This window comes from Streptococcus sp. FSL R7-0212, from assembly GCF_038007985.1.
GTDB classification, from domain to species: Bacteria; Bacillota; Bacilli; order Lactobacillales; family Streptococcaceae; genus Streptococcus; species Streptococcus parauberis.
Genome location: NZ_JBBOYF010000001.1, coordinates 782,057 through 897,399 on the forward strand (window position 1 = coordinate 782,057; position 115,343 = coordinate 897,399).

Annotated in this window: 101 protein-coding genes, 9 pseudogenes and 2 other annotated features (2 of these 112 running past the window's edge); of the genes and pseudogenes, 98 read left to right on the plus strand and 12 right to left on the minus strand. The window is 34.6% G+C overall.

Annotated elements, in window-relative coordinates; genetic code table 11:
* From MKY69_RS04100 to MKY69_RS10565, 4 genes and pseudogenes are all read left to right on the plus strand, one after another.
* Positions 1 to 1,467, plus strand: partial view of a relaxase/mobilization nuclease domain-containing protein gene (locus tag MKY69_RS04100; RefSeq protein WP_340791023.1) — the 3' portion only. Its footprint begins 150 nt before the window's first position; 1,467 of the gene's 1,617 nt are visible here — the last part of the coding sequence; its start codon lies beyond the left edge, outside the window; it ends in the stop codon at positions 1,465 to 1,467.
* The gene (locus tag MKY69_RS04105) at positions 1,464 to 1,625 is read left to right on the plus strand and encodes a hypothetical protein (protein WP_340791024.1); all 162 of its coding nucleotides are present in this window, start codon (positions 1,464 to 1,466) and stop codon (positions 1,623 to 1,625) included. The genes MKY69_RS04100 and MKY69_RS04105 overlap by 4 nt, the downstream gene beginning before the upstream one ends.
* Before the next feature lie 94 nt (positions 1,626 to 1,719).
* Positions 1,720 to 2,070, plus strand: a pseudogene (locus tag MKY69_RS04110) (ClbS/DfsB family four-helix bundle protein); the annotation flags it as partial.
* Positions 2,071 to 2,100: 30 nt separating this feature from the next.
* Positions 2,101 to 2,667 (plus strand): annotated as a pseudogene (locus tag MKY69_RS10565) (hypothetical protein); the annotation flags it as partial.
* 60 nt (positions 2,668 to 2,727) lie between these two features.
* Here MKY69_RS10565 and MKY69_RS04115 read toward each other — a convergent pair.
* Both MKY69_RS04115 and MKY69_RS04120 read right to left on the minus strand, forming a co-directional pair.
* Positions 2,728 to 4,680, minus strand: coding sequence for an ATP-dependent helicase (locus MKY69_RS04115; RefSeq protein WP_340791025.1), 1,953 nt, complete (start codon positions 4,678 to 4,680; stop codon positions 2,728 to 2,730).
* Positions 4,665 to 6,749 (minus strand): AAA family ATPase, encoded by a 2,085-nt coding sequence (locus MKY69_RS04120; protein WP_340791026.1) that lies wholly within the window; start codon positions 6,747 to 6,749, stop codon positions 4,665 to 4,667. The genes MKY69_RS04115 and MKY69_RS04120 overlap by 16 nt, the downstream gene beginning before the upstream one ends.
* 211 nt (positions 6,750 to 6,960) lie before the next feature.
* On the opposite strand from MKY69_RS04120, the gene MKY69_RS04125 reads away from it, so the two are divergent.
* The 17 genes from MKY69_RS04125 to carB all read left to right on the plus strand — a co-directional run bounded on the left by MKY69_RS04125 (position 6,961) and on the right by carB (position 28,424).
* The gene (locus MKY69_RS04125; RefSeq protein WP_340791028.1) at positions 6,961 to 8,934 is read left to right on the plus strand and encodes a site-specific DNA-methyltransferase; all 1,974 of its coding nucleotides are present in this window, start codon (positions 6,961 to 6,963) and stop codon (positions 8,932 to 8,934) included.
* A 13-nt stretch (positions 8,935 to 8,947) separates the two neighbouring features.
* Positions 8,948 to 11,851 carry a type III restriction-modification system endonuclease gene (locus tag MKY69_RS04130; protein WP_340791029.1) on the plus strand — a complete coding sequence of 968 codons (2,904 nt, stop codon included), beginning with the start codon at positions 8,948 to 8,950 and terminating at the stop codon, positions 11,849 to 11,851.
* A complete protein-coding gene (locus MKY69_RS04135; RefSeq protein WP_340791030.1) occupies positions 11,841 to 13,112 on the plus strand; it encodes a hypothetical protein in 1,272 nt (423 codons plus the stop codon). Before MKY69_RS04130 ends, MKY69_RS04135 begins: the two co-directional genes overlap by 11 nt.
* Complete coding sequence (locus MKY69_RS04140; protein ID WP_340791031.1) at positions 13,102 to 14,964, plus strand: DEAD/DEAH box helicase; 1,863 nt, start codon at positions 13,102 to 13,104, stop codon at positions 14,962 to 14,964. Before MKY69_RS04135 ends, MKY69_RS04140 begins: the two co-directional genes overlap by 11 nt.
* 307 nt (positions 14,965 to 15,271) lie before the next feature.
* Positions 15,272 to 15,466, plus strand: a complete 195-nt coding sequence (locus MKY69_RS04145; RefSeq protein ID WP_340791032.1) for a plasmid mobilization protein — start codon at positions 15,272 to 15,274, stop codon at positions 15,464 to 15,466.
* A gap of 271 nt (positions 15,467 to 15,737) precedes the next feature.
* Positions 15,738 to 17,066, plus strand: coding sequence for an ISLre2 family transposase (locus tag MKY69_RS04150; RefSeq protein WP_340791033.1), 1,329 nt, complete (start codon positions 15,738 to 15,740; stop codon positions 17,064 to 17,066).
* A gap of 390 nt (positions 17,067 to 17,456) precedes the next feature.
* Positions 17,457 to 17,533, plus strand: a sequence feature (ribosomal protein L21 leader region).
* A gap of 32 nt (positions 17,534 to 17,565) precedes the next feature.
* On the plus strand, positions 17,566 to 17,880 hold the full coding sequence (gene rplU / locus MKY69_RS04155) for a 50S ribosomal protein L21 (protein ID WP_003105811.1): 315 nt from the start codon (positions 17,566 to 17,568) through the stop codon (positions 17,878 to 17,880).
* 9 nt (positions 17,881 to 17,889) lie between these two features.
* Positions 17,890 to 18,213, plus strand: coding sequence for a ribosomal-processing cysteine protease Prp (locus MKY69_RS04160; protein WP_003103972.1), 324 nt, complete (start codon positions 17,890 to 17,892; stop codon positions 18,211 to 18,213).
* A gap of 27 nt (positions 18,214 to 18,240) precedes the next feature.
* Entirely contained in the window at positions 18,241 to 18,534 is a 294-nt protein-coding gene (rpmA, locus tag MKY69_RS04165) for a 50S ribosomal protein L27 (protein ID WP_003104751.1), read from the plus strand.
* A gap of 213 nt (positions 18,535 to 18,747) precedes the next feature.
* Complete coding sequence (locus MKY69_RS04170) at positions 18,748 to 19,656, plus strand: LysR family transcriptional regulator (protein ID WP_003106566.1); 909 nt, start codon at positions 18,748 to 18,750, stop codon at positions 19,654 to 19,656.
* 3 nt (positions 19,657 to 19,659) lie between these two features.
* Positions 19,660 to 20,106: a signal peptidase II gene (gene lspA, locus MKY69_RS04175; protein ID WP_003106567.1), complete on the plus strand. Its 447-nt coding sequence runs from the start codon at positions 19,660 to 19,662 to the stop codon at positions 20,104 to 20,106.
* A complete protein-coding gene (locus MKY69_RS04180) occupies positions 20,106 to 20,993 on the plus strand; it encodes an RluA family pseudouridine synthase (RefSeq protein ID WP_003106568.1) in 888 nt (295 codons plus the stop codon). The genes lspA and MKY69_RS04180 overlap by 1 nt, the downstream gene beginning before the upstream one ends.
* A gap of 206 nt (positions 20,994 to 21,199) precedes the next feature.
* Positions 21,200 to 21,721, plus strand: a complete 522-nt coding sequence (gene pyrR, locus MKY69_RS04185; protein WP_003105283.1) for a bifunctional pyr operon transcriptional regulator/uracil phosphoribosyltransferase PyrR — start codon at positions 21,200 to 21,202, stop codon at positions 21,719 to 21,721.
* 16 nt (positions 21,722 to 21,737) lie between these two features.
* Positions 21,738 to 22,994, plus strand: a complete 1,257-nt coding sequence (locus tag MKY69_RS04190; protein ID WP_003105983.1) for a uracil-xanthine permease family protein — start codon at positions 21,738 to 21,740, stop codon at positions 22,992 to 22,994.
* Positions 22,995 to 23,037: 43 nt separating this feature from the next.
* Entirely contained in the window at positions 23,038 to 23,970 is a 933-nt protein-coding gene (locus MKY69_RS04195) for an aspartate carbamoyltransferase catalytic subunit (RefSeq protein WP_003106571.1), read from the plus strand.
* Between the two features lie 19 nt (positions 23,971 to 23,989).
* Positions 23,990 to 25,078, plus strand: coding sequence for a carbamoyl phosphate synthase small subunit (locus MKY69_RS04200; protein WP_003106573.1), 1,089 nt, complete (start codon positions 23,990 to 23,992; stop codon positions 25,076 to 25,078).
* Between the two features lie 169 nt (positions 25,079 to 25,247).
* On the plus strand, positions 25,248 to 28,424 hold the full coding sequence (gene carB, locus MKY69_RS04205) for a carbamoyl-phosphate synthase large subunit (protein ID WP_311982187.1): 3,177 nt from the start codon (positions 25,248 to 25,250) through the stop codon (positions 28,422 to 28,424).
* Positions 28,425 to 28,476: 52 nt separating this feature from the next.
* On the opposite strand, the pseudogene MKY69_RS04210 reads toward carB, so the two are convergent.
* Positions 28,477 to 28,690 (minus strand): annotated as a pseudogene (locus MKY69_RS04210) (IS3 family transposase); the annotation flags it as partial.
* 532 nt (positions 28,691 to 29,222) lie between these two features.
* Here MKY69_RS04210 and MKY69_RS04215 point away from each other — a divergent pair.
* The 36 genes and pseudogenes from MKY69_RS04215 to fni all read left to right on the plus strand — a co-directional run bounded on the left by MKY69_RS04215 (position 29,223) and on the right by fni (position 64,200).
* Positions 29,223 to 30,467, plus strand: a complete 1,245-nt coding sequence (locus MKY69_RS04215; RefSeq protein WP_003106576.1) for an efflux RND transporter periplasmic adaptor subunit — start codon at positions 29,223 to 29,225, stop codon at positions 30,465 to 30,467.
* Complete coding sequence (locus tag MKY69_RS04220) at positions 30,467 to 31,177, plus strand: ABC transporter ATP-binding protein (RefSeq protein ID WP_003106579.1); 711 nt, start codon at positions 30,467 to 30,469, stop codon at positions 31,175 to 31,177. The genes MKY69_RS04215 and MKY69_RS04220 overlap by 1 nt, the downstream gene beginning before the upstream one ends.
* Before the next feature lie 9 nt (positions 31,178 to 31,186).
* The gene (locus MKY69_RS04225; protein WP_311982186.1) at positions 31,187 to 32,410 is read left to right on the plus strand and encodes an ABC transporter permease; all 1,224 of its coding nucleotides are present in this window, start codon (positions 31,187 to 31,189) and stop codon (positions 32,408 to 32,410) included.
* Positions 32,403 to 33,014 (plus strand): TVP38/TMEM64 family protein, encoded by a 612-nt coding sequence (locus tag MKY69_RS04230; RefSeq protein WP_004234275.1) that lies wholly within the window; start codon positions 32,403 to 32,405, stop codon positions 33,012 to 33,014. The genes MKY69_RS04225 and MKY69_RS04230 overlap by 8 nt, the downstream gene beginning before the upstream one ends.
* Before the next feature lie 140 nt (positions 33,015 to 33,154).
* Entirely contained in the window at positions 33,155 to 33,427 is a 273-nt protein-coding gene (rpsP, locus tag MKY69_RS04235) for a 30S ribosomal protein S16 (RefSeq protein ID WP_003105644.1), read from the plus strand.
* Positions 33,428 to 33,436: 9 nt separating this feature from the next.
* Positions 33,437 to 33,676 (plus strand): KH domain-containing protein, encoded by a 240-nt coding sequence (locus MKY69_RS04240; protein ID WP_003104111.1) that lies wholly within the window; start codon positions 33,437 to 33,439, stop codon positions 33,674 to 33,676.
* Between the two features lie 800 nt (positions 33,677 to 34,476).
* A complete protein-coding gene (locus tag MKY69_RS04245; RefSeq protein WP_340791034.1) occupies positions 34,477 to 34,917 on the plus strand; it encodes a hypothetical protein in 441 nt (146 codons plus the stop codon).
* Positions 34,918 to 34,962: 45 nt separating this feature from the next.
* Positions 34,963 to 35,754, plus strand: a complete 792-nt coding sequence (locus tag MKY69_RS04250) for a hypothetical protein (RefSeq protein WP_062806717.1) — start codon at positions 34,963 to 34,965, stop codon at positions 35,752 to 35,754.
* On the plus strand, positions 35,741 to 36,061 hold the full coding sequence (locus tag MKY69_RS04255) for a hypothetical protein (RefSeq protein WP_003106584.1): 321 nt from the start codon (positions 35,741 to 35,743) through the stop codon (positions 36,059 to 36,061). Before MKY69_RS04250 ends, MKY69_RS04255 begins: the two co-directional genes overlap by 14 nt.
* A gap of 9 nt (positions 36,062 to 36,070) precedes the next feature.
* A complete protein-coding gene (locus MKY69_RS04260) occupies positions 36,071 to 37,273 on the plus strand; it encodes a glycosyltransferase (RefSeq protein WP_340791035.1) in 1,203 nt (400 codons plus the stop codon).
* A gap of 111 nt (positions 37,274 to 37,384) precedes the next feature.
* Entirely contained in the window at positions 37,385 to 37,903 is a 519-nt protein-coding gene (gene rimM / locus MKY69_RS04265; RefSeq protein WP_003106586.1) for a ribosome maturation factor RimM, read from the plus strand.
* A complete protein-coding gene (gene trmD, locus MKY69_RS04270) occupies positions 37,893 to 38,621 on the plus strand; it encodes a tRNA (guanosine(37)-N1)-methyltransferase TrmD (RefSeq protein WP_003106587.1) in 729 nt (242 codons plus the stop codon). The genes rimM and trmD overlap by 11 nt, the downstream gene beginning before the upstream one ends.
* A 3-nt stretch (positions 38,622 to 38,624) precedes the next feature.
* Positions 38,625 to 39,617: an NAD(P)/FAD-dependent oxidoreductase gene (locus tag MKY69_RS04275; protein WP_003106588.1), complete on the plus strand. Its 993-nt coding sequence runs from the start codon at positions 38,625 to 38,627 to the stop codon at positions 39,615 to 39,617.
* A 140-nt stretch (positions 39,618 to 39,757) separates the two neighbouring features.
* Entirely contained in the window at positions 39,758 to 40,777 is a 1,020-nt protein-coding gene (locus MKY69_RS04280; protein WP_340791036.1) for a PTS transporter subunit IIC, read from the plus strand.
* Between the two features lie 12 nt (positions 40,778 to 40,789).
* A complete protein-coding gene (locus MKY69_RS04285; RefSeq protein WP_062806678.1) occupies positions 40,790 to 41,713 on the plus strand; it encodes a 2-dehydropantoate 2-reductase in 924 nt (307 codons plus the stop codon).
* Positions 41,714 to 42,118: 405 nt separating this feature from the next.
* Positions 42,119 to 42,838 (plus strand): DeoR/GlpR family DNA-binding transcription regulator, encoded by a 720-nt coding sequence (locus tag MKY69_RS04290; protein ID WP_257616447.1) that lies wholly within the window; start codon positions 42,119 to 42,121, stop codon positions 42,836 to 42,838.
* Positions 42,835 to 43,746, plus strand: a complete 912-nt coding sequence (gene pfkB / locus MKY69_RS04295) for a 1-phosphofructokinase (protein WP_013793841.1) — start codon at positions 42,835 to 42,837, stop codon at positions 43,744 to 43,746. The genes MKY69_RS04290 and pfkB overlap by 4 nt, the downstream gene beginning before the upstream one ends.
* The gene (locus tag MKY69_RS04300; RefSeq protein WP_062806676.1) at positions 43,743 to 45,692 is read left to right on the plus strand and encodes a PTS fructose transporter subunit IIABC; all 1,950 of its coding nucleotides are present in this window, start codon (positions 43,743 to 43,745) and stop codon (positions 45,690 to 45,692) included. The genes pfkB and MKY69_RS04300 overlap by 4 nt, the downstream gene beginning before the upstream one ends.
* Before the next feature lie 77 nt (positions 45,693 to 45,769).
* Positions 45,770 to 46,390 (plus strand): glucosaminidase domain-containing protein, encoded by a 621-nt coding sequence (locus tag MKY69_RS04305; protein WP_062806675.1) that lies wholly within the window; start codon positions 45,770 to 45,772, stop codon positions 46,388 to 46,390.
* Between the two features lie 140 nt (positions 46,391 to 46,530).
* Positions 46,531 to 47,334 carry a glycoside hydrolase family 73 protein gene (locus MKY69_RS04310; RefSeq protein ID WP_340791042.1) on the plus strand — a complete coding sequence of 268 codons (804 nt, stop codon included), beginning with the start codon at positions 46,531 to 46,533 and terminating at the stop codon, positions 47,332 to 47,334.
* Positions 47,335 to 47,394: 60 nt separating this feature from the next.
* A complete protein-coding gene (locus tag MKY69_RS04315; RefSeq protein ID WP_062806673.1) occupies positions 47,395 to 47,916 on the plus strand; it encodes a hypothetical protein in 522 nt (173 codons plus the stop codon).
* Between the two features lie 73 nt (positions 47,917 to 47,989).
* Positions 47,990 to 48,370: a DUF1149 family protein gene (locus MKY69_RS04320; RefSeq protein ID WP_003103937.1), complete on the plus strand. Its 381-nt coding sequence runs from the start codon at positions 47,990 to 47,992 to the stop codon at positions 48,368 to 48,370.
* On the plus strand, positions 48,370 to 49,218 hold the full coding sequence (locus MKY69_RS04325; protein ID WP_003104962.1) for a DegV family protein: 849 nt from the start codon (positions 48,370 to 48,372) through the stop codon (positions 49,216 to 49,218). The genes MKY69_RS04320 and MKY69_RS04325 overlap by 1 nt, the downstream gene beginning before the upstream one ends.
* A 17-nt stretch (positions 49,219 to 49,235) precedes the next feature.
* Positions 49,236 to 50,003 (plus strand): 4-hydroxy-tetrahydrodipicolinate reductase, encoded by a 768-nt coding sequence (gene dapB, locus MKY69_RS04330; RefSeq protein ID WP_100083892.1) that lies wholly within the window; start codon positions 49,236 to 49,238, stop codon positions 50,001 to 50,003.
* Positions 50,000 to 51,211, plus strand: a complete 1,212-nt coding sequence (locus tag MKY69_RS04335) for a CCA tRNA nucleotidyltransferase (protein ID WP_340791043.1) — start codon at positions 50,000 to 50,002, stop codon at positions 51,209 to 51,211. The genes dapB and MKY69_RS04335 overlap by 4 nt, the downstream gene beginning before the upstream one ends.
* A complete protein-coding gene (locus tag MKY69_RS04340; RefSeq protein ID WP_340791044.1) occupies positions 51,204 to 53,081 on the plus strand; it encodes an ABC-F family ATP-binding cassette domain-containing protein in 1,878 nt (625 codons plus the stop codon). Before MKY69_RS04335 ends, MKY69_RS04340 begins: the two co-directional genes overlap by 8 nt.
* A gap of 3 nt (positions 53,082 to 53,084) precedes the next feature.
* Positions 53,085 to 53,558: a GNAT family N-acetyltransferase gene (locus MKY69_RS04345; RefSeq protein ID WP_003105038.1), complete on the plus strand. Its 474-nt coding sequence runs from the start codon at positions 53,085 to 53,087 to the stop codon at positions 53,556 to 53,558.
* Between the two features lie 102 nt (positions 53,559 to 53,660).
* Positions 53,661 to 55,397: an ABC transporter ATP-binding protein gene (locus MKY69_RS04350; protein WP_003102488.1), complete on the plus strand. Its 1,737-nt coding sequence runs from the start codon at positions 53,661 to 53,663 to the stop codon at positions 55,395 to 55,397.
* Positions 55,397 to 57,166 carry an ABC transporter ATP-binding protein gene (locus MKY69_RS04355; protein ID WP_003106602.1) on the plus strand — a complete coding sequence of 590 codons (1,770 nt, stop codon included), beginning with the start codon at positions 55,397 to 55,399 and terminating at the stop codon, positions 57,164 to 57,166. The genes MKY69_RS04350 and MKY69_RS04355 overlap by 1 nt, the downstream gene beginning before the upstream one ends.
* A gap of 130 nt (positions 57,167 to 57,296) precedes the next feature.
* Positions 57,297 to 58,643 (plus strand): NADP-specific glutamate dehydrogenase, encoded by a 1,347-nt coding sequence (gene gdhA, locus MKY69_RS04360; protein ID WP_340791047.1) that lies wholly within the window; start codon positions 57,297 to 57,299, stop codon positions 58,641 to 58,643.
* A gap of 65 nt (positions 58,644 to 58,708) precedes the next feature.
* A complete protein-coding gene (locus MKY69_RS04365; protein ID WP_003104023.1) occupies positions 58,709 to 59,119 on the plus strand; it encodes a peptide deformylase in 411 nt (136 codons plus the stop codon).
* Between the two features lie 97 nt (positions 59,120 to 59,216).
* Positions 59,217 to 60,245, plus strand: a pseudogene (locus MKY69_RS04370) (ABC transporter ATP-binding protein); the annotation flags it as partial.
* A gap of 162 nt (positions 60,246 to 60,407) precedes the next feature.
* Complete coding sequence (gene mvk / locus MKY69_RS04375; RefSeq protein ID WP_003105664.1) at positions 60,408 to 61,286, plus strand: mevalonate kinase; 879 nt, start codon at positions 60,408 to 60,410, stop codon at positions 61,284 to 61,286.
* Positions 61,268 to 62,203 (plus strand): diphosphomevalonate decarboxylase, encoded by a 936-nt coding sequence (gene mvaD, locus MKY69_RS04380; RefSeq protein WP_003104536.1) that lies wholly within the window; start codon positions 61,268 to 61,270, stop codon positions 62,201 to 62,203. The genes mvk and mvaD overlap by 19 nt, the downstream gene beginning before the upstream one ends.
* Positions 62,204 to 63,205, plus strand: coding sequence for a phosphomevalonate kinase (locus MKY69_RS04385; protein ID WP_003104029.1), 1,002 nt, complete (start codon positions 62,204 to 62,206; stop codon positions 63,203 to 63,205).
* Positions 63,205 to 64,200 carry a type 2 isopentenyl-diphosphate Delta-isomerase gene (gene fni, locus MKY69_RS04390; protein WP_340791049.1) on the plus strand — a complete coding sequence of 332 codons (996 nt, stop codon included), beginning with the start codon at positions 63,205 to 63,207 and terminating at the stop codon, positions 64,198 to 64,200. The genes MKY69_RS04385 and fni overlap by 1 nt, the downstream gene beginning before the upstream one ends.
* A gap of 62 nt (positions 64,201 to 64,262) precedes the next feature.
* Here the strand turns inward: fni and MKY69_RS04395 are convergent, their stop codons facing one another.
* Both MKY69_RS04395 and MKY69_RS04400 read right to left on the minus strand, forming a co-directional pair.
* Positions 64,263 to 65,546, minus strand: coding sequence for a hydroxymethylglutaryl-CoA reductase, degradative (locus MKY69_RS04395; protein ID WP_340791050.1), 1,284 nt, complete (start codon positions 65,544 to 65,546; stop codon positions 64,263 to 64,265).
* A complete protein-coding gene (locus tag MKY69_RS04400) occupies positions 65,543 to 66,709 on the minus strand; it encodes a hydroxymethylglutaryl-CoA synthase (protein ID WP_340791051.1) in 1,167 nt (388 codons plus the stop codon). The genes MKY69_RS04395 and MKY69_RS04400 overlap by 4 nt, the downstream gene beginning before the upstream one ends.
* Before the next feature lie 191 nt (positions 66,710 to 66,900).
* Here MKY69_RS04400 and MKY69_RS04405 point away from each other — a divergent pair, with 191 nt between their 5' ends.
* From MKY69_RS04405 to yihA, 4 genes are all read left to right on the plus strand, one after another.
* The gene (locus MKY69_RS04405; RefSeq protein WP_003105934.1) at positions 66,901 to 67,740 is read left to right on the plus strand and encodes a thymidylate synthase; all 840 of its coding nucleotides are present in this window, start codon (positions 66,901 to 66,903) and stop codon (positions 67,738 to 67,740) included.
* Positions 67,741 to 67,816: 76 nt separating this feature from the next.
* Positions 67,817 to 68,332, plus strand: a complete 516-nt coding sequence (locus MKY69_RS04410; RefSeq protein WP_003104878.1) for a dihydrofolate reductase — start codon at positions 67,817 to 67,819, stop codon at positions 68,330 to 68,332.
* Between the two features lie 204 nt (positions 68,333 to 68,536).
* The gene (gene clpX / locus MKY69_RS04415; protein ID WP_003103169.1) at positions 68,537 to 69,766 is read left to right on the plus strand and encodes an ATP-dependent Clp protease ATP-binding subunit ClpX; all 1,230 of its coding nucleotides are present in this window, start codon (positions 68,537 to 68,539) and stop codon (positions 69,764 to 69,766) included.
* 8 nt (positions 69,767 to 69,774) lie between these two features.
* Positions 69,775 to 70,374 carry a ribosome biogenesis GTP-binding protein YihA/YsxC gene (gene yihA, locus MKY69_RS04420; protein WP_003106619.1) on the plus strand — a complete coding sequence of 200 codons (600 nt, stop codon included), beginning with the start codon at positions 69,775 to 69,777 and terminating at the stop codon, positions 70,372 to 70,374.
* Between the two features lie 42 nt (positions 70,375 to 70,416).
* On the opposite strand, the gene MKY69_RS04425 is transcribed toward yihA, so the two are convergent.
* Complete coding sequence (locus MKY69_RS04425; RefSeq protein WP_017768237.1) at positions 70,417 to 71,673, minus strand: ISL3 family transposase; 1,257 nt, start codon at positions 71,671 to 71,673, stop codon at positions 70,417 to 70,419.
* 217 nt (positions 71,674 to 71,890) lie between these two features.
* Here MKY69_RS04425 and MKY69_RS04430 point away from each other — a divergent pair, with 217 nt between their 5' ends.
* Positions 71,891 to 72,628 (plus strand): hypothetical protein, encoded by a 738-nt coding sequence (locus MKY69_RS04430; protein WP_340791052.1) that lies wholly within the window; start codon positions 71,891 to 71,893, stop codon positions 72,626 to 72,628.
* Positions 72,629 to 72,650: 22 nt separating this feature from the next.
* On the opposite strand, the gene MKY69_RS04435 is transcribed toward MKY69_RS04430, so the two are convergent.
* A complete protein-coding gene (locus tag MKY69_RS04435; RefSeq protein WP_003105519.1) occupies positions 72,651 to 74,759 on the minus strand; it encodes an AAA family ATPase in 2,109 nt (702 codons plus the stop codon).
* Positions 74,760 to 75,043: 284 nt separating this feature from the next.
* Positions 75,044 to 75,177, plus strand: a sequence feature (ribosomal protein L10 leader region).
* A 31-nt stretch (positions 75,178 to 75,208) separates the two neighbouring features.
* On the opposite strand from MKY69_RS04435, the gene rplJ reads away from it, so the two are divergent.
* The 27 genes from rplJ to MKY69_RS04575 all read left to right on the plus strand — a co-directional run bounded on the left by rplJ (position 75,209) and on the right by MKY69_RS04575 (position 102,809).
* Positions 75,209 to 75,709, plus strand: coding sequence for a 50S ribosomal protein L10 (rplJ, locus tag MKY69_RS04440; protein ID WP_003104757.1), 501 nt, complete (start codon positions 75,209 to 75,211; stop codon positions 75,707 to 75,709).
* 65 nt (positions 75,710 to 75,774) lie between these two features.
* On the plus strand, positions 75,775 to 76,140 hold the full coding sequence (rplL, locus tag MKY69_RS04445; protein ID WP_003103838.1) for a 50S ribosomal protein L7/L12: 366 nt from the start codon (positions 75,775 to 75,777) through the stop codon (positions 76,138 to 76,140).
* A gap of 724 nt (positions 76,141 to 76,864) precedes the next feature.
* Positions 76,865 to 77,719: a replication initiator protein A gene (locus tag MKY69_RS04455; RefSeq protein ID WP_340791053.1), complete on the plus strand. Its 855-nt coding sequence runs from the start codon at positions 76,865 to 76,867 to the stop codon at positions 77,717 to 77,719.
* Entirely contained in the window at positions 77,716 to 77,877 is a 162-nt protein-coding gene (locus MKY69_RS04460; RefSeq protein WP_340791054.1) for a hypothetical protein, read from the plus strand. Before MKY69_RS04455 ends, MKY69_RS04460 begins: the two co-directional genes overlap by 4 nt.
* A gap of 397 nt (positions 77,878 to 78,274) precedes the next feature.
* Entirely contained in the window at positions 78,275 to 80,125 is a 1,851-nt protein-coding gene (locus MKY69_RS04465; protein WP_340791055.1) for a YSIRK-type signal peptide-containing protein, read from the plus strand.
* Positions 80,126 to 80,211: 86 nt separating this feature from the next.
* Positions 80,212 to 80,601, plus strand: coding sequence for a hypothetical protein (locus tag MKY69_RS04470; RefSeq protein ID WP_103347012.1), 390 nt, complete (start codon positions 80,212 to 80,214; stop codon positions 80,599 to 80,601).
* On the plus strand, positions 80,537 to 81,124 hold the full coding sequence (locus tag MKY69_RS04475; RefSeq protein WP_340791056.1) for a YdbC family protein: 588 nt from the start codon (positions 80,537 to 80,539) through the stop codon (positions 81,122 to 81,124). Before MKY69_RS04470 ends, MKY69_RS04475 begins: the two co-directional genes overlap by 65 nt.
* Before the next feature lie 3 nt (positions 81,125 to 81,127).
* A complete protein-coding gene (locus tag MKY69_RS04480; protein ID WP_003104561.1) occupies positions 81,128 to 81,352 on the plus strand; it encodes a hypothetical protein in 225 nt (74 codons plus the stop codon).
* A 20-nt stretch (positions 81,353 to 81,372) separates the two neighbouring features.
* Positions 81,373 to 82,104, plus strand: coding sequence for a type IV secretion system protein (locus tag MKY69_RS04485; protein ID WP_103347011.1), 732 nt, complete (start codon positions 81,373 to 81,375; stop codon positions 82,102 to 82,104).
* 47 nt (positions 82,105 to 82,151) lie between these two features.
* Complete coding sequence (locus MKY69_RS04490; protein WP_103347010.1) at positions 82,152 to 82,457, plus strand: hypothetical protein; 306 nt, start codon at positions 82,152 to 82,154, stop codon at positions 82,455 to 82,457.
* A 73-nt stretch (positions 82,458 to 82,530) separates the two neighbouring features.
* Complete coding sequence (locus MKY69_RS04495) at positions 82,531 to 82,881, plus strand: PrgI family protein (RefSeq protein WP_230625293.1); 351 nt, start codon at positions 82,531 to 82,533, stop codon at positions 82,879 to 82,881.
* Positions 82,841 to 85,207, plus strand: a complete 2,367-nt coding sequence (locus MKY69_RS04500; RefSeq protein ID WP_340791057.1) for a VirB4-like conjugal transfer ATPase, CD1110 family — start codon at positions 82,841 to 82,843, stop codon at positions 85,205 to 85,207. Before MKY69_RS04495 ends, MKY69_RS04500 begins: the two co-directional genes overlap by 41 nt.
* A 14-nt stretch (positions 85,208 to 85,221) precedes the next feature.
* Entirely contained in the window at positions 85,222 to 87,813 is a 2,592-nt protein-coding gene (locus tag MKY69_RS04505) for a phage tail tip lysozyme (protein ID WP_340791058.1), read from the plus strand.
* Positions 87,814 to 87,829: 16 nt separating this feature from the next.
* A complete protein-coding gene (locus MKY69_RS04510; protein ID WP_099567800.1) occupies positions 87,830 to 88,465 on the plus strand; it encodes a hypothetical protein in 636 nt (211 codons plus the stop codon).
* A gap of 25 nt (positions 88,466 to 88,490) precedes the next feature.
* Positions 88,491 to 88,766 (plus strand): hypothetical protein, encoded by a 276-nt coding sequence (locus tag MKY69_RS04515; RefSeq protein WP_076751667.1) that lies wholly within the window; start codon positions 88,491 to 88,493, stop codon positions 88,764 to 88,766.
* Positions 88,767 to 88,812: 46 nt separating this feature from the next.
* The gene (locus tag MKY69_RS04520) at positions 88,813 to 89,625 is read left to right on the plus strand and encodes a hypothetical protein (protein WP_257616443.1); all 813 of its coding nucleotides are present in this window, start codon (positions 88,813 to 88,815) and stop codon (positions 89,623 to 89,625) included.
* 33 nt (positions 89,626 to 89,658) lie between these two features.
* Positions 89,659 to 90,351, plus strand: a complete 693-nt coding sequence (locus tag MKY69_RS04525) for an LPXTG cell wall anchor domain-containing protein (RefSeq protein WP_340791059.1) — start codon at positions 89,659 to 89,661, stop codon at positions 90,349 to 90,351.
* A gap of 71 nt (positions 90,352 to 90,422) precedes the next feature.
* The gene (locus MKY69_RS04530; RefSeq protein ID WP_099567799.1) at positions 90,423 to 90,959 is read left to right on the plus strand and encodes a hypothetical protein; all 537 of its coding nucleotides are present in this window, start codon (positions 90,423 to 90,425) and stop codon (positions 90,957 to 90,959) included.
* On the plus strand, positions 90,960 to 92,792 hold the full coding sequence (locus MKY69_RS04535) for a VirD4-like conjugal transfer protein, CD1115 family (protein WP_340791060.1): 1,833 nt from the start codon (positions 90,960 to 90,962) through the stop codon (positions 92,790 to 92,792).
* A 72-nt stretch (positions 92,793 to 92,864) separates the two neighbouring features.
* Positions 92,865 to 93,086, plus strand: coding sequence for a hypothetical protein (locus tag MKY69_RS04540; RefSeq protein ID WP_340791062.1), 222 nt, complete (start codon positions 92,865 to 92,867; stop codon positions 93,084 to 93,086).
* A 93-nt stretch (positions 93,087 to 93,179) separates the two neighbouring features.
* Positions 93,180 to 94,139 carry an IS30-like element IS1062 family transposase gene (locus tag MKY69_RS04545; RefSeq protein ID WP_002360751.1) on the plus strand — a complete coding sequence of 320 codons (960 nt, stop codon included), beginning with the start codon at positions 93,180 to 93,182 and terminating at the stop codon, positions 94,137 to 94,139.
* A 160-nt stretch (positions 94,140 to 94,299) separates the two neighbouring features.
* The gene (locus tag MKY69_RS04550; RefSeq protein WP_340791063.1) at positions 94,300 to 96,024 is read left to right on the plus strand and encodes a DNA topoisomerase; all 1,725 of its coding nucleotides are present in this window, start codon (positions 94,300 to 94,302) and stop codon (positions 96,022 to 96,024) included.
* A gap of 263 nt (positions 96,025 to 96,287) precedes the next feature.
* Positions 96,288 to 99,446 carry a PBECR4 domain-containing protein gene (locus tag MKY69_RS04555; protein WP_099567796.1) on the plus strand — a complete coding sequence of 1,053 codons (3,159 nt, stop codon included), beginning with the start codon at positions 96,288 to 96,290 and terminating at the stop codon, positions 99,444 to 99,446.
* Between the two features lie 64 nt (positions 99,447 to 99,510).
* Entirely contained in the window at positions 99,511 to 99,771 is a 261-nt protein-coding gene (locus MKY69_RS04560; protein WP_267257355.1) for a transcriptional regulator, read from the plus strand.
* Between the two features lie 202 nt (positions 99,772 to 99,973).
* Positions 99,974 to 100,345: a plasmid mobilization protein gene (locus MKY69_RS04565; RefSeq protein ID WP_340791065.1), complete on the plus strand. Its 372-nt coding sequence runs from the start codon at positions 99,974 to 99,976 to the stop codon at positions 100,343 to 100,345.
* Between the two features lie 3 nt (positions 100,346 to 100,348).
* Positions 100,349 to 101,992: a helical hairpin domain-containing protein gene (locus MKY69_RS04570; protein WP_340791066.1), complete on the plus strand. Its 1,644-nt coding sequence runs from the start codon at positions 100,349 to 100,351 to the stop codon at positions 101,990 to 101,992.
* Positions 101,993 to 102,053: 61 nt separating this feature from the next.
* The gene (locus MKY69_RS04575) at positions 102,054 to 102,809 is read left to right on the plus strand and encodes a hypothetical protein (RefSeq protein ID WP_340791067.1); all 756 of its coding nucleotides are present in this window, start codon (positions 102,054 to 102,056) and stop codon (positions 102,807 to 102,809) included.
* A gap of 92 nt (positions 102,810 to 102,901) precedes the next feature.
* Here the strand turns inward: MKY69_RS04575 and MKY69_RS04580 are convergent, their stop codons facing one another.
* The gene (locus MKY69_RS04580) at positions 102,902 to 103,192 is read right to left on the minus strand and encodes a hypothetical protein (RefSeq protein ID WP_340791068.1); all 291 of its coding nucleotides are present in this window, start codon (positions 103,190 to 103,192) and stop codon (positions 102,902 to 102,904) included.
* 309 nt (positions 103,193 to 103,501) lie between these two features.
* Here MKY69_RS04580 and MKY69_RS04585 point away from each other — a divergent pair.
* The 4 genes and pseudogenes from MKY69_RS04585 to tcrB all read left to right on the plus strand — a co-directional run.
* A pseudogene (locus MKY69_RS04585) lies at positions 103,502 to 103,885 on the plus strand (type I restriction endonuclease); the annotation flags it as partial.
* Between the two features lie 162 nt (positions 103,886 to 104,047).
* Positions 104,048 to 104,503, plus strand: a complete 456-nt coding sequence (locus tag MKY69_RS04590) for a CopY/TcrY family copper transport repressor (RefSeq protein ID WP_004234223.1) — start codon at positions 104,048 to 104,050, stop codon at positions 104,501 to 104,503.
* A 42-nt stretch (positions 104,504 to 104,545) separates the two neighbouring features.
* The gene (locus MKY69_RS04595) at positions 104,546 to 104,680 is read left to right on the plus strand and encodes a heavy-metal-associated domain-containing protein (protein ID WP_142377571.1); all 135 of its coding nucleotides are present in this window, start codon (positions 104,546 to 104,548) and stop codon (positions 104,678 to 104,680) included.
* A gap of 137 nt (positions 104,681 to 104,817) precedes the next feature.
* A complete protein-coding gene (tcrB, locus tag MKY69_RS04600) occupies positions 104,818 to 106,920 on the plus strand; it encodes a copper-translocating P-type ATPase TcrB (RefSeq protein ID WP_340791070.1) in 2,103 nt (700 codons plus the stop codon).
* A gap of 149 nt (positions 106,921 to 107,069) precedes the next feature.
* Here tcrB and MKY69_RS04605 read toward each other — a convergent pair.
* Positions 107,070 to 107,771: pseudogene (locus tag MKY69_RS04605) on the minus strand (IS3 family transposase); the annotation flags it as partial.
* Positions 107,772 to 107,898: 127 nt separating this feature from the next.
* Here MKY69_RS04605 and MKY69_RS04610 point away from each other — a divergent pair.
* The 5 genes and pseudogenes from MKY69_RS04610 to MKY69_RS04630 all read left to right on the plus strand — a co-directional run.
* Complete coding sequence (locus tag MKY69_RS04610) at positions 107,899 to 108,273, plus strand: hypothetical protein (RefSeq protein WP_004234218.1); 375 nt, start codon at positions 107,899 to 107,901, stop codon at positions 108,271 to 108,273.
* Between the two features lie 10 nt (positions 108,274 to 108,283).
* Positions 108,284 to 111,361: a type I restriction endonuclease subunit R gene (locus MKY69_RS04615; RefSeq protein ID WP_340791071.1), complete on the plus strand. Its 3,078-nt coding sequence runs from the start codon at positions 108,284 to 108,286 to the stop codon at positions 111,359 to 111,361.
* Positions 111,361 to 112,956 carry a type I restriction-modification system subunit M gene (locus MKY69_RS04620; protein WP_340791072.1) on the plus strand — a complete coding sequence of 532 codons (1,596 nt, stop codon included), beginning with the start codon at positions 111,361 to 111,363 and terminating at the stop codon, positions 112,954 to 112,956. Before MKY69_RS04615 ends, MKY69_RS04620 begins: the two co-directional genes overlap by 1 nt.
* Positions 112,946 to 114,193, plus strand: coding sequence for a restriction endonuclease subunit S (locus tag MKY69_RS04625; protein ID WP_340791073.1), 1,248 nt, complete (start codon positions 112,946 to 112,948; stop codon positions 114,191 to 114,193). The genes MKY69_RS04620 and MKY69_RS04625 overlap by 11 nt, the downstream gene beginning before the upstream one ends.
* Positions 114,194 to 114,299: 106 nt before the next feature.
* Positions 114,300 to 114,395: pseudogene (locus MKY69_RS04630) on the plus strand (IS6 family transposase); the annotation flags it as partial.
* Positions 114,396 to 114,451: 56 nt separating this feature from the next.
* Here the strand turns inward: MKY69_RS04630 and MKY69_RS04635 are convergent.
* From MKY69_RS04635 to MKY69_RS04645, 3 genes and pseudogenes are all read right to left on the minus strand, one after another.
* A pseudogene (locus MKY69_RS04635) lies at positions 114,452 to 114,667 on the minus strand (cell division protein FtsK); the annotation flags it as partial.
* Positions 114,667 to 114,987: pseudogene (locus MKY69_RS04640) on the minus strand (hypothetical protein). The pseudogenes MKY69_RS04640 and MKY69_RS04635, both read right to left, overlap by 1 nt.
* Before the next feature lie 149 nt (positions 114,988 to 115,136).
* Positions 115,137 to 115,343 carry the 3' portion of a hypothetical protein gene (locus MKY69_RS04645; RefSeq protein ID WP_340791075.1) on the minus strand. The gene runs 225 nt beyond the window's last position, so the window shows 207 of its 432 coding nt (coding positions 226–432); its start codon lies off the right edge, out of view; it ends in the stop codon at positions 115,137 to 115,139.

Consider the following 115,343-nt stretch of genomic DNA (forward strand, 5'->3'; position numbering starts at 1 on the left):
CAGCTCATTTCAGGTCACTTAGTTTCAAACTTAGGTCAAGCAGATATTGAAATGTGTTTGACAAAAAAGTTAGCTGACCAGCACCTTGGAAGAAGAGAAAACTCTGATTTAAAGTCTGGTAAAGGTGTCTTAGCGCATCATATTATTCAATCTTTTTCACCAGAAGATAATCTTTCATTGGAAGAAATACATGAAATAGGCCGACAAACAGTTTTGGAGCTGACAGGTGGTCATCATGAATTTGTAATGGCTACTCATGTTGATAAAGGCCATGTCCATAATCATATTATTTTTTCATCAACGGATACTGTCACGCTCAAAAAGTTTAGATGGCAAAAATTTACTAAGCGAAAATTGGAACTCATTTCAGACAGACTTTCTGATTTAAAAGGTGCAAAGATAATTGATAAAAAGTCTGAATTATTTAATCATACAAAGTATGAAGCATACCAAAAGGTAACATCTTTCAAACGTGAAATAAAATCACGTTGTGACTTTTTACTGAAGCATGCAACATCCCTTGAAGACTTCAAAGAAAAAGCCAAAGCTCTTAATTTATCTGTCGACTTTTCAGGCAAGCATGTGACTTACCGTCTGCTAGATAGTGAGCAAGAAAGAAATACTAAAGACAGTGGTTTGTCAAAAAGAGGTGGTTATAGTTTGGCTGCTATTGAAAAACGTACTTCAAAAAATAAAGTAGGTTATCCTTTAGAAACTATCAAATCAGAATATGATAAATTACTCAAAGCAAAAGAAAATGATTTTGAAATGCGTTTAACGATTGAGCCCTGGCAAGTAAAATCTGAAACATTGACTGGTATTTATTTAGAAGTTGATTATGGTTTATCTAACAAAGGGCTTATTAAGATTCCAAGAAGACAATTTGATGAATTAGAAGATGGTAAGTTTGATATCTTTATCAAGAAGTCCGATTATTTTTATTTCATGAATACGGATAAGTCGGAAAATAATAAGTATATGAAAGGTGATATCTTAATGAAACAACTTGCTTATAACAATGGTCAAGTGGTTTTAAACAAACATAAAAATATTTCAAAACTTGATCAGTTGATAAAAGAGTTTGAATTCTTATCTTTGCATGATATTTCTGATGGGGAACAATTTGAAGCTTTGAGTAATACTTTTAAAGAACAGTATGAATCAACACTAACTACACTTGATACTCTAGATAATAAGATTAGTGATTTGAATAAACTATCCTCAGCACTTTTAGCTTTTGAAGAAGGTGATGACTCATCATTAATACTTTTAGAAGATTATCACATAGAACCTACAATTGGCATGCAGGGACAAATTGAAAAGCAAATTTTAGAAGCTTCTGTAGAAAGGCAAGTCCTCCAGGATAAAATAGATAGTATTGCTTCAGACTACAAAATGTATGAAAAAGTACGTGACCATTCTTATCACAGAAAAGAAGAAGACAAACAGGAGGAAAAAACAAGATGAAAAAACTTAAAAAATTTAGTCAAAGAGAAATTCGATATATTTTAATTTTATTATTAACGGGTATAATCGTTAGTATTTTAGCTGAGAAATTCGGACTTATTAAATCTCGTTATATTTATCATCTGGTTAATCCTATTTTGCGCTCATTGATAAAATAATGACTATACAGTAATAAAAAAATGTAATATTACTTATGTTAACGTTTCCATTTGCTGTTTTTTAGTGATATAATTTAATCTGAAGGAAGGTGTTATTTTACGAGCGTACAAAAATAAGGAAGAACTAAAAGCTGAAATAGGAAAAAAATTTGAGAAGTATATTTCGGAATTTGATAATATTCCAGAATCTTTAAAAGACAAGAGAGTTGATGAAGTTGATAGAATTCCAGCTGAAAACATTGCTTATCAGGTTGGATGGACAACTTTAATACTTAAGTGGGAAGAAGATGAGAAAAAAGGACTTGAGGTCAGGACGCCGTCAGAAAACTTTAAATGGAATAAACTCGGTGAATTATATCATTGGTTTACGGATACTTATGCTCATTTATCATTGCAAGAGTTGAAAGGTAAATTAAATGAAAATATCAATTCTATTTATGGCCTGAACTTTGATGATGAGCCAGTTTGGAAAAGAATAATTAGCGAAGAAACCTTCTTAAGTGAGGAATTCTCGCCTAGGTTTAAACAGACAGTAAACCTGTTAACAGATAAAGATGTTGATATCTTTTTGAGGTTACTAGAACTAGTTGTGCTAGATTCAGATGAGGAATACTATCTTTATGCACCTGTTACAGATGAAGAGGTTGAACTTTACAAGAAGTATGGGATAGGTGATCGGGAATTTTTCAGTATGAAAGAAGCGGGCTTAATAAATCTTGGTGAAAGAGTTGATAACAAACTAACAACTTATGATTCTGATTTCTGTGGTTTCCAAAATGACAATCTAGTTGTAGCTATTCAAGCAGAGAAAATTGAGTCTTATCAACTTAATTACAAAAGCTATGCTTTTACGCAAGTTGGGTTAGATCTATTGGGACTTGCAGAAATAGAAACAAGCGACCTGTTTTTTACAGAACTTGCGAAGCTAGTAAAACAAAACTATGCGAATGCTCCTGTTAAAGTTCACTTATTTAGTGTTGAAGACATAGAAGATGCTGAAGATATAGAAATGATTGATTTTAGTAAAGACATATTGCAATAGAAAACAGAGCTCTTATCTTGTTTATTAATATAGCAAGATAGGAGCTTTGCTATTAATCTTTTAAATCAAAGATTCGTTATGAACTTTAAATCCAAGTTGTTCAAATTTTTGTATTTGTAAATCCATATTGCCCTTTATTTTGTTGCTATCTAATAAGACAGTTATGTCTTTACGAGCTCTCGAGCACCCCACATAAAAGAGTTTATAAGCACTCAAAATTCCATATACTTGAGATTCTTTAAAGCATTTTTTTGCGTTAGTCACATTTGGATTGGATATGAATGTTTGATATTCTAAAAAACAGAGTTTATTAAATAAATCGTTCTCCTGAAACATTGTCATTATACTAGAGGCAGCGCCTTTTAAGTAATCTTCATGAGCGGTGAAACTATCCTTCTTTAAATTGTTAATTTTCATCCCTACTTTTTCAGTAATTTTAGTTAATTCGAAAGAATATTGATAATAAAATTCTTCTAATGATGTGAGTGAGAGTTCGGTATCTGACCAAATATCAAAAAAATTATACATACTCACATGTGGATTATAACTATCATCGGCAACAAAAATAACTTCATCGTGACTTTCTCCTTTTACGCCATGTTGTGTGGATACTTTTGGGTACTCCAAATAGTTATAAAGTTTTATTACTTCTTCGATAGGCACATCCAATGCATCAGAATAACTTTCATCTTCCATAATCTCGCTTAATGTTACTGCTGATTGTGGAATTTTTTCTTTTAGAAAAATCAAGACATCTTTGATAGATTTTTTTGAAGAAGATACTATCAATGCCAATTCTTCTAAAATTGTATTTAAAGTAACTTTATCTTGATGGCTAGACAGCTTCCAGTCTTTTAATCCAATCGTTGACTGTTCATCCTTAATTTTTTTAACGATTACACCGTAGTTATTAGATGCATAGTTATTATTAATAAAAGCTACTGAAAAAATAAGTCTTATCAAAGAATCAGGATTATCTTTAGTATTGTCTGTTAATACATCTACTACACCATACTTTTTACTAAAAGAATAGCGATCCATCTTACTAAACGTACTATATAAGGAAGGGCAACCTATTTTCTGAAATCTAGATTGATTAGATAAGAACAAAGTTAATGAATTCGGATACTCATCCAAAATTTGAGTTAATTTTTCATCAACATCGTTGCAGATAATTACTCTAGGATCAAAATTAGGAGCAATCTTGTTCATATCCTCAAAAACATTTTGAACAAAACTGGAATCATTGTATATATTATTTAGCAGAGTTATTATTTTGGGAATTGAACGATAGTTAGTAGTTAAAGCTTTACTAGAATCAAATTTTAAAAACTTTGGTTCAAAGCTACCATCATAATTTTTGTAAATTTGCTGCATCTTATCACCGAATAGATATAAGATTGTTCTTTTTTCGTTTAAGCTTTCATAAAAAATATTTAGAACATCTGCGGTTGTATCCTGATATTCATCAATGAAAACGTACTGGAATTTGTATGATAATCTATTCTGTATCACTTTATATTTTAGAATAATTTTACTTGAAAATGAAATAAGGTCATCGTGGCCTAAGCCGCCATAATATAGGGAATTAAAGCTATTTTCATTGTAATATATATTTGTAATATTTCTTCGAAGAACATCGATACTCAGGTCTCCGTATTTTTCAATATATTTTTTATTGCTTTCAGTCTGATTTTCTTTAGCCTCTCTATTATCAATTCTTTGTTGTATACTATCTTGGTAAGTATCAAAATATAAGTCAATAATTTCTTGGCTACCAAAATATTGTTTCATAAAATTGTTTAAAAATGAGTGAATTGTTGAAATAGAAATATTAGGAGAAGAAAAACTCTTAGAAAGTTCATCTGCAGCTCTATTGGTATACGTTATACATAATACATTGTCTTTGGAATTAATCGAAATAATGTTATTAATCATTTCTCGAATAGTGGTTGTTTTACCACTGCCTGCGGGAGCATTAACGATGAAAAAATTTTCTATTTTTCTAACCACTTCAACCCCTCCTCAATATAGTAAGGTAATGTATCCATTAATTTATTATTTAATACAGCAGAATACATAAAATCTGTTTTATTTTTTGAAGTACTATTAACGATGTGCCTTACTCCAATAAGGTCATCAGTGTTAGGGATCGAATATTTTAATTTATCCCTATTTCTTTTATCTTTCCACTGTTCCTTTGTCGATGTATCAAATACCTTTACATCATACAGTTTGCATAGCATTGCTTCTTCTAACGTTCTTGTATAGCCGTCCTTTTCACCTTGGAAAGTTAAGCATATGTTATCGCCTATTAAAACATATGGTTCATTATCCTCTCTACAGGAGTAAATTTCTTTAATAGTTTTTGTGTTTTCGGTTTTTACTTTCATATTTAATAATTTATTTATGGAATCGTTTGTAGATCTGGAAACTTCTATTTCATTTTTAGTATTACATTCTTTTCCATAATCTATATCTGTTATTATTAGAGATTTTATATCCAAATATTTTAGAATAGGTTCATAGTTAACTGCGTACGCCCCTCCAACTTGAACAAATGAAAGATACTGACTTTTTAGTTTAGGAAATGGTGTTTGATCAGCTTTCAAAAGACTATTAATAAGCATCCGTTCCGTATCGCCTTCATACAAAATAACTTTATCCGCAAAAATAATATCTGGAAAACTAATTGCATAAAAATAATTGTAAAAATCCAACAATTCAGGCATACCTTCTAAATTATTATGAAAACTTCTTAAATCATATAATGAACACTTGAAGCTATTAACTTTTCTAAGTACCCTTAATTGAGATAACTTTGAACCTCTAACAACTTCATGCGAGTGTGTAGTAATAAAACCTTGCAATTCTGGTTTGGAGGCAAAGTAAGTAAGTAAATATTGTGAAAAAACATATTGCATTTGGGGATGCATATGAGATTCTGGTTCCTCGATTACAAAAAGATTAACCAACAATGGATCAATTGTTTTATTAAATTTTTCTAGTTGCAAATGCATATAGATAAGATTGCTATACCCTAATCCTTGTGATGATTCATTTAAATAGTGGTCATCCAGCATATATTGGGCACTTGTGATGTTTTTAAGTAGTGATTTAAGAGAATCTTCAGTGATGTCCATATTAATAATGATTTCGTTTGTCTGACCACCGTTCGTCATTAAAATTGAAGACATTGTTTCTTTAAGAGAGTCAATGGAAGTGCTTTTTATAATTTGTTCGATATTTTCATTTTCGATAGCCTCCAATATTGTATCAGGTAAGCTTTCAATCGTTCTTGCCCAATTTTCATCTTTACTAGCAATATCAACAATATTTTTACTTAAGATTTTACTTCTGTCCGTACTAGTATCATCTAAGGTTCTTCCAGCCATAATTTTTTGAAAATTGAAAAGCTTTATGAAATCTTTACGATCAATCTCTCCGCCATTTTCGAAGTTACTATCTGTAAATCTAATGGTTTCTGATAGGGATTCAAAATATACTTTCAAAATTATTTTTTTAATATTTTCATCGTTATTATTTTCAGGATTTGAAAGTATTTTTCTGATGCGATGTTCTAATTTATCGTAATGATTTATTAGATTCTTTCTAAAAAGAGAGTTATCTACATTATATTCATAAACAAAATAGAAACTGGAAGAAGATGGATCAAGATCCATTATGTAGTCAGCGAAATTTCTTATATCATCATTTGTAACATCATAATCAATTTGAAATTTTAGTTTAATGGGCTCAATAATTACTTCATTCTTTTCATCTGTATTAGGAAAAATCAAATTATGAATATTGGAGATAATATTTTCTTTTTGAGTATCTTCTTGAAAATAATTTAATATTTGTGGATAAACATCATTTACCCACTGTTGAGTATTAACTACAGAAAAATCTTCACCGGATAATTTTTCGGTACCAAAATTAAAAACACAGTTCAGAAGTTCGACTAGTGAAGTCTTACCACTATTATTAGCTCCAGCAAGAAATGTAAGTCTATCTTCCAAATTAAACGTGGCATTTGAAATTTGCCTAAAACCTGAAATTTCGATAGTTTTAATCTTCATACTATTCTCCAATTGTTCATCAATATTTGTTTTATTATATTTTAACACGTTATGTACGTAAATACTAAAGAATACCTGAGTATGATCTATCCGTAAAACCCATGAAAATAGCGGTTTTATGGTATAATAGCACCAATAGTCGTTTTACTATTTAATAGCATTCTGTAATTTAAAGTAAAAGACAAAATATTTATCAAGAGGAAGTGTCAAGATGTTACGAGATAATCAACAATTTAATGAGTCAATCAAATCAAATTCTGCTTTTTTGGACGAATTACGTCAAAAAATGCCAGAGTTTTTTACTGCTACCAAATATGATGAAGAAGGTAATGTAATTGAATCATCAGCCTTTGATAATGATAAATTCCAACAAGCCTTAAAAGAACATAATATTGATGAATTATCCAGTGGGTACCGACTGGATTTTATCGGCAAGAACTATGCCAAGAAGCAAGCCGGAGAACGCCCAACGACCGTGATTGTACCTGATAATGACCATAACCAAAAAGAAGAAAACATAAATAGCAAGAATTTGTTTTTTACTGGCGACAATTTAGAAGTCTTGCGCCACTTACAACAGAATTATGCAAATAGTGTGGACTTTATCTATATCGATCCCCCATATAATACCGGTTCAGACGGCTTTGTTTACCCTGATAAGTTTGAATACTCAGATGACCAACTCAAAGATATGTTTGCCCTAAATGAAGATGAACTCAAACGATTAAAATCGATTCAAGGTAAAGCTACTCATAGCGCTTGGCTAACGTTTATGTACCCTAGGCTTTATTTAGCAAAGAAAGTGCTGAAAGATACTGGTGTAATTTTTATATCTATTGACGATAATGAGCAGTCTAATTTGAAATTATTGATGGATGAAGTTTTTGGGGAGGGGAGTTTTATTGCTGAAGTTATTTGGGAAAGAGCCTACGCCCCCGTTAATTTGAAAAAGCATTTTTCTGAAAGTCATGATTATATGCTAGTCTATGCCAAGAATGAGTCCAAACTGATATCTAATGGTTTATCACGTTCAGAAGAAGCTAATAGTAGATATTCAAATCCTGATAATGACTCAAGAGGTCCATGGAAATCGTCAGATTTTTCTGTAGGACCGGCTGTAATGTCAAATGTTTATGAGATTACTTTGCCGTCTGGAAGAATTGTAACACCGCCTAGTGGACGCAGTTGGGTGCTTTCAAAAGAACGTTTTTTAGAATTTAGAAATGATAATCGTATTTGGTTCGGTGTTAATGGAGATGCGATACCCTCAACCAAAAGATTTTTATCCGAGGTTCGAAATTCTTCAGTACCAATGACAATTTGGAAGTATCAAGATGTTGGACATTCTCAATCAGCGAGTCAAGACTTAAAGAAATTGTTTGATGGCCAGGCGTATTTCACCTACCCTAAGCCTATTAGTTTAATTAAAAGAATTCTACAGCTATATTCCCAAAAAGATAGTCTTGTTCTTGACTTTTTCGCTGGTTCTTCAACTACCGCAGACGCCGTTATGCAACTCAACGCCGAAGATGGTGGAAAACGTCAATACATCATGTGTACTCTGCCTGAACCAACTTTTACAGTGAATTCTGATGGTAAAGAAGTTCCAACTAAAGGCGGGGAAGCTGCATACAAAGCTGGTTATAAATCAATTGATGAAATATCGCGTGAACGGATCATTCGTGCAGCCAATAAAATTAAAGAAGAAAATCCTTTACTTACTGAATCGCAAGACTTAGGCTTTAAACATTACCGCGTGGTGCCTCCTACCCAAGAAACCCTTGAGAAAATTGATTATGATGACCAATTACAACTAGACCTATTCGATGACATGATTGACGCATTCTCAAGTGAAAAATTAGGTGTCGCAGGGAATGCAGATGGGTTTGATACCATTTTACACACTTACCTTGCGAAAGATAACTACAAGTTTGATGTACCATTACAGATGAAAGACTTTGCTGGAATTCAGTTACCTTATGTGAACAATCAACGTATTTACTTAATTGCGAACAATTGGCGAGCAGAGAATACGAGAGCTTTGGTCAATGCGATAGGTAAAAATGAATTAGTGGTTCAAACCATTGTTGTCTATGGCTATACCCTGGAAATGGAAAGCTTACGAGAATTAGAGATTGCACTCAATCAACTAGAGAACAAAGTCAATCTGCAAGTGAGATATTAGGAGGCAGTAAAGCATGAAAATTCTATTAGAAGAATTACCCCATCAGCTGGAAGCTCTCCACGCTTTAGATGAAGCGTTTTATGGTTTGGATGACCGCACGGCAGATCCAGATAAAGATTATGTGTATGCCAATCCGATTATTAAAGGGCGAGGAAATGAAAATACGAACATTGATATCAAGATGGAAACGGGAACAGGTAAAACCTATGTCGGTGTCCGAGCCATGTATGAGTTACATCAAAAATATGGCTTATTCAAGTTTATTGTTGTGGTTCCAAGTCCAGCGATTAAAGAAGGCTGGAAAAACTTTATTGAAGCGGATTATGCCAAGCAACATTTCTCACAATTTTACGAAAATACTCAAATCAATCTCAATGTAATCAATGCTGGCGACTTCAATAGTAAGAAAGGTCTCTTGCCAGCTCATTTGGTTGAATTTATCGAAGGTGACCGCTTGAATTCATCAACCATTCAAGTGCTATTGATTAATGCTGGCATGCTCAATTCTTCCTCGATGAAAAAGGACTATTCTCAAACATTATTGTCTGGCTGGACATCGCCCTTAGAAGGACTCAAAGCCACTCGACCAATCGTGATGATTGATGAGCCACACCGTTTTCCAAGAGATAAGGCGAACTATAAGTCGATTACAGCAGTCGAACCGCAAATGATCATCCGCTTTGGGGCGACTTTTCCTGATATAAAGGTTGGGAAAGGCCGTCAAGCAACCATCGTGAAAGACTATTACCGCAAACAACCTCAGTTCAACCTCAATGCGGTCTCTTCTTTCAATAATGGCCTGGTTAAAGGAATTGATGTCTATTACCCCAATGTGACTGAAACGGAATCTAAGGAACGGTATGTGGTCGAATCAGTTACTAGCCAACAGCTCGTTCTTAAGCACAATTCAACTCTCTATACTTATGGTAAAGGTGATGACATTGGCTTTGATGGGGACATTTATTATGAGGGAGCTAAGAGACTATCAAATGGACTTGAATTGGAGAAGGGTATGGCTTTCTTACCTGCTACAATGACGAGCTCCTACCAAGAACTCATTATTCGGGATGCCATTGAGAAGCATTTTGAAGCAGAGATACCAAACTTCCTACGAGAAAATGAGTTTCAACCGAAAGTCAAAACCTTGTCACTCTTCTTCATTGATTCGATTAAATCGTATCGCGATGAAAAGGGATGGTTAAAAGAACTATTTGAGAAGCGCCTTCGACGCAAAGTTGAAGCGTTGATTCGTGAGTTTCGCTTGAAAAAGTTACCTCGGGAACAAGAATACTTATCTTTCTTACAAGCGACCTTGGCTGATTTAACGGAAAATGTTCATGCGGGTTACTTTGGCGAAGACCGTGGTTCGGGAGATGAAGCTATTCAAGCTGAGGTGGATGACATCTTAAAAAACAAAGAAAAACTACTGTCGTTCAAGGATGATAAAGGGAATTGGCAGACTCGTCGTTTCTTATTTTCTAAATGGACTCTCCGCGAAGGTTGGGATAATCCCAACGTCTTTGTGATTGCTAAATTACGAACCTCAGGTAGTGAGAATTCTAAGATTCAAGAAGTTGGTCGTGGCTTGCGCTTACCAGTGGATGAGAATGGTCATCGGCTTTTGCAGGATGAACTTCCAAGTAGATTACGTTTCTTGATTGGCTATGACGAGAAAGACTTTGCTAATAAACTAGTTGCAGAAGTCAATGACGATGCTGCAATTAAGTTAGATGAAAGTAAACTAACCTCCACTATGATTCAACTAATTGTTGAAAAAACAGATAATTTAGATGAAGAAACTTTATTAGAACAACTCGATGCTGCCAATATTATTAAACGTAATAACGACTTTAAAGAGAATGGCTTTGAAAAGTTGATTGAACTGTATCCTACTTTAACTGAAGCTACACAAGTTAGAAAGGGAAAAATCACCACAGGTGGTCAAAAAAATCAACAGCGCATCAAACTTAATAAAGAAAATTGGAATAAAATGCGTCATCTATGGGAACATTTTTCAAACCGCTATATGTTAGAATTTGATCGAGTCAATGATGAAGCCTTGCAGTTGCTCATTGATGAAATGATCCAAAATAAAAATAATTTTACATTTCAGTATCCAGAATTCACTCGAAACGAATTGTATTATAATGACGATAATGGTGAAATGCGGGTACGTGAACAAACAGCCAGTTACGATGGTCGTAAGCCAATTGCTGGTATGAAATATGGTGAATTTTTATTAAAATTGACCCAACGCACTAAATTGAAACCAGCGCAATTGCACAAGAGTTTATTTAGTGCTTTAAAAGAAACCTATGGTGGCAATAAAGATTATATAAATGAGTTAACGCTTAGTAATTTAGTACGTGACTTCAAAGATCGATTTGAAAAACGCTATGCTCAAAGCTTTCATTATCACGATTTAGAATTTCAAGCAAGCACTTCTGTTTTTAATGCGGCAACTAATGATTTTAAAGAGGATATTTTAGCAACTGTTATCGGTGTAAATGAAGACAATGACGTAATAGACGATGGCCGACAACTCTATGAAATTCCACCACTTCGATATGATTCAGCAAATCCTGAAAGAGAACTCTTAAAGCGTGGCTACGATTCCAATATTATTTCTTTCGGTAAATTGCCTAAAAAAGCGATCCAAGTACCAAAATATATGGGAGGAACAACTACTCCTGACTTTGTTTATATTGTTGAGAGAGAAGATGAGTCACACGTTTATTTATTAGTCGAAACCAAGGCGGAAGGCTCAGGTAAACGTCTTAGCGATGAGCAGATTGTGGCAATACAAGAGCGCTTCTTTGGGGCATTGAAACAATATGATGTCGAATACCAGGAAGCAACGGCAGCACAAGATGTATACGATAAATTAAGAAAGGTGGCGAAGTTAAATGACAAATAATTTGATGGATTTAGGGAGAACTGGCGAAATTGCTAAAACGGGTGCCAAACCTAAATTGCCTACAACGATTCCGAATTTAACAGATACGATGCTCGATGTGTATCGTATACCACTAAAATATTTGTATTATAACGATGAAAATGGGCGTATTTCCACACAGATTAAAAGAGAATTTGGTACTTTAATGGCTCAAACCGATGAAACGAATCCTGACTACAACAACAAGATAGCAACGTTTATTGAAGAAGATAATGCTACTGCTTTAAAAAAGACTAAAAAATCGATCAAAGAAAAAGGCCAACAAGTTTATGGTTATGTACTGCAAGATGGGCGTATTATTGACGGTAATCGTCGTTTTACTGCATTGAGACAACTACAAACAGAAATTGGTACGAGTCAATATTTCGAAGCTGTCATTCTACCCTTTACTTATGATGCAAAAGCTAATCGAGCTCAAATTAAACGACTAGAGCTGGCAATCCAAATGGGCACGGAAGAAAAATTGCAATATGACCCTGTTGATTTAGCAGTAGATATCTACCAAACAATTATACGTGATAGTTTGATGACGAAAAAAGATTATTCAAATGAAGCTAATATGACCGTGAAAGAAATTGAAAATCGAATTGCAACTGTTGAATTGGTTCATGATTTTCTTCATTTCATTAATACGTCTCCAGAGGCATATTTTATTATTAAAGACGCTAAACTCTACAACCCTCTTTTTGAACTTGCAAAGAAATTTGCGACAAGTTTTCCTAATCAAGGACCAAAGTATGAACAGACTAAGGAGAGTGCTTTTAGTCTACTTGGAAAAATGGTTCATACCGGTGGGGATACAGTAAGAGAAGTTCGCGACTATTTAAAGAATATTGTTAGTTCAGCTGACAATGATGATTATAATGACTCTATTGAGGAATTTGTTGAAGTATTTCGTGATAAACTAGAAAGTGGACCAATTCATTCAGCATCAGATTACCGTAAACGTTTAGAAGAAGCAACACCTGAGCTACGTCATATCACTGAAGTATATAATAAGACTGTCAACCGCCAAAATCGTGGCAAGAACGTAGATAGTTTTATTGCGAATGTAAAAGAAACACTAAACACTCTAAATGATATGAAGCGTGGAAATGGCTTAACAGGTAATTTACAGTTTACTAATTTTTCTAAAGATCAAGTTGTCGAGATCCGCGACACGCTCATTAATATCAATCTGATTAGTGGCGACCTAATAGAGGTGTATGAAGATGAGCTTTAATGTCAAGTTGGTCGGTGACGAAGGTATCTTCAAGTTCATTGACAACGAAGATGGCGTTTTAAAGACTCGAAAAATGAGTCGATTTTTGGAGAGGTATCATTCTTTTTTTCAAAACCTTGATCAATTAGAACTTTCAAGTGAGTTGAATTATGTTCAACTCACTGAATTGATTGCAAAACTTAATGATAGGCTAGATGACAATTTAGAAATAGATGAAGAAGTACGTGCGTTTATTGAACAAAATAGATATGCAATAGACGAGCAGAGAATTGCCGGGATAACTATTAAAGAATACGATAATCGTTGGAACTTAGAATTACAGCAATTTGAAGAGATTGTTGATCGAGAAATCAGTCGTCCCTTGAAACCACAACAAATTCAAGCGAGTTTTTATTTAGCAACTATGAAGCGTGCTGCAAATTTTAGTGTGCCTGGGGCTGGCAAGACCGCGATGACCTACGGGGCTTTTGCTTATCTCTCCTCGTCAGCTGTGAATGAAGTCAATAAAGTGTTAGTAATTTCACCTCTTAATGCCTTTGAAGCTTGGCGAACAGAGTTTATGGAGGTGTTTGGCGACAAGCGTTCACTCCATTTTATGAATTTGAAAGACTTTGATAATCCAGGGGATATTCGAACAAATTGGGGAATTGCTAATGTGACTGTGATTAATTATGAATCACTCTTTGGCTGGAAACTATCGGTCTTGAATGCCTTAATTGATGAAAATACGATGATAGTGTTCGATGAGGTTCATCGTATAAAAAATCCAGCTGGGAAACGAGCCCAAAGTGCCTTAGAGCTAGGAAAGCAAGCACGTTATCATTACGTACTCACAGGAACTCCCATCCCAAATTCTTACAAAGATATCTACAATTTTCTGCATTTGCTATATGATAATGAGTATGAGTCTTTCTTTAGCTGGGATATCCACGATTTAGAAGCATCGAATGCTAACGAAATTAACGAGAAGCTACAGCCTTTTTTTTGGCGTACCACTAAAAAAGATTTGAATGTCCCTGAAGCTGAACCAGACCAACTCATCGTTGTTCAACCCAGTGGGCGACAAATTGACTTAGCTAAAACGATTCATGAAGTTGAAACGAATGTTTTGGGCCGATATATTCGTTTATTGCAAGCGTCAACTAATCCGGCACTCTTGACTGAAAAAATTAATTTGAATGATTTAGGTTTTTTATTTGATGAAATAGACTATTCGATTGAATCTGCACTAGATCAAGTTGAGCAAAATAAAGCTAAACAACGTATGTATTTTGATGCTGGCGTAGACTCAATGGTGACACCTAAGTTTACCACAGGAATGCAACTGATTGAACAACTGGTTGCTGAAGGCAAGAAGGTTATTGTTTGGGGGATGTTTGTTGGAACCATGCACAAAATATATAATGAGCTAAAAGAAAAAGGAATACTGTCGCATTTGATTTACGGACAAACGCCTAAAGAAGACCGCGTTGAGTTAATCAATCAATTTCGCAGTGGGCCCGTTCAAGTTCTTATTTCAAACCCTGCGACCTTAGGAGAGTCCATCTCATTGCATCAATCAGTTCATGATGCTGTTTATTTTGAATATAACTTTAATTTAACCTTTATGTTGCAATCGCGAGATCGTATTCACCGATTAGGTTTAGCTGATGATCAATACACACGATATTATTATTTGATGACAGAGGGAAACAAGGCGCATGACGGCTTCATCGATAGACTAGTTTACAATCGGTTGAAAGAGAAAGAAGCCGTGATGATGAATGCTATAGAAGGTAATTTGTTACTTCCAGAGGTAGGAGATGATTATTTGGAGGATGTGAAGAAAATAATCACGAAGATTACGGTATAGAATATTAACTACAAAATGGTTGAACAGTGGACCAAATAAATTATATGCTAATCACTGCCTTTTTGAGCTTGTAGATTTTTTAAGTGTTGATTACTTTATCTTTAATATGCGACTAACCATTTACTATAGCTTGTCATTTCAATACTTAATGGTCTATATCAGAAATAAAAAAGGTAGCGAATTTAATAGTCGTTACCTTTTTTATTTACTGGGTTATAGGTTTTTAATCGGACTGCTGACAGACTATACACCTTACCACAGTGTTCTTTTTATTAACTACATAATATATGATACCTAGGGAGACATCATGGATAAAGAAAAAAATGTTCAGGTAACATTTAGAACGACCTTAGCAGAAAAGGAAATAATTACTAGAAATGCTGATAAGAAAGGCTTGTCAGTAAATGAATTCATTAAATCTAAAGTGCTATCAGATGATACCACTAAGATATCAAAAAATGATATCATGAGCGATAGCACAAGTAAAAAAGAATTAGAGTAACTAAGAAAAGATTTATTGGATAAATATATTGATAAAATAGCTTTTGAATCCTTACAAAAGCAACTTGAACAAAAAGATATTCAAATAGATCAACTACATAAAATCATTTACAATAAAGATACAAAATTACTAGAATATGACACCAAGAAAAGTTGGTGGCATTTCTTACTTTCTTGTGTTAAAGCCTGCTTATGAGATTCAAGAAAGCTAAATTAAGTATATCATATAAAATTCTATGGTAAATTGATTTTAAAAAAAGTAAAATAGAAGTATGGTAATATTATTTGATGAAAAAGCTTTTGTAGTTGAACTAAATAGACAGAATGAGAGCGAATTTTTAAAACGAATTGAACAATACGATAGGCAAATGAGTTTAATTTTACGAGCTAATGGGTATAAAAGAGTAGATGCTAGTGAACGAACGGTTTTATTTACTTTTGGAGAAATAACCTTTTGTAGAAATAGGTGGCGTAAAGGTAATAAAACACGTTATCCAGTTGATGAATGGTTAGGGCTTAAGAAATATACCAAATATTCTCCAGAACTGATGCTTCATATGGCTAAGCATGCATCAAAGCTACCTTATCGTGAAGTGTGTCGAGTGATGAAGGATGCATACAATTTACATATTACAAAAGATGCTGTATTAAAAGCAGTCAAAGTCGTAGAAAGGCTATTTTCTGAGAAGGAGAAATTTAGGTTTTTGCTAGATGAATGCCCTAAAGAGAAAATCCAAACAAATAAAATTTATATCGAAGGAGATGGTGTTATGGTGAAAACAACATCAAAAAGTAATTACCGCTATAATACTGATCTCGCACATTTTCTTGTTCATACAGGTCCTAAAAAGAGTATGGGAAAACGTATCACTTTAGCAAATAAATATGAAATTATACATACAAGTCATGAAAAAGCTATGGAAGAACTGCTAGATTATCTCTATAATCATTTTGAAATTACAGAAAACACAATTCTTATAACAAATTCTGACAACGGAAAAGGCTATACTAGAAGGACTTTTCAAGAAATAAAAAAAGCTCTGGGCATCAAACACCATGAGCACTTTTGGGATGAAAATCATTTGAATGAGAAAATAAATGACTTTTTCAAACCCTATCCTGAAGTCTTAAGAGATTTAGCCTATAAAGCTATACTAAATCATCAAAAGCCACTGTTCATGACTGTTTTAGATTCAGTAGAATCTTTAATACAAACCGATGAAGAATTTGAACTATTTTATAAATTTAAGCAAAAAATGATAAGAAATTTTAAAGATACTAAAGCTGCAAAATTGAGAGGTTTATCCCAGCAATGTATAGGTGTCATGGAAAGTCAACACTGTAAGGTGACTTATCGAATGAAGCATCGTGGGATGTACTGGTCACTAAAGGGAGCTTATGCAATGGCTAAAATGATTTTGGTTGAACGTATTGATCAATTAGAAGAATTATTTTTTGGAGATTGGAGGAAACAATATCAGTATTACCAAGGAATTTCTTTAAGTGCTGGGTACTCAAATCGACGTATTAACCCGTCGTCTCAGATGCGAACATATAAATCCGGTCATAAAAATGGTAGGTGGCGAACACACGCAAAATAAATTGATAAAATGAAGAATAAAGTTCTCTAAAAATGTTTATTTTTAGGGTTTTTAAGCATGATTTGGCTTGCATTAATAATCAAAAAGTAGTATAATATTTATTAAAGATATACAAAAAAAGGTGCAGAAGCCGACACTTCTACACCACCGATTAAGACAAAAGACACTTGCTTAATCAGTCGAACCTTATTGTAGCATAACACAAACAATACCGTCAAGACTGAAGCAAGAAAAAAATTCTTGTTTCGGTTTTTTTGTGAGAAAAATCATTGTTTTCTTAGGTATTTAAGATATATTTCTATTCTCCCAAAATTTCAGACACACACAAAACTTGCAAAAGACTTGCCAAATTAAATTAGAGTGCTATAATAGTAATGTTGACTAAGTGCACATCCTGTGCAACCGCACCAAAATCGTCCATAAGTAGATTTTATATCTCACGGTTACAGGCGAGTCTTCACAGAGGGAAACCTCACAACAAATTTATAGGAGGTGCATAATGAGCACATACGCAATCATCAAAACTGGTGGAAAACAAGTTAAAGTTGAAGTAGGTCAAGCAATCTACGTTGAAAAAATCAACGCTGAAGCTGGAGCAGAAGTAACTTTTAACGAAGTTGTTCTTGTAGGTGGCGAAAACACTGTAGTTGGTACTCCAGTTGTTGAAGGAGCTACTGTAGTTGGAACTGTTGAAAAACAAGGAAAACAAAAGAAAGTTGTTACTTTCAAATACAAACCTAAAAAAGGTAGTCACCGTAAACAAGGTCATCGTCAACCTTACACTAAAGTTGTCATCAATGCAATCAACGCTTAATTTTATATCATGATTAAAGCAATTTTTACACGTCAAAATGATGGTTCATTGAGCAGTGTAACACTGACTGGCCATGCTGGTAGTGGAAAATATGGCTTTGATATAGTTTGTGCTTCCGTTAGTACTCTAGCAATTAACTTTGTTAATTCCTTAGAAGTTCTTACAGATACACAGGCTGATATAGATATGAATGACGTTGAAGGTGGATATATGAAAATTTCTATTCCACGTGACAATCAGGAGAAAGTTCAATTACTTTTCGAATCTTTTCTTCTGGGAATGACTAATTTGTCTAATGATTCTTCAAAGTTTGTTACGACAAAAGTCATCTAAATTTATTTTAAGAGAGGAAACAACATTATGTTAAAAATGAATCTTGCTAACTTGCAACTTTTCGCCCATAAAAAAGGTGGAGGTTCTACATCTAACGGACGTGATTCACAATCTAAACGTCTTGGAGCTAAAGCAGCTGACGGTCAAACTGTCTCTGGTGGTTCTATTCTTTACCGTCAACGTGGTACTCACATCTATCCAGGTGTAAACGTTGGTCGTGGAGGAGATGATACACTTTTTGCTAAAGTTGAAGGTGTAGTACGTTTCGAACGCAAAGGTCGTGACAAACGTCAAGTATCAATCTACCCAGTAGCTAAATAATCAAAACTAATAAAAGTCTCTGGTTATCAGAGGCTTTTTTCTTTCAAAATTTAGCTTTAAAGAAATGTTGACTGAATTAATTGTTTAATGAATCAGTTTTAATAACCTAGTTTCTAAATGTCATCATTTTAAAAATAGATTGCTGTTTAGTCTAGTAGGACTAATCACTGTTTTCTGATATAATAGACTAACTAGTAAAGGAAAAAAGTATAGATGAACATTCAACAATTACGATATGTAGTAGCTATCGCAAATAACGGAACATTTCGTGAAGCTGCTAATAAATTATATGTTAGTCAACCTAGTTTATCAGTATCCGTCAAAGATTTAGAAGAAGAATTGGGCTTTCAAATTTTTACACGGACAAGTACTGGAACTGTTTTGACCAGTCAGGGCTTAATTTTCTATGAAAAAGCATTAGAAGTTGTCAAATCATTTGATAGTTTTGAAAAACAATTTTCACAATCTGATTTAGATCAGAATGAATTTTCAGTTGCTAGTCAACATTATGATTTTTTAGCTCCTTTAGTGACTAGGTTTGCTGAAGAAACAAATGATCATAAGTTATTACGTATCTTTGAAACAACGACCATCAAAATTTTAGATGAAGTGGCTCAAGGTAATAGTGAAATTGGCATTATTTATCTTAATTCGCAAAATCGGAAAGGTTTATTTCAAAGGATGGAAAAATTGAGCTTAGAATATGTTAATGTTACCCCCTTTCAAACGCATATTTATCTGCGAAAAGGCCATCCACTATCCAGTCATACAGAATTAAGTATGGCTGATTTGTCAGGATTTCCTGTTGTAAAATTTACTCAGGAAAAAGATGACTATTTATATTACTCAGAAAATTTTGTAAACACTGATCAAACCAATTTAATTTATAATGTAACGGATCGAGCAACACTGAATGGGATTCTTGAAAGAACGAATGCTTTTGCGACCGGATCAGGTCTATTGGACCAAAGTAGTGTAAATGGGATAAAAGTGATTCCTTTGATTGATCATATTGAAAATGAAATGATTTATATTAAACGGAAGGATAAAAATCTTTCATCATCAGCTTTGCGATTTGTAGGGCTATTAGATAATTATTTTAAATCTGAAAAAGAAAGTTAAAATATGAAGTACATTAAATTAGTAATAGGTAGTCTATTACTCATCGTCTTGGATCAACTCAGCAAATGGTGGATTGTTAATAACATACCCTTAGGAGAAATGAGACCATTTATTCCTGGAATCGTTAGCTTAACGTATTTACAAAATAGAGGGGCTGCCTTCTCAATCCTTCAAGAGCAACATTGGTTTTTTGCAATAATGACCCTATTTGTTGTAGGCGGCATTCTCGTTTATTACTTTAAGCACCCAGAGATGTCAAAAATCAAACAATTTGCTTTAATACTAATACTAGCTGGTGGGCTTGGAAACTTTATTGATCGAATGCGTTTAGGTTATGTTGTTGATATGGTCCATACTGATTTTATGAATTTTGCTATATTCAACATTGCCGATTCCTATCTTTCAATAGGAGTTGTTTTACTGATGCTCATTCTATGGAAGGAAGATTAATGGAATTAATAATTAAAGAAGCAGGCAGTCGCTTAGATAAAGCGATTGCTGATTTAACAGAGCTATCACGAGGCCAAGCTAATGACGCCATTAAGGCTGGTATTGTTTTGGTCAATGGCCAAGCTGCAAAAGCAAAGTATTCTGTCAAAGCAGGTGATATTATTACCTATGAGATTCAGGAAGAAGAAGTTCTGGATTATCAAGCTGAGGACATTCCTCTGGATGTCGTTTATGAGGATGAAGACCTGGCAATAATTAATAAGCCTCAAGGAATGGTCGTCCATCCTTCAGCTGGTCACAGTTCAGGTACAATGGTTAATGCCTTGTTATATCAAATTAAAGATTTATCAGGCATTAATGGTGTTGTCCGACCAGGAATCGTCCACCGTATTGACAAGGACACTTCGGGCTTATTGATGGTAGCCAAAAATGACGCCGCGCATCAGGCCTTGGCAGATGAATTGAAAGCAAAAAAATCACTCAGAAAATATTTGGCTATAGTGCACGGCAATTTACCAAATGACCGTGGAATAATTGAGGCACCAATTGGACGTAGTGAAAAGGACCGCAAAAAGCAAGCAGTTATTGCCAGAGGAAAAGAGGCAGTAACCAGATTTCAAGTTATTGAACGGTTTGGTGACTATACCTTGGTTGAGCTAACTTTGGAAACAGGAAGAACGCATCAGATACGTGTTCATATGGCTTACATTGGTCATCCAGTTGCTGGTGATCCACTATATGGACCGAGAAAAACTCTTCCAGGCAATGGACAGTTTCTACATGCCCAAACTTTAGGTTTAACCCATCCACGTACTGGTGAAGTCATGACTTTTACAGCAGAGCCACCATTAATTTTTCAACAAACGATTGAAAAGTTACGAAAATAGAAATTAACTTTTTAAAAAAATTTTAAAAATACTATTGTTTTTCGAAAAATATTTTGCTATACTAGTAAAAATTTAATAATCCTTTAAAACGGTCCCGTGAGGCTGGCAAGGAGAAAAGCTCAAGAAAAGTGTGCCTTTTTTTAGGTATGCCATAATTTGTAAATCTCCTTGTAATCAAGGAGATTTTTTTGTGATAGGAGGAAATAATGAAACAAAAAGAAATTGTCGATCAAATGACAATGAAACGGGCAATAACAAGAATAACTTATGAAATTATTGAACGCAATAAAAGTTTGGATAATATTGTTTTGGCGGGTATCAAGACAAGAGGCGTTCACCTTGCCAAGCGTATTCAAGAACGTTTATTAGAGTTAGAAGGTAAAGAACTTCCACTTGGGGAACTTGATATTAAACCTTTTAGAGATGATATAAAAGTCGAAGAAGATACGACAGAAATGCCAGTTGATATTACAGGGAAAGATATTATATTAGTTGACGATGTTCTATATACAGGAAGAACAATCAGAGCTGCTATTGATAACCTTGTAAGTTTAGGGCGTCCTGGTCGTGTCAGTTTGGCAGTCCTTATTGATCGTGGCCACAGAGAGTTGCCAATTAGAGCTGACTATGTGGGAAAAAATATTCCGACAAGTAGTATAGAAGAAATCGTTGTAGAAGTTGTAGAAGTTGATGGTAACGATCGTGTTATCATTGTCGATCCTTCATAAGGACAAAGGAGTAATAATGAAAGATGTAATTTACGATGTCGAAGAAATGCCCAAAGCAGGAATTCTGTTTGGCCTATCCTTCCAACATTTATTCGCTATGTTTGGAGCAACTGTTTTAGTTCCAATCTTAGTCGGAATAGATCCATCAGTTGCTTTGTTATCAAGTGGACTAGGAACCTTAGCCCATTTATCTGTAACAAAATTTAAAATTCCAGCATATATGGGTTCAAGTTTCGCTTATATTGCAGCGATGCAGATGTTGATGAAAACTGACGGCATTGGCGCAGTTGCTCAAGGTGCAATAACAGGTGGTTTAGTTTACCTGATAGTAGCCCTGATCGTAAAAGCAATAGGAAATGATTGGATAGATAAAATATTGCCACCGGTTGTAGTTGGACCAATCGTAATGGTCATCGGTTTAAGCTTAGCATCGACAGCAGTCGGAAGTGTTATGTTGAAGGATGGTACCTATAATCTACTCTATCTACTAATCGGTATGGTAACCTTACTATCCGTTATTTTCTTCAACATTTATGGTAAAGGCTTAGTAGCAATTATTCCAATTTTACTAGGATTACTAGTAGGTTATGTCTTTTCTTTGGTAGTAGGTTTCGTAACTGGACAAGAAATCATTAATTTCACAGCAGTTGCACAAGCAAAATGGTTTAGTGCTCCTTCTGTCTCAATCCCATTCTTAAGTTACGGCTTAAAATTTTATCCAAGTGCAATCTTAACAATGGCACCAATTGCATTTGTAACGATGACAGAACATTTTGGTCACGTTATGGTATTGAATAGTTTAACGAATCGAGATTACTTTAAAGATCCTGGACTTGAAAAAACTCTAACAGGTGATGGTCTAGCACAAGTAATTGCCGGTTTCCTAGGTGCACCGCCAGTAACATCATATGGTGAAAACATTGGTGTTATGGCTCTAAATAAAATTTTCTCAGTTTATGTCATAGCTGGAGCAGCAGCAATAGCAGCGCTCCTAAGTTTTATAGGTAAAATTTCTGCTCTGATACAATCAATTCCTTCACCAGTTATCGGTGGGATTTCAATTGCACTCTTCGGAGTCATTGCTTCAAGTGGTTTAAAAATTCTTATTGAATCGAAAGTCGATATGGATAATAAGAAAAATCTCTTGATTACAAGTGTTATCTTAGTATCAGGAATTGGTGGATTAATGCTTCAAATTAACGGATTACAAATTTCCGGTGTTGCCTTCTCAACATTGTTAGGAATAATCCTTAATAAAGTATTACCAGAATAAGAATTTTACAAAGACAGCAATCAATTAGCATAAAGGGGAAATTATGTCAGTTATTAATAATCAAGTCTCACTTAAAAATTTAGTATCGATGGAACTATTATCTAATGAAGAAGTCATGGGGTTAATCACTCGAGGACATCAGTTTAAACAAGGTAAGGTTAAATTAGAAGATAATAGTAAAATTTTTGCGACAAATTTATTTTTTGAAAACTCAACTAGAACACATAAATCTTTTGAGGTTGCTGAGCGAAAATTGGGATTGCCAGTAATCGATTTTAATACTGATACTAGTTCTGTTAATAAGGGTGAGACGCTCTATGATACGGTCTTGACAATGAGCGCTTTAGGTGTTGACATTTGTGTCATCAGACACCCTGAGGTTGATTATTATAAACAGTTGATTGAAAGTCCAACAATAACAGCTTCAATTGTTAATGGTGGAGATGGATCAGGTCAACACCCTAGTCAATGTTTATTAGACTTGATGACAATTTATGAAGAATTTGGTCATTTCGATGGACTTGAAATAGCTATTGCAGGTGATTTGACCCATTCTCGAGTAGCAAAATCAAATATGCAAATTCTTAAAAGACTAGGTGCACAAGTTTATTTCTGTGGTCCCGAAAGATGGTACTCAAGTGAATTTGAATCATATGGTACTTATAAGGATATCGATGAGATTATTGATCAATTGGATGTCCTAATGTTGCTTCGTGTTCAACACGAACGTCATGATGGAACTGCCGGATTTTCGAAAAAAGAATACCATGAAAAATTTGGCTTAACTGAAGGCCGCTATGAAAAGTTAAAAGATCAAGCAATTATCATGCATCCTGCTCCTGTAAATAGAGAAGTTGAAATTGCTGATAGTTTAGTAGAAGCTCCAAAAGCAAGAATTGTTGCTCAAATGGAAAATGGCGTTTATGTTAGAATGGCAATAATTGAGGCTATTTTAAATGGTAGAAACCAGGCCTAAATGTTACTAGGAGGTTGAAATGACAAAAAGATTATTGCTATTAGAAGATGGTACCATTTTTGAAGGAAAAGCCATAGGGGCTGATATCGATGTCACAGGAGAAATTGTTTTCAATACTGGTATGACTGGTTATCAAGAATCAATCACAGATCAATCCTATAATGGTCAAATACTGACCTTTACCTACCCACTTATTGGAAACTATGGTGTTAATCGAGATGATTACGAAACAATTAAGCCAACCTGTAAAGGTATAGTAGTTTCTGAAATTAGTCGGATTGCCAGTAACTGGCGTCAACAGATGACCTTAGATCAATTTTTAAAAGCGAAAGGAATTCCTGGGATTGCAGGAATTGATACTCGTGCCTTAACAAAAATCATTAGACAGCATGGGACAATGAAAGCAACTATAGCAGATGCTGGTGATTCAATAGATCATTTAAAAGTTCTTTTACAAGCTACGGTGCTACCAACTAATAATATAGAACAAGTATCTACAAAATCAGCATATCCAGCGCCAGGTCTTGGGAAAAATATTGTTGTTGTGGACTTTGGACTAAAACATTCGATTTTAAGAGAATTTGCCAAGCGTCAATGTAATGTCACTGTTGTCCCATTTGATGTGACTGCGAAAGAAATACTGGCTATGAATCCTGATGGTGTAATGTTGACAAATGGCCCAGGTAATCCGGAAGATTTACCAGAAGCCCTAAAGATGATAAGAGATGTACAAGGAAAGATTCCAATCTTTGGTATCTGTATGGGGCATCAATTATTTAGCCTAGCAAATGGTGCAAAAACTTATAAGATGACTTTTGGGCATCGAGGATTTAACCATGCTGTTAGAGAAATTGCTACTGGTCGAGTTGACTTCACAAGTCAAAATCATGGCTATTCTGTTGAACGAGAAAGTTTACCAGAAGAATTAATTGTGACACATGAGGAAATTAATGATGGCTCAGTAGAGGGATTAAGACACCGTTTTTATCCTGCTTTCTCAGTACAATTTCATCCAGATGCAGCTCCAGGTCCACATGATGCTTCATATTTATTTGATACATTTTTGGAAATGATTGATTCATTTCAATTACAAACTACTAATAACTAATATTTAAAACTATCCAGTGAGGTAGCAAATAGAAAGGAAAAGTAGAGGTTTGACTTGTTTCTTCTAAAAAATAGATAGGTCAAGGACAGTTATTCATAAATAAAAAATAGAAGCCTCAGTTTAACCTAGGCTTTTTAAAGAAAAATGAATCCTCCTTTACAGTTTTAAAATGGCAAAACGTACTGATATTAATAAAATAATGGTCATTGGATCGGGGCCTATTATCATTGGTCAAGCAGCAGAATTTGATTATGCGGGAACGCAAGCATGCTTGGCCTTGAAAGAAGAAGGCTATCAAGTAGTTCTAGTTAATTCTAATCCTGCTACGATTATGACAGACAAGGATATTGCAGATAAAGTTTATATTGAACCACTTACTTTAGAGTTCGTCAGTCGAATTATTCGTAAAGAAAGACCAGATGCCTTGCTACCAACTTTAGGAGGGCAAACAGGTTTAAATATGGCCATGCAGCTTTCTAAGTCAGGAATTTTGAAAGAATTGGATGTTGAACTATTAGGAACAAAATTATCTTCAATTGATCAGGCCGAAGATAGGGACCTTTTTAAACAATTAATGGAAGAATTGGGACAACCAATTCCAGAATCAAAAATCGTTAATACTGTTGACCAAGCAGTTGATTTTGCAGCTAAAATTGGCTTTCCAATCATCGTACGACCCGCTTTTACATTAGGTGGAACTGGCGGAGGAATGTGTGCCAACGAAGAACAGCTGCGTGAAATTGCTGAAAATGGTCTTAAATTATCTCCAGTAACTCAATGTTTAATTGAACGTTCAATAGCCGGCTATAAGGAGATTGAATATGAAGTGATTCGGGATGGTGCAGATAATGCCTTAGTTGTCTGCAATATGGAAAATTTTGATCCAGTCGGTATTCATACAGGTGATTCAATTGTTTTTGCTCCAACCCAAACCTTGTCAGATATTGAAAATCAAATGCTTCGAGATGCCAGCTTGAAAATAATCAGAGCTTTGAAGATTGAAGGTGGTTGCAATGTTCAACTAGCCTTAGACCCCAAGTCCTTCAATTACTATGTCATTGAAGTCAATCCACGTGTTTCACGTTCTTCTGCATTAGCCTCAAAAGCTACTGGTTATCCAATAGCTAAAATTGCAGCGAAAATTGCAGTTGGCTTAACTCTTGATGAAATGATTAATCCTGTTACTGGTACAACTTATGCCATGTTTGAACCAGCCTTAGATTATGTTGTTGCAAAAATCCCCCGTTTTCCATTTGATAAATTTGAGGATGGGGATCGTCGGCTGGGGACTCAAATGAAAGCAACAGGTGAAGTCATGGCCATTGGTCGTAACATTGAAGAAGCATTACTCAAAGCCTGTCGGTCATTGGAAATTGGGGTCTATCACAATTTATTACCAGAACTCAAAATCCTATCTGATGATGCACTTTATGAAAAAATGGTAAAAGCTCAGGATGATCGCCTTTTCTATCTCTCAGAAGCTATCCGTCGAGACTTTTCTATCGAAGAAATAGCTGAGCTAACAAAAATTGATTTATTCTTTTTAGATAAATTATTACATATCTTTGAAATTGAAACAGACTTAGCGACTAACAAAGGTGACCTTGATACATTATATATAGCTAAAAAATATGGTTTTTCTGATAGAATTATTGCTGAACTGTGGAACCATTCACCAGAAAAAGTGAGGGAAATAAGACTGGCTCATGACATCAAACCTGTTTACAAAATGGTAGATACTTGTGCAGCTGAGTTTGCTTCTGAAACGCCTTATTTCTACTCCGCTTATGAGTGGGAAAATGAATCCATTAAATCTGACAAAGAATCTGTCATCGTAATTGGATCAGGTCCAATCCGGATTGGCCAAGGAGTTGAGTTTGACTATGCTACTGTACACTCGGTTAAAGCGATTCAAGAAGCAGGCTATGAAGCTATAATTATGAATTCAAATCCTGAGACTGTTTCAACAGATTTTTCGATTTCTGATAAACTATATTTTGAACCACTTGCTTTTGAAGATGTGATGAATGTCATTGATTTAGAAAAGCCAAAGGGAGTATTGGTTCAATTTGGCGGACAAACTTCAATAAACTTAGCTGAAAAATTAGCTAACGCTGGTGTGACTATTCTTGGCACCCAGGTGGAAGATTTAGACAGGGCTGAAAATCGTGATTTATTTGAGAAAGTCTTAAAAGAATTAAATATTCCACAACCCCCAGGTCAGACTGCGACCAATGAAGATGAAGCGATTCAAGTAGCAAGAAAAATTGGTTTTCCTGTTCTAGTTCGTCCCTCATATGTCTTAGGTGGTCGGGCTATGGAAATTGTTGAAAATAAACAAGATTTACAATCATATATGAGGACTGCTGTTAAGGCTAGTCCAGAACATCCTGTTCTTGTTGATTCTTATATTATAGGTCAAGAATGTGAAGTTGATGCCATCTCAGATGGTAAGCATGTTCTTATCCCTGGAATTATGGAGCATATTGAAAGAGCAGGTGTTCACTCTGGGGATTCGATGGCTGTCTATCCACCTCAGAAATTATCACCTATAGTAATTGATAAAATTGTTGATTATACAGAAAAACTAGCAATTGGCCTAAAATGTATTGGAATGATGAATATCCAATTTGTTATTAAAGGTGAGACAGTTTATGTCATTGAAGTCAATCCACGAGCAAGTCGAACAGTACCATTCTTGTCTAAAGTCACAGGTATCCCAATTGCAAATCTTGCAACTAAGTTAATGTTAGGAAAGCATTTAAGTCAACTAGGTTACCAATCTGGGTTACATCCAGCACCTAAGATGATTCATATCAAAGCACCAGTCTTTTCTTTTAATAAGTTGGCTAAAGTCGATAGTCTTTTGGGACCCGAGATGAAGTCTACAGGGGAAGTGATGGGATCTGATACTAGCTTAGAAAAGGCACTTTATAAGGCATTTGAAGCAAGCTACTCACATCTAGAGGATTTTGGGAATGTTGTTTTCACGATTAGTGATGATGATAAAGAGGAGGCTTTAGAGCTTGCTCGTCGATTTAATGCCATCGGCTACCATATTTTAGCGACAAGTGGCACAGCTGATTATTTTGAAACAAAAGGATTGTTCGCGACACGAGTTGAGAAAATTGGGCAAGGACAGATGGATATCCCAAGTTTAATTCGACAAGGAAAAGTCCAAACAATCATTAATACTGTCGGTAAGCAACGAACAGCCGATAAGGACGGTCAAATCATAAGAAGTTCAGCCATAGAACAAGGCATTCCATTGTTTACTGCATTGGATACAGCTAATGCGATGTTAAAAGTATTAGAAAGCCGTGGATTTACCACAGTATCAATATAATAAAAAAATATTTTCATTTTATATGGACTCCCAAAAGTTGGACATTATATTTTTAAGAAAAGGATTTAGTTCTGTATTGCATAGGACTAAATCCTTTTAGTTTTATTTTGATACGTTTACTGTTGTAATAATCAATGTATTTTATCATTGCTTGCTCCAGGTCGTCTAATGATTTATAGTCTATAGGCGTAGAACATATTTGATTTTTAGATGCCCAAAAAGGATTCCATTATGCCATTGTCTGGACTGTTTCCTTTTAGTGATACGACGAAAGCTATAATTGTCTTTATTGTCCTTATAAATTGTTTGCATTTAGTCTTTAATGACATTATCTTTTTCACCTTGTTCAAGTTGTTTAAGATGATAGTAATAGGTCGAACCAGCTAATTTAGCTGAAATCTAGCCTGAATCCTCAAATGACCATCTATCTAATTCTTGTTGAAGTTGCACTATTTGAGTCCAAACGATTAATAAGTCAAATAAGATATCTTATTTGACTTATTGACCTCGAATTATATTATTAGATGACTCGCGCTAAAACCTTCATGCTTTATCTGAAACTTATCATTTAAACTTAATTTCATATTAAAACCCCTCAATCCTTAAATTTCTTGTCTAACTTTAGGGATGTAGTTCTCCTAAAACGTTGGTTATTATTACATTTTTGTAAGGTTTGATAACTTAATTTTTATTATAATAAAATTAAGAAAAATTTAATAATTTTACACAAAAAACTTGACAGTAATACAATTAGATTATATACTTGTCTTATATAAACAATACAATTAGGAGAATATTATGGCTAGGTTGAAACAGAAAACAATGACCAAAAGAACAAAAATTATGATTAGTAGTGGTGTAGTAGTTCTACTTACAATTATTGGAACTACTTTGTATTTTCAGAGTAATAAATCAGTTAGTGAATCTCATGATACAGGATATTCTTCGGTAAATGTTAAAGAGGGAACTATCAGTTCCACAACGTTACTTTCCGGAATGGTGAAGGCAGAATCGGAGGAATATATATATTTTGATGCATCAAAAGGTACTGACGCTACAGTATCTGTAAATGTAGGGGATAAAGTAACTAAGGGGCAACAACTTGTTCAATATAATACCAGTACAGCACAAGCTGCGTACGATTCTGCTATCAGAAATTTAAACAAAATTGGTAGACAGATTAATTACTTAAAAACCCATGGTGTACCAATTGCAGAATCCCAAGAACCACAAGTGAGTTCATCATCTGAGGAACCCACTATTGGATCAACGGTGTCTCCATCCGCAACAGACTCAGCAAGCTATAATCAACAATTGCAAGATTTAAATGATGCTTATGCAGATGCTCAATCCGAGGTAAATAAAGCTCAAGAATTATTAAATCAAACAGTAATAGTAAGTGGTGGTGATGGAACAGTTGTCGAAGTTAATAAAGATTTAGACCCCTCTTCTAAAGAAAGTCAAACTTTGGTACATGTTGCATCTGAAGGACAATTACAAGTTAAAGGAAGTTTGACGGAATATGATTTAGCGAATATTAAAAAAGATCAATTAGTGAAAATTAAATCAAAAGTTTATCCAGAAAAGGAATGGCAAGGTAAAATTTCCTACATTTCGAATTATCCTAGTCAAGAAAATACTTCACAAGGGGCACCAGCAAGTGAAAAATCCTCTACATCAAGTACCACAAATTATGAATATAAAGCAAATATAACAAGTCCCTTAGATGAGTTGAAACAAGGTTTTACAGTTTCTGTTGAAGTTGTTAATGAAGCTAAACATCTCTTGGTACCTGTATCATCAGTCTTTAAAGAAGGTAAAAAATCTTATGTTTGGGTTTACGATGATTCAAGCTCAAAAGTTAAGAAAAGAGAAGTCACAATTGGAAATGCTGATGCAAAAAATCAAGAAATTTTAACTGGACTTGAGAATGGACAAATTGTAATTGCTAATCCGAACGATTCAATTAAAGAAAATAAAAAGCTTAAAGGTGTTGAATCTGAAGATGTTAAAGCCAAAACTGAATCTGAGGTGACTAAATAGTGACTGATGAAAAAACGATACTTATACAATTGAAAGATATTGTCAAAAGTTATAAAAATGGAGACCAGAAACTCCAAGTCTTAAAAGGTATAGATTTGACAGTACATGAAGGAGAATTTCTAGCAATAATGGGACCTTCTGGATCTGGAAAATCAACTTTGATGAATATTATTGGTTTGCTAGATAGACCTACGAGTGGTGACTATCTACTTAATGGAAATGAAGTAGATAAATTAAATGATCGAAAGTTAGCTCAAGTACGTAATGAGGAAATCGGGTTTGTATTTCAACAGTTTTTCTTGCTTTCTAAGTTAACAGCTTTACAAAATGTAGAACTTCCACTTATTTACGCTGGAGTTGGACTGTCAAAAAGAAAAGAATTGTCTAAATTATATTTAGAAAAAGTGGAATTGTCGACTCGGATGAAACATTTACCATCTGAATTATCTGGTGGGCAAAAACAGCGTGTAGCTATAGCTAGAGCTCTGGTTAACACCCCATCAATAATTTTAGCAGATGAGCCAACTGGTGCCTTAGATACTAAAACAGGTGAGCAAATAATGGATTTATTAACCGAACTTAACAAAGAAGGTAAGACAATTATTATGGTAACCCATGAACCTGATATAGCTGACTTTGCAACACGAAAAATTGTTATTCGTGATGGTGAAATTACCGCAGACACTACTGATAGTGTTCGAATTGAATAGGAGGAATTAATGGAAAATTGGAAATTCGCTCTTAGTTCAATTTGGGGGCATAAATTAAGATCATTATTAACTATGCTTGGAATTATTATTGGTGTTTCAGCTGTTGTCATAATTATGGGATTAGGTAATGCTATGAAAAAGAGTGTGACTGACTCATTTTCCAATAATGAAAGAGAAGTTCAAATATATTACCAATCTAAGACAAAAGAAGAAGATCCATATGCAAGCTTAAATGTTCAAGAAAATACACAAGAAGTAAAATCAGAGTGGATGGAACGAATTGTTAGAGAAGTTGATGGTGTTGACGCTTATTATTTCACGAATAATACAAGTTCAACTATTTCATATGGTAAGAAAAAAATGAAAGATACCAATATTACAGGTGCTAGTAAAGATTACTTTAAGGTTAAAAAATATGATATCGTTGCTGGTCGGACACTCTCAGATACTGATTATAAAAATTTTTCAAGAATCATTTTAATTGATACATCATTATCAGATGAGTTATTTGGTAAAGGGAACTATAAAGATGCTCTGAACAAAGTAGTTAGTCTTCAGGACAAAGATTATTTAGTAGTTGGCGTTTATAAGACTAAGACACAGTCCGTATCCGTTAATGGTATGGTAACGGGTGGAGCAGTTATGGCCAATACTCAGGTTGCCTCAGAATTCAATATTAATGAGGTAGGAACAATATATATTCACGTAACTAATATTCAAAAAAGTATCGATATTGGACATGATGCAGCAAAATTGTTAACAAATTTATCACATGTTAAAGATGGCAAATACACTATTCCAGATAACAGTCAAATTATCAAGGAAATTGACCAACAATTTGGTATAATGACTACAGTAATTGGTTCCATTGCAGGAATATCATTATTAGTTGGAGGAATAGGTGTAATGAATATCATGCTTGTTTCAGTGACTGAGAGAACAAGAGAAATTGGACTCCGTAAAGCACTTGGAGCTACTCGAATGAAAATTTTAAATCAGTTTTTAATTGAATCAATTGTATTAACAATTTTAGGAGGATTAATTGGTTTATTATTAGCATATGTTTCAGTTGGTGGATTAGGAAATACTATGCATTTAAAAGGTGCAAGTGTCTCATTTAATGTTGCATTGATTGCAATTGTATTTTCTGCAACAATAGGTATAATTTTTGGTTTATTACCTGCTAATAAGGCGAGTAAACTGGATCCTATTGAGGCTCTAAGATATGAATAAATTTGGAATTAGCCATAACAAATTAAAAAAAATATTTCGAGTTATAGGTGTGATTTCTATCGTATTATCTATTGTTTTTATCTTCTTACTAATAGGCAAACTTGATATTTTTAATAATCCCGATGCCTTATCTGAATTAATTAAGCATCATATTCTTTTAGGATCAATTATATTTTTTTTCTTACAGATTATTCAGGTTGTTATTCCTATTATTCCAGGTGGTGTGACTACTGTAGTTGGTTTTCTTACATTTGGCCCGTTACTAGGATTTGTTCTTAATTTTCTAGGAATAATAATTGGCTCAAGCCTATTATTTGTACTAGTAAGAAAATATGGAAGGCCATTTATTTTGCTCTTTCTTAATGAAGACAAAATAGTAAAATATGAAGAAAAAATTTCGAGTAAAACTTATGAAACTATATTTATATTAAATATGGTTTCACCAATGGCACCAGCCGATATAATGATAATGATAACTGGGCTCAGTAAAATTTCATTCAAGAAATTCCTGATAATTATCATGATTTGCAGACCAATTTCAATGATAACCTATAGTTATTTTTGGATTTATGGAGGAGAAGTTGTGAAAAATTTCTTGAATTAGATATCCCTTGAAAAAGCTTTATTTTTATTTCTGTCAAGAAAAAAACTTGACAGGTTATCTTTGGTAAGATATAATAAGTTAAGTAAGAAGTATTAGATTATATTTCTTTAAAAGATAAAAAGAAAAGAGACATAAAAATCATGGCAGTAAAAATTCGTTTAACTCGTATGGGTTCTAAGAAAAAACCTTTCTACCGTATCAACGTTGCAGATTCACGTGCACCACGTGATGGTCGTTTCATCGAAACAGTTGGAACATATAACCCATTAGTAGCTGAAAATCAAGTTACACTTAAAGAAGACCGTATTCTTGACTGGATGTCAAAAGGAGCTCAACCTTCTGATACAGTACGTAACCTTCTTTCAAAAGCTGGAGTTATGACTAAATTCCACGATCAAAAATTCTCAAAATAATAAAAGCCTATGGATACCATTGAAAATCTTATTATCGCCATTGTGAAACCTTTGATTTCACATCCAGACAATCTTACTATCAAAATTGAAGATACTCCAGAATTTCTAGAATATCATCTTGACTTGGATGCTCAAGACATCGGTCGTGTAATCGGGAAAAAAGGTCGTACCATTACTGCGATAAGATCGATTGTTTATTCGGTTCCAACACAAGGTAAGAAAGTTAGACTTGTTATTGACGAAAAGTAATAAGTCTAAACTATTTTGAATATTAAATTCTATTGACTATTGTTAATAGAATTTTTTTATAAAATTACTTGAATGGTTAAGGAATTTCAGATGTACTACACTAGTAAATTTATTTTTTTATCAGTAATGTAATAGTTTAACTAAAATTGAAGTAAAAATGAAAAATCGATAAATTATCATTAAATCACTGGTAACATTATCAGCTATCTCAACTTTATATGTAGCAAATAACGATTCTATCTCCATTCATGTAAATGAAGTAGGTAGATCTGCTCAGCTATTTTCAACTCAATGGACTTTTTAACTTCAAGTAACTATTGTCGATAATTAAGGACAGATCGTACTATGAAAAGAAGTTGTTTTGAAGGATATTTCGGATAATCAAGGTAGAGCACTACAGTTATTAACTAGTGACCAAGATAGTAAGACGAATTTTATAGTCTTACTTACATTATTGTAACTATAAGAGCTTAGGTAGGTGAAAATATCCCAAATCAAAATGTTCAATTAAAAAAAGCAGATGGTCAATTGTATTTGAGGGAAATCCTTATGCGAATGGTCAAGTAATTGCTAATGATAAATTAATGGATGGAAATTACTATCAAGTTTTCGTGAATAATATTGATTTTTAGAGTTTATGACTAATAATGACGTTAGCATTTACCATACTAAAGAGCAAATAAAATACCAAACCTTTTACAATTTTTGTAGAGGTTTTTTTATTTTCCATTAAATAAAAGTAATCTCAACTTATTCTATAGTATAATATATAGGAATGAGAGAAAATAAAGAGGGAAAGTATGATATTAATTGATAGTGATGGACAAAACATTAAAATCGCAAAGAAAGAATTTCCAGAAATTATTCAAACAAGTAGACAGAATTTTATATTAAAAGATAAAGGTACTCTTTTTAATAATGAAACCTCTTTGATGTTAACTTTGGCAGGGTATACAGGTGATGATTGTCAAAAAACAATTTATTATAATCATCTCTCACTACCCGATTTTTGGGAAGTCACACTTGAGCAAAATAACCGTGGAAAAGTTACTTATTGGGGTCAAAAAAGAGCTATAATAAATTTTCGAAATCCCGTTGAAGATAGAATGGTTCATTCAATAGATTGGCTAGATGACAAAGGCCAACTAGCATATGTAGAAACTTATAATGACTATGGGAAACTTTATACTAGAGAATATTATAAAAATAATAACTCACTAATAACCATATATTATAACTAATCTGGTCAGGAATATGCTCAAACTGTACCTAAAAGCAGTGGCATTATGATAATTAATCACCCTCAAGTGAGTGGATATTACGCCAATCGGCTCACTTTATTGACAGATTATTTAAAGCAAAATGGGATCAGTGATAAATTAGTTCTTCTTGATTCAAACTTGATTGAAGATGCAAATCAGGCTATTGATTGCATTAATTTGAATGATTGTAGAACCTTAAGAGACCTAGTTGGAACTAATAATCAATTAGAGATGATATATGATTTTAGTGACTCAAGCCAAAGGCTAGTAGATTCATATATTAAAGTAGTTAAACCTAGAACTGAAAGTAGTTTAGTCAAAACAATATTTATATTATCAGCAAGTGACGAATTGGAAATGATAGAAGAATTAATAGAAGGATTACAAGAATATCATTTTATGATTGGGGCAAGAACGATGGTTTCCCAAAAATTTCTTAATCTCGGAAGAAACAAAAACGTTACTATATCAGCACAAATGTCTAAATTGGATGTAGAAAGAGCCTTGCAAAAATGTGAATTTTATTTGGATATCAATCATTTCTTCGAAGTTGACTATATCTTGTCACGAGCTATTTTATATGACATTCCAGTATTGTCCTTCAGGGATATAGCACATCAAAAAGCTTACTTTTATCCAGAAACAATTTTTGATAAAAATCAGATTGTAAACTTTATAGATTATATTAAACGGCTTTCGACAAGTCCTGATTTAAAAAATGAGATTACCCTATATCAAAAAAATCAATTAGATTTCTGCTATTTAAGTTTACAAGACGTCATTAATCAGTTGGGAGGCAATTGTGGCCATTTATAATTTTAATCTTCTTGTTGGTTATTTGCCAACGGGAGTTGACTATGCTCAGGGATATCGAGCAAAGTTATTGCGTGAATTAAAGCAAGTATCATGTTTTATTTTTACAGAAATACCTGAATGGTCGCTAATCAAATTCTATCTGGACCAAGTCGGACTTCAAGAAGAAGAATTGCTTTCTGTTCATTTCAGCTATTTAGAGGATGCAAGTTTAATTCCACAATTATCTTTTGATGAAATTAAGCCAGGTTATCCAGATATAGTTAATATGGAAGAAACTTCGTTTTATGGTGGAGTTAAAACTTTTTAGTCTAAACTGATGGACCACTTTGGAATTAGTTTTACCTATACAGATGAAGAGTCTGATATTGTTGACTTTGTTTCTGTATATGCGCAAGGGAAATTAATTAGAAGAGATTATTTTACAAATCGAAAAATGTACAGTAAATTCTATTACCCACAAATCAATGAATCAGAATTGATAGCCGTGCCTTTTAAGACTAACTTTTATGATAATAAGGGTAAGGTGATTTATGAAGAAATAGTAACATCTGATGAGCCAAGATACGTCTTTGCCAATCATCAGAAAGATATTTATAAGAGTGAATTTGTTGAGACGTTTATTAAAAACTTAAATTGGGGGAAAAATGACACTGTAATTTTTGATCGTAATGCTGACCAATATTTTGCTCAAGTTGCCTTAAAAAACAAAGGGCAAGCAAAATTAGTAGCAGTCATTCACTCGGAACATTATTTTCCAAAGGACTATGATCCAAGTTATCTCTATTTAAATTATGAATATTATTACATCATTAGAAATGTTAATTCGATAGATACTTTTATTGTTTCTACTGACTTGCAAAAGCAAAAATTTACTGAAACGGTCTATAAAGAAAGTGGTGTCCGACCAAATGTTCAAGTTATACCTGTAGGGAGTGTTGATTTAAAAGAACCATCGCATCATCAGCGAAAGCATTTTTCGATGATGACCGCTTCTCGACTACAAGCAAGAAAACGAGTTGACTGGTTAATCCGCGCAGCCATTCTTGCAAAAAAAGACATTCCTCAGTTAGAGTTTAGTATCTATGGTCGAGGGAGTGAGCAAGAGAAGTTAGAAAATATCATAAATGAGCATAATGCCCAAAATTATATTTTCTTAAAAGGTCATGCAGATTTAGATGATGTGTATCCACAGTATGAACTTTATGTTTCGGCTTCTTCCTGGGAAACTTTTGGATTGAGTTTACTAGAGGCTGTTTCTCATGGGCTTGCGATGATTGGCTTAAATGTCCCTTATGGTAACCCAACCTTTATTGAAAGTGATTCTAATGGCTTCTTAGTTGATTATGAATACCTTAGTGATGAGCAAATCACCATTCAAGCTTTGGCTGATAAAATAATTACTTATTTTAAATTACCAGAAACAGTTCGTCAGTCTTTTAATGATAAATCATTTGAGATTGCAGAGCAATTTACGAAAGATAAGGTTAAGCAAGTTTGGCTTGAATTATTAGAGAACTAAGGTCTTTGATAAGACCGGGTGCAAATTCCTCCATATCATGTTAAAATAGTATGAAACTTAGTTGAAAAGACAGAAATGATAATCAACTAAAACTTAATTATAGGAGTTACCATGGAATACTTTAATGTCGGTAAAATTGTTAATACACAAGGCTTACAAGGAGAATTAAGAGTTTTATCAGTCAGTGATTTTACTGAAGAACGATTTCAAAAAGGAAACCTTTTAGCTTTGTTCGATGAAAAGGATCAATTTGTTAAAGATGTTGAAATTGTGAATCATCGGATACAGAAAAATTTTGATATTGTTAAATTTAAAGACATGAATCATATTAATGTGGTTGAAAAATTTAAAGGCTATACCCTTAAAATTTCTGAAGACAAATTGACTGACTTAGATGAAGATGAATTTTATTATCATGAAATTATAGGCTTAGATGTCTATGAAGATGATGTCCTTATTGGCACGGTGAAAGAAATCCTTCAACCTGGCGCAAATGACGTTTGGGTTGTCCAACGAAAAGGTAAAAAAGACTTGTTACTTCCATATATTCCACCAGTTATCCTAAATGTTGACTTAGAGGAAAATCGAGTTGATGTAGATATCATGGAGGGATTGGACGATGAAAATTGATATATTAACCCTTTTTCCAGAGATGTTTGCTCCACTTGAAGCTTCAATTGTTGGCAAAGCCAGCGAAAAAGGACTATTGGATATCAATTATCATAATTTTCGCCAGAATGCAGAAAAGGCTCGTCATGTAGATGATGAGCCTTATGGCGGTGGTCAAGGGATGTTGTTAAGAGCACAGCCCATTTATGATACCATTGATAAGATAAATGCAAATAAGCCGCGCGTAATTTTGTTAGATCCTGCAGGTAGAACGTTTGACCAAGCCTATGCCGAAGACCTAGCCAATGAGGAAGAATTGATTTTCATTTGTGGGCACTATGAAGGCTATGATGAGCGAATCAAAAAATTGGTGACTGATGAGATTTCGATAGGTGATTTTGTATTAACGGGTGGTGAACTTGCGTGCATGGCTATGATTGATGCGACTGTCAGGTTAATTCCAAATGTAATTGGTAAAGAGGCCAGTCATCAAGATGATTCTTTCTCATCAGGTTTGCTTGAGTATCCTCAGTATACTCGGCCTTATGATTTTCGTGGGATGACTGTGCCTGATGTTTTAATGAGTGGGCATCATGAGAATATTCGCCTTTGGCGATTGGAAGAAAGTATCCGAAAAACCTATTTAAGAAGGCCTGACTTGTTGGAGGCTTATCAATTTTCGGATGAAGAAGCAAAGATTTTTGAAAAGATTAAAAGAGAATTGTCAGAAAAGGTGTAGTGAATGACAGAAAAGATTTATGATATTACAATCATTGGTGGTGGTCCAGTTGGCTTGTTTACAGCATTTTATGCTGGATTGAGAGGTATGACGGTTGAAATTATCGAGAGTCTCTCCGAGTTGGGTGGACAACCTGCTATTTTATATCCTGAAAAGGTGATTTATGATATTCCAGCATTCCCAGCTATAACTGGTGCAGAGTTGACTGAGAATCTGATTAAGCAAGTTAGTCGTTTTGATGATCGTTTAACGGTTTCATTGAAAGAAGAGGTTCTATCTTTTGAAAAAGTTGAGTCTGTTTTCGAAATTACGACAAATAAAAGAAAACATTTTAGTAAATCGATTATTATTGCCTGTGGTAATGGGGCCTTTGCTCCGAAAACACTTGGTTTAATCAACGAAGATTCATTTTCTGATCAAAATATTTTTTATAATGTGCATAAATTAGATCAATTTGCAGGTAAGAAAGTTGTTATCTGCGGTGGTGGTGATTCAGCAGTTGACTGGGCCTTAGCCTTGTATGGATTAGCAGAAAGTGTAACAATCGTTCACCGTCGTGAGGCATTTCGGGCACATGAACATAGTGTAGAATTATTAAAAGCTTCTGGAGTTGAAATTGTTACCCCTTATATCCCAATTGCTGTTGAAGGGGAAAACGGATCAGCAAATAAATTAGTTATTAAAAAAGTTAAAGGTGAAGAAACAAAATCACTAGACTTAGATGCTTTGATTGTTTCATATGGATTCTCTACGTCCAATAAAAATTTAAAAAATTGGAATTTAGATTATAAACGAACTAGCATTAATGTCTCACCTTTATTTGAAACTAATCAAGAAGGTGTATATGCTATAGGTGATGCCGCTGACTATCCTGGCAAGGTTGATTTGATTGCTACTGGGTTTGGCGAGGCACCTACTGCAGTCAATCAGGCAATTAATTATATTTATCCTGATCGTGATAATCGAATTGTTCATTCAACATCATTAATTGATTAGTATAAACAAAACTTATGAAACTATAAAATTTAACATTGGTAATTATTGAAAACCTATATGACACATGCTTGTACTTGTGATACAATTAACATTGTGAATGTGATAGATTTCACACTATAAAAAGAAGCGAGGTCATTTTGATGACAGATACAAACAAAGATACATTTAGCTCTTTTATCAATAAAGTTTTAGCCGGAACTGCAACTGCGATAGTAGTAGCACTCATTCCAAATGCTATCTTGGCAACTTTCTTAAAACCCCTTTTACCTAATGCAACTGCAGCGGATTTTCTTCATGTTGTAGCAGTATTCCAATTTTTCACACCAATCATGGCTGGTTTCTTAATTGGACAACAATTCAAATTTAATCCTATGCAACAACTTGCAGTAGGTGGAGCAGCTTACATTGGTTCTGGTGCTTGGGCATTTAATCCAGCTATTGTTACTGCAGTTGGTAAAGGTGGCTTCCAATTAGTTGGTATTGGTGACCTTATCAATATGATGATTACTGCCAGTCTTGCTGTTTTAGCAGTTAAATGGTTTGGTAATAAATTTGGATCACTTACAATTATCTTATTACCAATTATTATTGGTACTGGTGTTGGTTACCTTGGTTGGAAATTACTTCCATATGTATCATACGTAACAACATTAATTGGTAAAGGTATTAACTCATTTACTACTTTACAACCTGTCCTTATGTCAATCTTAATTGCGATGGCATTTGCTGTCTTAATCGTTAGTCCAATTTCAACAGTTGCTATTGGTTTAGCAATTGGTTTAAATGGTTTAGCAGCTGGTGCAGCTTCAATGGGTATTGCAGCAACAGCAGCAGTTCTTGTGTGGGCTACACTTAAAGTTAACAAATCAGGTGTGCCTATTGCGATTGCTTTAGGTGCAATGAAAATGATGATGCCAAACTTCCTCAAGCATCCAGTAATGGCTATTCCAATGTTTAACCTTGTTGGTACACCAGCTTCATCTGGTTTTGGTTTAGTAGGTGCGGTAGGACCTATTGCTTCACTTGCTGGTGGAAGCAATATTCTTATCATCATCCTTGCTTGGTTAATTATTCCATTTGGTGTTGCGTTTGCATCACATAAAATTTGTAAAGACGTACTAAAACTTTACAAAGATGATATCTTTGTATTTGAAGGGTAATAGGAGAAAATTATGTTAGTATATATTGCTGGATCAGGTGCTATGGGTTGCCGTTTTGGTTACCAAATCTCTAAAACAAATAACGAAGTAATTTTATTAGATAACTGGGAAGATCATATTAATGCTATCAAAAATAATGGATTAAAGATTTCAGGTGATGTGGAAGAAACTGTTTTCCTTCCAATTATGAAACCAACTGAAGCTACAAGAGAAGCAGATTTAATTATCTTATTTACAAAAGCTATGCAATTACCACAAATGTTGAAAGACATTAAAGGTATCATTGGCAAAGAAACTAAAGTCCTTTGCTTACTAAATGGTCTAGGTCACGAAGAAGTTATTCGTCAATATATTCCAGAACATAATATTCTTATGGGTGTAACAGTTTGGACAGCTGGACTTGAAGGACCAGGACATGCTCATTTACAAGGTGTAGGTGCCTTAAATCTACAAAGCATGGATCAATCTAATCAAGATGCTGGTCATCAAGTAGCTGAAATGCTTACAGAAGCAAAATTATTTGCTACATATGATGAAAATGTTCTTCCAAATATCTGGAGAAAAGCTTGTGTTAACGGAACAATGAATTCAACTTGTGCTATACTTGATTGTACAATTGGTGAATTGTTTGCAAGTGAAGATGGTGTTAAAATGGTTGAAGAAATCATCCATGAATTTGTAATGGTTGGTGAAGCAGAAGGCGTTAGTTTAGATGAAGCTGAAATTACTAAATATGTAATGGATACTTCTGTAAAAGCAGCACATCATTATCCATCTATGCATCAAGATTTAGTTCAAAACCACCGTAAAACTGAAATTGATTTCTTAAACGGCGCTGTGAATTCTAAAGGACAAAAACTTGGAATCGATACACCATATTGTCGTTTAATCACTCAATTAGTTCACACTAAAGAAGATGTATTAAAAATAAAATAATTAAAATGACTAGTCATTGTCTAGTCATTCCAGAGTGAAGACAAAGTCATTTGTCTTCTTTTTTTATACTACTATAGGTGTTCCGAACACAAGCGATTTCCTCCATTATTAGCTGAAATACAGGTTTTAAGTCATTTTTGTCATACAGAAATGTATTCCTGAATTTTAAATATTAATAATATTATTTTAAATAATAGTAGATTTTTTTGAGAATAGGAAAGAATATTATTATTTCGAAGTTTGCATATAATCCCAAAAGACTAAACATTCTTTAGTCTTTTATTAAAAATCTTTATGACTGTTTTTGAAAGTAAATGCTTGACATTGAAAGATATTATAGTATAATTTATCTGTAACCGATTTCAGAAAGGTGGTATTGCTATCTTAAAATCTAAACGAAAACAGATTATCATGGAAAGAATTACCAAAGATAATTATGTTGCATTGGATGATTTGATACTTCTTTTAAATACGTCAGAATCAACTGTACGTAGGGATTTAGATGAACTTGAACTTGAAAGAAAGCTTCACCGCGTTCATGGTGGTGCTGAATTAGCTCATTCATTAAAAGAAGAATTATCAAATCAAGAAAAATCTGTCAAAAACAGTCAAGTTAAATTAACAATTGCTCAAAAGGCATCAACCTTAATCAATGACAATGATGTTGTTTTTGTAGATGCGGGTACAACTACTGATTTACTGATTCCATTAATTAAACAAAATAATGTTACAGTGGTGACGAATTCAATTCACCATGCTGCTAAACTTGTTGATATGGAAGTTAAAACGATTATTATTGGTGGTTTTGTTAAGCAGACAACTGATGCTAGTATTGGTCAACTTGCTTTGCAACAAATCCATACAATGAATTTTGATAAAGCTTTCCTTGGTATGAATGGCGTTGATGAGAATTATCTTACCACACCAGACATGGAAGAAGCAGTTATCAAGAGAGCTATTATTGCAAATGCTAAAACTTCATACATATTAGTCGATGCTTCTAAAATTGGACATATCTCATTCATCAATGTCGCTCCAATTGATGATATTGGAATCATCACAGAAGTATCTTCAAATAAGCTTATGAGTAAAATAAAAGAAAAGGCCAAGGTGATTGAAGTATGATATATACTGTGACACTTAACCCCTCAATTGATTTTATTGTCAGAATTGACCATTTAGAGACAGGCTCTGTGAATCGAATGGATAGTGATGATAAATTTGCTGGTGGAAAAGGTATTAATGTTAGTCGCGTCTTAAAACGGTTGGGAACAGAAAATACTGCGACGGGATTTCTAGGTGGTTTTACAGGTCGTTTTATTCAAGAATCTTTAGTCAACGAGGGAATTATTTCAAATTTCGTTAATGTGGCTGAAGATACGCGTATAAACGTTAAAATAAAATCCGAAAAAGAAACAGAAATAAATGGTCAAGGGCCAAAGATAACAGAGGAGAATCTAATTGCACTAGAAGCAATTTTATCCAAGCTATCAGATGAAGATACAGTAGTTTTTGCTGGTTCGGCACCAAGTAGTTTAGGTAATGAAATCTATAAAGAATTGATCCCTTTAGTTAGAAATACGGGAGCTCAGGTTGTTTGTGATTTCGAAGGACAAACACTGTTGGATTCATTAGCTTATAATCCATTATTAGTTAAACCGAATAATCATGAATTAGAAGAAATTTTCAAAGTTACTTTGTCGGGACTTGATGATGTTGAACATTATGCTAGAAAAATTCTAGATATGGGTGCTCAGAATGTTATTATTTCAATGGCAGGTGATGGTGCTTTGTTAGTTACTAAGGAGGCAGCTTATTTCGCGAAACCGATTAAAGGGCAGGTGAAAAACTCTGTTGGAGCTGGTGATTCAATGGTTGCTGGATTTACAGGAGAATTTGTGAAATCGAAAAATCCAATTGAAGCATTAAAATGGGGTGTAGCTTGTGGCACATCTACAGCCTTCTCAGATGATTTGGCTACTATTGAGTTTATTCAAGAAACATATAAAAAAGTTGAGGTAGAAATACGATGAAAATTCAAGATTTACTAAAAAAAGATTTAATGATTTTAGATTTACAAGCTACAACAAAAGAAGCTGCTATTGAAGAAATGGTTTCTCGTTTTGTTGCTAAGGGTATCGTATCTGATATGGATACATTCAAAGATGGTATTATGGCCCGTGAAGCACAAACATCTACTGGGCTAGGTGATGGTATTGCAATGCCCCATTGTAAAAATGAAGTGGTACGCCATGCTCGCGTATTGTTTGCGAAATCAAACAAGGGAGTTGATTATGAATCTCTTGATGGTCAGCCAACAGATCTATTCTTTATGATAGCAGCGCCTGAGGGAGCAAATGATACTCACTTAGCTGCACTTGCTCAACTATCACAATACTTACTTAAAGATGGCTTTGCCGATCAATTAAGAAAAGCATCAACTGAAGACGATGTTATTGCTTTATTTGATGCCTCTGAATCAGAAAAAGCGACAGGAGTAGAGCCAACTAGTGTAGATGGAAAAGATTTCATTGTTGCTGTTACAGCTTGTACCACTGGTATCGCACATACATACATGGCTGAAGAAGCTTTGAAAAAACAAGCTGCTCAAATGGGTGTTAGTATCAAAGTTGAAACAAATGGCGCATCGGGTGTTGGAAACAAATTGACATCAGAAGATATTGCTAAGGCGAGTGGTGTTATAATTGCTGCGGACAAAGCTATTGAAATGGATCGTTTTGATGGTAAACAATTGATTTCTCGTCCAGTTGCTGATGGTATCAAGAAAAGTGAGGAATTAATCTCAACTATTTTAGAAGGTAAAGCCTCAACTTATCATGCTAAAAATAGTGTTAATACTGTCGAAACGACTGAGAAAAGTGGTCTAGGCAGTGCCTTCTATAAACACTTAATGGGTGGTGTATCTCAAATGTTACCATTCGTTATTGGTGGAGGTATCATGATTGCTCTTGCTTTCCTTTTAGATAACATTTTAGGTGTTCCAAAAGATCAACTAAGTAACTTAGGTTCTTACCATGAGATTGCTGCAATCTTTAAAAATATTGGTGGTGCAGCCTTTTCATTTATGTTACCGGTATTAGCAGGTTATATTGCATATTCTATTGCTGAAAAACCAGGTTTGGTAGCAGGTTTTGTTGCAGGTGCTATTGCTTCGAACGGACTTGCCTTTGGTAAAGTACCTTTTGCAGCCGGTGGAGAAAAAACGCTTATGCTTGCTGGTGTCCCATCAGGTTTCCTAGGAGCATTAGTTGGTGGTTTCTTAGCTGGTGGCGTTATTCTTGCTCTTCGTAAATTACTAGCTGGTTTACCTCGCTCATTAGAAGGTGTTAAGTCAATCCTACTTTATCCATTACTTGGGGTATTAATCACTGGATTCTTAATGTTATTTGTTAACATTCCAATGGCCGCAATTAATACAGCTTTAAATAACTTCTTACAAGGACTTTCAGGAAGTTCAGCTGTTCTTATGGGCTTACTAGTAGGTGGTATGATGGCTGTAGATATGGGTGGTCCAGTTAACAAGGCAGCTTATGTTTTTGGTACAGGTACCTTAGCAGCAACTGTTGCAAATGGTGGTTCAGTAGTTATGGCAGCAGTTATGGCCGGGGGGATGGTTCCTCCTTTAGCAGTATTTGTAGCGACACTAATCTTTAAAGATAAATTTACTAAAGAAGAACGTGAATCTGGATTAACAAACATCATTATGGGACTTTCATTCATTACAGAAGGCGCAATTCCATTTGGTGCAGCTGACCCAGCACGTGCTATTCCAAGTTTCATCGCCGGTTCAGCATTGACAGGTGCTTTAGTTGGCTTATCAGGAATCAAATTAATGGCTCCTCACGGAGGAATCTTCGTTATTGCCCTTACAAGTAACCCAATTTTATACCTAGTCTTCATTGCAATTGGAGCAGTCGTATCTGGCTTACTCTTCGGAGCACTTCGTAAAAAAGCATAAAACTTCAACTAGAATCTTAAATGATTCTAGTTTTTTTGTTATACTAAAGAATAGAAGTTCACTGTAGAAAGGGTTGTATGGCAAAAAGAAAGTACTCCACAAGAAAAAGGAGAAGCAATAAGAAAAATCAAGATCGGTTTTTTAAAACAGCTGTTTTAACGTTGATGCTTTTTATTGCAGTCTATTCAGTCTTTAGTTTAAAAGGAGCTAAAAATCAGTTAGCAGTATATCAAGAATCAACGACAGTTCAGTTCGTTGGAAAAGCTTCTCATGCGGCGCATCAGATTGCTCAGCAAAATCAATTGTATACCTCAATTATGCTTGCACAGGCCATCCTTGAATCAACAAACGGTCAATCTAAGCTGAGCCAAGAACCTTATTTTAACTTTTTTGGAATAAAAGGATCATATAATGGCAAATCAGTTGTATTACAAACAACAGAAGATGATGGAAACGGTAATCTCTATAAAATAGATGCAAAATTTAGAGCTTATGGGACAATGAAAAATGGTTTTAGTGACTATGCTAATGTCTTAAGTGACCCTTTGTATAAAGATGTTCATAAATACCAATCAAGAACATATGAGGAGGCTACTTCGGTTCTGACAGGTCGGTATGCAACAGATACTACTTACGATAGTAAATTGAATCAATTGATTGCCTCTTATCATTTATATTATTTTGATTACCCTTTTTAATATCTCCATTTTACGAAAAGATAACAAAATGACTACAAGAATTTATCAAAAATAATAAAAATTAGAATCTTGTAGTTAAATACTAAATACTTGTGTTATAATATTATTCCAAACTAAAATTGAAATAAAGGAATAAATATATGACGCTTCAGAAAGGTAAGAAACTATTTTTCTTTTTAGGACTATTTACTTTAATCCTATTTGCTGTTTTTTCTTCAAGTCACAAACAAAAGGAAATGAAGGTTTCAGCTGAGACAATGTCAACAGGACAAACTCAATTATTTATTAATCAAATTGCAGGTACTGCTAGTCAAATAGCACAAGCTAATGATTTATACGCATCAGTTATGATCGCTCAAGCCGTCCTAGAATCGAATAGTGGCCAATCTGGATTAAGTGCTGCACCTAACAATAATTTCTTTGGTATCAAAGGTGCTTATAATGGTGCTTCTGTTACAATGAAAACATGGGAAGATGATGGGAATGGAAATGCCTACGAAATCGATCAGGCATTTCGTTCTTATCCAAGTATTGCTGACTCTTTATCAGATTATGCTGCACTATTAAGTACACCGACTTATGCAGGTGTTAGACAATCAAATACCTTGTCGTACCAGGATGCGACGGCAGCCTTAACTGGTTTATATGCAACTGATACATCTTATAATGTAAAGTTAAACAGTATTATTCAGGCTTATGGACTTACTGCTTATGATGTTGTTACTCCAGAAGCTCCAGCAAATGGCGTGACAGATCCAAACGTTGCATATAGCCAAACAACATCAGCTGCCCCTACTCAAACTGACCCTACTCATACAACAGTTAGTAGCACGACCCCTTCAACAACAGTTGAACAAGTATGGAATTCATTCCGTAGTCAATACACAAGTGCTGACACTCTTGCCCAAGACCAAGCTTGGAGTGATTATAATAATAATCAATAAAATCCATTTCTACAAGTAAATCACTCTTTAGAGTGATTTTTTTTTTGGTATAATATTCATATGAAAACATTAAAAGAAGTATATGAAAATCATGATGAATTGCCCTTTGTACATCCCAAGTATGAGAAAGAGCTTTGTCAAAAGCCTATTCCAAAAAGAAATATGATAAGGACTGAGGAGGGATTGTTACCAGGCCATGTCATTATGCTTTGGAGAATTCAATTTGGGACATATACAACCGAAAATCCTCATCATAAGTATTTTTACACTACTTATGGGATTGATGCTGAAAAAGAGTTAAACTGGCTTATCGAAAACAATTATGTTGCTGTCGATTCTGCTTTTCAATCTCTCCCTCATTTATCTGCTCTGCAATTAAAAGAATTCTTAAAAGAAAAAGGAGTAAGCGGCCTTTCAAAGATGAAACGGCTAGATTTAGAGAATCAAATTGCTATAAGTTATAATGAGGAATCTTTGGGAAAATGCTTTGATTTAAGATCCTACAGTTTGCTTCCAAAAGGACAAGCTGTTTTAGATAAATATCCTGAAATTATAGAAAAACATCCACAGAAAAAATACTAAATGACCCTTGCTTTATCTAAAGAAAAACTTATGCTATAATGGATATTATCGCGCTCAAGGAGAATAGAATACCATGCAATTAATTAGAGAAAAAGAATTTGTCAATCAGTATCATTATGATGCAAGAAATTTAGAATGGGAAGCCGAAAATGGAATTCCTGAAACAAATTTCGAAGTTACTTTTCAATTAATTGACAAAGACGAAGAAAAGAATGAAACTGTTATTGTTTCAGTTTTACAATTTGTTATAGTTAAAGATGAATTTGTAATTAGTGGGGTTATTTCTCAAATGGTGAAAATTGTGGATCGTTTGATTGAGAAACCAAGTGAATTTTCACAAGAAGAAGTAGAATCACTTGCAGCACCCTTGTTAGACATGGTACAAAGGTTGACATTTGAAGTAACAGAAATTGCTTTAGATAGACCGGGATTCAATTTGGAGTTTAAAAATTAATGAAATTAGCAGTAATAACGGACAATACCAGTTATTTACCAAATAGCTTGACTAGTAAAGATAATCTATTTGTACTAGATATTCCAATCATGATAGATGGTGAAACATACTATGAAGGAAAAAACATTTCTCTAGATGAGTTTTACACAAAAATGGCAGCTAGTCCTGAATTGCCAAAAACTAGTCAGCCTGCTTTATCGGAATTAGATGAGTTATTAACAGAACTTGAAAATGATGGTTATAGTCATGTTATTGGCTTATTCTTAGCAGGGGGAATCTCTGGATTTTGGGCAAATTGTCAATTTTTAGTCGAAGAACATCCACGATTGACCATTGCTTTCCCAGATAGTAAATTAGCATCAGTTCCCGTTTATAATATGTTAACTAACATTTTTAAGTGGTATGATCAAAATCTTGATTTTCAAACAATAGTTTCTAATTTACAAATTCAAATTGATCATTCATCAGCTTATATTTTAGTAGATGACTTAAATCACCTTGTTAAAGGTGGTCGTTTGTCTAATGGGTCAGCTTTATTAGGTAATCTTTTAAGTATCAAGCCAATCTTAAATTTCGATCAAGATGGTAAAATTGTCGTTTTTGAGAAAATTAGAACTGAGAAAAAAGCATTAAGACGTCTTATTGAGATAGTTACCGAATTGAATGATACCGGTGATTTTGATTTTTCGATAATCAGTGCAAATGCAAATGATAAAGCAACTCTTTTAAAAAAAATGCTTACTGACAATGGCCTTGACATTAATCTTATCGAAGCTGATTTTAGTGCAGTTGTCGGAACACATTTAGGTTCAGGTGCAGTAGCTATTGGGTTTTCTCCTAAAATGTAGAAAATAGTAGGACAGACATGAGTATAAAAGTAATTATTGCTGGTTTTAATGGAAAAATGGGATCAACGACGCTGAATATGGTTAAATCAGAAGCTGATTTAGAAGTTGTTGCTTTACTTGATCCGAAAGCAGTTGAAAAAGAAATTGAGGGCATACCTGTTTTCAATTCTATAGAAGATTTAGTTGGTTTTGATGCAGATGTTTGGGTTGATTTTACAAATCCTGCAGTAGCATATGAACATACTTTTTTTGCGCTTACAAATGGCTTTTGTCCAGTTGTTGGGACGACTGGTTATACCAACAGTCAATTAGAAGAGCTTTATCAACTTTCTAAAGTTAAACAAGTAGGTGGATTAATTGCTCCAAATTTTGCCATAGGTGCCTTACTTTTAATGGAATTTGCAGCTAAAGCAGCTAAATATTTCCCAGATTTAGAAATTATTGAGTTGCATCACAATCAGAAAAAAGATGCTCCTAGTGGTACAGCAATGAAAACTGCAGAAATGATTACTCGGTCTAAGGCAGATTGTACAGAATACAGAGTTGAAGATGAAGAATTACTTGCTGGAGCTCGAGGAGCTAACTACAATGGAATCCATATCCACAGTGTCCGCTTACCAGGACTAGTCGCTCATCAAGAAGTAATTTTTGGTGGTCCGGGAGAAGGCTTGACAATTCGCCATGACTCCTATAATCGAGACTCTTTTATGCAAGGTGTTAAGATTGCAATAAAAGAAGTTATCAAAAAAGATCAATTAGTATACGGATTAGAGAATTTACTATGAAATTAATGACAATGCCTTCTGAATTTCAGAAGGCTTTACCAATATTAAAGAAAATAAAAGATGCTGGATTTCAGGCCTACTTTGTTGGTGGTGGAGTCAGAGATATTCTTTTAGATAGGCCAATTCATGACGTAGATATTGCAACATCATCCTATCCTCAAGAAACGAAAAATATTTTTGAAAGAACTGTTGATATTGGGATTGAACATGGAACAGTTTTAGTCCTTGAAAATGGTGGTGGGTATGAAATCACTACCTTTCGAACTGAGGATGTTTATGTTGATTATCGAAGACCTAGCCAGGTCTCTTTTGTGCGTTCTCTGGAAGAAGATTTAAAAAGAAGAGATTTTACAGTTAATGCATTAGCGTTGGACGAAACTGGACAAATAATTGATGCTTTTACCGGCTTAGAAGACATAAAAAACAAAGAATTACGGGCAGTTGGAAAAGCCGAAGAACGTTTTGAAGAAGATGCTTTACGGATTATGCGAGGGTTTCGCTTTTCTGCAACATTAGACTTTTCTATTGAAAAAGAAACTTTCGTAGCAATGTGTTCACATGCCCCATTATTAGAAAAAATATCAGTTGAACGCTCTTTCATTGAATTTGACAAATTACTTATTGCAGATAAATGGAAGAGAGGCTTACGCCTTTTAATTAATGCTAAAGCACATCTCTACCTCCCTGGTTTAGCCAATAAAGAGAGTGAACTACGAAATGTGCTATTGGAAGTAGCGGATGATTTTATTTATAGCAATAGTCCACAAGCTTGGGCCAATTTGATTCTGACATTACAAGTAGAAAGTCCAAAAGAATTTCTAAAAAGCTGGAAAACCTCCAATGATTTCCAAAAAATTGTCACTAAAATGATTAATTTATATCAGATAAGATTGTCATCATCCTATAATAAATCAACGATTTTCAAGTATGGAAAAGACTTAGCTTATCTATGTGAAAATTTAAGAGAAGCAAAAGGTTTAGAAGCTGAATATAATTTAATAGATGAGTTTGATAAAGAACTAATTATTCATGATAAACATGAAATTTGTGTTAATGGCGGAACATTAATAAAAGAATTTGGGATGAAACCAGGTCCACAATTAGGTAGTTTGTTGAAGAAAATTGAAATTGCTATTGTAGAAGGTAGTCTTGCAAATCAAAAAGCAGATATTTTGGCTTTTGTTGCTAAGGAGAAAGTGAATGAGTGACTTATTAGTTGAAAAATTAAGTAAGACCGTTGGAGATAAAACAGTATTTAAAGACATTTCATTCTTAATACATGATTTTGACCGAGTTGGTATTATTGGGGTTAATGGAACTGGGAAAACAACACTACTTGATGTTCTTTCAGAAAAAATTGGTTTTGATGGGGATATCTCTCCAATAACAAAAGCAAATGGTTATAATATTGCTTACTTAACGCAAGATCCGGTGTTTGATGATCAAACCACCGTCATTGACACAGTCCTTTCTTCGGATTTACAAGAAATGCAATTAATTAGACAATATGAAAAGTTAATGGCAGATTACTCAGAGTCTAACCAAAGTCTTTTAGAAAAAGTAATGGCTGATATGGATCGATTAGATGCTTGGTCGATTGAAAGTGATGTCAAAACAGTTCTTTCGAAATTAGGTATTCATCAACTACAAGCAAAAGTAGGCTCATTATCCGGGGGCTTGCGTAGACGTGTCCAATTGGCTCAAGTTTTACTTGGCTCGGCGGACCTCTTGCTCTTAGATGAACCTACCAATCACTTGGATATAGATACTATTTCTTGGTTGACTAATTATTTAAAAGCTAGCAAAAAAACAGTGCTTTTTATCACCCACGATCGTTATTTCCTTGATAGTTTAGCAACTCGTATTTTTGAACTTGATAATGCAAATTTGACAGAGTATCAAGGGAATTATCAAGATTATGTCCGTTTAAAGGCGGAACAGGATGAGCGAGACGCTGCAAACTTACATAAAAAGAAACAGCTCTATAAACAAGAACTAACTTGGATGAGACGTCAGCCACAAGCTCGAGCAACAAAACAACAAGCTCGAATAAGTCGATTCCATAACTTAAAAACAGAAGTTCATGTTGATAATAATCAAAATCAACTTGATATAAATTTTGAAACGAGTCGTATTGGCAAAAAAGTAATTAGTTTTGATCATGTAACATTTGGCTATGATGATAAGAAAGTGATTAATGACTTTTCACTAATTATTCAAAATAGAGACAGGATTGGGATAGTTGGTGATAACGGCGTTGGGAAATCGACCCTTCTTCATTTGATTAATGCAGATTTGCAGGCTCAATTTGGAAAAATAGACATTGGTGAAACAATAAAAATTGGCTATTTTTCACAACAAATCAAAGATATGGATGTCAATAAACGGATGATTACTTATTTGCAAGAGATTGCGGATGAAGTAAAAACAAGCGGTGGTTCAACTAGTATCAGTGAATTATTAGAACAATTTCTCTTTCCAAGATCTACTCATGGTAGTTTAATCTCAAAATTATCAGGTGGTGAGAAAAAAAGATTGTATCTCTTGAAAATCTTGATTGAGAAGCCCAATGTTCTCCTATTAGATGAACCGACCAATGATTTGGATATTGCCACTTTGACTGTTTTGGAGAGTTTTCTGCAATCATTTAATGGTCCCGTAATTACTGTCAGTCATGACAGATATTTTTTAGATAAGGTAGCAAATAAAATTCTAGCTTTTGAAAATGGTACAATCAGAGAGTTCTTTGGAAACTACAGTGATTATTTGGACGAAAAAGACTTTGAAAAAAATGAAATCAGCCAAAGTTTGAAACAAGAAAGTCTTAAAGTGACAAAAAAAGTTATGGTTAATCAGAAGAAGCGCATGTCTTATCTAGAGAAAAAAGAATGGGCAGAAATTGAAGATAAAATTGCCCAACAAGAAGATAAGATAGAAGCGACTGAGCAAGAGATGCAAACTATTTCAACATCAGATTACGGCCAACTAATGGATCTGCAAGCATCTGTTGAAAAAATGAATAAAGAACTCTTAGAGATGTATGACCGTTATGAGTATCTTAGTGAACTAGAGGAATAATCTATGACAATCCGACCTATCGAGGAAAAAGATGACCAAGCTATAGCCCAAATAATAAAAAAATCCTTAGAAGCAGTAGGTTTGGACCAAGAGGGAACAGCATATACCGACCCACAATTAAATCACTTAACAAGTTACTACAGTGAAGCGCCGAAATCACAGTATTTCGTGATGAGTAGTGAAAACAAAATTCTAGGCGGAGCAGGGTATGCTAGACTAACACCTGAAATAGCAGAATTACAAAAATGTTATGTGACAAAAGAAGCTCGTCGTCAAGGAATTGCTAGCGCACTCATAGAACACCTTGAGCAAGAAGCCAAGGAACATGACTATCAAGCTATCTATTTGGAAAGCTCGTCGCTTTTAAAAGAAGCTATCAGTTTTTACCGTCATCATGGTTATGAAAAATTATCAAAACCATTACCTAATAATCAAAACCATCATGCTATGGATATTTGGATGATGAAAAAATTGTAATTATTTGAAAATTATAGGATAAAAAAAATAATTTATGTTACACTAGAATAAAGTAAGGAGTGCTGCTAGCACTTCTTTTAATGTATCAAATGGAGGTGTTGAATGGGATTAATTTGGTCTTATTTAAAAAACAAAAAGTATTGGCTGTTTTTAGATTTTGTAGGAGCTATTTTTTTCGTATTAGTTAACTTAGGACTCCCGACAATTTTGGCCAAGATGATTGACCAAGGAGTTGTTCAAAACAATACAGATGCTTTATATTATTGGGCTATGATGATGTTTATCATTGTTGTCTTAGGAGTTATTGGACGTATCATTCTATCCTATGCTTCCAGCAAATTAACAACAACAATGATTAAGGAACTTCGCAATGACATGTACAGCCGCTTGCAGGACTATTCTCATACGGAGTATGAGAAAATTGGTGTCTCATCATTGGTGACTCGGATAACAAATGACGCCTTTGTACTTATGCAATTTGCTGAAATGTCATTAAGATTAGGTGTTGTGACACCATTGATGATGATTTTTTCTGTGGTGATGATACTATTAACCAGTCCTTCGCTTGCTTGGATTGTGGCTGTATTGATGCCATTACTAGTTTTTGTAGTTATTTATGTTGCTATCAAAACCAAACCCTTATCTGAGAAACAACAAAATACGCTGGATAAGATTAACCAGCTTGTTCGCGAAAATTTAACAGGTTTACGTGTTATCAGAGCTTTTTCAAGAGAGGACTTTCAAGAAGAACGTTTTGCTCAAAAGAACCAAGAATATGCTGAAACATCACGTCAATTATTCACACTGACTGGTTTGACAGAGCCTTTATTTGTCCAAATTATTATTGCAATGATTGTAGCAATTGTCTGGTTTGCTTTAGATCCTTTAACAAATCAAGAAATCAAAATTGGTGACTTAGTAGCATTTATTGAATATAGTTTCCATGCCATGTTCTCTTTCTTGATGTTTGCCAATCTCTTTACCATGTACCCTCGCATGTCTGTTTCAAGCAAGCGAATTAATGAAGTGCTGGATATGCCAATTTCAATTTCCAAAAATGAGGATGGGATTACTGAAAGTGAAACTAAAGGTTACCTTGAATTTGATAATGTTACCTTTTCTTATCCTGGAGAGACAGAAAATCCTGTCCTTCAAAATATCTCATTTAAAACAAAACCTGGGGAAACCATTGCTTTTATTGGATCGACAGGGTCAGGTAAGTCATCCCTTGTTAATTTAATCCCTCGATTCTTTGATGTTACATTCGGGAGAATACTGGTCGACGGCATCGATGTCAGAGATTACCAACTAAAAGCTTTGCGTGCAAAGATAGGCTTTATTCCACAAAAAGCTCTGCTATTCACCGGGACTATCGAAGATAATCTAAAATATGGAAAAGCAGATGCTAGCCTACCAGAACTAGATCAAGCCACAGAGGTTTCTCAGGCTCGCGAATTTATAGCCAGCCGTGAGGAAGGTTATCAAACGCATTTGGCTGAGGCTGGAAGCAATCTATCTGGAGGACAAAAGCAAAGATTGTCGATTGCCCGAGCAGTCGTTAAAAAACCAGATATTTACATCTTTGATGATTCCTTCTCAGCATTAGATTATAAGACAGATGCCGAATTAAGAAGACGCTTGAAAGAAGTGACGGACAATGCAACTGTCTTAATTGTCGCTCAGCGTGTTGGAACAATTATGGATGCTGATCAAATCATTGTTCTTGATCAAGGACAAATTGTTGGTCGAGGGACGCATGAAGAATTACTTGAAAGTAATGAGATTTATGCTGAAATTGCCAAATCTCAATTAAATAGTAAAAAGGAGGTGGCTGACTAATGACAGAAAAACATGTATTCAAAAGAATCTGGACTTATCTTAGGAAATATAAAACATCATTAATTTCAGCTGTCCTTTTAAAAGTCGTTAGTGCCTTAATGAGTTCTTTAGAGCCTTTTGTCCTTGGTCTTGCTATTACAGAGATATCAAATAACCTCATTGAGATGGCTAAAGGAGTAGAAGGGGCAGGGATTAATAAATCTTATATTGCTTTTATCCTCTTCTTATATTTTATCCGTGCTGTCTTTTTTGAAATCGGTTCATATGGCTCTAACTATTTTATGACCAAGGCTGTACAATCAGGGATAAAAGATTTACGTCAGGACTTAAGTCATAAAATTAATAAAATTCCAGTTTCTTATTTTGATAAGCATCAATTTGGAGATATGTTGGGACGCTTTACATCCGACGTAGAAACTGTCTCAAATGCTTTACAACAAGCCTTTTTGCAAATTGTTAATGCCTTCTTAACGATTACTTTTGCAGTTATTATGGCCCTTTATATTAATGCGCCTTTGGCTTCAATTTTGATTATTAGCGTTCCTTTAATCTATTTTTCTTCTCAATTTGTCTTGAAAAAATCACAACCCTACTTTAAGGAGCAAGCTAAAGTATTAGGGGATATGAATGGTTTTGTTCAAGAGAATTTAAGCGGATTTAATATTCTTAAATTATATGGTCGCGAGGATCGATCTGAGGAAGACTTTCATGCCATCACAGATCGCCTTCAAGAAGTTGGGTTCAAAGCAAGTTTCTTATCTGGGATTATGATGCCCGTATTGCATTTTATCTCTGACTCGGTCTATATGATTATAGCCCTATTAGCCGGACTCCAAGTTTTGGCAGGAAAACTAGCTATTGGTAATATGCAGGCTTTTGTTCAGTATATCTGGCAAATTAGTCAGCCGATTCAAACAATTACCCAATTAGCTCCCGTTCTTCAAAGTTCTAAATCATCACTCGAACGGATTTTTACGGTTCTTGATGAAACTGAAGATCTTTCTAAGGAAAATGTCTCACTAACAGTGCCCTTGACAGGACAAGTATCCTTTAATCAAGTTGACTTTTCCTATAATGATTCTAAGTCACTGATTAAAGATTTTACCTTAGACGTTGAACCTGGTGAAATGATTGCTATCGTTGGTCCGACTGGCGCTGGTAAAACAACTTTGATAAATCTTCTTATGCGTTTCTATGATGTTAAGAGTGGCTCAATTACTGTAGATGGGATGGATATTAGAGAGATTTCTAGGCAAGCCTATCGTCAGCAATTCGGGATGGTTTTACAGGATGCTTGGTTGTTTGAAGGGACTATTCAAGAGAATCTTCAATTTGGGAATTTGTCGGCGACAGAAGATGATATCATTCAAGCCGCTGAGACGGCCAACGTTGATCACTTTATTAGTACCTTGCCTGGCGGTTATCAGATGATGATGAACCAGGAATCAAGCAATATTTCTCTGGGGCAAAAACAACTCTTAACTATTGCGCGTGCGCTGTTAGCAGATCCGAAAATACTGATTTTGGACGAGGCTACCTCATCAGTCGATACCCGTTTAGAATTATTAATTCAAAAAGCGATGAAACGCTTGATGAAAGGTAGAACAAGTTTTGTGATTGCTCACCGTTTATCAACGATTCAAGAAGCAGATAAGATACTAGTTCTAAAAGATGGCCAAATTATTGAACAAGGAAGTCATTACAATCTCCTAGAGGCTCGTGGATTTTATTATGATCTCTATTATAGCCAGTTCAAAACATCCAATTGAAATCTTAAACTCCTTTCAAATTTTTGAAGGAGTTTTTTCAATTTTTATTTGAGTAAAAGCTTGACAAGAATATTCTGAAAATTTATAATAATTATTATCTTATTAAAAGAGTTCAGAAAGGAAAGATTGAATGACAGGAAAAGAATATGTAACAAGTGTCTTTGAACAAGTAAAAGCAGAAAACTCTCACGAAAAGGAATTCTTACAAGCAGTTGAAGAGGTATTTCAGTCGCTCATCCCCGTTTTTGATAAATATCCTAAGTATGTAGAAGAAAATATTTTAGCTAGATTAGTGGAACCAGAACGAATTGTTTCATTCCGGGTTCCATGGTTAGATGATAAAGGACAGGTTCAAGTTAATAGAGGCTACCGTGTACAATTTTCATCAGCCATTGGTCCTTATAAAGGTGGTTTACGTTTCCATCCTTCTGTTAACCAATCAATTGTTAAATTTTTAGGCTTTGAACAAATCTTTAAAAATTCATTGACAGGTTTACCTATTGGTGGTGGTAAAGGGGGATCTAACTTTGATCCTAAAGGCAAATCAGATAATGAAGTCATGCGTTTTGCCCAAAGCTTTATGACAGAACTTCAAAAATATATTGGTCCAGATATGGATGTACCTGCGGGAGATATTGGTGTCGGTGGTCGTGAAATTGGATATATGTATGGTCAATACAAACGACTTAATGGATATCAAAATGGTGTTCTTACAGGTAAAGGATTATCTTTTGGTGGTTCACTAGTACGTACTGAAGCAACAGGATATGGATTGGTTTATTTCACACAAGAAATGTTGAAAGCTAATGGTCAAGATTTAAAAGGAAAGAAAGCAATTGTTTCCGGTTCTGGAAATGTGGCTATCTATGCAATTGAAAAATTACATGAATTAGGAGCAAAAGTAATTGCTGTTTCTGATTCTTCTGGTTTTGTTCATGATTCTGAAGGAATTGATTTGAAATTATTAAAACAAATCAAAGAAGTTGACCGTGACAGAATTGATGTCTATGCAGAGAAACGTCAAAAAGCTGAATTTACTAATACTGAAAAGGGTTCAATTTGGTCACTCAAGGCTGATTTAGCCTTTCCATGTGCAACTCAAAATGAACTTACTGAAGATGATGCAAAAGCATTAGTTGAAAACGGAGTTATTGCTGTTGCAGAAGGTGCAAACATGCCTTCAACGCTAAAAGCAGTAGCAGTTTTCCAAGAAGCTGGTGTATTGTTTGGGCCAGCAAAAGCAGCTAATGCAGGTGGGGTAGCTGTTTCAGCTTTAGAGATGGCTCAAAATAGTGGTCGAATGGCATGGACATTTCAAGAAGTTGATGAGAAATTAATAGACATTATGACATCTATTTACACAAATACTGCTGAAGCAGCAAAAGAATTTGATTGTGAAGGAAATCTTGTCGCTGGAGCTAATATTGCTGGCTTCTTAAAAGTTGCTGAGGCAATGTCTGCCCAAGGCATAGTCTAAACCTAAAAAGAACTCACTGAGTTCTTTTTTTGATATACTAATAATGATAAAGAAAAGGGGAAAATATGTTAAGAACCATTGTAAAAGATCCATTATTTCTTTCCGAGAAAGCACAAGTTGCAACAAAAGAGGATTTATGGATAGGCAAAGATTTGCAAGATACCTTGACCTATCACCGTGATCGCTGTATTGGCCTCGCAGCCAATATGATTGGTGAAAAAAAAGCTGTTATCATTATTAGTATGGGGTTTGTTGATTTGGTCATGTTTAATCCTCAAATTATTAAGCAATCTGATGTTTACCAAACAGAAGAGTCTTGTTTATCATTAACTGGCTCAAAACCAACTAAACGTTTTGAAACAATTACTGTACGGTATTTAGATATGAATTGGCGTGAAAAAAATCTTACTCTTACAGGATTACCAGCACAAATTTGTCAACATGAGATGGATCATTTGGAAGGAAAATTAATATAAAAAAGGTATAACTTAATAGTTATACCTTTTTTTAATACTTATTCACTCACTACAACATTTCCATTACGATCACGATATACTTTGTTTACCATGTCATGACGACCTCATCATTTTTGCTGATTCAGTTGCCTCTTGGACTTTGACCGAATTTATAAAATATACAATCATTTCAGCATTACTGGCATTTATTGGTTATCAATTTTTGCAAGGACAGACTAGTATGTCAGTTGGGAAATTATTTATCTATATTAATTATTTGATGCGCTTATTTGATTTATTAGGTAATATGGTAAGACAGCTTCCAAATATTCAACGCTCAACAACAACTGGTAAACGACTAATGAGCTTGTTGGAAAAAAAGACAGAAGAGGAACAGTCCGAAGAGATTAAGGTGGTTAATGGGGATGTTGTATTTGAATCAGTTGACTTTGCTTATACCACCAATAAATTAGTCTTGTCAGATATTTCTATTTCAACTAATAAAGGGGAAACTGTCGCACTTGTCGGACATACCGGTTCGGGAAAATCCTCAATCATGAATTTATTGTATCGTTTCTATGACCCACAAAAGGGTATCATTACAATCGATGGTCAATCAATTCATGAATTTTCAAAAGAAAGTCTCCGTTCACAGATGGGAATTGTCCTTCAAGATCCCTATCTTTTTACTGGAACAATCGCTTCAAATATCAGGATGGGAAATATGTCCTATAGTGACCATGAAGTAGAAGATGCATTAATCAAAGTTGGTGCAAAAAAAATGCTAGATAGATTGAAAAACGGCATTAATGAACCTGTTTATGAAAAAGGTGCTTCTTTTTCAAGTGGAGAAAGACAATTAATTGCCTTCGCAAGAACCTTAATTGCTAATCCCAAAATCCTTATTTTAGACGAAGCAACCTCACATATTGATACTGAAACAGAAGAAATTATCCAGGCAGCCATGGAGGTTCTGAAGACTGGTCGAACGACTTTTATCATTGCCCATCGTCTATCAACCGTTCAATATGCTAATCAAATTCTAGTCCTTGATAAGGGAAGAATTGTTGAGCGTGGAAATCACTTTTCACTTCTAAAACAAAATGGAATATACGCACAAATGGTTAAACTACAAGAAACTGTATAAAAGAATCCACATAGTCGGATTCTTTTTTTGAAAATTAATGAAAATTTTCTATATTTTCTTCGTGACTTTCTAAAACAATGGTTCCTTATCGCAATTTTTAGCTATTTAGTGTAAAATAGTAAGGTAAAAGTAAAGATTAATTTATTTGAAAAGACAAGGTTTATGAGTAAAAAAATAGGAATAGGTAGAGCCCACAGTAAAATTATTTTAATGGGAGAACATTCAGTTGTGTACGGTTTTCCAGCAATAGCTTTACCCTTAAAAGATATTGAAGTAGTCTGCCGAATTAGGAGAGCAGAAAAAAAATTAGAATTTGATTTTTATGATACGCTGTCTACAGCTATTTTTTCTGCCCTTGATTACTTAAAGATTAAAAATCAGCCAATTTCATATGAGATAACTTCTCAGGTTCCTCAAAGACGTGGAATGGGTTCATCTGCAGCAGTTTCAATAGCTGCCATACGAGCAGTATTTTCATATTTTGATCAAGAATTAAGTGATCAATTATTGGAAATTTTGGTCAATAAAGCAGAGATTATTGCACATACAAATCCCAGTGGTTTAGATGCAAAAACTTGTTTGAGTGATCAGGCAATTAAGTTTATTAGAAATGTTGGATTTGTCAGCTTAGAAATTAATCTTGATGCTTATTTGGTGATCGCTGATACAGGTATTCATGGCCATACTAGAGAAGCAGTCAATAAGGTTGCGAAGTTTGAAGAAAGTAATCTTCCACATTTAGCAGCCTTAGGGCAATTGACGGAAGATGTGGAAGAAGCTATAAAAGCCAAAGATGTCATTAGCATTGGTCAAAGCATGACACAAGCACACGAGCACTTAAAGGCAATAGGTGTCAGTGTTGAAAAATCAAATCAATTAGTTGAAGAAGCACTAAAACAGGGTGCACTTGGTGCTAAGATGTCTGGTGGTGGCCTTGGAGGTTGCATCATCGCACTTGCAAATAGTCAAAATGATGCCGTGGTAATTAGTCAGGCACTAGAGGAAAAAGGGGCAGTAAATACGTGGATACAAAAACTGTAAATGTTAAATCATATGCAAATATTGCAATCATCAAGTATTGGGGTAAAGATGATGCCCAAAAAATGATCCCTACCACAAGTAGCATTTCACTCACACTTGAAAATATGTACACTGAAACAAGTCTCTCATTCTTACCTGTCGAGGCACAAGCAGATCAATTTTATATTGATGGACAATTGCAGAATCAAGCCGAGCACGCAAAAGTTACAGCGATCATTGATCAATTCCGTCAAGAAAATCAACCATATGTCAAAGTTGACACTGAAAATAATATGCCGACAGCTGCTGGCTTGTCATCTAGTTCAAGTGGATTATCAGCGCTCGTGAAAGCCTGTAATGAATTATTTGAAACTGATCTATCCCAAAAAGAATTAGCCCTAAAAGCTAAATTTGCATCAGGATCTGCTTCACGCTCATTTTTTGGTCCTTTAGCAGCATGGGATAGAGAGAGTGGTGAAATCTATCCAGTTGAAACAGATTTGAAATTAGGCATGATTATGTTAGTTATTAACGATGCCAGAAAGCCTGTTTCAAGCCGCGAAGGAATGAAACTATGTCGTGAAACATCAACAACCTTTGACAAGTGGAGAACAGAATCAGCCCAAGATTACAAAGATATGCTTGCTTATCTAAAAGCAAATGATTTTGAAAAAGTTGGACAATTAACAGAAAAAAATGCATTAGCTATGCACGCAACAACGAAAAGTTCTACCCCATCATTTTCATATTTAATTGAAGGATCCTATAAAGCAATGGATAAAGTAAAAGAATTGCGTCAAGCTGGTTTTCAATGTTACTTTACCATGGATGCTGGACCAAATGTAAAAGTTCTATGTCTGGAAAAAGATCTTGAACAATTAGCATCAATCTTTGAAAAAGACTTTGACATCATTGTCTCTAAAACTAAGGAATTATAAATGACAAATTTTCAAGTTGAAACTGGTGGAAAGCTATATATTGCAGGGGAATATTCGATTCTAAAAGCTGGTCAAGTTGCCTTGCTCAAGTATATTCCAATTAAAATGACAGCAACTATTGATAGTTCAGACGATTTTTTGATTAAATCAGACATGTTTGACTATTCTGTTGATCTCACTCCTGATACCAATTACCAATTAATCCAAGAATCAATTGCAACTGTCGCTAATATATTAAGAAAAGATAGAAATGACTTGAGACCATTTCAATTGCATATTAGTGGCAAGCTAGAAGAAAATGGTAAAAAATATGGTATTGGTTCAAGTGGTAGTGTTACTGTATTAACCATTAAAGCACTAGCAGCCTACTATCAAATTCATCTGTCCAATGATTTATTATTTAAACTAGCTGCATATACACTTTTAAAATTAGGTGATAATGGATCAATGGGTGATATTGCTTGTATTGCATTCAATCAAACTGTGGCTTATTGGTCATTTGACCGCGCAGCTATTGCCCAAAAGATTAAAGACTTAAGTTTTGAGCAAGTCATGAAATTAGACTGGGGTTACAAAATTGAAGTGGTTCTTCCTAAGTTAGACTGCCAATTTATGGTTGGCTGGACCGGGCATCCGTCGATTTCAAAGAACATGGTCAAAAATGTCATCTCAAAAATTGACCAAGGCTTTTTAAAGCATACACAGGAAGCAACACTAGCCGTGATAGAAGCCTTGAAAACTGGTAACAAATTAGAATTTATTAGTGCTCTTGAGCAAGTCAATCAAGAGTTGCTAAAATTAGATTCGGCTATTTATACAGCTGATCTACTGTCTTTGAGAGTGGCTAGTCTTGACCTAGATGCCATAGCTAAATCCTCCGGATCAGGCGGTGGCGATTGTGGTATTGCTTTTGTTTTTAATGAAAGTGAAAGTGATATCCTCAAAGAGAGATGGGCCAAAGAAGAAATCCATGTAATCTATCAGGAAAGATTGGGTGACTAATGACCAACCGTAAAAATGATCATATAAAATATGCTTTAAAGTACGAATCAGACTATAATTCCTTTGACGAAATAGAATTGATTCATTCATCATTGCCTAGTTTTGATTTAAAAGATGTTGACTTATCGACACATTTTGCAGATCAAGACTTTGACATTCCTTTTTATATTAATGCCATGACTGGTGGTAGTGAAAAAGGCAAAGCTGTCAACGAAAAATTGGCTCGAGTAGCTGAAGCTACTGGCATTCCTATGGTGACTGGGTCCTATAGCCCTGCTTTAAATAATCCACAAGTTAAATCATCTTTTCAATTGCGACAAGTTGCTCCCAAGATGCTCCTTGCAACCAACATTGGATTGGACAAGTCAGTTGACTTGGGTCTTCAGACAGTTGCGGATATGGATCCTATTTTCTTACAAATTCATATCAATCTGATGCAAGAGTTACTGATGCCTGAAGGTGAAAGAACTTTTAAAAATTGGGAAAGTAATCTGAAAGATTATGTTGAACAAATAAAAGTACCTCTTGTATTAAAAGAAGTTGGATTTGGCATGGATCGCAAAACAATTGAACGGGCTCGAGATATTGGCATCAAGACTTTTGACATTTCTGGCCGAGGTGGAACCTCCTTTGCCTATATTGAAAATCAACGAGGTGAAGGACGCTCTTATCTTAATAATTGGGGCCAAAGCACTGTTCAGACCTTATTAAATATTCAAGATATGTCAAATGAAGTGGAAATTTTAGCTTCAGGTGGCGTTAGAAATCCTTTGGATATTGTAAAAAGTTTAATCTTAGGTGCGCGTGCCGTGGGCATGTCACGAACCATGCTTTCCTTAGTTGAAAGATATCCCGAAGAAAAAGTTATTGCAATTGTCAATGGATGGAAGGAAGACTTAGCTATCATTATGTGCGCCCTAAATTGCAAAACAGTAGCTGACTTGAAACAAGTTGATTATTTACTATATGGCAGATTAAAAGATGCAAACTCTTAAACATTTGAAGAAATTCAAATGTTTTTTTCAAAAAGAAGACAAGAAAAAAAGATTTGAGAAACTCAAATCTTTTTATTTCGAAGGGTTTGTAAGAGCACTTTTGTAGTCTCTAAATTCATGTGCTTTTCTTTTAGTAATAATTGTAAAAGTTGAGGAGTTTCAGCAGAACTAGCGCCAGCTAGCATGGCTAATGACTTAGCATGTAATTTCATGTGGCCAGCTTGGATACCCTTGTTAGTCAATGCTTTAATTGCTGCAAAATTTTGAGCTAGCCCAACTGATGCAATAATCATTGATAGCTCTTTAGCAGTTGGTTGATTTAAGAGATCATGAGCAATGACAACACTTGGGTTAAGGCCAATTGAACCACCTTTTGTGGCGATGGGCATTGGTATCGTAATTGTTCCTTTAATCATCTCAGTCTCAAAATCAGCATGCCAAGTAGTCAGGCCCTTATATAAGCCATCCTTAGATGCATAGGCATGAGCACCAGATTCAATTGCTCGCCAGTCATTCCCGGTTGCTAAAACAATAGCATCGATGCCATTAAAAATACCTTTGTTATGAGTTGCAGCTCGGTAAGGGTCAACTTGAGCTAATTGACTGGCTAAGCCCATCTTATTGGCTAACTCTTTTGCTTCAACTTTGTCACGGCTGAGATAATGGAAAGGAACTTGACAAGTGGCTGTAACCAATGATTCTGTTGCATAGTTTGATAAGATGGCCATGAGTGGCTTACCTTTACTCAAGTCAATGAAATCATCAACCAAGGCTTCCATCATCGTATTTACCATATTAGCTCCCATAGCTTCCTGAGTATCTACGGTTAAGTAGACAATCAAGAATTGGTCTTTGATGGTTAAGCTAATTCTTCTAGCACCGCCTCCTCTTTTGACAATAGAAGGATAAGCAAGATTGGCTTTTTCGATGAGACTTTCGGTCTCATGCATAATAGCAGCTTGGGCTGATTCCAAATTAGGAACATCATAAAGGGCAACTTGACCAATCATTTGTCGATTCTGAATGTGAGCTTGGAATCCGCCTGCGCGTCCGATGAGTTTTGCAGCATATGAAGCAGCAGCGACAACTGAAGGTTCCTCTGTTACGTAAGGTAAGTGGTAGGTTTTACCGTTGACCTTAAAATCAGGTACAATACTAAATGGAAGTGCTAATCGACCAATGACATTTTCAGACATTTGATTAGCAGTCTCTATGTGTAGGAGCTCTTCATTTTGTAAACTTTGAAAAGTATCAGGAGTCAATAAGTTGCCTGATGCCAGTAACTGATATCGTTCAGCAATTGTTTTTTTATAAAATCCTGACCAGTTTAGTTGATTATCTGTCATTTTTTTAGATAAATCCTTTTGTGTTCTCTAAGGCCATCGAGTCGATAGTCTCCGGTTTTGTAGGTTGGTAAATTAACATTTCCGGCATCATCGCGTTCAGCTTCTTCATAAAAGAGGGCTTCATACTCCTCAATAGAAATTTCATGACGTTGATCTAGAACTTCTTGGTGAGAAATCGACAACATATCTGCATAACCAGCTTCTAATTGGCCTGAGAAGATTTCACAGACAGCCCCTGAGCCGTATGAGAAGAAGAGAATATTATCGCCTACTTGCAAAGTCTTATTACTTTCCAGAAGTGATAGGAGTGACATATATAAAGATCCAGTATAGATGTTTCCTACCTGACGGCTGAAGCGGATAGAATCATTAAAAGCATTTTCTAATTGTGCCTTTTTTTCTTCTGAAACAGAATCATCCATTAAGGTTTTTAAGCCCTTAAGTGCTTGTTTGGGAAATGGAATATGAAAGCAAAATGCAGCAAAATTATTTAACGATTTGTGTGTTTTACTTTGATATTTTTCCCAAGTTGTTGCTAAAGTATCCAAGTATTGTTCTGTTGAAAAGCGACCGTTAACGAAAGGTGTTGTTGAGTAATTTGGACGCCAGAAGTCCATAATATCACGAGTTTGAGCAATATTATCGTTATTTAGTGAAAGGATGCGAGGATTTTTTGAAATTAGCATGGCAATACTTCCAGCCCCTTGAGTTGGTTCACCACCTGAAGCAATTCCATACTTGGCAATGTCACTGGCAATAACTAAAACTTTAGCATCAGGATTCATAGCGATATGAGCATTGGCATAGTCGAGAGCTGCAGTAGCAGCATAGCAAGCTTCTTTCATCTCAATTGCTCGTGCAAATGGCTGGATATCTAATAATCCATGGATATAAACACTTGCTGCTTTAGATTGATCAATTCCCGTTTCTGTAGCCAAGATAATCATGTCAATTTCTTCTTTATCTTGGTCACTTAATATTTCTTGACAAGCATTTGCTGCTAAAGTCACAATATCTTCAGTTATTGGAGTGATACTAATGGCATCAATCATTAACCCTTTTTGATATTTTGCTAGCTCAGTTTGACGAGCTTGGGCTAATGATTCCATTGTTAATACATATTGACTTGTAGCGAAGCCAATTTTATCTATCCCTATTTTCATTTATTTCCTCTTTGTAAATTTTATCTATAATATTTTAACATATTTTCTTAAAAAGAAAGATTATAAAAGTATATTAGTTATACTTTACCATTATTTCAAGCCTCTAAAGTGGGACAAAGACATTTCTCCTAGCATTTTTTCAATAATTTGGTAAAATAATAAACAGAATTAAAAGGTGGAAGGATATCCTTATGACAAAAGCAGATAAGCTATTCAAAGACAATATTCAAAAAATTATGGAACAAGGCGTTTATAGTGAACAAGCTAGACCAAAATATAAGGACGGCAAAACTGCTAATTCTAAGTATATTACTGGTGCCTTTGCCGAGTATGATCTCTCAAAGGGAGAATTTCCTATTACAACATTACGTCCAATTCCAATTAAATCAGCGATTAAAGAATTACTCTGGATCTATCAAGACCAATCAAATAGTTTAGACATTTTGGAAGAAAAATATAATGTCCACTACTGGAATGATTGGGAAGTAGGAGACACAAGAACAATTGGTCAGCGTTATGGTGCAGTTGTTAAAAAACATGACATCATCAATAAAATTTTGAAACAACTTGAAGATAATCCTTGGAATAGACGTAACGTTATTTCCTTATGGGATTACCAAGCTTTTGAAGAAAGTGAGGGCTTATTGCCATGTGCTTTCCAAACAATGTTTGATGTCCGCCGTGTCGACGGAACTATTTATTTGGATGCAACACTAGTGCAACGTTCCAATGACATGTTGGTAGCTCACCATATCAATGCTATGCAATATGTTGCACTACAAATGATGGTTGCAAAACATTTTGGCTGGAAAGTTGGTAAGTTCTTCTATTTTATTAACAACTTACACATTTACGACAACCAATTTCCGCAAGCTGAAGAATTATTAAGAAGAAAAGAAAGTGACTGTATGCCACAATTAATGTTGAATGTTCCAGATGGCACAAATTTCTTTGACATTAAAGCTGAAGATTTTGAATTGATTGATTATAGTCCAGTTAAGCCACAGCTGAAATTTGATTTAGCAATTTAAAGTAGCGATTTTTTTACAAGCAAAATTGCTATAATTTTGGTAGAATAGATAGAGTTTAGATTGAAGGAAAACTAGTATGACAAAGGAAATTATTGCCATTTGGGCTGAAGATGAAAATGGAGTTATTGGTGTCAATGGTATCTTACCTTGGCATCTTCCAAAAGAACTGCAACATTTTAAAAAGACTACATTAAACCATACGATTCTTATGGGACGAGTGACTTTTGAAGGAATGCAGAGACGTCTTTTACCAAATCGACAAACAATAGTTTTAACTTCAGATGATCAGTATCAAGTTGATGGTGTATTAACCATGACAAGTGTCGAACAAGTCCTTGACTGGTTTAAGACACAAGAAAAAAATCTCTATATTATCGGTGGCAGTAAAGTTTTGAAGGCCTTTGATGGTCATTTTGACAAAATTATTAAAACACTAGTTAATCATCAATTTGATGGAGATACCTATAGTCCAGAATTGGATTTAAGTCAGTTCACTGAAGTCAATTCTCAATATTTTGAAAAAGATGAAAAAAATCCTTATGATTTCACAGTTCACGTTTTCGAAAATAATAAAACGGTTGGAGGAAAGTAGAAGTCATGCAACGGAGTATATTTGGCGTTTTTACAGCATTTTTATGTGTTATTTGCATCCTTTGTGCAATCCCAGCATTGCGTAAAAATCGTTATGGCTTAGGAATTCTATTTTTATTAAATGCACTAACAAATTTAGTTAATACAATTCATGCCTTTTATGGCACGCTATTTTAATAGTTAGATAGAGAAAGTTAGAGGAAAAATGGCAAGTAATCGTAGTAACGAAATCAAGGTTCATTGTTCGTTTTGTGGCAAGAGCCAAGATGAAGTAAAAAAAATTATTGCAGGTAACAATGTATTCATTTGTAATGAGTGTGTTGCTTTATCACAAGAAATTATTAAAGAAGAATTAGCTGAAGAAGTCTTGGCTGATTTGACTGAAGTTCCAAAACCAAAAGAACTTTTAGAAGCTTTAAATCAATATGTAGTCGGTCAAGATCGTGCTAAACGTGCCTTAGCTGTTGCAGTCTATAATCATTACAAACGGATTTCATATAAAGAAAGCCGTGATGAAGAAGAAGTGGAACTCCAAAAATCAAATATCATGATGATTGGTCCTACTGGTTCTGGTAAGACTTTCCTAGCTCAAACCTTGGCAAAAAGCTTAAATGTTCCTTTTGCAATCGCTGACGCTACATCTTTGACAGAAGCTGGATATGTAGGTGAAGACGTTGAGAACATTCTTTTAAAACTGATCCAAGCAGCGGATTACAATGTTGAACGAGCTGAGCGTGGGATCATTTATGTTGATGAGATTGATAAAATCGCTAAAAAAGGCGAAAATATGTCAATCACTCGTGATGTTTCAGGTGAAGGTGTCCAACAAGCTTTGCTGAAAATTATTGAAGGTACAGTAGCTAGTGTTCCGCCACAAGGTGGACGCAAACATCCTAACCAAGAAATGATTCAAATCGATACCAAGAATATTTTGTTTATCGTTGGTGGTGCTTTTGATGGCATTGAAGAAATTGTTAAACAACGTCTTGGTGAAAAGATTATTGGTTTTGGTCAAAGTAGTCGTAAGATTGATGATGAAGCCTCATATATGCAAGAAATTATTGCTGAAGATATTCAAAAATTTGGTTTAATTCCCGAATTTATTGGGCGTTTACCTGTCGTAGCCGCTTTGGAACAGTTATCAATTGGCGATTTAATTCAGATTCTGACTGAACCAAAAAATGCCTTGGTCAAACAATATCAAGCTTTATTATCATATGATGGTGTTGAACTTGAATTTAATCAAGAAGCTCTTGAAGCCATTGCTTCAAAAGCGATAGACCGTAATACTGGTGCGCGTGGTTTAAGATCAATTATTGAAGAAACCATGTTAGATATCATGTTTGATATACCTAGCCAGGAAGATATTACTAAGGTAATTATTACAAAAGAAGCCGTTTCTGGAGATAGTAAACCTATCTTAGAAACTGCATAGAGGAAAAAATGGCAGAAGAACAATTATTAAATACACATAACGCTTCCATTCTTCTTAGTGCGGCTAATCAATCACATTATCCAGATGATGATTTACCAGAAATTGCCTTAGCTGGTCGTTCAAATGTAGGAAAATCTAGTTTTATCAATACCATTTTAGGTCGTAAAAATTTAGCTAGAACTTCTAGTAAACCTGGAAAAACTCAATTACTAAATTTCTTCAATATTGATGACAAATTACGATTTGTTGACGTTCCTGGTTATGGTTATGCAAAAGTTTCCAAATCAGAACGTGCAAAATGGGGTAAAATGATTGAAGAGTATCTTACGACACGTGATAATTTGCGTGCAGTAGTAAGCTTAGTAGATTTACGTCATGAGCCTTCTACGGAAGATGTTCAAATGTATGATTTCCTCAAATATTATGAAATTCCAGTTATTGTCGTTGCAACAAAAGCAGACAAAATTCCTCGTGGTAAATGGAATAAACATGAATCAATGGTCAAGAAAAAACTCAATTTTGATAAGAGTGATCATTTCATTGTTTTTTCTTCCGTGGATCGCATTGGAATTGACCAAGCATGGGATACCATTTTAGATCAAATATAAAAAAAGCAGGCTCTTTGTCAACTGTAGTGGGTAGATGAAAAGCTAACACCTAGAGAGGACGAACTTCGTCCTCTCTTTCTTTATGTTCAATGCAATCAAAATCCGTTTTTTAAAGTTTTCAAAGTTCCTGAAACCAAAGGCATTTCTCTTAATGACTTTGATGAGATTATTGGTAGCTTCCAGTTTGGCGTTGGAATAAGGCAATTCCATGGCGTTTACAACCTTGTCTTTATCCTTTAAAAATGTCTTCAATACCGTCTGGAAAATAGGATTAACGATGGCTATTTCCTGTTCGATGAGGTCAAAGAAATGGTCTGAGTTCTTCTCTTGGAAATGAAATAAGAGAAGCTGATAGAGTACATAGTGTTGTCGTAGTTCCTCGGAGAAAGACAGGAGTTTTTCTAGGATTTCCTTGTTAGTCAAATGCATTCGAAACATAGGACGATAAAATCGTTTATCGCTGAGTTTACGGCTATCTTGTTGTATCAATTTCCAGTAACGTTTCAAGGCTCGGTATTCCTGCGATTTTCTGTCGAATTGATTCATAATTTGAATACGGACACGGTTCATAGCACGACTAAGGTGTTGCACGATATGAAAGCGATCGAGTACAATTTTTGCATTCGGAAAAAGTTGTTTAGCAAGTTGATAATAGGGACTAAACATATCCATGGTAATCACTTTGACCCGATTTCTAACCTTTCTAGGATAGCGAAGAAAGTGGTTTCGGATGGTTGCTTGAGTTCTTCCGTCGAGAATGGCGATGACATTTAGGGAGTCGAAATCTTGAGCGATGAAGCTCATTTTCCCCTTCTTGAAGGCATACTCGTCCCAACTCATCACCTCAGGTAGGGTATTCCAATCCGTTTCAAACTTGAACTCATTGAGCTTTCTCATAACTGACGATGTTGAAATTGATAGCCTGTGTGCAATATGTTTCATTGCTTGATTTTCGATGAGTAATTGTGCGATTTTCTGGTTAACAGCGACAGAGATTTGGTGGTTCTTCTTGACAAGAGGAGTTTCAGCGACCGCCATTTTTCCGCAATCTTTACACTTGAAACGACGCTTTCTAAGGCGGATAAGTAAAGGGTAGCCAGCAGTTTCTAAGTAGGGGATTTTAGAAGTTTTCTGGTAGTCGTACTTAGCCATTTGTCCCTTGCATTTTGGGCATTTAGGGGCTGTGTAGTCCAAGTGACCGTGGAGTTCTAAGTGAGTTCCCATATCATATTCATCAGTGATAGTGATATTTTTGTCTTTAATTCTGAGAAAATTTGTGATAAGATTTAGTTGTTCCATATGAGTCTTTCTAAAATGATAGTTTGAGCACTTTTCATTATAGGTCATATGGGACTTTTTGTATATACTCAAAAAGGCTCCATAATCTCTACAGTGGATTTACCCACTACAGAAATTATAGAGCCAAAAAGCATAGCTTAAGCTATGCTTTTTTTATACGAATAATTATCCTGTTATATTTCTTGACCCTAGTCTTTTTAAGTGTTACTATCATTTTATGGGAGAGAAACATGATTTTATTGAAAAAAGAACTTTAAAGACTGGTAAACTGTCGAGAGGGAACATATTAATGTCACTAGGGCTAAGTATTCTGGCGTTAGTCATTTTATTTGTAACTATTTTATGTTACCAATATACAAATACTTCGATTGAAGGTAAGTGGGCCTGCAATTCTTTAAACCAACAATTAGAAGAAAAATTTAATGATAATATTGATGCGATTAGTCAGGACATAGGTATCGATGTTAAGAAGCACATCACCACACCTAAGTTGACAATGACTGTTTTTCATGACAATTCAAAAATAGTGGTTAATGTAAAAATTAATAGAAAGTCATTAAGTAATGAAATATTAAAATATTACCAAGCAAGTTTAAAAGAAGCATTATCAAAAGAAAATGTTAATATTGCCGATTTAGATCCAGATACTCTAAAAGATATGGAGAATGAGTTACCAACAAATTCAACTATTGAACAATATATTGATGATATGATTATTGAAAAAGTGCATGAGTATGGTGGTCATTATGATGTCAGAACCGGAAATGTCACAATTGTTGGACTTAAGGGGAGAGTTAATCGGTTTATGAACACAATTACGATTGAAAAAATCAATTCAAAGTCAAAATTATTTTCAAAAAAATCAGGTTACTTTGACTACATCAAAAACAGAGATAAATTGATTTTGAAGAATCATATGTTATTTCAATTTAAAATAATAAAAAGCAGTAACTAATAAAAGTTACTGCTTTTTGATGTCATTTGTCTTGTTTACTAATCACAATTTGACCATCTGCTAAATTTGCTTTTAGATGTTTATCATCGGGATGTTCCAAATAATAGTCTGTTATACGGTCACGGATTTCTTGTTCAATGACACGGCGTAATGGTCTAACTCCCATAGCTTTGTCATATCCTAATTCAATTAGTTCCTCTTTAACAGGTTCTGTTACTTCTAAAGTGATACCTTTTTTATTGATTGTTTGATTAACTTCCGTTAACATTAATTCAACAATTTCTTTCAAATCCTTTTTTTCTAGATGTGAGAATTCAATCACACCATTAAAACGATTTAAGAATTCAGGTCTAAAATAAGGAGCGATTCGGTCCATAATTTTTTGGTCATGATCTTCTTGACCCGTTAATGCTTCATTGCCAAAACCAGCATTAGATGTAGCAATAATCACTGTATTTTTGAAGTCAATCGTATTACCTTGGCCATCAGTTAAACGACCATCATCTAATACTTGGAGTAGTAGGGTAATGACTTGTGGGTCTGCTTTTTCAATTTCATCCAGTAAAATAATTGAGTATGGATTACGACGGACACGTTCAGTTAATGTGTATTGATTGTCATCGTAACCAACATAACCAGCAGTAGTCCCAATCAATTTAGAAACGGCAGTGCGATCACTGTATTCTGACATATCTAAACGAATGATCGCATCCTTGGAACCAAACATGTCAAGCGCAAGCTGTTTGGCTAATTCCGTTTTACCAACGCCGGTCGGACCAACAAAGAGGAATGACCCAATTGGGCGATTGCCATCATCAAAGCCGGCACGGTTACGACGGATAGCCTTTGCGACTGCTTGAACAGCTTGATCCTGTCCGATGACATGTCCTCTAAGTCGGTTGCCAATTTCTTTCAAACGTTCTAAGTCACTTGCGCCCATATTGGAAACTGGTACGCCGGTTAGACGTTCAACTGATTCGGCGACATCGTTGATGGTTGCGGTCACTTTTTGACCTTCGGTATGGTTTGCCATTTGCTTTTGTAATTCTTCAATTCGTACTTTAGCTTGCAAGGCTAACTCATAATCTTCTGCAGCGACAGCTTTTTCTTGCTTGTCTTTCTCACTAGCAATTGCTGTTTCAAGACTCTTCAAATCAGTGACTGGGTGTTGCGCAGCTAAATGGGCAGCCGTCATGTCAATTAAATCGATGGCTTTGTCTGGAAGACTACGCTGTGGAATGTACTGAACGGAGTAATCCACGGCTGCTTTCAAAACAGAATCCGGAAGAATGACGTTGTGGTGTTGCTCATAAAGATTCCTGATACCCATCAAAATGTGGAAGGTATCTTCGGCAGAAGGCGCATTGACTTTAACTTCGTTAAAACGACGAGCCAAGGCCGCATTTTTCAGAATAGTGTTTCGATATTCATCTTGAGTTGTCGCACCGATGACGGTCAACTCGCCACGAGATAGGGCTGGTTTAAGAATATCGGCCAAGCCTTTGGAACCAGAATCACCACCTGTTGAGCCAGCGCCTAAAATTTGATGAATTTCATCAAAGAAGAGGATAACATTCCCGGCTTCTTTAACTTCTTTAATTAAATTCTGAATATTTTCTTCAAAAGCACCACGGTATTGAGTACCTGCTTCTAAGCCGGAAATATCAATAGAAATAATTTCTTTGTTTTTAATGGCAGCAGGGACGTCACCAGCAACGATAGCTTGGGCTAAGCCTTCGACCACAGCTGTTTTACCAACCCCCGCATCACCTACTAGAACGGGATTGTTCTTGGTCCGGCGAGCTAATATTTCAGCTGTATCTTGAATTTCTTTATTTCGTCCAATGACTGGATCTAAGTGTCCTTGTCGTGCTTCTTCAGTTAAGTTGGTACCTAATTGGTTTAGAATGCCATCTTCTTTTTGATTTTGGGGATAGCCTTGTTCCTGAGTAGGAGCAGTAGAACTGAGCTTACCAGTTTGTCGATATTCTTGAAATTCTTCAGGTGTCATTTCACGCCCATTAACTAGGTAACGACGATTTTCAGTTTGATAACCGCCTGTGTTACCCATCAATTGATTAAAAATGTCATCCATGCTACCAAAAGGGTCTTTTCCATAATAGTTTGTCATAATTTTTACCTCGCTGTTCTTATTAATATTATAAAGTAATTACGAAGGAGTTGTTTTTTAGTCTATGCTTATCAGGTAAGATCTCTGACTTGAAATACTACAAATTGGTTTACCAATCACCTTCTGATACTATTATATAGCTTTGGTCAGTAAAGGTCAATAGAAAAGTTTGACCTTTTTTGACCTTTTTGATAAGTCTGATTATTCCTTTATTCTTGAAAAAATAATCAAAAAAAGTGAAAATAAGTATTGACAGAAGGTGACGGATACGATATACTAATTAAGGTTTTGAAAAAAACTGACCTAAGACAGTAGGGGAGCATTGCTCATAAAATTCCTACCGAGGCACAAAACGTAATTAAAAAATAACGTATTGTACTTTCGTGTCTGGGTTTAGGTGCGATTTTTTTTGTGCCTAACCATACAAAATAATTACGGAGGTAAAACTAATGAGTGAAGCAATTATTGCTAAAAAAGCCGAACTAGTTGATGTTGTTGCGGAAAAAATGAAAAACGCAGTAAGTATCGTAGTTGTTGATTCACGTGGATTAACAGTTGATCAAGATACTGTTTTACGTCGTTCACTACGTGAAAGTGGCGTTGAATTTAAAGTTATCAAAAATTCAATTTTGTCACGTGCAGCAGAACAAGCTGGACTTGGAGATATGAAAGATATCTTTGTAGGACCATCTGCCGTAGCATTTTCAAATGAAGATGTTGTAGCACCTGCTAAAATCATCAATGACTTTGCTAAAACTGCTGACGCACTTGAAATCAAAGGTGGCGCAATTGAAGGTGCATCGTCTTCAGCTGAAGAAATCAAAGCACTTGCTGCATTGCCAAACCGCGAAGGTATGCTTTCTATGTTACTTTCAGTACTTCAAGCACCAGTTCGCAATGTTGCATATGCTGTTAAAGCTGTTGCAGAGAGTAAAGAAGACGCAGCTTAATGCGTTAAACAGTAGTCTAAGGCTACAATCACTAATTTATATTTAAATATTTGGAGGAAATAACAATGGCATTAAACATTGAAAACATTATTGCTGAAATCAAAGAAGCTTCAATCCTTGAATTGAACGACCTTGTAAAAGCTATCGAAGAAGAATTTGGCGTAACTGCAGCTGCTCCTGTAGCTGCTGCTGCTGCTGGTGGTGCTGAAGAAGCTGCTAAAGATTCATTTGACGTTGAGTTAACAGCTGTTGGCGACAAAAAAGTTGGCGTTATCAAAGTTGTACGTGAAATTACTGGACTTGGTCTTAAAGAAGCTAAAGGTCTTGTTGATGGAGCACCTGCTAACGTTAAAGAAGGCGTTACTGCTGCAGAAGCTGAAGAACTTAAAGTTAAACTTGAAGAAGCTGGAGCAACAATCACACTTAAATAAGAAGCACATAGTAATTTGAGAGCGGATTCCCGATTTACCAGTCTTTTAGAGTCGATAGCGATTTAAAGAAACTGATTAATTGATTTGGTTTCCTGCCAAAAATCCTGCCAAATAATCTTTGGCAGGATTTTTGATTTTTCGTAATAACTTTCTTTTTTATTTCAAGAAGATAGTTATCCAAAAATAATAAAATTATATTGAATTGTCAAAAGTTTATCCATGATAACAGGGAGATTTGAGATGATAAATTAAGACTGATAGTTGTTAAAACAGAAAGACTTGGTTTTATCCAATTCGATGACTAGTCAAATTTTGAATATAATGTTGTAATACAATTATGAGACTCATTTATATAAAACATTATCAACTACCTTATTTTTACAACTTACTTAGTAAGTATCTAAAGTTTTGAGAAAAAGAAAAATACTAAATAAATTCAAGAGAATGAGAAAAAGAAAAATACTAAATAAATTAAAGAGAATGAGAAATCGTTCTCTTTTTGTTTTACTTTTATCGTCAGAAGGAAAATATATTTATGCAATCAAATAAATAAAATACGTGCTAGGCAAAGACTGTCAAGAAATATAGTTATTGTTTCATTGATGAAAGGTACTGGCTGGTCACGTTTAAAATATGAAAATACTCTTAAAGAATTTGAACAATTCAATTTAATTAAATTTCCTGAATTAGGAGGAATGATGCTAAAAGAAGGTGAGGTTAGATAATGGCACATGGGAGAATTTCTTTAGAACAAGCACTTAATAGTGATAACTTTTATCAACTACCTAAAGTAATCATTGGTACAAAATATTATAGTAAGTTAAAGGCGGAGGCTAAACTCTTATTCATGTTATGTAGGGATCGATTGAGTGCATCTCTTGATAGTACACGAAAAGGAGATATGAGATTTGTTGATGCAGACGGTGATATTTTTATTTATTATGCTATTGATGATCTTGCAAATGATTTGGGTTGTGGCCGTGATAAAGTAATAAAGTTAAAAAAAGAACTTATAAAATATGGTCTCATTGATGAAGTAAGACAAGGCTTGAATAAAGCTAACCGTATATATGTGAAGAATGTTGTCACTGACATTCAAATTCTAAATATGACTTTTGAGGAAGCTCAGTTGACCTTTAAGTCAGTAAAATCAACGGAAGTCGGAAAATACGACTTCCAGAAGTCGAAGAATACGTCTTCAAAAAGTCGAGAATTCCGACCTCAAGAAGTCGAGAATTCCGACTCAACTTATATTAAACAGAGTGAGACTAAAGAGAGTGATATTAAAGTGATTTATTCTGAGGAGGAGGAAGATTTAACAATGCTTGTCAGAAAAGTTGATAAAGTTACTCATTATGATAAAGAGTATATTTGGGAACTAGTCCATGATCAATTAATAAAGGAAAAGTTTACAAATACAACTGCAGATATTGCAATGTTACATTTTGAAAGTCGATATGAATATGCATTGAATCATATGAACTATATTCATTCAGCAGAACAACTTGCAGAATATGTTTATAATGGTATTCTTGCTGAATGGACTCAATCTGTCCGAGGTAAAAAAGGGGTGGGATGATGAAAATAGAAAATTTGATTCTTAGAAAGATAGATTATTTAAAGACGGTAAATCAAAGGTTAGCTGATCTTTCAAGTAATCAATTTGAATTGTTGATCAAAACAAGAGCTACTAAAAAAGAATTATATAAATTTTATTACGATATAAAACCACTTTAACTTTAGGTTATTAATATATCCTTGGCTACTCTAGCAAGCACTAGATAACATTCTTCACAATATACACTCTCTTCTCAAGTCTAGTGCTTGCTAGAGTAGCTAATCTACTAAGTTCATTGAAAATTAAATACAACCTCTGTCCTAAACAGCGTGGCTATGCGATAAAAAAGAAACTGGGGGCAGAGTGGAGGCTAGAAATACATATCTAGTCGCAAGTCACAAATTGCATTATTGCAGGTTAGCCATTTTTACCATAAATGGTGCGTAAAAAGCTACGGTATTAGCAATTTGCTAAACGGCATAAGTGTAAATTCACTTACTAAGAATTATTAATTTTTATTACATTTTTGACCTGAACATGTCTAAAAACTGTGATTATTTTATGGAGGATCCCTAAATGGAATCAAAACAAATTTTTTCAATTCGCAAATTTAAAACTGGTACACATTCTGCTTTATTAGGTAAATTTGGTGTAACTCTTGCCACAAGCGTTGCTCTAATGACAGCAGGGGGTGTTGTGCATGCTGAACAAGTAACAGGAACGACTACAGCACCTACGACTTCACAAGTTGCACCAGTAACAGCAACAACTAGCACAAAAATTCCAACAAGTGTACCAACTGGAACGACACAAGAACAAGCTAAAACAACGATTGATGGTGCTCAAGACACACTTAAAGATAATGTTGCAGGTGCTGAAAAAGCAGGTGTTGAAGTAACAACTGGTGCAACAACTGATGTGACATTAAATGATGGTAATGTTGTAGACAAAAGTAATGAAGTTTTAACTGACTTATCTAATCAAGACAAAGCAGTTGCTGAAGCTAAGGCTAAACAAGAAGCTAATCAAAAAGCATATACTGATGCTAAAACGTCTCGTGATACAGCTGTATCTGAAGGGCAATCAGACTTAAGTCATTCAGAACAAGGTGTTGATGATCAAGTAGCAGTTGCTAAAAAGAATGGTATTGAAGTAACAACTGATACTAAAGACCTTACTCCAAAATATGTTGACACTAAGGGTTTAACTGGAGCAGATTTAACAACAGCCATGGCTAAAAACATTGCATTGTACAATCAAGCTGTAAAATCAGGTGTTGGTATTATGGATGCCTCAACAGCACAAATGAAAAAACAAATTGCTGATTATTTAACAGCTCTTTCTAACTATCAAAAAGGTGTTTCTTCAAATACAGGATTACAATGGCAAAATGGTGTAGTATTAGAAGCTGGTTCTGGTGCAACTAAGATGAAAGGTAACGAAAAAGTTTATGCTGAAGGTGATGGTACCATTAAAACAGCTGGTATGTATGCGACTCAATCAGTTAACCTTAATCAAAATACAGATGCTAACTTTGACAATATCTTTAAGATTAATGGTACAGGTTCAATCCTAGTAAAAAATACTACAAACGGTGATGTAAAACTAACATTTAGTGAAATCAATGCACCAGGTAATGTAGGAACTTATGTTGCTATTTGGGGTGATGATAAGGGTGGTATTGCATGGTCAGTCTTTGCACTCTACAATGGTACTGGTGTCGTAACTGGTGGTGGTGAAGGTAATACTGGAGCTGGTGGTTCAGCTACTGTAACAGGAACAATTCTAACTTACGTTCACTCATACAAAGGAACGGCAGAAACAACTAAAGGCGTTTCAATTGTTACCTTTAATGATATTGACAATGACCAAACAGTTAAAATGTCAGGACTTGACGGTGCTAAAATTACGAATGGTAAAAATGTTAATCAATCAGGAAATGATTTTACTGTAACTGGTAGTGACGTTTCACAAGGTTCATCAGGTGAATTAGGAACTAATGGGGTTCGCTGGAATTTCTCAAATTCAGAAACTCGTAACTTCACATTTAGTCATTCAACATCTAAAAATAATACCTCAATCGTAGGTGGTATCTTTGGTTCAGCGTCTAACGTGCCTCAAAAACCAGTTGCTCCAAAATTGACTGCTCATAAAGCAACTGTAAAAGCTCCAATTGCTCCAACAGCACCAGCTAATGAGAAAGTGAGTGTACACTATTATAAAGTGGTGACAACACCTACACCAGTAAAACCAACTGGTTATAAACCAAGTACACCAACACCACAAACACCAGTAGCACAATCTAGTGTTGGACTTCCAACTACTGGCGATAAAGCAGAAGGTTCTGTTATTCAAATGGTAATTGGTGCATTGATGGTTTCATTTGTCGGATTTAGTGCTTTAAAAGGTCGTAAAGAAGAAAAATAATACCAGGTAAAGTTAAAAAGGTATCAAATGATACCTTTTGCTTTATTATTATTAAATCTCAAATTGATTCGAAAAGGAGAGAAAGAATGAATAAATTTGTAGATGGAAATTTAACTGTAACAATACAAGATTTAAAGAAACTTGGTCGTGAAGGTGGTGCCTCGGCATATCTAGATAATGGTGACATGATGGTTTTAAAATCTAAATATGGCACAATTAGAAAGAGAGCGTTTATTGGTGGAAAAGCAACGGTAGTTGATTTAAAAGTTGATTATAAGAACATTCTTCCTAAAATTAAACTAATTAATAGAAATGGCATACTAGTAGCAAAAAGGTTTTACTTGGGTTCTTCCAATTTGTTAAGACTAACTGGCTCAGGTTACAACCGAATGAGTAGAAAGGAAAGAAAAAATGGAACAATCCAAAAGGTATCAACACCAAGAAGAATTAACATTACTTCAAAAAATAAGTTTTGATAAAGAAGCACTAAATGCCTTAGAACAAATCATTTATTCTATACACTTAGTAGCATATCGAGATGATGTACATTCTAAAGGTTATATTGATAGTGTTACTAATTATCTTTCGAAGATTATTATATTTAATGTATCTTCACTTGGAAATTTAACACCTTTCCATCCTTCTGAAAAAGCTGTGTTTGAAAGAGAATACAAAAAGTATATTCTACCTTTTGAGAAAGCTATCTTAAAACTAGAAAATAATAATGAAGAGAACAATTTTATTCGTAGAAAAGATAATGATGAACCGATTCAATTTGAAATTATTAAACAGATTGCCACTTTATCAATAAGTGAGACAAATTGGCGTAAAGAATTGAACATAGTTTCCTGGAATAAGGCAGAACCAAAATATGATATTCGTTCTTGGAAAGATGATCATAGTCGAGTTGGTAAGGGCATTAAACTTTTTGAAGATGAAATGCTAAAACTTACGAAAACAATTAAACTATTAAATTTAGAAGAAAATAAGGAGAAATAATATATGGATACAGCAGTTAAAGTATTTCATATCGTTCAAGCAGTAGTTGTCATTACAGGACTTGTTTGGGTTCTTACTGGAGCTATTGACTTTTTTGGAGGACGTAATAATAATGATTCCATGCGACAAGAAAAAGGATCAAATTCAATGGTAAATGGTGGAGCAATCGGAATTATTGGAGGGGCTGTATGTCAAGCCATTATTTCAGCTCTTCAAGCTATTAATTAAAGCGAAAGGAGCTAGAGTGAATGGATAGTGTAACTAAATCTCTAGCTGAATATAGTTCGACTGTAAATAATTATTCTGACAAAATATCCTCAGCACTGATACCGCTGGCCTCAATCTTAATACTTGCCTTCTTCCTTATGGATGTTCTATCCTGGAATAAACGACTAGGACAAGAAGGGGGGAGCCTAACTGTTCAATTATGGATGGAAATAGCACTTGGGTATGTTATAGCATTTGCACTGGTACATAATACAACTGAAATTTTTGATTTTATAGTATTTGTATTTAATAAAGGGATTGCATTAGTAAATGGTGTACTTCCTAAAAACACATTTAAATCAGATATAGACACTTCAGGCATTAGTGGTTGGATTTTTAAACAAGTTATCAAAATGATAGCATGGTTTACTGAACGTATAGCTGATGTTTGTGTTAATATTTTAGTATTTATGAGATTTTTTCAAATGTATATCTTAAAAGCAGTTGCACCATTAATTGTTGCCTTCTTTATGTCGGAACAAACAAGGCCGATTGCATTAAACTTTATTAAACAGTTCTCAGCCTATGCCTTTCAGGGAATGGTACTATTGATTATTGTTAAGTTATATCCAGCCCTAGTAACTGATGACTTGTTTAAAGCATCTAGTGGAGATGGTATAGCAGCCTTTGCTTCAATTGCAAAGAGCGTTGTATATATTATTACTTTGTTTGGAAGTCAAAAACTAGCAAAAAGCTTACTTAATTTGATGTAATTTTAAGTAAAATTTGGTCTAATAGTATTAGAAAAAGGAGAAATAATATGAAAAAATCAGGGGTTTCATTTGGTCATAGTATAGGATCATTCTTTGGATTTATTTTTTCAGGCTTAATGATGATTCTTGATTTTTTAATTGCAACTCCTTTCTTTATATTATCCGTCTTGATAAATTGGGTAAAAATGTCACTTGGATTTGCTTTATTTTGGTTTATTGCTAGTGGATTTTATAATGTTGTATTCTTAGATAATCAAAGTTTTGAACCATTTGATGGAATGTCAATTTTAATAATCTTAGGATTAGGTTTTATTGCATCAGTTTATGTAACAATTTCAGATATAAAAAATTAAGTATCACAATTTAATAGTTGAACTAACACTTTGCTTTTGCAAGGTGTTTTTATTTTGGTTAGAAAGAGGAAATATGAATAAATTAGGAAGTGAGTTTTTAAAGCAGTTTGATAACTATGAAAGACCAGTTGCATTTGGAATGACCAAGAGAATCTTAGTCATGATTATTGGAATGATGATTGTTGTTTCTTTTACGGTCTCAATTTCTTTACTTGGACTCTCTGAAATTTTTATGTATTTAGTGGCATTAATCATTGCGCCTCCATTTATTATTTACGGAATGGGCTTTGATGAAGCTGTTAAAGAGAAAGTGATTTTTAACCTTAAAGTTCAAAAAAGAGGTTATGTAACAGAATTTATGGAAGGAGATGTTTTTACAAAAGATGATTTTAAAAATTGGAAAAAAACCAAAGAAGCTAACTAAAGCTGAAAAAGAACGTAAAGCTAGACTGAAACGTTCACTAAGAGCTTCAACACAAAACACAATCAAATATAATAGTTTATTTGAAAATGGTCTGATGCACATTGCTAAAAATGAATGGTCAAGAACATATCGTTTAGGTGATGTTGCCTATGTGTCTTCAAGTCAAGATGAAAAAATTGATGTTATTGATACACATGCTGAAGCGTTGAACTCATTGGATGCTGGAAGTGTTTACCAGTTACTAGTAATTAATCGTAGGATTGATGATAATGCTATTGAAAATATTAAGTTTACTCAAGAACATGATGAATTTGATAAATTTAGAAATGAATACAATGACATCATAGAGAGTCGTTTTTCGAGTGATTCTAAAATTTTTCAGGTAGAAAAGTTTGTTACTTTAAAAACAGATGCTTACAATCGTGGACAAGCAGACTCTAACTTGAGTGAGTTAGGAAGTGCATTAGAAAACCAATACTCTCAAATGGATATTGGCTTTGAGGAGTTAGACGGAAAAGAACGATTAGATCTCTTCATAGAGCTTTTACAAGGTAAGAGAAGGTTATCATACACTTACAGGGATATTGCCTTGTCAGAATTACACTCAAAAGATTTTATTGCTCCTAATCGTATCCATTTCTTAGAAAATCGATTTAGAATTAATGACCAGGTAGCTAAGGTTATGTATGCCAAAAACTATCCAACATTTTTAACGGATAAGCTGATTAAAAGCTTAACGGATATTGGAGTAGAATTGGCAATTTCAGTTCAAGCTGAACCTTATGAGCCTTCACAGTTCATGAAAAAAATTAACAATGCTGATACGACTATTAAAGCAGAAATGGTTAAAGCTCAAAGATCGGGCGCACAAGAAGGGATTGATCAAGATTTAGCAGTAAGTGGTCGTTCAAGAGAAATCTCAGAATCTACTAAACGTTGGAAACAAGAAATTGATGAAAATGACCAAAAGGCATTCATTGGGATCATTGCTATTTATTTTAAGGCAAAAGATGAAGAAGAGCTTGCCAGTTTTACTGATAAAATCCAAACAGCTTCAAGAAAAAATGGTATTGAATTTGAAGATTGTTATTATCATCAAGAAGAAGGACTCAATACGATTCTCCCAATTGGTCACACTTTTTTGAATGTAAAGAGACGTTTTGTAAGAGATATGACAACCGCTAATCTAGCAACTCAAGTCCCCTTCACAAATGTTGATTTGAAATCAGATAGCCCAAATGCTCTATATTATGGACAAAATCAGTTATCTAATAATGTTATTACGCTTGATCGTAAAGCAGATTTAAACACAGGTTCAGGAGTTGTTTTAGGTAGTTCAGGATCAGGTAAGTCAGTAACAGTTAAGACGATGGAGATAATTCCAACGTATTTAAAGAATATTGAAGACAGAATTATAATTGTGGATCCCGAAGACGAATATTCAGATATTGGGCGAGAATTTAAAGCTCAACTAGTTGATATCTTTATTGGTTCTAGTTCCCACCTTAACTTGATGGATTTACCTGACATGAGTCAGCTAAAAGATGAAGACAGTGATCCAATTGGAGATAAATCCAACCTTTTAATGGGTTTATTTGAATCCATTTTGGATGAAATTGGAGATGTCCAGTACACTATCATTGACCGTGTGACCCGTGAGACTTATAGGAGATTTTCAAAGTTAGGTAGAGTTCCTACCCTTCGTGATTGGCATGATATTCTTGAAGAGCAAGAAGAACCTGAAGCACAAGAGTTAGCTCTAAAATCGGAAATCTATGCAAAAGGTTCTCAGGACGTTTTTGCACATGAAACAAATGTTGATATCACAGACCGTTTTGTAATCTTTAATCTTAAGCGACTAACAGGTAAGCTTAAACCATTTGCAATGATGGTAATTCAAGATTATATATGGAATCAAGTTGTTTCGTCTCAAGGTAAGGTGACAACAAGAATCTATTTTGATGAAGTACAACTTTTCTTCAAAGAAGAAGCTCAAGCTATTTTCTTCACAGAACTTTATTCACGTGTCCGCAAATATGGTGCGATTGCTACAGCTATCACTCAAAATATTGAAACACTAATGAACAAAGAAGAAGGTAGAAAGTTAGTCTCAAATAGTGAATTTATGATTTTGTTGAAACATAAAAAATCAGACTTACTAGCTCTTTCTAAAGCTATAACACTTACGCCAACTTTAACCAGGTATATTGAAAAACCAAAAACAAAAGGTACAGGGTTAATTGTTGCGGGTCAAGTTGTTGTGCCTTTTGAAAATCCAATTCCTAAGCAAACAAGGTTATTTGAACTTGTTGCTACTGATGCATAAAAGGAGGTGTTTTGTTGTCTAAACAAACAAGACAAGACCTTCAAAATGCCTTGCATGATCACCAAGAAGCTAAGTCTGAACTACGGACAGCAAAACAAAACTATAAAATTGCTGAAAAAAATGATCAGAAGCTACTAAAAACAAGTACGGATGCTGAAAAGCGTTATTTGGGTAAAAAGCACGAGGCACGTAAGGAGGCATACAGTAAGGAAGTTAAAAGTTTAAAAGATAATATCAAAACTACTCAGGAAAAAAAGAAAGGAGTAATCCAAAAAAACGGTGGTACTGGGGTTCAAAAAATAGCTAGAGCAAGCCATTATCAAGTATCATCTGCTATTGACTCGGCTTTTCAAGAAGATGATGGACTTGAGGGGATATCAAATGCTAGACAGAAGTTAAGACGGGTAAATGCGGAGGTTCAACAAGCCAAAAAGATTGGTCGGTATTCTTTTAAAATTGGAAGTAATACTGGTAAAGCAACTTATCACGTTGGAAATAAAGCTTACAATCTCCTAAAAGGTCGAGGTTTTACTCGGACGGCTGTTCCTGATCGATGGGAAACAAAATTTAAAAATAAATACCAAAAGTCACGTGCAAAAATTAATAGCTCTAAAGTCGGAAAAAGTGCAAAAGCTGTTAAAAATGTTACTTCAAAAATGAGTAAACCTATTTTAGCAATCTTGAAGAATCCACTCTCAGCTAAAGCGTATTTAATTATTCTGATTGGCTTCATCATAGTTGCACTATTAGGTGTTGTATCAGGTGGTGGTGGGTCAACCGTTTCTCAAGATGAATTTGACCTTACTGACTCTTGGACTTATCTTTCAAAGATTGATCGAGAAAAATCAACTAGTGAAGTTGATTATTGGACTGATATTGATAGTATCATGACGTTTATGGGCTATAAACATGAAGACTATACTTTGAATAGCAATTACGATTCAAAAGATAAAAAATGGTATCAGTTTAAACATTCCTATAAAGAGCTTTTAACAACACTTTGGAGTGATTTAAATGGAGATAAAGATAATCTGAAGACAATGGCAGATATTTATACTTCTACTAATAATAAGTATTTAAAACTTAATAAGGATGATCAGAGGGAATATGAAGAGGTTTTAGAGCAGGGAAAAGAACTAGGTTATTATATCTCCTATAACGAGCTGGAAAATCCTCTCACTAACAAACCTGATGATGATACAATAGAACCTTTAACCGTAACTAAAAGGTTTGGTTATACTTCAAAAACGAAACTTTACAATGGGTCTATTTTAAAGGCAGACAAGGGTTCACCTCTTTATGCTGTTATGGAAGGTAAAATTGTTATTAAGAACTCGGACGTCATTATTAAAGCAAAGACAGCTGAATTCACTTATAAAAATGTAAACCGTCTAAGAGTTAAAAATGGAGATACTGTTAAAAGTGGGTTAGAGATAGGAGCGGTAGGTTCTGGAAAAGGCCAAGAAATTTACTATCAAAAACTAAAAGATAAAAAACAGAATAAGTGGGCTTGGGTAAATGTTGGCTTTTATCTTCCTAAAGTTGAATATAGTCAAACAACATCTGTTATGACGGATATGTCAATTGAAGGAGATATGGCCAAAAAAATTACTTCCATCTATAATTTTTTAAAAAAGCAAGATCCTAAAGTCACACAAAATGGAGTTGCTTCAGCATTAGGTAGTTTTTGGACTGAAAGTTCTATTAACCCTAAACGTGCTGAGGGAGATTATCTAAGTCCACCTGTTGGTGCTTCAGCTTCATCATGGGATGATGAGGCTTGGCTAGCAATGGGTGGTCCTAGTATCTATAATGGTAGTTATGGAAATATCCTTCATAGAGGGCTTGGTCTAGGTCAATGGACTGATACAGCAGATGGAGCGACAAGACATACCATGCTACTTAAGTTTGCAAAATCGAAAAATAAAAAATGGTATGACCTAGAGCTTCAATTGGACTTTATGTTAAATGGAGATAGTCCGTATTACATAACGACTTTAAAAGAAATCCTTCACTCAAATGAAGATGTTTCTACTTTAGCGGTGAAGTTTGCGAGTCGTTGGGAAGGTAATCAACGGGATAAAACTAAAGAACGTGTAAATAATGCTCAACAAGTATTAAACTACCTTAAACATCCAACTTCAGGAGGGGCAAAAGGTGGAAGTAAAACCCTTCAAAGTTCTTTTGATTTCCCTGAATCTTATAGAAATAAGCTAAAAACATTCCCATCATCAGCTACTGTCTCTAGCTCTTTAGCAGGGAATACATATCCCCCTGGTCAATGTACGTGGTATGTTTATAATCGTCTTGTTGAAGCTGGCTCACCACATTATAACTACCTGGGAAATGGTCAAGATTGGGTTAGAGGACTTGTACTTAAAGGCTGGAAATTTAGTAATAAACCAGTTGCTGGTGCTGTTTGTTCAACAACGGGTGGCTTTGATGGCACCTATGCAATATATGGTCATGTTTCATATGTTGAGTACGTTAACCCTGATGGAACATTTCTAATTTCTGAATGTAACTATAATGGTGTGCAGAATAGAATACATTGGGGCGTTAAAACAAATGCAACTTGCTACACGTTTGCAATACCACCAAAATAAAAAAGGACGGAGATTTATGTTTGATACTCAAAAAATAAAAATTTTAAAAATTGTAGGTTATGTATTAGTAGTTATATTGGCTTGTACAATTGGTGTCGGCATTGGCCAAGGTACTTCAAATAATGCTAATAAGGCGAAAACAGAGAAGTCTACTTCAACAAATTCAAAAAGTATTATTACACAAAAACAAGTAAAAAGTTTTTTGTTAAATTATTATACAAAAAAAGATCTTGGTGAAAACAGACAAAGGTATAAGGAATATATGACTGATGCTCTTTATAATCAAACTGTTTCAATGGAAAATGAACCTCAAAGTCAAACTTACAAAGGATTTGTAGTGGATTTTGAATTTAAAGATGCTGAAATTTATATTGACGAAGCTCATAAACAAGTTATTGTACAAGTGGACTATGTAAATACTCAGCTTGATGAAAAGAAAAATTATAAAACTGCACAAAAAGATGTTATGAATAAGGCTACTCAACGTCTAACATATGTCGATGAAAAGGGTAAATTGAAAGTAAATAAGGTGGAATCAATTATTCTTACAGATTCAACTGGAGATTATGGCACCTTAGATAGCAGTTCGTCAACTGAAACCGAAACTAGTCAAGAAATAAAAGACTCAACAAAAGCTAGTAGTAACCCTTAACTAGACACCGAAAAGGAGAGAAAGAATGGTCACTAGAAAAAATACAAGTCAACAACTTTATAAAAAGAAAGATAAGCTGGAACATGCTTTGAAAAAAATTCAAAAGCAGAAAGCTATTTTTATTCAGAAAGAAAAAGAGACTATTAAAGATCTAACAGAAGTGAAATCTGATTTAATTGTTGCTTTATTATCTGAAACTGGAAAAAGTTTTGAAGAACTTGAGGAATATGCAAAATCTGAACATGATCCTCAGGTAGGTTCTTCTGAGAATGGAGATGATGCACATGTTTCGGATAACTAATATTCATACTCGAGTTCAAGAAAACTTTAACAATAGGGATGATGTTTTGTCTGCTATTAATGAAAAATCAGTTTGGAGTGCTGATCGAGGTGAAGAGATAATTCTCTTATTAGAACAGCTATCTGATGAAGGGGCTGTTTTAGACACTTCAAGCGTTACTCTCCCCCTTCAGGAGATAGTAGAAGAAGCATTATCAAATTTTGGCTTAAAGAAAGAAAAAAAGAAATTCTCTTTAATTCAAAAAAAGAAGCTGGAAAACAGCCTTGAAGAACAAAAGTCCTTACCAAGGAAGAAACAAAGCCTTACAAGGCCATTGTCAGCACCTGAAAATGTATCTTTGCAAGAAAATAATAGTAAAAAAAATAGTACATCAAAAAATCAGGCCTTAACTAATAAAGAAAGTTTTTCTGTATCTAAACTGTTGATACTTTGTCTAACTTTGCTCAGTCTAGTCTTCTCTATTCTTAGTTTTTCTCTAGTACTGAACCATGCACATAAGATTGAAGCTACTAATCATTCATTAGTTAAGACAATTCAGTCTTCTAACAGAATAGAATCAGGTGAAAGTGATGTCTTTTGTCGCTATTTTTTACCTAATTACTTTTCAGGAAGTGATAGTCATTTAAAGGATTTTATTTCTTCAAATAATTTTTCTGTACAGGAAGCGACACTACAATCTGTTTTATTAGAAAAGGTTAGTAAAAGAGAAGACAAAAAACAAGCATTGACTTATGTTATCGCACTTAAAGAGAAAGACGAGGTGAGAACAAAAAGGCTTACTATTATTGTTAAAAAGGCTCCATCTAGTCGTTACGGATTTGAAGTTGTTAAGCAACCAAAAGAGACTCAATATCCATAATTTAAAATTTTTAAAAAAAGAAAAGGAAAAATCATGAAAAAATCACTATTAATTAGCTCTATTGCCATTGCAACAATCCTTTTAGGAGGAACAACTGTATCTGCTGATGTTACAGCAGGAACAACTCAACCTGGTACTGGTGTAGTAACACCAGGAACAGATACTAGCACTCCAACACCAGGCACAGATACTAGCACTCCAACACCAGGCACAGATACTAGCACTCCAACACCAGGCACAGATACTAGCACTCCAACACCAGGCACAGACACTAGCACTCCAACACCAGGCACAGATACTAGCACTCCAACACCAGGCACAGACACTAGCACTCCAACACCGGGCACAGACACTAGCACTCCAACACCAGGTACAGATACTAATACTCCAAATCCTGGAACAATACCAGGTACAAGTTCTAATACACCAACTTCACCAATTATGACCCCTACACCTGAGGCACCTGTAGATCTTGGGAATAATAAAGTTATTACAGGTATTACAAATGGTGTTGCAACGTTATCAGACGGTTCTAGTAAGACTTTAACTGAATTAGGAGCTAAAGAAAACAGTGATAATACTTATACAGTTAAGACAAAAGACAATAAATTAGTAACTTTACCTCATACGGGTGATAGTAAAAATACTATCTTTAAAATTCTTGGTTTACTGTCAGCTTTTGCAAGTATGGTTCTTGCGTTTAAAAGTAAAAAAGAACTAAAATAAAAATATTAATAGTAATAAGGCCACAAACTGTGGTCTTTTATTTTTATTTAAATCAATTTCGAGGAGAACATATGGATCAAGAACGTATTGGTATTAAAATTGCTGATGTTTATAAATTGACTGGTGAACTTGTTCTAAAGTCAATGTATTATGCAATGGAACACTCGGCTTTACAGTTAAAAAATTTTCGTGAGAGTAAAACTTATAGTGGAGAAGTCAACTGGAATAAGTTTCTTGAAACGAGAGAAACAAAACATTTTGAAACATTTATGACAAGTGAAGTCAATAGTGAAAGACTCACTGAGTATCTGAAGGGGTACGATATAGGATTTTCAATAAAAGATAATGGAGATGGTACAAGTATTATCGCCATTGATGCTAAAAACATTAAAGCTCTAGAAGCTAGTTTCAAAGGTGTAATCAATGATTTAACGGACTCCCAAAAATCCCAAAAGCTTCAAGAACGTTTAGTTAAAACTCCCAAAAACATGTCTGTCAAAGAGAAACTTACATACTATAAAAAGCAAGTAAAATCTGAAATCGCAAAGAAATCAAAAGTTAAAGAAAAAGGAACAAAAATCAAGGCGAAAGGAGAGAAAGAATTATAGATGGTTACTGAACAAAAGAAAAGAAAATTTTTACCATATTTATTATTTGGATTGATAGCCTTCTATGTTACTCATTGGTTGTTTAAACTTTATTCTATTGCACCAAAAAGTACTGAAGTTACAATGTTTGATAGTCAATCTTTTAATTGGATGTACGATCATTGGTCAAGTAAAGCATTAGTTGACTTGCAATTTACGACAGCTAGTTTATATGGAGGTGCTATTGCATTTCTAATTATTATGTTGTTTTATCTTCGTGTTCATGATAAAGGAAAATATCGTTATGGTGAAGAATATGGTTCTGCTAGGTATGCAACTGTAAAGGAGTTAGCAACATTTAGAGATAAAGAACCTGAAAATGATATGATTTTTAGTCAAAATGGAAGAATGGGGCTATTCAATAAACGGTTACCCTTTAATAAACAACTGAATAAGAATACCCTAACAGTCGGTCTTCCTGGTGACGGTAAAACATTTACCTTTGTAAAACCTAATTTAATGCAAATGAATAGCTCGTTTGTTATTACTGATCCTAAAGGTTTACTAGTTCGTGAAACTGGTAAGATGCTTGAAGATTATGGCTATAAAATAAAAGTATTTGACCTGGTAAATCTTTCTAATTCAAATCAATTTAATGTTTTTCATTATATGCATAGTGAATTGGATATTGATAGAGTTGCTGAAGCAATCATAGCTGGTACTAAACGTTCAGATAATAGTGGTGAGGATTTTTGGAATCAAGCAGAGATGCTACTAATGAGATCTTTAATTGGCTATCTCTATTTTGATGGGAAAGTACTTGGAAAATATGAACCAAATATAGCCCAAGTTGCTGATTTATTACGTAATATTAAGCGTGAAGATGAGGATACTCCTAGTCCTGTTGAAATACTGTTTTCTGAACTTGAAGAAGAACTTGAAGGAAACTATGCTTGTAGACAATGGGAATTATTTAATTCAAATTTTGAAGGAAAAACAATGACTTCTGTTTTATCCGTGGCTTCTTCACGTTTTGCAGTATTTGATCATGATGCGGTTAGAAATTTAATTGCAAGAGACTCTATGGAAATGGAGAAGTGGCAAACAGAAAAAACTGCGGTATTTATTGCTATTCCTGAAACAGATAAGTCCTATAATTTTATTGCAACAACTATGTTTACTATGATGTTTCGACAATTACCTCAAACTGCTGATGAAATTCTCCAAGGAAATCATAAAACATGTGATCCTGGGGATCTACTTCATATCAGACTAATTCTTGATGAATTTGCTAACTTTGGACGTTTTCCAAACTTTACAGAAACACTTTCTTCAGTTAGATCACGTGAAATTTCAATTGATATTATTATTCAAGCAATTAGTCAGCTTAAAGCTCTTTATAAAGATGAATGGGAGACTATTTTTAATAACTGTGCAACATTGTTGTATTTAGGTACTAATGATAAAGAAACCATGAGTTATTTCTCAATGAGGAGTGGTAAACAAACTATCAATATAAAAAATCGTTCTCTAACAAGAGGAACACAGGGATCAAGTAGTTTATCAATACAGACAGCTTCACGTGACCTCTTAACCCCTGATGAGATTGCACGTATCGGTGTAGACGAAGCATTGGTATTTATTTCTAAGCAAAATGTCTTCAGAGATAACAAAACTAATGTTCTTCAGCATCCTCGTGCAAAAGAATTATCAAATAGCCCTGATGATGGCAAATGGTATCGATATATTAGGTCAATGTCAAATATGGATGATTGGGATGCTAATGTTAATCATGATAGATTAGTTCATACAACAGCATCAAAGGTATTGGAAATAAGTCTACCAGTTAAATAGTCGGGAAGTGACATAAATAAAAAAATAGAAAGAAAGAGTGAGGAAACTAACTCTTTTTTGTTAGGTGAAAAAATGATAACAACACATGAAAAAATCGGAGTCGGTTATTTTGATACCGTCTTTGCCAAAATTGAAATAGAAACAATGGCAGATGCATTGAAAAGTTTTGCTTTAAATTATGACCTTGATGAAAATAGCTCCCAAGGTGAGGTACTTAATTACTTTGTTTCAACACTTATAAAAACAATAGATTTACAAAATTTTAAATTAATTGCTCCTCAGTTATTTACATAACGCCGATTGTAAAATTAAGCTAGACAAATAAAAAAGTCATTTGTGCTACACTCAAGATAGTTCCCGCAAAAGAATTATAAGGAGTGAAGACAAATGACCTATACCCATCTTACATCAAATGAACTTGCAATGATAGAGGCGTATTATAATAATCATCAATCTGTAGCCAAAACCGCAGTACTATTGAATAGATCTAGACAAACGATTCATAAAGTTTACCAATTTTTCAAAACAGGGCACAATGCTCTAGATTATTTCAATCAATACAAGAAGAATAAAACTCGCTGTGGCAGACGTCCTATTGTCTTATCAGATGAACAAACAGAATATATTCAAAAGAGGGTTGTTCAAGGTTGGACACCTGATGTGATTGTTGGCCGTGCAGAGTTTTCTATTTCTTGTTCTATGCGTACACTTTATCGTATGTTTAAACAAGGCGTATTTGAAGTGACTCACCTACCTATGAAAGGAAAACGTAAAGCCAACGGACACAAAGAAACTCGGGGAAAACAATCTTTTCGTCGATCACTTCGTGACAGAGGAAATGATTATTCTAAATTCAATCAAGAATTTGGCCACCTTGAAGGGGATACTATTGTGGGTAAAAAGCACAAAAGTGCTGTTATTACCCTCGTTGAGCGATTATCTAAAGTAATCATCACTCTTCAGCCAGAAGGCAGACGAGCTATAGATATTGAAAATCGTTTGAACCAATGGATGCAATCTGTACCTAAGCATCTATTCAAATCAATGACTTTTGATTGTGGAAAGGAATTTTCAAATTGGAAATCAATCAGTAATATAAATGATATTGATATCTATTTTGCAGATCCTGGTACACCATCACAAAGAGGGTTAAATGAAAACTCTAATGGTTTATTACGTAAAGATGGTTTACCAAAGCAAATGGATTTCAACGAAGTTGATGAATCTTTTATCCAATCTATTGCATCGAAAAGAAATAATATCCCTCGAAAATCATTAAACTATAAAACACCAATAGAAGTATTCTTGAGTCACATATGCAAAGAGGAATTGTCTAACTTAATTTGACAATTAATATATTAAAAAACATATCAAGAAACAGTTGAAGTTTATCCAATAAAGGAGTCGAAGGAAGAGCTTATTTATCTCCAAAAATATATTGATCAATTAATTTATGAGGACTAAGGAATAATTAAAAAAAAATAAAGATTAGAAAGGATGTGATAACATGAAATATTTAATACTTGCTGAGAAGCCTGATCAGGCTAAAAAATATGCTAATGCTCTTGGAAAAGCAAAGAATGAAAAAGGAGTATGGCGAGTTGAAACAGACTTAATAGATGGCCAAGTTTCTGTTGTGTCAGCTGTTGGTCATTTAGTTGAAATAAAAAATCCTTATCAAAACTATGAAAATTGGAATATAAAAAATTTACCTGCTTTTCCTGAGAAATTTGAATATGAAGTTAAAACCGATAAGAAAAAACAATTTAGTCTAATCAAAAGTGAAGTTAAAAATGCTGATGCTATTATCATTGGAACGGATGCTGACCGAGAAGGGGAAGCTATTGCTTACCTTATTTTGAGACTTATCCCAAATGGACTTAAAAAAATAAAATATCGGTTATGGGTAAATTCTCTCACAGAATCAGGAATAGTGAAGGCCTTTAAACAATTAAGGCCTGGTCAAGAAACTGCTCAATATGCTGAAGAGGCTGAAGCACGTGCAAAAGCTGATTGGTTGGTAGGTTTTAATTTAAGTCCATGGACTTCAATAAAATTAGGAGAGATGGGATTTATTGGTGAAAAAGATAAAAAGATGTCCGTTGGACGAGTACAAACTCCGATTGTTTCCCTAATTGTTGAAAATGATCTTTCTATTGAACAATTTGAATCGGAGCCTTATTGGAAAATTGAAATAGAAGATGAATCAGGAACAGTTTTCAAAAACAAAGCTAAATATACGACCATAGAAGACGCTCAGAGCGTTTTAAAATCACTGGATGGGTATTCTGTTGTCAGAGCCGTACAAAGCGAAAATAAGGCTGTGGTAGCCCCAAATTTATATCATTTAACAAGTCTTCAATCGGAAATGAGTAAAAAGTATCATTTTGACTCTACTTATACTTTAGAGTTGACTCAATCTTTGTACCAAAAAGGAGTAACGTCTTACCCTCGAACAGATCATAAGTTAATTACTCCTAATGAATTTGATTACCTTATCAAGCATTTAGAAGACTATAAAAGCTTGTTGAATATATCTGAAGAATTACCTAACTTAACTCCACGTAAGAAGTTTGTCCAAGATAAACAAATGGAACACTATGCGATCATACCAACTGAAAACATAACTGAAGTTGCCAATTTAAAAGGGGATGAAAAAACTGTTTATTTTGAGATTCTAAAAAGGACAATTTTAATGTTTGCGTCTGATTATCGTTATCAAGCAACACAAGTAGTACTTGAAAATAACGGTCAAGAATTTGTTGCAAAAGGGAATGTAATGACAAGTGAAGGGTGGACAAAACTTGCTGAAAAAGAAAATAAAGATGCGGTATTGCCTCCGTATCAGCAAGGTTCGCAAATGCCAACTCAAGCAAATCTTAAAGAAGATAAAACCAAACCACCAGCACGTTTGACAGAAAGTAGCTTATTGGATGACGTATTACCAAAGTACAATTTAGGAACTCCTGCAACAAGAGCTGGTATTATTAAAAATATTATTGATCGTGATTATATCACTCGGGATAAGAAAACAGGACAACTTTTTCCAACTGATCGTGGGAAAGTGTTGGTTTTATTCTTGGATAATCTTGAGGTTATGTACACAAACCCTGAAACAACTGGAAAGTGGGAAACAGCTCTCCAATTAGTCGGTCAAGGGAAACGGTCAAAGGACTGGTTTATTGAGCAAACAAAAAAGGCAATCTCAGCACAATTAGAAAGGGAAAATTAAAATGGGAATTATAGCAATAACCACTACGATTATTTTTGTTATTGGTTTATTTTTTCTAACATTAGATATAAGCATTATATCTAAGATTTATAATAAAATAGAGCAATATTTTTTTCCTAAACATAAAAATGACCCCAGAATGAGGTCATTTTTATTAGTTTTATTAATTGGTAATTTAACAATATTTTACGTATTGATATTGTTAATTTACAAGTTATTTAATTGTTAGCAAAGTTGGTAATTGATTATAGGAGTAGTAATATATGGCAAAAATTGAAGAACTAAAACAGCTTTCTATATTGGGAGTAGCTGAAAGTTTAGGAATGGAACTAGTTAGGACTGGCAGTCATACTTATTCTTGGAAAGAGCATGACTCTTTTGTTATTAATACAAGAGATAACTACTTTAATTGGTTCTCACGTTCTAAAGGTGGAGATGTTTTTTCAATGGTTCAACTAATCAGAGAAGAACAAACAGGACAACCTATTAGCTTTAAAGAAGCAAAACACTTTTTGGAAGAAGGCAATTTTGAAGCTGTTGATCTTGAAAAAGAAGTAGTAAGAGAACCATTTTCTTATTATCTTCAGCCTTATGAAACAGATTTTTCGGAAGCTAGGCAGTATTTAAAACAAGAACGTCAACTTTCAGAAGAAACTATTGACTTCTTTTTGGAAAAAGGGGTTCTCTCTCAAGCAACAAAGAAGAGTGGCGATATATTTGAACCAGTCATAGTATTTAAGAGCTTAGACCGTCAAAATGAGGTTGTGGGAGCATCACTTCAAGGAATAAGAGAAAACAAAGAGCTTTATTCAAGAGGTCGTTTAAAGCAAATTATGAGGGCTTCAGACGGTATGACAGGTATGCACGTTGATATTGGTGAGCCTAAACGGTTAGTATTTGCTGAAGCACCTATTGATTTGATGAGCTATTATGAATTACATAAAGATTCTCTTCAAGATGTGCGATTGGTTGCTATGGATGGGCTAAAAGAGTCAACTGTCAGTCGACACGTTGGAGACCTTCTATTTGAAATGGGTGTTCTAAAGCAAAAAGTCGAGGCTAAAAATTATCCAACATTTTTAGCGCACACATCACAAGTAACTAATTTTTTAAGGGATGAAAAATATCATGACTTGATTACTTTAGCAGTAGATAATGACCAGGCAGGAAAAACTTTTGTTGATCGTTTAGAATCAAAAAAAATTAACCTAGTAGTGGACTTACCACCGCTTCCTGAAGGTGCCGATAAGATAGATTGGAATGACTACTTAAAAAGGGAAAAAGAAAAAGCCCTTAACCGAAGTCAAGAGCTATCTAATAACATTGGGGGCGAACTATTCAATCGCGATTCCGGTTATTTAGAAGGCGAACCTTCGAGGACAGCACCACAGCCTGAAGAGTTAATTCAAACTCAACCTGATTTTCCTGCCAATGTTCACTTGTATTTTAACATTGAAAGGTCAATTAAGTCAAGTCATAGTTCTAGGATGAGACCTATTATCGAAAGAGATGTTCGCTATTTAAATCGTTATGCTGAAGATATTCAAAACTCGGCCATGTGGTATAAGAATGAAATTGCAAATAGCAGGGTAACCTATTTTTACCAGGATCAAGAAGATGTCAAGATGCTCCAGGTTAACTTTGAAAAACGCCATTGGATGCATCTTACAGGAATGGCACCAGTTTATGCTGAGCATGTTATATCACTTTCAGAAACTTTTATTGATGATATTGCTTCAGGTAGAGGTACATATCCTAACTTAACCATTAGCAATGGTTTTAAGGATAAAATCAAACTCTTACCTTTATTACCTGAAATATTTGAAACAGATTCATTTGTTTTTGATGATTTAACTTCAGTTGAAAAAATGGGGCGCTTAGATGTTCAAAAAGCAATACGATCAGATGATAAAGATATTATGCTAGCTTTTAGAACAGATGAGGAATCTTCTTTTCCCGCAACATTGTTAAAACCAAATACGACTTTAAATATTGAACTTGATTCACTCAATCAAGAGAAAGTGATTTTGGGTGTTTTTCTTGAAAAAGATAATATTCTAAAAATATTGTCAGTAAATAATAATTTTGTTAAAGATGATGGGAAACAGATGTTTGAAGCTGTGAAGCAATTGCAAAATAGAGAACATGGAGAAATAAAAATGACTAACAATGAAGAGTATAATGAAGCAATAAGTATTGCTGAAGCTCAAAAAGAAGAACATGAACGTGACTCAGATGGAGATGGGATTCTTGATGAAGTAGAAAGAAATTTGGGAACCAATCCATATAGTGCTGACAGTGATGGAGATGGAAAATCAGATCACGAAGAAGTAAGTTTTGGCTCCAATCCTTTACAAGCAGAGCAAAGTCAACCTGAATCTAAAATTCCTTCAGAGGTATCAAAAACAGTTTCTGAAATGATACAAGAGAAAGATAGTAAGGGTCTATCACAACTCTTAAAAGAAGGTGTCAAAGATTATTTCAAGTCAGATGTCTATAAAGAATATCTGACTGCTTTAAGTAAATTTCATCATTATTCCCCAAGAAATATCCAGCTGATATTAGCACAAAAACCAAATGCTTCATATGTTGCTTCATTTAAAAAATGGAAAGAAGATTTTGATAGAAGTGTAAATAAAGGCGAAAAATCAATGCGTATTTTTGCTCCAGTTACTGTTAAACAAAAGGATCCTGAAACTGGAAAAGTTCTTCTTGATAAAGTAGGAAAAGAAAAGACAAAAACATTTTTTAAACTTATTCCAGTTTTTGATGTTTCTCAAACAGATGGCAAAGAATTAGCAAAACCTATTTATGATCTTGAAGGTACATATCAAGATTATGGTAACCTCTATAAATCTGCAAAAGAAGTTTCTGAAGCAAATGGAGTTGCGGTAGAATTTGCAGATGATCTAAATGGGGCACATGGTACTTATTCAAGGCAAACAAATTCCATTTCAATTTTAAAAGGTATGTCAGAACAACAAACACTAAAAACACTTTTTCATGAAATGGCACATTCTGAATTACATACTTTAGATAAAATGATTGAACAACCATTGTCTAGAAGTACAAAAGAGTTGCAAGCTGAGTCAGTTGCATTTGTAGTTGCCAGTCATTATGGTATGGATACAAGTGAATACAGTTTTGGTTATCTTGCTACTTGGTCACAAGATAAAGAAGGTTTAACAGACTTAGAAGGACAAATAAAAATAGTCCAAAAAGAGGCTGATAGTCTAATTACAAAAATAGATAGTGTACTTGAAAAATATCAAAGTAAAGAAATAACAAAAGATGGCTTTCAAGAAAAATTAGCCCGTATAAAAAATAAGGAGACTAAAAAAGTTATCAAAATTGAAGAGAAAGAGCAGGCGAAAGAAACATCAAAAAAAGAGAGCAAGAGCGACTACGAGATGAGCCTGTAAAGGATATTGTCGCTCAACTTTCAGCTGGTTTTATGAATAGAAGAAAACAGAAAGAGGACTAAAAATGAATGAAACAATTGAAACAACATTACTATTAAATTTATTTCATTATGACAATGGAGGCTATAGTAGAAATGAAATATTTATAGATGCAAAGCGTAGAAAAGCTATTGCTATTCTTGATGAAGATGCTGAAGAGTTGGAAGAAGTGGATAGAGAATTAGCAAAGGAATATGAAGAAACTATCTCTTACCTAGATTCATTATCAGATGAAGATTATCACTCCTTAAAAGAAGATTTACTTCAACAAGTTGAAGTAAATTAAAGTCGGAAGGACTAAATAGGGGCTTGGGGATTTCCCCAAAACTTTCAAAGATTGACCAACCCTAATATGCCTGACTTGTCAGAAATTAGGGTTGGTCAATCTTTTAAAACAGCGATTGGGTACCCAAGTGCTATGCTTGCCAGTTTGAAAAGTCTAACTGGGGTTACTTAATTTGTCAAGAAAATTGAGAAAGGATATTAATATGATAAAAGAAAAACGATATCGTGAAATTCAAAAAAAAATAAGAGTAACTCCTGAAGAAAATGAATTAATAAAAAGAAGAATGGCTAATCATCACTTTAAAAATTTTAATACTTATGCTCGTTACATGTTATTGACGGGAGAAATAGTGATGGTTGATTATTCTGAACTTATTAAACTTAGAACTGAAATAAATCGTATTGGTACTAACATTAATCAACTTGCAAAATTTGTTAACACAACTGAAGAATTTACTTTGGAAAATTATCAAATTTTACAAGATGCTCTAGTGTCTGTAAAACAATTAATAGATGATAATTTTGATAAAGAAATAACTATTTTTGAAAAACAAAGTAGGGATAGAAGAGGTTGAAATTTGGTTGTTACAAAAGTAAAACAAATAAAATCAGTTAATAAATTGACAGCAGGAATAAAATATATCGAAGATGGAGCAAAAACGATAGGAACAGAGTTAGTTGATTCTAACTTAAATTTCCCAGTTAAGGTGGTAGATGGGCAAGTTGTTTCTCAACTTATTTCAGGACATTTAATTGTAGATGTTGAATCTGCTGATTTAGAATTTAGACAATTAAAACATTTAGCAAATTTAGAAAAAGGTCGACCATCTAATAACGAAGAGTTACAAAAAAACGATGTTCTTGCTCACCATATTATTCAATCATTTGATCCTGATGATAATTTAACTCCTGAACAAGTTCATGAGATAGGACGAAAAACTGCCTTAGAATTAACAGGAGGTAGTCATCAATTTGTTATTGCTACTCACTTAGATAAGGGACATCTTCATAATCATATTTATATCAATTCTACAAATTCTGTGACGTTAAATAAGTTGAGGTGGCAGAAAGGAACTAAAAAAGCGTTGGAACATATTTCTGACAAGTATGCAGATATTGAAGGTGCAAAAATAATTGAACAAAGAAATAAATTTGGTCATAAAGAGTATTCTGCATACCAAAAAGAAAATATTTTCAAACTTGAAATTAAGTCACGTTTAGAATTTCTTTTAAAACATTCAACTAGTTTAAAAGACTTTCAGGGAAAAGCAAAAGTGTTAAATGTATCAACAGATTTTTCGGGAAAATATGCTAAATATAAATTACTTGATAGGGAACAAAAAAGAAACACAAGGGATAGTAGTCTATCAAAAAAAGGTCGTTATTCTTTAAAACAGATTAAAAAACAAATTGCCAAAAATGAAGTGGTTTATTCACTCTCTGAAATAAAAATGGAGTATGAAAAATTACAAAAAGAGAAAGCTGATGATTTTGAAATTAGAGTCAAAATAGAACCCTGGCAGGTAGAAGCTAAAACTGAAACTGGTCTTTACCTTAAAATGCAATATGGTATTGCAAATGAAGGAACGGTAAAAATTCCAAGTCGGTTAGTTGATCAGGTAGAAGATGGTAGTTTTGATATTTTTATCAAAAAATCAGATTTCTTTTACTTCATAAATCCTGATAATTCTTCTAGTAACAAATTTATGAAAGGAGCGATTTTAATTAATCAACTAGCTGCAGAAAGTGGTGAATACATTTTTAAAAAGAATCCTAATATTTCAAAATTAGATTTATTGGTTCGAGAGTATAATTATTTAGTCAGTCATAATATTTCTGATTCTGATCAATTTTTGGAATTAAAAAGTCGTTTTCTGGCACAGATTGAAGAGACAAAAGAATCCTTAAATAAACTTGATGAAAAAATTGAACTACTTCATAAGATTGCTTCAGCTTTGGAAGATTATAACTCTAATGATCCAATTGATATAGAGGTTGCAGAAGCAGTTTTAAAAGAATTATCTGTATCACCAAACATGGATATTAAAGAAATTGAAAAACAAGTAATTGAAGTTTCTATCGAGAAAAAAGGGTTAAAAGAAACATTTGATAAAATTATTAAAGACTTTACTCAATATGAAAAAATCGAGAAAAATTCCAAAGCTAGAGAATATAATAGAACTTTAACACGAAATAAGGAAAGTAATGAAGTAGAAAAGTAATTCAGATCTTTTTAGTTATTGATTTTATTTTTGCTATAATAAAAATGATTAAGGAGATAAAATGAAATTAAGTTTGGTATTTTTAATAATTACCTTCAGTCCAGAATTTACTTTAGGTGATTTAATTGATTTTGGAGGAGCTTTTTTAGGAGTAATTGGAGCATTTTTAGTTGTAAGACATTCTGAAAAAAAACTAAAGGAGAGGGAACTTAAAGAAAAAGAACCTGTTCTGCGTATAGGAGCGATTCAAGAGTCTATTGAAGGTTATAAACAAGGTTTTGACTTATCTGATGAAGGAATTGAACTTAAGGATATTAAATCCAAATTTTCAGAATTAAGTATACCTATTGCGAATTTAGGAATTACTCCAATAACTGATATAGTCTACTATTCTTATATTCAAAATTATTCTGAAATTGTAGAAAAAAGTCAGCTTGGGAATAATGATTTAAAATTTTCACAAATAGGTAATGGTAATTCTGAAAAATATGAACTTGGGCTATTATATAGAGTTGGTAATTCTATAAATAAATTTTCTTTCAAGAATGAAAAATATGTTACAACAATACCTTATCTTTTTCCAAAAAAAACAGATGATATTTTTTTCCAAAAAGATATAGTTGCGATTCTTGGATATTACTTTTCTGAAATTTACCCAACTATTCCTGTTCCAGAGATTATCATAAATGTTAATTTTACAGATTATCTCGGTATCAAACAAACACAAGAATTTATTTTAAAGTTAGAGAGGAATTTAAGCAATTTTGTTTTATCTTCTAAAGAAGATAAAACAAAATTATACGAATATTTCATTTAGATTAATTGGCAAGCTAAAAAGGAGTCTTAAAAATTAATTATAAGTCCAATAGGGTATACCCTATTGGCCACTTTTGAGTTTAAACTTTGTCTTCATCTAATTAATTGTCTTGTTTTTAAAAGCCATGATTCATCATTCTTAAAAATCATAAATAGTTTTGAGCTATCCAATAATACTTGATAACCATCATCAACTTTATCAACTTTAATATCGCTAGATTCAATTTTTAAATCATTATTAGATATTACACTTGAAATGCAGTTCTTTATTTTTGAGGCAACCTGATCTTCGGAAGATTTGTTAAGTGTTTTACTAATATTTGGGTGAACTACTCCATACAGTAGGCCTTTAACATATGGGTTTTCGAAAACAGTATCTGCCAAAATGGATTCGCTTCAATGCTTGTCAGTAAATAAACAAAAACTTTTGTAAGTGTGCTATTATAAGTCATATAGGTCGTGCGCTTTCTAATTCTTAGTGGTTTAAGATTAGGATAGCACGACTTATATATTTTTCAATGAAATCAACTAGCAATTCGGTATACTAGATATAATTGAGTATCAAAAAGAGCAGATAAAAGATTTACAAAACACTAAAGATGAACAATTTAAACAATTAAGTAATATGCAAAATCTTTTAGACCAACAACAACGTCAAGCCTTACAGGATAAAAAAGTACTAGAAGAGTATAAATCAGAAATCAGTGGACTTATCGTCCGGACTTGAAGTCGGAAGAAGCACTTTGGCAAAACTTTAGAGGCCATTTGAACCGAATAAATTTAGCAGTATTGGAAGAGCAACTATTAACGGACAAAGAATTTAAGCAAGTCAAAGTCGAGTTTTCACGTTTGACCGGAACGCCTTTTTTAGCTTCTCAATGGCTTAGAGGAGAAAACGGGGTGGCTCAAGTTTTATTAGAGCGAGAAGATGGAAAAAAAGTGACTTTAGAAGCCTTTAGAAAAAAGGATATCTCAGGAGGAACTTCTTCTTATGAGGTAGTTCACCAAGTGGTCCCAGATTCCTCTAGAGTAGATCGTGGAGATGTGAGCTTGCTGATTAATGGGCTCCCAATCATTGGGTAAAGATAGGAAAACAAAGGCAATAATAGCTGGTTACATTTATTTAAAAAACAAGCTGGTTACATTTATTTAAAAAAGACTTGACAAGAATGGTTTACAATAGTAAACTTATCTCAAACACTTACGTTTACGCATGTAGACAATAAGGAGGGAAAGAGAATGAGTATAATAGTAGTTAACCCTCATATCACAGATGCTGAATGGGAAGTTATGCGTGTAGTCTGGGTGAATGGTCGAGTGACTAGTAAAGAAGTCATCTCCATATTGAAAGAAAAAATGGACTGGAAACAAGCCACTATCAAAACGCTCTTAGGTCGACTGGTTGAAAAAGGCGTACTAAATACAGAGCAAGAAGGTAGAAAATTTATTTATACTACCAATATTGAAGAGAAAGAAGCCGTAGGAAATTATACAGACGATATTTTCAACCGTATTTGTCGAAAGAATGTCGGGAATGTAGTAGGGAGTATCATTGAAGATCATGTCTTAAGCTTCGATGATATCCAGCGACTAGAAGAAATATTAGAGATGAAAAAAGCTTTCGCAGTAGAAGAAGTGGATTGTCATTGTACAGAAGGGCAATGCGATTGCCATTTACATCATCATGGAGAATAAGGAGCGAAAAAATTGGAGAATAAATCGTTTGCCATAGAAGGTATGACCTGTGCGTCTTGTGCGCAGACAGTAGAAAAAGCGACTAAAAAAGCAGTACTTGAAAGTCAAACAGAGATTGATACCGAAACGCTCAATGCTGCTTTAGCAGAAACTAACTATTCAGTATTAAGTGCATAATGTACGATACCATTTATTCATAGATAGTAGATAGAGATAAAGTATAGAACCCTTTTCATGAGAATTATATGCGGTGTTAGATGAGAAAGTTCTAAAACTTTAAAATCAGTCTCTAATATAATAAGGAGAAATTAAAAATGAGGAATAACAAAAAACATTCGTCACATAGTCATCATAATCACGGCGACATGGATCACTCAAAACACGACCATAATGAAATGGAACATAGTCAGATGGATCACAGCAAGATGAATCATAGTGCGATGGATCACAGTGAAATGGATCATGGCGCAATGGGAGGGCATGCCCACCACCATCACGGTAGCTTTAAGGATATTTTCTTGAAGTCACTCCCATTAGAAATTGCAATCTTACTCATTACTCCTTTGATGGATATTCAGTTGCCTTTCCAAATTATCTTTCCTTATGCAGACGTTGTAGCAGCTGTATTGGCAACAATTCTATACATTTTTGGCGGAAAACCATTCTTCATGGGTGCGAAAGATGAGTTTAATTCAAAAGCTCCAGGCATGATGTCCTTGATTACTTTGGGAATAACGGTTTCTTATGCCTATAGTGTTTACGCAGTGGCCGCTCGATATGTGACCGGAGAACATGTCATGGACTTCTTCTTTGAGTTTACAACGTTAATTTTAATCATGTTATTAGGACACTGGATTGAAATGAAGGCATTGGGTGAAGCAGGGGACGCGCAAAAAGCATTAGCTGAGTTGGTGCCGAAAGACGCTCATGTTGTTTTAGAAGACGATTCGATTGAGACTCGTCCAGTTGCTGACTTGCAAGTAGGTGATTTGATTCGTGTTCAAGCCGGAGAAAATGTTCCAGCAGATGGAACGATCCAGCGTGGCGAATCACGTGTAAACGAAGCGCTTGTGACTGGGGAATCGAAACCAATTGAAAAAAATCCTGGAGATGAGGTCATCGGTGGATCAACCAATGGTGGCGGAGTCCTCTATGTGGAAATAAAGCAGACGGGCGATAAGTCCTTCATTTCTCAGGTTCAGACATTAATCAGTCAAGCTCAAAGCCAACCTTCTCGAGCAGAAAATCTTGCACAAAAAGTTGCAGGATGGCTCTTTTATATTGCGGTTATTGTAGCTCTTATTGCCCTTGTCATATGGATGGTTATAGCTGATGTACCAACGGCAGTTATTTTTACAGTCACCACATTAGTTATTGCTTGTCCGCATGCCTTGGGTCTGGCTATTCCATTGGTGACTGCTCGTAGTACCAGCTTAGGGGCCAGTCGGGGATTATTAGTGAAGGACCGGTCCGCTTTGGAGTTGACTACAAACGCAGATGTTATGGTTTTAGATAAAACTGGAACTTTAACAACTGGTGAGTTTAAAGTATTAGATGTTGAACTCTTTAATGATAAATATACGAAAGATGAAATCGTTGCCTTATTGTCAGGTATCGAAGGTGGATCTAGTCACCCTATCGCTCAGTCAATTATTAGTTACGCAGAACAGCAAGGGATACGTCCAGTAAGTTTTGATTCGATTGATGTTATTTCTGGCGCTGGTGTAGAAGGTCAAGCTAACGGACATCGTTATCAATTAATCAGTCAAAAAGCATATGGACGTAATCTGGATATGGATATTCCAAAAGGAGCAACCCTCAGTGTCTTAGTAGAAAACGACGAAGCAATCGGTGCTGTAGCTTTAGGAGATGAATTAAAACCGACAAGTAAAGCCTTAATACAAGCCCTTAAAAAGAACAAGATTCAGCCGATTATGGCAACGGGTGACAATGAAAAAGCGGCTCAAGGAGCTGCAGAAATTTTAGGTATTGATTATCTAGCTAATCAATCTCCTCAAGACAAATATGAATTAGTTGAAAAACTTAAAGCAGAAGAAAAGAAAGTTATCATGGTCGGTGACGGGGTCAACGATGCACCTTCTCTTGCATTAGCAGACGTTGGTATAGCTGTTGGTGCCGGAACTCAAGTAGCATTGGATTCAGCCGATGTCATCTTGACACAGTCAGACCCTGGCGACATTGAATCCTTTATCGAGTTGGCTCAGAAGACCACACGTAAGATGAAAGAAAATCTTGTTTGGGGAGCAGGGTATAACTTTATCGCGATCCCAATAGCTGCAGGAATACTAGCACCAATTGGCATAACATTAAGTCCAGCAGTCGGTGCCGTCTTGATGTCACTTTCGACTGTAATTGTTGCCATCAATGCTATGACATTGAAATTAGAGCCAAAATAAACAGTTGTTTGGCACATGAAATAATTGAATGACCTTATCGTGTAAAAATACAATAGTTTCACAGGAAAGGAAGAGATGAAATAATTTAAAAATTCATCTCTTCCTTTTTGCTCAGAAGTCAATAAATTGGACTATTTTTATTCAGTTACTTAGGCAACATTTGAGATACGATTTCGATTATAAAAATTGATATACCAACCAATGGCTGCTTGGACTTCAGTTAATGTTTGGTATGCCTTCAGATACACCTCTTCACGCTTCAATATTGAATGAAACGCTTCCATACGGCCATTATCGTACGGATGGCCTTTGAGTGAATATGAATGTTTCAAGCCATAATTTTGGCATTTAATATTAAACTCAGCACTCGTGTATTGTGACCCCATATCTGAATGAATAATGAGTGGCTTTCGATGCTTATCTAACGCCATCTGTAAGGCACTTGTGGCTAGCTCGGCTGTCATTGTATCGCCCAATACTTTTCTCTTCTCAGGATCCAAAACGGTCGCTAAATAGACCCATCTGTGATTAGTCAACTGAATATAAGTGATATCTGTTTGCCAAACACCGCTCAAATCATGCAAGTGTCTAATCAGATTGGGTTTTTGATCAACCGTCACAACAGTTTTGGGTTTGCGATAACGTTTTTGCATGCGGGATTTAATCCCTAATTCACGCATCAATTTGAGTGTCATATACTCAGATACTTTCGGACCGTCGGTTTGTTGACTATAAGCAGTAATAGGACGATAACCATAAAATTTAAAGGTTTTCCAAACGTCTAAAATATAAGGTTTCAGGGATTCTCTACGTTTTTCTTGTCGACTGGGCTGCCAATGGCGCCAGTTGTAATAGGTACTAGGTTGTCAGTAAATAAACAAAAACTTTTGTAAGTGTGCTATTATAAGTCATATAGGTCGTGCGCTTTCTAATTCTTAGTGGTTTAAGATTAGGATAGCAGGACTTATATATTTTTCAATGAAATCAACTAGCAATTCGGGTATACTAGATATAATTGAGTATCAAAAAGAGCAGATAAAAGATTTACAAAACACTAAAGATGAACAATTTAAACAATTAAGTAATATGCAAAATCTTTTAGACCAACAACAACGTCAAGCCTTACAGGATAAAAAATTACTAGAAGAGTATAAATCAGAAATCAATGAATTGAAAGCTCTTAAAATGCCTCAGGAGGATATGAAAGATGGCTCGTCGATAAGGGGTGAGGCGCAGGAAGAAATTGAACGACTGAAAGCTCAATTGAAGTTATCAGAAGAAGAACGAAACAAGGCAAAAGAAAAAGAGCCGGTAAAAACAGAATCTAAAAAATGGTGGCAACTATGGAAATGAGGGGGATCAAATGAGTCATTCGGAACAAATGATTGAAAACCAGTTCATACAAATCTTAAGTGAGAAAGAAAATCAGTGGACTTATCGTCCGGACTTGAAGTCGGAAGAAGCACTTTGGCAAAACTTTAGAAGCCATTTAAACCGAATAAATTTAGCAGTATTGGAAGAACAACTATTAACGGACAAAGAATTTAAGCAAGTCAAAGTCGAGTTTTCACGTTTGACCGGAACGCCTTTTTTAGCTTCTCAATGGCTTAGAGGAGAAAACGGGGTGGCTCAAGTTTTATTAGAGCGAGAAGATGGGAAAAAAGTGACTTTAGAAGCCTTTAGAAATAAGGATATCTCAGGAGGAACTTCTTCTTATGAGGTAGTTCACCAAGTGGTCCCAGATTCCTCTAGAGTAGATCGTGGAGATGTGAGTTTGCTGATTAATGGGCTCCCAATCATTCATATTGAGCTCAAAAAAGAGTCCGCTAAAGACGGTTTCATGCAAGCTTATTATCAAATTCAGCGTTATGCAGAAGATGGATTTTTTAAAGGGATTTACGCAACTACTCAAATCATGGTAATCTCCAATAAAGTTGATACCCGATACTTTGCAAGACCTAGTGAAGATACCGCTGAAGCCTATGCTCGGATGAAGAAGTTTTTATTTAATTGGCGGACTGAAGACAATCAAACGGTTTCCGATTTGTTTGATTTTACTCGTACAGTTTTGCGGATACCCGATGCCCATGAATTGATTAGCCAATATACCATTCTCGTCGATGATCAAAAAAATCAAAAATTCCTCATGGTTTTAAGGCCTTACCAAATTCATGCTATTCGTAAGATTCGTCAAAAAGCGGCACAGCATGAAGGAGGATTTATTTGGCATGCGACAGGTTCAGGAAAGACCATTACCAGTTTTGTCGCAACGAAATTATTAGCACAAAATGCGATCGGTGTCGATCGTACGGTCATGGTTGTTGATAGAACAGACTTAGATGCTCAAACGCAGGATGAGTTTACTAAGTTTGCCTCGGAATACCATACCGGACAAACGACCGGAAATTCGGTAGCCAATACTTTGATTGTTGGGATCAAAAATCAAAAACAGTTGGCTCGAAACCTCCTATCATCAAAAAATAATAATACGATTTTAGTGACCACGATTCAAAAACTCTCTGCGGCTATGCGAAGCGCCCAACAAGAGAGTGAAGAAAAAGGCTCGAATCAATTTGAGAAGCTACGGCAAGAACATCTTGTTTTTATTGTTGATGAGGCTCATCGTGCGGTTAGTGATGAGGAAATGAAGCGGATTAAGAAAATATTACCCAATTCAACCTGGTTTGGATTAACGGGGACGCCTATTTTTGAAGAAAATAAAAAGCAAGAAAATGGAACCTTTGCCAGAACGACGAGCCAGCAATACGGGCCACTCCTTCACTCCTATACAACCAAAAATGCCATGGATGATGGGGCTGTGTTAGGCTTTCAAGTCGAGTATCATTCACTGATTTCAGAAGAGGATCAAGAGGTGATCGTCACCCAACTCAATAAAGGAAAGTTGCCAGACGATGTCCTCCAACAAGAAAAATTATTGCCTACGGAACTTTATGAAACAGATGAACATATTCGTACCATGTTACAAAAAATCTTTAATCGGAGAAGTGTGGTCAAAAAGTTCAAGGTAAAGAATGGTTTTCCTACGATGTCAGCCATTCTTACCACTCACTCGATTGCCCAAGCCAAACATATTTACCGGATTTTAAAGGAAATGAAAGATAATGGGACACTCTTGAATGGGCGACAATTTGATGAACGTCATCAACTGATTGATAAAGATTTCCCAAGAGTAGCTATTACCTTCTCAACCAATCCGGATCAATTAGAAAAAAATGAACAAGACGATGAATTAGTAGAGATCATGAAAGAGTATGCGAAACAGTTTGATGCCTCTCCTTATCAAGATGAGAAACTCTACAATCAAAATATTAATAAACGGTTGGCCCGTAAGGAAAAGCAATATCAATCGGATGGTCAGTGGCTAGATTTTGTTATTGTTGTCGATCGTTTATTGACAGGCTTTGATTCTCCAACGATTCAAACCTTATATATTGATCGAGAAATGAACTATCAAAAGCTCCTTCAAGCGTTCTCAAGAACCAACCGTATTTATACAGGAAAAGATTCTGGGTTGATTGTCTCTTTTAGAAAGCCCTTCACCATGAAAGAAAATGTGCAAAACACGTTTCGTCTATTCTCAAATGAAAAGCAAAACTTTGATCAACTGATTCCAAAAGAATATGAAGAAGTCAAAAAAGAATTTATCGAATGTTCAACACTTTATAAACAAAGCGAAGCTGACCTATGGGATAATCCCAATGATCTTAAAACGATGATTGCGCAAGTAAGTGCTTATCAAAAGCTAGAAAAGAGTTATAAAGCGCTCCGAAGCTATGATCAATACGAAGAGGACTTTGAAGCATTTTCAGAAGTAGTGGAGCAGTTGCCACAATATCAAGGAAAAACAGAAAATATTAAAACAAAGATTAAAGAAATGATTGAGGATGAGGGGCATCCTGAGGAGGACTTCGAGAAGCTTTTACAAGAGATTGCTTTTTCTTCGCAGCTCAATGCGACACATAAAGATGTCGTGGATAGTTTTTATATTAATCAACTTTTGAAAGCTATTCAACTAAACGAAGCAGGAGCCGTTGAAAAATTTGAAAAAGAAATCCAACAAAAGGATCCTCAAATCCAACAGATGTATCACACCTTGAAAGATCAACTCGTCAATACTTCTGAAGAGATTGATGTGGCTCAATTAAAAGAGACATCGATTCAAAATGAAATTCAAAGACAACTTCAGAAAGAAGCTGAAGAATTTGGATTATCTTTCGACTTTTTACAGTCTGCAATGAATGAATATCAAGGCGATAAGAAAACGATCCCTTATTTAACCCATTTACTGGATTCGATGACTCTTAGTAAAGAAGAGTTCGAAGCCAAAACGGGTGAAAAATACAGAAGAAGAACAAAAGTTTTAGAAGAACGACTACAACAAAACTTTGAACAACTTCAAAAATGGAAAGAAGAATTATAATGGCGACAGGTTTAAATCAACAACTATGGGCTTCTGCGGATATCTTACGTGGGAAGATGGATGCAAGTGAGTACAAAAACTACTTACTGGGATTAATTTTCTATAAATACTTGTCTGATGCGCAGCTTAGAGAAGTTTATGAACAAGAAAATGGAAAAACAGATACCTTCCCAGAACGTTCCACTCAGTATGCAGGCTTCATGGAGTGGTACGAAGAAGACAAAGACGATTTAATCGAAAATATCCAACCCAAACAAGGTTACTTTATCCAACCCGATCAATTGTTTTATCACTACCGCATCAAAGCTGATAACTATGAATTTAACTTGACCGACTTACAAGCAGGTTTTAATGAGTTGGAACGTCAAGGAGAAGAATTTAGTGGATTGTTTGCGGATATTGATTTAAACTCCACAAAATTAGGCTCAAATGCACAACAACGTAATGTGACGATTACTGAGGTTTTACGTGCCTTAGATGAGATTGACTTATTTGAACACAATGGCGATGTGATTGGGGACGCTTATGAGTATTTAATCGGGATGTTTGCGGCAGGTGCAGGTAAAAAAGCAGGAGAGTTTTATACCCCTCAAGCTGTTTCACGCATCATGTCAGAAATTACGTCGATCGGACAAGAATCTCGAGCGCCTTTTCATATTTACGATCCTGCGATGGGTTCGGGTTCTTTGATGCTTAATATCCGTCGCTATCTCATCAATCCAAATCAAGTGCACTATCATGGCCAAGAGTTAAATACGACGACCTTTAACTTAGCACGTATGAACTTAATCCTTCATGGAGTAGATAAAGAACGCATGAACCTGAATAACGGGGACACTTTAGACGCTGATTGGCCCTCAGAAGAGCCTTATCAGTTTGATTCTGTGGTCATGAACCCTCCTTACTCTGCGAAATGGTCAGCGGCAGATAAGTTTCTCTCTGACCCTCGTTTTGAGCGTTTTGGAAAATTAGCGCCTAAATCTAAAGCGGACTTTGCCTTTCTCCTTCACGGTTTTTACCATTTGAAAGAATCGGGAACAATGGGGATTGTCCTGCCTCATGGCGTTCTCTTTAGAGGAGCCGCAGAAGGAACCATTCGTCAGGCCCTTTTAGAAATGGGAGCCATTGATGCGGTTATTGGCTTGCCGGCCAATATCTTTTTTGGAACGAGTATTCCGACAACGGTTATTATTTTGAAGAAAAACCGCTCTCGTCGTGATGTCTTATTTATTGATGCTTCTCAAGACTTTGAAAAACAAAAAAATCAAAATGTCCTGTTGGATGAACATATTGATAAAATTGTTTCTATCTACAAAAAGCGAGAAGATATTGAAAGATATGCTCATGTTGCAAGTTTTGATGAAATCCAAGAAAATGACTTTAACTTAAATATCCCTCGTTATGTCGATACCTTTGAGGAAGAAGAACCGGTTGATTTGGTTGCAGTGAATACCAATCTCCTTAAGATCAATGAAGAATTAGTTCAACAAGATCAAACGCTCTTATCTTTGATTAACGATTTTTCAGAAAGTGAAGAGAATCAAGCCTTGATTGATTCGATGTGTCTTCTTTTGAGAGGCGGTCATGATGAGTAAAAAAAGTCCACAATTAAGGTTTGAAGGTTTTACGGATGATTGGGAAGAGCGTAAGTTAAAAGATGTATCGACATATATCCGTGGATCATTTCCACAGCCTTATACGAATCCAGATTTTTATGATGAAACAAATGGCAAACCATTTGTTCAAGTAGCAGATATTGGATATGATTTGAAATTAAAACCAGATACAAAATCACATATTAGTAAATTAGCTGAGAGTAAAAGTAGATTCGTTGAAGCAGGTAAAGTAGTAGTAGCATTACAAGGAAGTATCGAAACAAGCATAGGCAGAACAGCTATTACTCAATATGACGCATTTTTTGATCGAACTATTTTGATATTTCAAGAGTATAAAGTCCCAATAGACAAACAGTATTTTTCACAGATAATAAAAAAATTATTCGAACGTGAAAAAGAACGTGCGTGGGGTGCAACAATTAGTACAATCACAAAGGAACATTTAAATGATTTTATAGTTGGTGTTCCATCGATAGAAGAACAACAAAAGATTGGTTCATTTTTCAAACAACTAGATGACACTATCGCTCTTCATCAGCGTAAGTTAGATATGTTGAAAGAGCAGAAAAAAGGCTACTTACAAAAAATGTTCCCTAAAAATGGTGCCAAAGTTCCTGAATTGCGATTTGCGGGGTTTGCTGACGATTGGGAAGAGCGTAAGCTAGGGGAAATAGCTCCTTTACGTGGAGGTTTTGCATTCAAAAGTTCTAATTTCAGGAACAGCGGAGTGCCGATTGTTAGGATTTCCAATATTCTTTCTAGCGGTGAGGTAGGTGGAGATTTTGCATATTATGATGAGCAGAATAATGATGACAAATATATTCTTCCGGATAAATCCGCAGTCCTAGCCATGTCAGGCGCAACAACAGGAAAGGTGTCTATACTGTCTCAAACTGATGATGAAAAGGTTTATCAAAATCAACGAGTTGGTTATTTTCAGTCCGTAGACTATATCGACTATGGGTTTATCTCCACAATCGTCCGTTCAGAATTGTTTATGATGCAACTTGAATCTGTTCTAGTGGCAGGCGCTCAACCAAATGTTTCTTCAAAAGAAATTGATTCGTTTGAATTTATGATTCCTAAATTAATTCAGGAACAACAAAAAATCGGTTCATTCTTTAAACAATTAGATGACACTATCGCTCTTCATCAACGTAAGTTGGATTTGTTGAAAGAACAGAAAAAAGGCTTTTTACAAAAGATGTTTGTTTAGGGTCTATAATTATATAATAGCCCCTTAGAAATACAATAAAAACAGCTCTTATTATCTAACACTTAGATAATAGGGGCTGTTTTCTTATTTTTTATCAATATAACCCCTCCAAGGAATATATAAAAAGAACCGAAGAAATGGAACGCTCTTCGGCTTTTCGGTGTCTACTGAAATCAAGGTATTAATGGGAATACCAGCCTAAGATATTTGGAGTTCACAGAGGGCGCGTTTGATTTTCAAACTTCGCAACAGAACCTAACGAGGATATAAAGCAGCGTTAGCAATCAGAAAAGTTTTCTGATAGAGTTCATTATCAATAATATATCCCGAAGGTAAGCGGGGAATGAATAAGAATCCATTTTCCCCAACCTTACAATCGAAACTTTGCGTGTAACTTGTTTCTCCTTGAAACTGTGAACCGAGCGCCATATTCAGACTCTGTAACAAGTACTGTTCGAGTTGTTTATTTGTCATTATTTCACCTCCTTAATATCATTGGCACGAAAGTAGATATTATAGCTGACTTCACAGGCTTGAATATCGTCAAAAGTAATAACCTACAAATAAGGAGGGAGCTTAATTTGATTTTCAAATTTGACTTCAAATGGTGGCAAATCAGACTGAGTAAACCAAGCTTTGTAACCTAAAATTTCATCAGTTGGTTTTTTATTTACAAATTTGATTTGTGGTTCAAGCTCAATACTCAAAGAGTGAATTGGTTTTGAGCCATCTAAAATATTATTTGCCAGTTCAGGAGTATAGCCTCCTGTGCGCTTTTGGTATTTTGCTTTCATGAAGTAAATCCTTTCATATGAATTTTTTACTGGGAAATCGCTCAATTTTAAGTCGAGAGCTAGATTAAGTTAGATTAGATTCATATTATTACCCCCTTTATTACTCAGGAGAAAAAAACTAGGATTTTCGGAATCCTAGTTGAGTAAAATTATTTAAGAAGTGATTTAAGGAGTTCTAAATCCTTTTGAAAGTGTGATTTGACGATCTTATCACTCATATTAACCTCTTTTGAGAGCTTGCTAAAAGGCTTATTATCCAACAAACGACCTAAAAGGATGTGTTGTTCTACTTCATCAAAAGTTTGAATGGCAGTAAATGGATTGACTTGTTCCTTTTTTAGTTCGCTTTGAATCAA

Coding starts and splice junctions, on each gene's coding strand:
- MKY69_RS04105 (WP_340791024.1), top strand. CDS start 1,464: ATGAAAAAACTTAAAAAATTTAGTCAAAGAGAAATTCGATATATTTTA.
- MKY69_RS04120 (WP_340791026.1), bottom strand. CDS start 6,749: ATGAAGATTAAAACTATCGAAATTTCAGGTTTTAGGCAAATTTCAAAT.
- MKY69_RS04125 (WP_340791028.1), top strand. CDS start 6,961: ATGTTACGAGATAATCAACAATTTAATGAGTCAATCAAATCAAATTCT.
- MKY69_RS04130 (WP_340791029.1), top strand. CDS start 8,948: ATGAAAATTCTATTAGAAGAATTACCCCATCAGCTGGAAGCTCTCCAC.
- MKY69_RS04135 (WP_340791030.1), top strand. CDS start 11,841: ATGACAAATAATTTGATGGATTTAGGGAGAACTGGCGAAATTGCTAAA.
- MKY69_RS04140 (WP_340791031.1), top strand. CDS start 13,102: ATGAGCTTTAATGTCAAGTTGGTCGGTGACGAAGGTATCTTCAAGTTC.
- MKY69_RS04145 (WP_340791032.1), top strand. CDS start 15,272: ATGGATAAAGAAAAAAATGTTCAGGTAACATTTAGAACGACCTTAGCA.
- MKY69_RS04150 (WP_340791033.1), top strand. CDS start 15,738: ATGGTAATATTATTTGATGAAAAAGCTTTTGTAGTTGAACTAAATAGA.
- rplU (WP_003105811.1), top strand. CDS start 17,566: ATGAGCACATACGCAATCATCAAAACTGGTGGAAAACAAGTTAAAGTT.
- MKY69_RS04160 (WP_003103972.1), top strand. CDS start 17,890: ATGATTAAAGCAATTTTTACACGTCAAAATGATGGTTCATTGAGCAGT.
- rpmA (WP_003104751.1), top strand. CDS start 18,241: ATGTTAAAAATGAATCTTGCTAACTTGCAACTTTTCGCCCATAAAAAA.
- MKY69_RS04170 (WP_003106566.1), top strand. CDS start 18,748: ATGAACATTCAACAATTACGATATGTAGTAGCTATCGCAAATAACGGA.
- lspA (WP_003106567.1), top strand. CDS start 19,660: ATGAAGTACATTAAATTAGTAATAGGTAGTCTATTACTCATCGTCTTG.
- MKY69_RS04180 (WP_003106568.1), top strand. CDS start 20,106: ATGGAATTAATAATTAAAGAAGCAGGCAGTCGCTTAGATAAAGCGATT.
- pyrR (WP_003105283.1), top strand. CDS start 21,200: ATGAAACAAAAAGAAATTGTCGATCAAATGACAATGAAACGGGCAATA.
- MKY69_RS04190 (WP_003105983.1), top strand. CDS start 21,738: ATGAAAGATGTAATTTACGATGTCGAAGAAATGCCCAAAGCAGGAATT.
- MKY69_RS04195 (WP_003106571.1), top strand. CDS start 23,038: ATGTCAGTTATTAATAATCAAGTCTCACTTAAAAATTTAGTATCGATG.
- MKY69_RS04200 (WP_003106573.1), top strand. CDS start 23,990: ATGACAAAAAGATTATTGCTATTAGAAGATGGTACCATTTTTGAAGGA.
- carB (WP_311982187.1), top strand. CDS start 25,248: ATGGCAAAACGTACTGATATTAATAAAATAATGGTCATTGGATCGGGG.
- MKY69_RS04215 (WP_003106576.1), top strand. CDS start 29,223: ATGGCTAGGTTGAAACAGAAAACAATGACCAAAAGAACAAAAATTATG.
- MKY69_RS04225 (WP_311982186.1), top strand. CDS start 31,187: ATGGAAAATTGGAAATTCGCTCTTAGTTCAATTTGGGGGCATAAATTA.
- MKY69_RS04230 (WP_004234275.1), top strand. CDS start 32,403: ATGAATAAATTTGGAATTAGCCATAACAAATTAAAAAAAATATTTCGA.
- rpsP (WP_003105644.1), top strand. CDS start 33,155: ATGGCAGTAAAAATTCGTTTAACTCGTATGGGTTCTAAGAAAAAACCT.
- MKY69_RS04240 (WP_003104111.1), top strand. CDS start 33,437: ATGGATACCATTGAAAATCTTATTATCGCCATTGTGAAACCTTTGATT.
- MKY69_RS04245 (WP_340791034.1), top strand. CDS start 34,477: ATGATATTAATTGATAGTGATGGACAAAACATTAAAATCGCAAAGAAA.
- MKY69_RS04250 (WP_062806717.1), top strand. CDS start 34,963: ATGATAATTAATCACCCTCAAGTGAGTGGATATTACGCCAATCGGCTC.
- MKY69_RS04260 (WP_340791035.1), top strand. CDS start 36,071: ATGGACCACTTTGGAATTAGTTTTACCTATACAGATGAAGAGTCTGAT.
- rimM (WP_003106586.1), top strand. CDS start 37,385: ATGGAATACTTTAATGTCGGTAAAATTGTTAATACACAAGGCTTACAA.
- trmD (WP_003106587.1), top strand. CDS start 37,893: ATGAAAATTGATATATTAACCCTTTTTCCAGAGATGTTTGCTCCACTT.
- MKY69_RS04275 (WP_003106588.1), top strand. CDS start 38,625: ATGACAGAAAAGATTTATGATATTACAATCATTGGTGGTGGTCCAGTT.
- MKY69_RS04280 (WP_340791036.1), top strand. CDS start 39,758: ATGACAGATACAAACAAAGATACATTTAGCTCTTTTATCAATAAAGTT.
- MKY69_RS04285 (WP_062806678.1), top strand. CDS start 40,790: ATGTTAGTATATATTGCTGGATCAGGTGCTATGGGTTGCCGTTTTGGT.
- pfkB (WP_013793841.1), top strand. CDS start 42,835: ATGATATATACTGTGACACTTAACCCCTCAATTGATTTTATTGTCAGA.
- MKY69_RS04300 (WP_062806676.1), top strand. CDS start 43,743: ATGAAAATTCAAGATTTACTAAAAAAAGATTTAATGATTTTAGATTTA.
- MKY69_RS04305 (WP_062806675.1), top strand. CDS start 45,770: ATGGCAAAAAGAAAGTACTCCACAAGAAAAAGGAGAAGCAATAAGAAA.
- MKY69_RS04310 (WP_340791042.1), top strand. CDS start 46,531: ATGACGCTTCAGAAAGGTAAGAAACTATTTTTCTTTTTAGGACTATTT.
- MKY69_RS04315 (WP_062806673.1), top strand. CDS start 47,395: ATGAAAACATTAAAAGAAGTATATGAAAATCATGATGAATTGCCCTTT.
- MKY69_RS04320 (WP_003103937.1), top strand. CDS start 47,990: ATGCAATTAATTAGAGAAAAAGAATTTGTCAATCAGTATCATTATGAT.
- MKY69_RS04325 (WP_003104962.1), top strand. CDS start 48,370: ATGAAATTAGCAGTAATAACGGACAATACCAGTTATTTACCAAATAGC.
- dapB (WP_100083892.1), top strand. CDS start 49,236: ATGAGTATAAAAGTAATTATTGCTGGTTTTAATGGAAAAATGGGATCA.
- MKY69_RS04335 (WP_340791043.1), top strand. CDS start 50,000: ATGAAATTAATGACAATGCCTTCTGAATTTCAGAAGGCTTTACCAATA.
- MKY69_RS04340 (WP_340791044.1), top strand. CDS start 51,204: ATGAGTGACTTATTAGTTGAAAAATTAAGTAAGACCGTTGGAGATAAA.
- MKY69_RS04345 (WP_003105038.1), top strand. CDS start 53,085: ATGACAATCCGACCTATCGAGGAAAAAGATGACCAAGCTATAGCCCAA.
- MKY69_RS04350 (WP_003102488.1), top strand. CDS start 53,661: ATGGGATTAATTTGGTCTTATTTAAAAAACAAAAAGTATTGGCTGTTT.
- MKY69_RS04355 (WP_003106602.1), top strand. CDS start 55,397: ATGACAGAAAAACATGTATTCAAAAGAATCTGGACTTATCTTAGGAAA.
- gdhA (WP_340791047.1), top strand. CDS start 57,297: ATGACAGGAAAAGAATATGTAACAAGTGTCTTTGAACAAGTAAAAGCA.
- MKY69_RS04365 (WP_003104023.1), top strand. CDS start 58,709: ATGTTAAGAACCATTGTAAAAGATCCATTATTTCTTTCCGAGAAAGCA.
- mvk (WP_003105664.1), top strand. CDS start 60,408: ATGAGTAAAAAAATAGGAATAGGTAGAGCCCACAGTAAAATTATTTTA.
- MKY69_RS04385 (WP_003104029.1), top strand. CDS start 62,204: ATGACAAATTTTCAAGTTGAAACTGGTGGAAAGCTATATATTGCAGGG.
- fni (WP_340791049.1), top strand. CDS start 63,205: ATGACCAACCGTAAAAATGATCATATAAAATATGCTTTAAAGTACGAA.
- MKY69_RS04395 (WP_340791050.1), bottom strand. CDS start 65,546: ATGACAGATAATCAACTAAACTGGTCAGGATTTTATAAAAAAACAATT.
- MKY69_RS04400 (WP_340791051.1), bottom strand. CDS start 66,709: ATGAAAATAGGGATAGATAAAATTGGCTTCGCTACAAGTCAATATGTA.
- MKY69_RS04405 (WP_003105934.1), top strand. CDS start 66,901: ATGACAAAAGCAGATAAGCTATTCAAAGACAATATTCAAAAAATTATG.
- MKY69_RS04410 (WP_003104878.1), top strand. CDS start 67,817: ATGACAAAGGAAATTATTGCCATTTGGGCTGAAGATGAAAATGGAGTT.
- clpX (WP_003103169.1), top strand. CDS start 68,537: ATGGCAAGTAATCGTAGTAACGAAATCAAGGTTCATTGTTCGTTTTGT.
- yihA (WP_003106619.1), top strand. CDS start 69,775: ATGGCAGAAGAACAATTATTAAATACACATAACGCTTCCATTCTTCTT.
- MKY69_RS04425 (WP_017768237.1), bottom strand. CDS start 71,673: ATGGAACAACTAAATCTTATCACAAATTTTCTCAGAATTAAAGACAAA.
- MKY69_RS04430 (WP_340791052.1), top strand. CDS start 71,891: ATGGGAGAGAAACATGATTTTATTGAAAAAAGAACTTTAAAGACTGGT.
- MKY69_RS04435 (WP_003105519.1), bottom strand. CDS start 74,759: ATGACAAACTATTATGGAAAAGACCCTTTTGGTAGCATGGATGACATT.
- rplJ (WP_003104757.1), top strand. CDS start 75,209: ATGAGTGAAGCAATTATTGCTAAAAAAGCCGAACTAGTTGATGTTGTT.
- rplL (WP_003103838.1), top strand. CDS start 75,775: ATGGCATTAAACATTGAAAACATTATTGCTGAAATCAAAGAAGCTTCA.
- MKY69_RS04455 (WP_340791053.1), top strand. CDS start 76,865: ATGGCACATGGGAGAATTTCTTTAGAACAAGCACTTAATAGTGATAAC.
- MKY69_RS04460 (WP_340791054.1), top strand. CDS start 77,716: ATGATGAAAATAGAAAATTTGATTCTTAGAAAGATAGATTATTTAAAG.
- MKY69_RS04465 (WP_340791055.1), top strand. CDS start 78,275: ATGGAATCAAAACAAATTTTTTCAATTCGCAAATTTAAAACTGGTACA.
- MKY69_RS04470 (WP_103347012.1), top strand. CDS start 80,212: ATGAATAAATTTGTAGATGGAAATTTAACTGTAACAATACAAGATTTA.
- MKY69_RS04475 (WP_340791056.1), top strand. CDS start 80,537: ATGGAACAATCCAAAAGGTATCAACACCAAGAAGAATTAACATTACTT.
- MKY69_RS04480 (WP_003104561.1), top strand. CDS start 81,128: ATGGATACAGCAGTTAAAGTATTTCATATCGTTCAAGCAGTAGTTGTC.
- MKY69_RS04485 (WP_103347011.1), top strand. CDS start 81,373: ATGGATAGTGTAACTAAATCTCTAGCTGAATATAGTTCGACTGTAAAT.
- MKY69_RS04490 (WP_103347010.1), top strand. CDS start 82,152: ATGAAAAAATCAGGGGTTTCATTTGGTCATAGTATAGGATCATTCTTT.
- MKY69_RS04495 (WP_230625293.1), top strand. CDS start 82,531: ATGAATAAATTAGGAAGTGAGTTTTTAAAGCAGTTTGATAACTATGAA.
- MKY69_RS04500 (WP_340791057.1), top strand. CDS start 82,841: ATGATTTTAAAAATTGGAAAAAAACCAAAGAAGCTAACTAAAGCTGAA.
- MKY69_RS04510 (WP_099567800.1), top strand. CDS start 87,830: ATGTTTGATACTCAAAAAATAAAAATTTTAAAAATTGTAGGTTATGTA.
- MKY69_RS04515 (WP_076751667.1), top strand. CDS start 88,491: ATGGTCACTAGAAAAAATACAAGTCAACAACTTTATAAAAAGAAAGAT.
- MKY69_RS04525 (WP_340791059.1), top strand. CDS start 89,659: ATGAAAAAATCACTATTAATTAGCTCTATTGCCATTGCAACAATCCTT.
- MKY69_RS04530 (WP_099567799.1), top strand. CDS start 90,423: ATGGATCAAGAACGTATTGGTATTAAAATTGCTGATGTTTATAAATTG.
- MKY69_RS04535 (WP_340791060.1), top strand. CDS start 90,960: ATGGTTACTGAACAAAAGAAAAGAAAATTTTTACCATATTTATTATTT.
- MKY69_RS04540 (WP_340791062.1), top strand. CDS start 92,865: ATGATAACAACACATGAAAAAATCGGAGTCGGTTATTTTGATACCGTC.
- MKY69_RS04545 (WP_002360751.1), top strand. CDS start 93,180: ATGACCTATACCCATCTTACATCAAATGAACTTGCAATGATAGAGGCG.
- MKY69_RS04550 (WP_340791063.1), top strand. CDS start 94,300: ATGAAATATTTAATACTTGCTGAGAAGCCTGATCAGGCTAAAAAATAT.
- MKY69_RS04555 (WP_099567796.1), top strand. CDS start 96,288: ATGGCAAAAATTGAAGAACTAAAACAGCTTTCTATATTGGGAGTAGCT.
- MKY69_RS04560 (WP_267257355.1), top strand. CDS start 99,511: ATGAATGAAACAATTGAAACAACATTACTATTAAATTTATTTCATTAT.
- MKY69_RS04565 (WP_340791065.1), top strand. CDS start 99,974: ATGATAAAAGAAAAACGATATCGTGAAATTCAAAAAAAAATAAGAGTA.
- MKY69_RS04575 (WP_340791067.1), top strand. CDS start 102,054: ATGAAATTAAGTTTGGTATTTTTAATAATTACCTTCAGTCCAGAATTT.
- MKY69_RS04590 (WP_004234223.1), top strand. CDS start 104,048: ATGAGTATAATAGTAGTTAACCCTCATATCACAGATGCTGAATGGGAA.
- MKY69_RS04595 (WP_142377571.1), top strand. CDS start 104,546: ATGACCTGTGCGTCTTGTGCGCAGACAGTAGAAAAAGCGACTAAAAAA.
- tcrB (WP_340791070.1), top strand. CDS start 104,818: ATGAGGAATAACAAAAAACATTCGTCACATAGTCATCATAATCACGGC.
- MKY69_RS04610 (WP_004234218.1), top strand. CDS start 107,899: ATGAAATCAACTAGCAATTCGGGTATACTAGATATAATTGAGTATCAA.
- MKY69_RS04615 (WP_340791071.1), top strand. CDS start 108,284: ATGAGTCATTCGGAACAAATGATTGAAAACCAGTTCATACAAATCTTA.
- MKY69_RS04620 (WP_340791072.1), top strand. CDS start 111,361: ATGGCGACAGGTTTAAATCAACAACTATGGGCTTCTGCGGATATCTTA.
- MKY69_RS04625 (WP_340791073.1), top strand. CDS start 112,946: ATGATGAGTAAAAAAAGTCCACAATTAAGGTTTGAAGGTTTTACGGAT.